Origin of the sequence: Flavobacterium sp. (assembly GCF_040402895.1) — a bacterium.
GTDB lineage: Bacteria > Bacteroidota > Bacteroidia > Flavobacteriales > Flavobacteriaceae > Flavobacterium.
In genome coordinates, this window is sequence record NZ_JBBALR010000003.1 from 1 (window position 1) to 115,343 (window position 115,343).

General features: G+C 32.6%; 95 protein-coding genes and 2 tRNA genes (1 of these 97 running past the window's edge). 32 read left to right on the forward strand and 65 right to left on the reverse strand.

Going from position 1 to position 115,343, the window contains the following annotated elements:
- Positions 1 to 2,606: choice-of-anchor L domain-containing protein (locus ABWP60_RS04055; RefSeq protein ID WP_353148889.1), on the reverse strand; the 2,606-nt coding region annotated here is incomplete at its 3' end.
- A gap of 97 nt (positions 2,607 to 2,703) precedes the next feature.
- Here ABWP60_RS04055 and ABWP60_RS04060 point away from each other — a divergent pair.
- Positions 2,704 to 3,600: a NifU family protein gene (locus ABWP60_RS04060; RefSeq protein WP_353148891.1), complete on the forward strand. Its 897-nt coding sequence runs from the start codon at positions 2,704 to 2,706 to the stop codon at positions 3,598 to 3,600.
- A gap of 65 nt (positions 3,601 to 3,665) precedes the next feature.
- Here the strand turns inward: ABWP60_RS04060 and tsaB are convergent, their stop codons facing one another.
- The 3 genes from tsaB to ABWP60_RS04075 form a co-directional block, all read right to left on the reverse strand.
- The gene (tsaB, locus tag ABWP60_RS04065; protein ID WP_353148894.1) at positions 3,666 to 4,331 is read right to left on the reverse strand and encodes a tRNA (adenosine(37)-N6)-threonylcarbamoyltransferase complex dimerization subunit type 1 TsaB; all 666 of its coding nucleotides are present in this window, start codon (positions 4,329 to 4,331) and stop codon (positions 3,666 to 3,668) included.
- An 81-nt stretch (positions 4,332 to 4,412) separates the two neighbouring features.
- The gene (locus tag ABWP60_RS04070) at positions 4,413 to 5,738 is read right to left on the reverse strand and encodes an efflux RND transporter periplasmic adaptor subunit (RefSeq protein ID WP_353148896.1); all 1,326 of its coding nucleotides are present in this window, start codon (positions 5,736 to 5,738) and stop codon (positions 4,413 to 4,415) included.
- A 4-nt stretch (positions 5,739 to 5,742) separates the two neighbouring features.
- A complete protein-coding gene (locus tag ABWP60_RS04075) occupies positions 5,743 to 7,104 on the reverse strand; it encodes a TolC family protein (RefSeq protein WP_353148899.1) in 1,362 nt (453 codons plus the stop codon).
- Between the two features lie 153 nt (positions 7,105 to 7,257).
- Between ABWP60_RS04075 and ABWP60_RS04080 the strand changes: the two genes are divergently transcribed.
- Complete coding sequence (locus tag ABWP60_RS04080; RefSeq protein WP_353148902.1) at positions 7,258 to 8,643, forward strand: DUF4403 family protein; 1,386 nt, start codon at positions 7,258 to 7,260, stop codon at positions 8,641 to 8,643.
- Between the two features lie 12 nt (positions 8,644 to 8,655).
- Here ABWP60_RS04080 and ABWP60_RS09575 read toward each other — a convergent pair whose 3' ends face one another.
- From ABWP60_RS09575 to ABWP60_RS04185, 21 genes are all read right to left on the reverse strand, one after another.
- Positions 8,656 to 8,928 (reverse strand): CAMCR motif-containing small membrane protein, encoded by a 273-nt coding sequence (locus ABWP60_RS09575; protein ID WP_502904806.1) that lies wholly within the window; start codon positions 8,926 to 8,928, stop codon positions 8,656 to 8,658.
- Positions 8,918 to 9,499 carry a DUF420 domain-containing protein gene (locus ABWP60_RS04090; protein ID WP_353148907.1) on the reverse strand — a complete coding sequence of 194 codons (582 nt, stop codon included), beginning with the start codon at positions 9,497 to 9,499 and terminating at the stop codon, positions 8,918 to 8,920. The genes ABWP60_RS09575 and ABWP60_RS04090 overlap by 11 nt, the downstream gene beginning before the upstream one ends.
- Before the next feature lie 16 nt (positions 9,500 to 9,515).
- Entirely contained in the window at positions 9,516 to 10,142 is a 627-nt protein-coding gene (locus ABWP60_RS04095) for an SCO family protein (RefSeq protein ID WP_353148910.1), read from the reverse strand.
- Positions 10,143 to 10,175: 33 nt separating this feature from the next.
- Positions 10,176 to 10,868 (reverse strand): hypothetical protein, encoded by a 693-nt coding sequence (locus tag ABWP60_RS04100; protein ID WP_353148912.1) that lies wholly within the window; start codon positions 10,866 to 10,868, stop codon positions 10,176 to 10,178.
- An 86-nt stretch (positions 10,869 to 10,954) separates the two neighbouring features.
- A complete protein-coding gene (locus tag ABWP60_RS04105; protein WP_353148915.1) occupies positions 10,955 to 11,305 on the reverse strand; it encodes a cytochrome C oxidase subunit IV family protein in 351 nt (116 codons plus the stop codon).
- A 22-nt stretch (positions 11,306 to 11,327) separates the two neighbouring features.
- On the reverse strand, positions 11,328 to 12,314 hold the full coding sequence (locus ABWP60_RS04110) for a cytochrome c oxidase subunit 3 (RefSeq protein ID WP_353148918.1): 987 nt from the start codon (positions 12,312 to 12,314) through the stop codon (positions 11,328 to 11,330).
- Between the two features lie 44 nt (positions 12,315 to 12,358).
- Positions 12,359 to 12,943 carry a cytochrome c oxidase subunit 3 gene (locus tag ABWP60_RS04115; RefSeq protein ID WP_353148921.1) on the reverse strand — a complete coding sequence of 195 codons (585 nt, stop codon included), beginning with the start codon at positions 12,941 to 12,943 and terminating at the stop codon, positions 12,359 to 12,361.
- A 50-nt stretch (positions 12,944 to 12,993) separates the two neighbouring features.
- The gene (cyoE, locus tag ABWP60_RS04120) at positions 12,994 to 13,890 is read right to left on the reverse strand and encodes a heme o synthase (RefSeq protein WP_502904807.1); all 897 of its coding nucleotides are present in this window, start codon (positions 13,888 to 13,890) and stop codon (positions 12,994 to 12,996) included.
- Between the two features lie 314 nt (positions 13,891 to 14,204).
- Positions 14,205 to 14,597 carry a VanZ family protein gene (locus ABWP60_RS04125; protein WP_353148924.1) on the reverse strand — a complete coding sequence of 131 codons (393 nt, stop codon included), beginning with the start codon at positions 14,595 to 14,597 and terminating at the stop codon, positions 14,205 to 14,207.
- On the reverse strand, positions 14,566 to 14,946 hold the full coding sequence (gcvH, locus tag ABWP60_RS04130) for a glycine cleavage system protein GcvH (protein ID WP_353148927.1): 381 nt from the start codon (positions 14,944 to 14,946) through the stop codon (positions 14,566 to 14,568). The genes ABWP60_RS04125 and gcvH overlap by 32 nt, the downstream gene beginning before the upstream one ends.
- A 133-nt stretch (positions 14,947 to 15,079) precedes the next feature.
- Positions 15,080 to 22,222, reverse strand: coding sequence for a T9SS outer membrane translocon Sov/SprA (gene sov / locus ABWP60_RS04135; protein WP_353148930.1), 7,143 nt, complete (start codon positions 22,220 to 22,222; stop codon positions 15,080 to 15,082).
- A gap of 52 nt (positions 22,223 to 22,274) precedes the next feature.
- The gene (ruvA, locus tag ABWP60_RS04140; RefSeq protein WP_353148933.1) at positions 22,275 to 22,856 is read right to left on the reverse strand and encodes a Holliday junction branch migration protein RuvA; all 582 of its coding nucleotides are present in this window, start codon (positions 22,854 to 22,856) and stop codon (positions 22,275 to 22,277) included.
- 4 nt (positions 22,857 to 22,860) lie between these two features.
- Positions 22,861 to 25,161, reverse strand: a complete 2,301-nt coding sequence (locus ABWP60_RS04145; RefSeq protein WP_353148935.1) for an NADP-dependent malic enzyme — start codon at positions 25,159 to 25,161, stop codon at positions 22,861 to 22,863.
- Positions 25,162 to 25,879: 718 nt separating this feature from the next.
- Positions 25,880 to 26,212, reverse strand: coding sequence for a hypothetical protein (locus ABWP60_RS04150; protein ID WP_353148938.1), 333 nt, complete (start codon positions 26,210 to 26,212; stop codon positions 25,880 to 25,882).
- Between the two features lie 165 nt (positions 26,213 to 26,377).
- Positions 26,378 to 27,400, reverse strand: a complete 1,023-nt coding sequence (locus ABWP60_RS04155) for an MBL fold metallo-hydrolase (RefSeq protein ID WP_353148941.1) — start codon at positions 27,398 to 27,400, stop codon at positions 26,378 to 26,380.
- Between the two features lie 7 nt (positions 27,401 to 27,407).
- Positions 27,408 to 27,860, reverse strand: a complete 453-nt coding sequence (locus ABWP60_RS04160; RefSeq protein WP_353148943.1) for a hypothetical protein — start codon at positions 27,858 to 27,860, stop codon at positions 27,408 to 27,410.
- Between the two features lie 488 nt (positions 27,861 to 28,348).
- Entirely contained in the window at positions 28,349 to 29,278 is a 930-nt protein-coding gene (locus ABWP60_RS04165) for a carbohydrate kinase family protein (protein ID WP_353148945.1), read from the reverse strand.
- 1 nt (position 29,279) lies between these two features.
- A complete protein-coding gene (locus tag ABWP60_RS04170; RefSeq protein WP_353148947.1) occupies positions 29,280 to 30,455 on the reverse strand; it encodes a glycoside hydrolase 100 family protein in 1,176 nt (391 codons plus the stop codon).
- Positions 30,448 to 31,755, reverse strand: a complete 1,308-nt coding sequence (locus ABWP60_RS04175) for an MFS transporter (protein WP_353148949.1) — start codon at positions 31,753 to 31,755, stop codon at positions 30,448 to 30,450. The genes ABWP60_RS04170 and ABWP60_RS04175 overlap by 8 nt, the downstream gene beginning before the upstream one ends.
- 3 nt (positions 31,756 to 31,758) lie before the next feature.
- Positions 31,759 to 32,094: a glutaredoxin family protein gene (locus ABWP60_RS04180; protein ID WP_353148952.1), complete on the reverse strand. Its 336-nt coding sequence runs from the start codon at positions 32,092 to 32,094 to the stop codon at positions 31,759 to 31,761.
- Between the two features lie 85 nt (positions 32,095 to 32,179).
- Positions 32,180 to 34,819, reverse strand: a complete 2,640-nt coding sequence (locus ABWP60_RS04185) for a TonB-dependent receptor (protein WP_353148955.1) — start codon at positions 34,817 to 34,819, stop codon at positions 32,180 to 32,182.
- A gap of 259 nt (positions 34,820 to 35,078) precedes the next feature.
- On the opposite strand from ABWP60_RS04185, the gene ABWP60_RS04190 reads away from it, so the two are divergent.
- A complete protein-coding gene (locus ABWP60_RS04190) occupies positions 35,079 to 36,098 on the forward strand; it encodes a LacI family DNA-binding transcriptional regulator (protein WP_353148958.1) in 1,020 nt (339 codons plus the stop codon).
- Between the two features lie 9 nt (positions 36,099 to 36,107).
- On the opposite strand, the gene ruvB is transcribed toward ABWP60_RS04190, so the two are convergent.
- On the reverse strand, positions 36,108 to 37,130 hold the full coding sequence (ruvB, locus tag ABWP60_RS04195; protein WP_353148961.1) for a Holliday junction branch migration DNA helicase RuvB: 1,023 nt from the start codon (positions 37,128 to 37,130) through the stop codon (positions 36,108 to 36,110).
- A 220-nt stretch (positions 37,131 to 37,350) separates the two neighbouring features.
- On the opposite strand from ruvB, the gene ABWP60_RS04200 reads away from it, so the two are divergent.
- From ABWP60_RS04200 to mgtE, 3 genes are read left to right on the forward strand one after another with little or no spacing between them, the layout of a single operon-like run.
- The gene (locus ABWP60_RS04200) at positions 37,351 to 37,677 is read left to right on the forward strand and encodes a DUF4286 family protein (protein ID WP_353148964.1); all 327 of its coding nucleotides are present in this window, start codon (positions 37,351 to 37,353) and stop codon (positions 37,675 to 37,677) included.
- 54 nt (positions 37,678 to 37,731) lie between these two features.
- Positions 37,732 to 38,508 (forward strand): 16S rRNA (adenine(1518)-N(6)/adenine(1519)-N(6))-dimethyltransferase RsmA, encoded by a 777-nt coding sequence (gene rsmA / locus ABWP60_RS04205; protein ID WP_353148967.1) that lies wholly within the window; start codon positions 37,732 to 37,734, stop codon positions 38,506 to 38,508.
- Positions 38,498 to 39,850 (forward strand): magnesium transporter, encoded by a 1,353-nt coding sequence (mgtE, locus tag ABWP60_RS04210; protein WP_353148970.1) that lies wholly within the window; start codon positions 38,498 to 38,500, stop codon positions 39,848 to 39,850. Before rsmA ends, mgtE begins: the two co-directional genes overlap by 11 nt.
- A gap of 185 nt (positions 39,851 to 40,035) precedes the next feature.
- Here mgtE and ABWP60_RS04215 read toward each other — a convergent pair whose 3' ends face one another.
- Genes ABWP60_RS04215 through ABWP60_RS04250 form a run of 8 tightly spaced genes read right to left on the reverse strand, consistent with a single transcriptional unit; the run spans position 40,036 to position 51,596 of the window.
- The gene (locus ABWP60_RS04215) at positions 40,036 to 41,802 is read right to left on the reverse strand and encodes a cytochrome c oxidase subunit I (protein ID WP_353148973.1); all 1,767 of its coding nucleotides are present in this window, start codon (positions 41,800 to 41,802) and stop codon (positions 40,036 to 40,038) included.
- Positions 41,803 to 41,831: 29 nt separating this feature from the next.
- The gene (locus tag ABWP60_RS04220) at positions 41,832 to 42,992 is read right to left on the reverse strand and encodes a cytochrome c oxidase subunit II (RefSeq protein ID WP_353148976.1); all 1,161 of its coding nucleotides are present in this window, start codon (positions 42,990 to 42,992) and stop codon (positions 41,832 to 41,834) included.
- Positions 42,993 to 43,015: 23 nt separating this feature from the next.
- Complete coding sequence (locus tag ABWP60_RS04225) at positions 43,016 to 44,563, reverse strand: quinol:cytochrome C oxidoreductase (protein WP_353148979.1); 1,548 nt, start codon at positions 44,561 to 44,563, stop codon at positions 43,016 to 43,018.
- A 26-nt stretch (positions 44,564 to 44,589) separates the two neighbouring features.
- Positions 44,590 to 45,150, reverse strand: a complete 561-nt coding sequence (locus tag ABWP60_RS04230) for a c-type cytochrome (protein WP_353148982.1) — start codon at positions 45,148 to 45,150, stop codon at positions 44,590 to 44,592.
- A 5-nt stretch (positions 45,151 to 45,155) separates the two neighbouring features.
- Positions 45,156 to 45,680: a DUF3341 domain-containing protein gene (locus ABWP60_RS04235; protein WP_353148985.1), complete on the reverse strand. Its 525-nt coding sequence runs from the start codon at positions 45,678 to 45,680 to the stop codon at positions 45,156 to 45,158.
- An 11-nt stretch (positions 45,681 to 45,691) separates the two neighbouring features.
- Positions 45,692 to 47,131 (reverse strand): NrfD/PsrC family molybdoenzyme membrane anchor subunit, encoded by a 1,440-nt coding sequence (gene nrfD, locus ABWP60_RS04240; protein ID WP_353149319.1) that lies wholly within the window; start codon positions 47,129 to 47,131, stop codon positions 45,692 to 45,694.
- A 24-nt stretch (positions 47,132 to 47,155) separates the two neighbouring features.
- Positions 47,156 to 50,221, reverse strand: coding sequence for a TAT-variant-translocated molybdopterin oxidoreductase (locus ABWP60_RS04245; protein ID WP_353148988.1), 3,066 nt, complete (start codon positions 50,219 to 50,221; stop codon positions 47,156 to 47,158).
- Positions 50,222 to 50,252: 31 nt separating this feature from the next.
- Complete coding sequence (locus ABWP60_RS04250; RefSeq protein ID WP_353148990.1) at positions 50,253 to 51,596, reverse strand: c-type cytochrome; 1,344 nt, start codon at positions 51,594 to 51,596, stop codon at positions 50,253 to 50,255.
- Between the two features lie 209 nt (positions 51,597 to 51,805).
- On the opposite strand from ABWP60_RS04250, the gene ABWP60_RS04255 reads away from it, so the two are divergent.
- Positions 51,806 to 52,198 (forward strand): SPOR domain-containing protein, encoded by a 393-nt coding sequence (locus ABWP60_RS04255; protein WP_353148993.1) that lies wholly within the window; start codon positions 51,806 to 51,808, stop codon positions 52,196 to 52,198.
- Positions 52,199 to 52,248: 50 nt separating this feature from the next.
- Positions 52,249 to 54,447, forward strand: coding sequence for a TonB-dependent receptor plug domain-containing protein (locus ABWP60_RS04260; RefSeq protein WP_353148996.1), 2,199 nt, complete (start codon positions 52,249 to 52,251; stop codon positions 54,445 to 54,447).
- Here the strand turns inward: ABWP60_RS04260 and ABWP60_RS04265 are convergent.
- The 13 genes from ABWP60_RS04265 to rimP all read right to left on the reverse strand — a co-directional run bounded on the left by ABWP60_RS04265 (position 54,444) and on the right by rimP (position 68,924).
- Complete coding sequence (locus ABWP60_RS04265) at positions 54,444 to 54,698, reverse strand: 4a-hydroxytetrahydrobiopterin dehydratase (RefSeq protein ID WP_353148998.1); 255 nt, start codon at positions 54,696 to 54,698, stop codon at positions 54,444 to 54,446. The two genes, ABWP60_RS04260 and ABWP60_RS04265, sit on opposite strands and share 4 nt — an antisense overlap.
- A gap of 5 nt (positions 54,699 to 54,703) precedes the next feature.
- Positions 54,704 to 55,450 (reverse strand): maleate cis-trans isomerase family protein, encoded by a 747-nt coding sequence (locus ABWP60_RS04270; RefSeq protein WP_353149000.1) that lies wholly within the window; start codon positions 55,448 to 55,450, stop codon positions 54,704 to 54,706.
- Between the two features lie 77 nt (positions 55,451 to 55,527).
- Complete coding sequence (locus tag ABWP60_RS04275) at positions 55,528 to 56,436, reverse strand: fumarylacetoacetate hydrolase family protein (RefSeq protein ID WP_353149002.1); 909 nt, start codon at positions 56,434 to 56,436, stop codon at positions 55,528 to 55,530.
- Positions 56,437 to 56,521: 85 nt separating this feature from the next.
- Positions 56,522 to 57,631 (reverse strand): cupin domain-containing protein, encoded by a 1,110-nt coding sequence (locus tag ABWP60_RS04280; RefSeq protein WP_353149005.1) that lies wholly within the window; start codon positions 57,629 to 57,631, stop codon positions 56,522 to 56,524.
- A gap of 3 nt (positions 57,632 to 57,634) precedes the next feature.
- Positions 57,635 to 58,615, reverse strand: coding sequence for a carbon-nitrogen hydrolase family protein (locus ABWP60_RS04285; protein ID WP_353149008.1), 981 nt, complete (start codon positions 58,613 to 58,615; stop codon positions 57,635 to 57,637).
- Between the two features lie 148 nt (positions 58,616 to 58,763).
- On the reverse strand, positions 58,764 to 59,180 hold the full coding sequence (locus ABWP60_RS04290) for an acyl-CoA thioesterase (protein WP_353149011.1): 417 nt from the start codon (positions 59,178 to 59,180) through the stop codon (positions 58,764 to 58,766).
- Positions 59,181 to 59,206: 26 nt separating this feature from the next.
- Positions 59,207 to 60,787, reverse strand: a complete 1,581-nt coding sequence (locus ABWP60_RS04295; RefSeq protein ID WP_353149014.1) for an AMP-binding protein — start codon at positions 60,785 to 60,787, stop codon at positions 59,207 to 59,209.
- A gap of 17 nt (positions 60,788 to 60,804) precedes the next feature.
- Positions 60,805 to 61,158 (reverse strand): four helix bundle protein, encoded by a 354-nt coding sequence (locus ABWP60_RS04300; protein WP_353149017.1) that lies wholly within the window; start codon positions 61,156 to 61,158, stop codon positions 60,805 to 60,807.
- Between the two features lie 26 nt (positions 61,159 to 61,184).
- The gene (locus ABWP60_RS04305; protein ID WP_353149020.1) at positions 61,185 to 63,476 is read right to left on the reverse strand and encodes an oxidoreductase; all 2,292 of its coding nucleotides are present in this window, start codon (positions 63,474 to 63,476) and stop codon (positions 61,185 to 61,187) included.
- Between the two features lie 39 nt (positions 63,477 to 63,515).
- Complete coding sequence (locus tag ABWP60_RS04310) at positions 63,516 to 64,121, reverse strand: flavin reductase family protein (protein WP_353149022.1); 606 nt, start codon at positions 64,119 to 64,121, stop codon at positions 63,516 to 63,518.
- A 182-nt stretch (positions 64,122 to 64,303) separates the two neighbouring features.
- Positions 64,304 to 67,147, reverse strand: a complete 2,844-nt coding sequence (gene infB / locus ABWP60_RS04315) for a translation initiation factor IF-2 (RefSeq protein WP_353149025.1) — start codon at positions 67,145 to 67,147, stop codon at positions 64,304 to 64,306.
- Between the two features lie 53 nt (positions 67,148 to 67,200).
- Positions 67,201 to 68,442, reverse strand: a complete 1,242-nt coding sequence (nusA, locus tag ABWP60_RS04320) for a transcription termination factor NusA (protein WP_353149028.1) — start codon at positions 68,440 to 68,442, stop codon at positions 67,201 to 67,203.
- A 14-nt stretch (positions 68,443 to 68,456) separates the two neighbouring features.
- A complete protein-coding gene (rimP, locus tag ABWP60_RS04325; protein ID WP_353149030.1) occupies positions 68,457 to 68,924 on the reverse strand; it encodes a ribosome assembly cofactor RimP in 468 nt (155 codons plus the stop codon).
- A 179-nt stretch (positions 68,925 to 69,103) separates the two neighbouring features.
- On the opposite strand from rimP, the gene ABWP60_RS04330 reads away from it, so the two are divergent.
- A complete protein-coding gene (locus tag ABWP60_RS04330) occupies positions 69,104 to 69,928 on the forward strand; it encodes a universal stress protein (protein ID WP_353149033.1) in 825 nt (274 codons plus the stop codon).
- Positions 69,929 to 69,984: 56 nt separating this feature from the next.
- On the opposite strand, the gene ABWP60_RS04335 is transcribed toward ABWP60_RS04330, so the two are convergent.
- Positions 69,985 to 70,055, reverse strand: a tRNA-Gln gene (locus ABWP60_RS04335).
- A 141-nt stretch (positions 70,056 to 70,196) separates the two neighbouring features.
- On the opposite strand from ABWP60_RS04335, the gene ABWP60_RS04340 reads away from it, so the two are divergent.
- Positions 70,197 to 73,424, forward strand: coding sequence for a protein O-mannosyl-transferase family (locus ABWP60_RS04340; RefSeq protein WP_353149036.1), 3,228 nt, complete (start codon positions 70,197 to 70,199; stop codon positions 73,422 to 73,424).
- A 38-nt stretch (positions 73,425 to 73,462) separates the two neighbouring features.
- Positions 73,463 to 74,092, forward strand: a complete 630-nt coding sequence (locus ABWP60_RS04345) for a polysaccharide deacetylase family protein (protein ID WP_353149039.1) — start codon at positions 73,463 to 73,465, stop codon at positions 74,090 to 74,092.
- On the opposite strand, the gene ABWP60_RS04350 is transcribed toward ABWP60_RS04345, so the two are convergent.
- Both ABWP60_RS04350 and ABWP60_RS04355 read right to left on the reverse strand, forming a co-directional pair.
- Positions 74,089 to 74,385, reverse strand: a complete 297-nt coding sequence (locus tag ABWP60_RS04350; RefSeq protein ID WP_353149042.1) for a thioredoxin family protein — start codon at positions 74,383 to 74,385, stop codon at positions 74,089 to 74,091. The genes ABWP60_RS04345 and ABWP60_RS04350 overlap by 4 nt on opposite strands.
- Before the next feature lie 74 nt (positions 74,386 to 74,459).
- Positions 74,460 to 75,689 (reverse strand): metallophosphoesterase, encoded by a 1,230-nt coding sequence (locus tag ABWP60_RS04355; protein WP_353149045.1) that lies wholly within the window; start codon positions 75,687 to 75,689, stop codon positions 74,460 to 74,462.
- A 124-nt stretch (positions 75,690 to 75,813) separates the two neighbouring features.
- On the opposite strand from ABWP60_RS04355, the gene polA reads away from it, so the two are divergent.
- Positions 75,814 to 78,648 (forward strand): DNA polymerase I, encoded by a 2,835-nt coding sequence (gene polA, locus ABWP60_RS04360; protein ID WP_353149047.1) that lies wholly within the window; start codon positions 75,814 to 75,816, stop codon positions 78,646 to 78,648.
- 79 nt (positions 78,649 to 78,727) lie between these two features.
- Here polA and ABWP60_RS04365 read toward each other — a convergent pair whose 3' ends face one another.
- From ABWP60_RS04365 to ABWP60_RS04375, 3 genes are read right to left on the reverse strand one after another with little or no spacing between them, the layout of a single operon-like run.
- Positions 78,728 to 80,113 (reverse strand): DUF5689 domain-containing protein, encoded by a 1,386-nt coding sequence (locus ABWP60_RS04365; protein WP_353149049.1) that lies wholly within the window; start codon positions 80,111 to 80,113, stop codon positions 78,728 to 78,730.
- A 5-nt stretch (positions 80,114 to 80,118) separates the two neighbouring features.
- Entirely contained in the window at positions 80,119 to 80,748 is a 630-nt protein-coding gene (locus tag ABWP60_RS04370) for a hypothetical protein (protein ID WP_353149052.1), read from the reverse strand.
- Positions 80,749 to 80,758: 10 nt separating this feature from the next.
- A complete protein-coding gene (locus ABWP60_RS04375; RefSeq protein ID WP_353149055.1) occupies positions 80,759 to 83,533 on the reverse strand; it encodes a carboxypeptidase-like regulatory domain-containing protein in 2,775 nt (924 codons plus the stop codon).
- Positions 83,534 to 83,669: 136 nt separating this feature from the next.
- Between ABWP60_RS04375 and ABWP60_RS04380 the strand changes: the two genes are divergently transcribed.
- The 3 genes from ABWP60_RS04380 to amaB all read left to right on the forward strand — a co-directional run bounded on the left by ABWP60_RS04380 (position 83,670) and on the right by amaB (position 87,003).
- Entirely contained in the window at positions 83,670 to 84,764 is a 1,095-nt protein-coding gene (locus tag ABWP60_RS04380; RefSeq protein WP_353149058.1) for an endonuclease/exonuclease/phosphatase family protein, read from the forward strand.
- Positions 84,765 to 84,830: 66 nt separating this feature from the next.
- The gene (locus ABWP60_RS04385) at positions 84,831 to 85,364 is read left to right on the forward strand and encodes a 3-hydroxyanthranilate 3,4-dioxygenase (protein WP_353149061.1); all 534 of its coding nucleotides are present in this window, start codon (positions 84,831 to 84,833) and stop codon (positions 85,362 to 85,364) included.
- An 85-nt stretch (positions 85,365 to 85,449) separates the two neighbouring features.
- Complete coding sequence (amaB, locus tag ABWP60_RS04390; protein WP_353149064.1) at positions 85,450 to 87,003, forward strand: L-piperidine-6-carboxylate dehydrogenase; 1,554 nt, start codon at positions 85,450 to 85,452, stop codon at positions 87,001 to 87,003.
- Positions 87,004 to 87,086: 83 nt separating this feature from the next.
- Here amaB and ABWP60_RS04395 read toward each other — a convergent pair whose 3' ends face one another.
- The 4 genes from ABWP60_RS04395 to ABWP60_RS04410 form a co-directional block, all read right to left on the reverse strand.
- Entirely contained in the window at positions 87,087 to 88,700 is a 1,614-nt protein-coding gene (locus ABWP60_RS04395) for a T9SS type A sorting domain-containing protein (protein WP_353149067.1), read from the reverse strand.
- Positions 88,701 to 88,705: 5 nt separating this feature from the next.
- Positions 88,706 to 90,514: a DUF1800 domain-containing protein gene (locus ABWP60_RS04400; RefSeq protein ID WP_353149070.1), complete on the reverse strand. Its 1,809-nt coding sequence runs from the start codon at positions 90,512 to 90,514 to the stop codon at positions 88,706 to 88,708.
- 185 nt (positions 90,515 to 90,699) lie between these two features.
- Complete coding sequence (locus ABWP60_RS04405; protein ID WP_353149073.1) at positions 90,700 to 91,275, reverse strand: PhnA domain-containing protein; 576 nt, start codon at positions 91,273 to 91,275, stop codon at positions 90,700 to 90,702.
- 52 nt (positions 91,276 to 91,327) lie between these two features.
- The gene (locus ABWP60_RS04410) at positions 91,328 to 92,065 is read right to left on the reverse strand and encodes a metallophosphoesterase family protein (RefSeq protein WP_353149076.1); all 738 of its coding nucleotides are present in this window, start codon (positions 92,063 to 92,065) and stop codon (positions 91,328 to 91,330) included.
- Positions 92,066 to 92,188: 123 nt separating this feature from the next.
- Between ABWP60_RS04410 and ABWP60_RS04415 the strand changes: the two genes are divergently transcribed.
- Both ABWP60_RS04415 and feoB read left to right on the forward strand, forming a co-directional pair.
- The gene (locus ABWP60_RS04415; protein WP_353149079.1) at positions 92,189 to 92,428 is read left to right on the forward strand and encodes a FeoA family protein; all 240 of its coding nucleotides are present in this window, start codon (positions 92,189 to 92,191) and stop codon (positions 92,426 to 92,428) included.
- Positions 92,429 to 94,531 (forward strand): ferrous iron transport protein B, encoded by a 2,103-nt coding sequence (gene feoB, locus ABWP60_RS04420; protein ID WP_353149082.1) that lies wholly within the window; start codon positions 92,429 to 92,431, stop codon positions 94,529 to 94,531.
- Positions 94,532 to 94,724: 193 nt separating this feature from the next.
- Here feoB and ABWP60_RS04430 read toward each other — a convergent pair whose 3' ends face one another.
- A complete protein-coding gene (locus ABWP60_RS04430) occupies positions 94,725 to 95,543 on the reverse strand; it encodes a ZIP family metal transporter (RefSeq protein WP_353149088.1) in 819 nt (272 codons plus the stop codon).
- Between the two features lie 72 nt (positions 95,544 to 95,615).
- A complete protein-coding gene (locus ABWP60_RS04435) occupies positions 95,616 to 96,263 on the reverse strand; it encodes a metal-dependent transcriptional regulator (RefSeq protein ID WP_353149091.1) in 648 nt (215 codons plus the stop codon).
- Positions 96,264 to 96,339: 76 nt separating this feature from the next.
- Here ABWP60_RS04435 and ABWP60_RS04440 point away from each other — a divergent pair, with 76 nt between their 5' ends.
- Both ABWP60_RS04440 and ABWP60_RS04445 read left to right on the forward strand, forming a co-directional pair.
- The gene (locus ABWP60_RS04440) at positions 96,340 to 97,080 is read left to right on the forward strand and encodes a transporter (RefSeq protein ID WP_353149093.1); all 741 of its coding nucleotides are present in this window, start codon (positions 96,340 to 96,342) and stop codon (positions 97,078 to 97,080) included.
- Between the two features lie 3 nt (positions 97,081 to 97,083).
- Positions 97,084 to 98,220, forward strand: coding sequence for a lycopene cyclase family protein (locus ABWP60_RS04445; protein ID WP_353149096.1), 1,137 nt, complete (start codon positions 97,084 to 97,086; stop codon positions 98,218 to 98,220).
- Here the strand turns inward: ABWP60_RS04445 and ABWP60_RS04450 are convergent, their stop codons facing one another.
- Entirely contained in the window at positions 98,221 to 99,045 is an 825-nt protein-coding gene (locus ABWP60_RS04450; RefSeq protein WP_353149099.1) for a hypothetical protein, read from the reverse strand.
- Positions 99,046 to 99,196: 151 nt separating this feature from the next.
- Here ABWP60_RS04450 and ABWP60_RS04455 point away from each other — a divergent pair, with 151 nt between their 5' ends.
- The 4 genes from ABWP60_RS04455 (at position 99,197) to ABWP60_RS04470 (ending at position 102,135) form a co-directional block, all read left to right on the forward strand.
- Positions 99,197 to 99,607, forward strand: a complete 411-nt coding sequence (locus tag ABWP60_RS04455; RefSeq protein WP_353149102.1) for a BrxA/BrxB family bacilliredoxin — start codon at positions 99,197 to 99,199, stop codon at positions 99,605 to 99,607.
- Positions 99,608 to 99,698: 91 nt separating this feature from the next.
- The gene (locus ABWP60_RS04460; protein WP_353149105.1) at positions 99,699 to 100,430 is read left to right on the forward strand and encodes a lysophospholipid acyltransferase family protein; all 732 of its coding nucleotides are present in this window, start codon (positions 99,699 to 99,701) and stop codon (positions 100,428 to 100,430) included.
- Positions 100,431 to 100,435: 5 nt separating this feature from the next.
- The gene (locus tag ABWP60_RS04465) at positions 100,436 to 101,425 is read left to right on the forward strand and encodes an acyl-ACP desaturase (protein WP_353149108.1); all 990 of its coding nucleotides are present in this window, start codon (positions 100,436 to 100,438) and stop codon (positions 101,423 to 101,425) included.
- Between the two features lie 65 nt (positions 101,426 to 101,490).
- Positions 101,491 to 102,135: an HD domain-containing protein gene (locus ABWP60_RS04470; protein ID WP_353149110.1), complete on the forward strand. Its 645-nt coding sequence runs from the start codon at positions 101,491 to 101,493 to the stop codon at positions 102,133 to 102,135.
- Between the two features lie 79 nt (positions 102,136 to 102,214).
- Here the strand turns inward: ABWP60_RS04470 and gdhA are convergent, their stop codons facing one another.
- Positions 102,215 to 103,558 carry an NADP-specific glutamate dehydrogenase gene (gene gdhA, locus ABWP60_RS04475; protein WP_353149113.1) on the reverse strand — a complete coding sequence of 448 codons (1,344 nt, stop codon included), beginning with the start codon at positions 103,556 to 103,558 and terminating at the stop codon, positions 102,215 to 102,217.
- A 260-nt stretch (positions 103,559 to 103,818) separates the two neighbouring features.
- Here gdhA and ABWP60_RS04480 point away from each other — a divergent pair, with 260 nt between their 5' ends.
- From ABWP60_RS04480 to ABWP60_RS04515, 8 genes are all read left to right on the forward strand, one after another.
- Entirely contained in the window at positions 103,819 to 104,157 is a 339-nt protein-coding gene (locus tag ABWP60_RS04480; RefSeq protein WP_353149116.1) for a T9SS type A sorting domain-containing protein, read from the forward strand.
- Between the two features lie 101 nt (positions 104,158 to 104,258).
- Entirely contained in the window at positions 104,259 to 105,086 is an 828-nt protein-coding gene (locus ABWP60_RS04485; protein WP_353149119.1) for a T9SS type A sorting domain-containing protein, read from the forward strand.
- Positions 105,087 to 105,195: 109 nt separating this feature from the next.
- Positions 105,196 to 106,176, forward strand: a complete 981-nt coding sequence (locus ABWP60_RS04490; RefSeq protein ID WP_353149122.1) for a LuxE/PaaK family acyltransferase — start codon at positions 105,196 to 105,198, stop codon at positions 106,174 to 106,176.
- A gap of 8 nt (positions 106,177 to 106,184) precedes the next feature.
- Entirely contained in the window at positions 106,185 to 106,952 is a 768-nt protein-coding gene (locus tag ABWP60_RS04495; RefSeq protein WP_353149125.1) for a TatD family hydrolase, read from the forward strand.
- A 57-nt stretch (positions 106,953 to 107,009) separates the two neighbouring features.
- On the forward strand, positions 107,010 to 108,137 hold the full coding sequence (locus tag ABWP60_RS04500) for a 1-acyl-sn-glycerol-3-phosphate acyltransferase (protein WP_353149128.1): 1,128 nt from the start codon (positions 107,010 to 107,012) through the stop codon (positions 108,135 to 108,137).
- Positions 108,138 to 108,195: 58 nt separating this feature from the next.
- A complete protein-coding gene (locus ABWP60_RS04505) occupies positions 108,196 to 109,176 on the forward strand; it encodes an asparaginase (protein WP_502904809.1) in 981 nt (326 codons plus the stop codon).
- Between the two features lie 4 nt (positions 109,177 to 109,180).
- Positions 109,181 to 109,265: transfer RNA gene (locus ABWP60_RS04510), tRNA-Ser, on the forward strand.
- 46 nt (positions 109,266 to 109,311) lie between these two features.
- A complete protein-coding gene (locus tag ABWP60_RS04515) occupies positions 109,312 to 109,956 on the forward strand; it encodes a porin family protein (protein ID WP_353149133.1) in 645 nt (214 codons plus the stop codon).
- Here the strand turns inward: ABWP60_RS04515 and ABWP60_RS04520 are convergent.
- From ABWP60_RS04520 to asnS, 3 genes are all read right to left on the reverse strand, one after another.
- Complete coding sequence (locus ABWP60_RS04520; RefSeq protein WP_353149136.1) at positions 109,944 to 110,447, reverse strand: hypothetical protein; 504 nt, start codon at positions 110,445 to 110,447, stop codon at positions 109,944 to 109,946. The genes ABWP60_RS04515 and ABWP60_RS04520 overlap by 13 nt on opposite strands.
- A 136-nt stretch (positions 110,448 to 110,583) precedes the next feature.
- Positions 110,584 to 112,056 (reverse strand): RNA polymerase factor sigma-54, encoded by a 1,473-nt coding sequence (rpoN, locus tag ABWP60_RS04525; protein WP_353149139.1) that lies wholly within the window; start codon positions 112,054 to 112,056, stop codon positions 110,584 to 110,586.
- Positions 112,057 to 112,150: 94 nt separating this feature from the next.
- A complete protein-coding gene (gene asnS / locus ABWP60_RS04530; protein ID WP_353149142.1) occupies positions 112,151 to 113,599 on the reverse strand; it encodes an asparagine--tRNA ligase in 1,449 nt (482 codons plus the stop codon).
- Positions 113,600 to 113,736: 137 nt separating this feature from the next.
- On the opposite strand from asnS, the gene ABWP60_RS04535 reads away from it, so the two are divergent.
- Complete coding sequence (locus ABWP60_RS04535; protein WP_353149144.1) at positions 113,737 to 114,753, forward strand: NAD-dependent epimerase/dehydratase family protein; 1,017 nt, start codon at positions 113,737 to 113,739, stop codon at positions 114,751 to 114,753.
- A 62-nt stretch (positions 114,754 to 114,815) separates the two neighbouring features.
- On the opposite strand, the gene frr is transcribed toward ABWP60_RS04535, so the two are convergent.
- A protein-coding gene (gene frr / locus ABWP60_RS04540) for a ribosome recycling factor (protein ID WP_353149146.1) crosses the window boundary here: on the reverse strand, positions 114,816 to 115,343 show its 3' portion. The gene runs 36 nt beyond the window's last position; 528 of the gene's 564 nt are visible here — the last part of the coding sequence; its start codon lies beyond the right edge, outside the window; the stop codon is at positions 114,816 to 114,818.

The following is a 115,343-nucleotide window of genomic DNA, read 5'->3' on the forward strand; positions in this document are numbered from 1 at the left end:
GGAATGCTGTAAGCAAATGTTCCTGATGCTGTTGGTGTGCCACTAATAGTAATCGTATTTGATGCCCAAGAAGCGGTAACTCCTGCCGGTAGTCCTGTTGCGGTTCCAATACCTGTTGCTCCAGTTGTTGTATGCGTGATTGCTGTTAATGCCGTATTGATACAAAGTGTTGGTGTAGCAGTTGGTGCTGTTACTGTGTTGTTTGGTGTAACTGTGATGGTTCCTATAGCGTTTACGGTACTACATCCTCCTGTTAAGGGAATACTATAAGCAAATGTTCCCGATGCAGTTGGTGTACCACTAATGGTAATCGTATTGGCTGACCAAGAAGCAGTAACTCCTGCCGGTAGTCCTGTTGCGGTTCCAATACCTGTTGCTCCAGTTGTCGTATGTGTGATTGCTGTTAATGCTGTATTGATACAAAGTGTTGGTGTAGCAGAAGGCCCTGTTACTGTGTTGTTTGGTGTAACTGTGATGGTTCCTATAGCGCTTACGGTACCACATCCTCCTGTTAAGGGAATACTATAAGCGAATGTTCCCGAAGCCGTTGGTGTACCACTAATAGTAATTGTATTGGCTGCCCAAGAAGCGGTAACTCCTGCCGGTAGTCCTGTTGCGGTTCCAATACCTGTTGCTCCAGTTGTCGTGTGTGTGATTGCTGTTAATGCCGTATTGATACAAAGTGTTGGTGTAGCAGAAGGCGCTGTTACTGTATTAGCTGTAGTTACTGTAATAGTCCCTATTGCGTTTACGGTACTACATCCTCCTGTTAATGGGATTGTATAAGCAAATGTTCCCGATGCAGTTGGTGTACCACTAATAGTAATCGTATTGGTTGCCCAAGAAGCGGTAACTCCTGCTGGTAGTCCTGTTGCGATTCCAATACCTGTTGCTCCAGTTGTCGTGTGTGTGATTGCTGTTAATGCCGTATTGATACAAAGTGATGGTGTAGCAGTTGGTGCTGTTACCGACGTGTTAGCAGTGGTTACTATAATAGTACCTGTTGCGTTTACTGCACCACATCCTCCTGTTAATGGTATGGAATAATTAAAAGTACCTATCACAGAAGGACTTCCACTTATTGTAATCGTATTGGCTGCCCAAGAAGCGGTAACTCCTGCTGGAAGTCCTGTTGCCGTTCCAATACCTGTTGCTCCAGTTGTCGTATGTGTGATTGCTGGTAAAGCCGTATTGATACACAAAGTTGGTGAAGTAGAAGGCGCTGTTACTGTATTGTTATTAATATATGTAACCGTAAAAGTAGCATATTCTGGACATGCTGCAAATATATTAGTTACCTTAGCTACAATGGTTTGTGTTGTGCCAAGAGTAGCGATAAAAGTTGTAAATGGAATACTACTTGGATTCATTGCATCAGCCATTGAAAAATAATATTCAACATCATGAGTAGCAGTATCTAAACCAGCTAAAATACTATTGTTTTGTGTCGTTAAATTAACGTTTGGATTACAAACAACCATATTAGGTGGTGTTTGATTAATTGAAAAACCTGTAAAATATTCAACAACAATACAATCGGTTTGAGAACAAGCCCCACCACCCGTAACACTAGCACTTACACAATAAGTACCAGGTGAACTAACTGTTATAGAAGGTGCATCTATATTTAAATTAACTCCATTTCTTGTCCAAACAAAATCAAAATTAGCTGCACTTAATCCAGTACTTATGACTCTAGATTGACCTGGACAAATGGCTTGACCATTCGATACCAGCATATCTTGAGAATACGAACCACCGGTCCCTATAGGATAAGTCAAATTAGTTAGACCTATATTAAAACTTCCTCCTTCGATAAAGACTGCAGAATCAAAATCTGAATCAGTATAATCTCCAATAACCAATTTTATAGTATAATTATGATTTGGAATTACTGTTGCCGAAGCTGTCATCGGAACTGTATACCCTCGCATATTCATTACCGTATTAGAGGCAGGAGTGACATTGGGGGTATAGACTGAAAAATATGTTGGGTTTACAGAAGGACAATTTGCGTTAAAAGCATTATTTCTAATATTTGTAACAGATACTGGAGTTGTTGTTCCTGGAATTACAGCTAAATTTTGAGCTGGAGTAGTAACCCCAGGCGTAACATCGGTTAATATGAATGCAAAAACATCACTGTAGCCACATTGAAAAGCGCCATATTCATTTGAAGCAAAAATAAAATTAAAACTAAAATTATCTGTAAAAGGTGTAAAATTAAATTTTATAAATGAAGCGTCATTAATAGTTCCATTATTCCCGTTTGCAATATTAATTGCACGGAGTTCTACATCAGTTAAACCTGAACAAATCGTTGAATTATTTGAATCCGTATAATTTCCAGATGAATTTACTGCAGTACCAGATCTAATAATAACACCGTCTTGAAAAGGAAAATTTACTGGCGAACCTCCGAATGTGAATTTACCAATCCCACAGTTTCCTTGGGTAGTAAAATTACTAACTTGAGCGCAAGGGGAATCAATTAATACATTCTGAACTAACTGAGATACAGGAATGCCAGTATTAACGCTAATAGATTGTGAAAATAATATCCCACTAAAAAATAATAATAAAATTGAAATAGTAATTTTTTTCATGTTGTATATGTTGCAATTGTGTAAACAAAATTTTAATTTTCAAATATATAACTTTACTTTAATGAATGTTTATATCTTTGTAAAAAAATTGAAAAAAATGAGTAAAATATCCATAAAAAGCACAAATAATGAATCCATTATTAAATTTGAGTTGGAAGAAATTATCACTAGAAATCAAAATTTCGAATTTAAAAACATTGATGAAACAGCAAATTCACCTTTAGCGAAGCAATTGTTTTTTCTTCCGTTTGTAAAATCAGTATATATTTCAGGAAATTTTATTGCTATTGAAAAATTTTCTATTGTAGAATGGGAAGATGTACAGGAAGAAGTTGCACAACAAATTGAAGATTTTATAGCAAAAGGTGGTCAAATTATTATAGAAGAAACTAGCGTAAAAAAGAACCCAATTACTATTTATGCAGAATCTACACCAAACCCTGCTGTTACTAAGTTTGTTGCTAATAAAAAATTAACAAACACAGCCGTTGAATGCAAAAATATTGATGAAACTAAAGCATCACCTTTAGCTAAAGATTTATTCAGTTTTCCTTTTGTTAAAGAAGTTTTTATTGATGAAAATTACATTTCCATAACAAAATACGAGATCGCTGAATGGAATGACATTACGCAAGAATTGAGAACTTTTTTAAAACAATATTTAGAACAAACGGATTTAGTTGTTGACGAAAATTTAATTGAAAAAACAGATAATTTCAAAATAAAACAAGAAGAATTTTTTGATAATTTAGATGTTACCTCACAACAAATTATTAATATTTTAGAAGAATACATTAAACCCGCCGTTCAAAGTGACGGAGGAAATATTACTTTTAACTCGTATGACGAAAGTACAAATGTTGTAAAAGTGACACTTCAGGGAGCTTGTAGTGGTTGTCCGTCTTCTACATTTACCTTAAAAAACGGGATTGAAAACATGTTACGCGATATGTTAAAAAATAATTTAATTATAGTAGAAGCTATGAATGGCTAATTTTTTCTTACAATAAAAAAAGGGCTTTTTATATAATATAAAAAGCCCTTTTTAATGATGCCAATTTATTTTTTAGTATTCAAAACAAAATCTTTTAAATAATAAGGTTCAAAATAAGCCACATCTTCAAATAGGTTGTTTTGGAATTTTTGAAAGGAAATTTCACCCATTTCCGCAGCTGATGGAAATTCAATTTCTGGATAATATTGAAATTTGCTTCCTTTTAAAATTTCTTTAAATTTCAAAGCACCATCACCAATTAAGTGCAACGTTTCATTTAGATCTTGATACGAATTTTCATCGATTATTTCAGCTTCCGTTTCACGAATTTTAGTAAAATTACTATCAAAGAAAGCGCTGTATACTTCTAGTCTTCTTGCATCAATCATCGGTAAAATTATTCCTGACGATATCTGAATTTTTCTAGCCAAAATTTCTAAAGTATCCACAGCTAGTAATGGAATAGATAAAGCATAACACAAACCTTTTGCTGCAGAAACACCTATTCGTAAACCCGTGTACGAACCTGGTCCTTGACTTACAGCTATAGCTTTTACTTCTTGTAATGTTACATTTGTTTCTAAAAAAAGTTCCTCAATAAAAACATGTAATTTTTCAGCATGGGAAAAATTTTGTTCTGCCATTTCTCTTATTGCCAGCGTTTTTCCTTCTTTTGATAAAGCAACAGAGCAATTTTTTGTAGCGGTTTCTATATTCAGAATTAATGCCATTTTGATAGTAAATTTAATACACAAAGAAACAAAAAAAGACACAATTTCTTGTGCCTTTTTTAAAATCAAAATTTATTCTAACTAACTTTTTTGTTCTTTTGCTTTTTTATCTTGGTCAGATTTGGTTTCCAATCTAACTTTATCGTTTGGCAGTAAGTCTTTTGAAACTAGCGTATAAGGCCCAATAATAATTTCATCACCTTTTTTCAAACCTGATAAAATCTCAATATTTGTATCATCTTGAATGCCTGTTTTTACGACTCTAATTTTGGCTTTATCACCAACTTTCACAAAAACACATTCAAATTTAATATCTTTTTTTGGAGCTTTACCTTTTTTTTCTGCTTCTTCTTTTTCAATTTCAGCTACTATATCTTTTTTAGCAGATGTAGTATCATCTTTAATTACGATGGCACTAATTGGAACGGCTAAAACATCCGTACTCCTTTTTGTTTCGATATCAACAGTAGCAGTCATTCCTGGTCTAAAAGGGGAATAACTGATAGGCTTTCCTTCTAATAAGTCTTGATAAGATTCTTTTACTAATCGAACTTTTACTTTAAAATTTGTTACTTGATCAGCAGTTAAACCTGTAGTGGCGGAATTAGAAATGCTTGTGACTACACCATCAAATTTTCTTTTTAAATATGCATCTACTTCAATTTTTGCCGAATCGCCTATACTTACTTTTACAATATCATTTTCATTTACATCAACTTCAACTTCCATATTATTTAAGTTGGCAATACGCATCATCTCGGTTCCAGCCATTTGTTGTTGCCCTAAAACACGTTCTCCTAATTCAATATCTAATTTAGAAATGGTTCCATCGGCAGGAGCAAAAATGGTTGTTCTTTTCAAGTTATCACTTGCTTCAGTAACGTTTGCAGAAGCCGATTTCATTTGATAATATGCAGATTGTTTACTGGCAACTGCTACTTCAAAAGCAGAAACAATTCTGTCCCATTCAGCACGAGAAATCACGCCTTTATCATATAGTTTTTTATTTCTATCGTAATTGGCTTTTGCTTCTTTAACTTGAGCATCAGCTTGACTCACACCTGCTTTTGAAGTCGACAAAGATGCCACGGTTCGGTCTACTCCAGAAGTATAAATATCGGGATTGATTTTAACCAATAATTGTCCTTTTTTAACTTCCTGTCCTTCTTTTACATTTAAAGCAATTATTTCACCTGAAACTTCAGGCATAATTTTAATCTCAACTTCTGGTTGAATTTTTCCTGTAGCCGAAACGGTTTCAATAATTGTCATCGTTTCTGCTTTGGAAACTTCTACAATTTTACTGTCGTCGTTATTTCCAATTTTTCCTGTTTTTTTAAGAATAATTAATAGTACAATTACTGCAACTACACTTCCTAAAATGATAAATAATTTTTTTCTAGACATGGTTTTATTGTTTTTCTATAAGTGGAATTCCGAAATAAAATTCTAAAATTTTAATTCTAAAAATATAATCATATTTGGTTCTTAATACTTCTGATTGTGCATTTACAAAAGCCACTTGAGATTGGTTGTAATCGAAAACATTCATCATTCCAATTTCGTATCTGTCTTTAGCATATTGCATGGCTAATTCTCGCGCTTTAACAATTTGTAAGGCGGCTTCATAACTTTCTTTTGCAGCTTTTGTATCGGTATAGGCAGTATAAACATTACGCTCAACATCTAATTCTTGTTGATTTTTTGCCAATTGACTTTTCTCTAAAGCAATCTTAGTTCTAGCTACATTATTTCTTATAGCAAAACCATTAAAAATTGGAATATTTAACGATAATCCGAAATTCTGACCTTTATTGGTACTAAACTGATCAAACAAAGGTTTTGGACTTATTACGATCGGTTGACCGTTAACTATTTCAAAACCGTTTGAATTTGATGCTCTGGTATTAAACCCATAAAATGCTGATAAACTTGGCAAATAAGATCCTTTTGCAATAGAAATATCTTTCTCTGCGAGCGCTACATTTGTTTCTGCAATTTTTAATTCCGTTCTATTTTCTTTAGCTTTTGCAATTATAGCTTCTGGTGTTTCGTTTAAAATAGTTGATAGCATGGTTGGCATATCGTCTTCCGAAATATCAAAATTTTGAAAATCTTCAATTTGTAATAATTGCGCCAAACTTAATTTAGACAATAATAAAGTATTTTCTGCTACAATTACACGCTGATTTCCTGATGCCATTGTAGCTTGAATATCTAATAAATCTCCTTTTGGAACATTTCCAGCATCCACTAATTCAACCGTTCTGTTATATTGTTTTGTATTAAGTAACTTTTGTTGGGTTTGAACTTTTAAATTTTCTTTATTAAATAAAATCTGTAAGTAAGCATTGGCAACATTTAACGCAATATCTTCTTGCATTTTCGTTAACTGGTATTGTGAAGCAATGATTGCTAAATTGGCTTTACGTAACTGATTTACATTTTGCAATCCTTTAAAAATATCCACATTTGCATTTAAATTGGCAGACGTAAATTGTGTAGTTTGATTTTCTAATAAACCCGTAGTAATATTCTGATTTAATCCGATATTCCAGGAATGTGAAGTAGACGCAGACAAATTTGGCATGAAATTACCAATAGCGTCTTTTTTTGCAACTGAAGAAGTTTGCAAATCTAACTCAGATTGTTTTATGGTAATATTGTTTTGTATTGCATGATTAATACATTCTTTTAATGTCCATTTTTTTTCTTGGGCAAAAGATGTAACACATGCGAAAAATAAGATTAATATGAAATGTACTGACTTCATTTTATGAATTGTTTTACTATTTGACCAATATTTATAAAAAATGTTACACTTTAGAATTAAAATTTTACTTTTATACCTGAATTTATTTTGAAAAACAATCTTTAAGTATTTATTTATGTTTTCTTTATACATCTTTTTTCAAACTCATATATTATGAAAATAAAAAATTTACTTTTTGGAATAATAAATATTGCGCTAATTAGTTGTAGTACTTCTAAAAAAATAGAAGCTCTAAAACCAGAACCTAGTAACAATGCACCAATTGTTTATAGCAATAAAACATCACTAATTTCTATGCCGATGGAAGTAAGTCTAAAAGAAGTGGAATATCATTTAAATAAAAACGTAAAAGGATTAATTTATGCGGACACCATATTAAATGATGATAAAACAGAAATGAAAATTTGGAAAACTTCTGATATTAAATTGGCAGAAAAAAACGGTGAAATTGTTTCAGTAATTCCTTTAAAAATTTGGGCAAGAATAAAATACGGAACCGAATTTATGGGTCTAAACGACACTAGAGAAATTAATATAAGCGGCAACATAACCTTAAGTAGCAAAGCCAATTTTGCCAACTGGAAACTAAACACCACTTCAAAAATTGAAGATTTTGAATGGAGCGAAAGCCCAAGCATTTTAGTAGCAGGTAAAAATGTACCTATTACGTATATTATCAATCCAACTTTAGCAATATTTAAAGGAAAAATAGCTAAGATGATTGATGACGCAATAAATAAAAAGTGTGATTTTAAACCGCAAGTAATGCAAGTTCTTGAAACGCTTTCTACGCCATTTATGGCAAACGAAACGTATGAAACTTGGTTTAAATTGGTACCTAATGAAATGTATAGCACAAATGCTGTTTTGAGTAATTCTAAAATTACAATGAATTTAGGATTAAAATGTCAGATGCAAACCTTAATTGGACAAAAACCAAAAAGCGGATTTGACAAAACTAAAATCGTTTCTAAAGCGGTTGCTAAAATTCCATCCGATTTTAATGCTTCTGTAGCGGCTGTCTCTACTTATGAAAGTGCGAGTAGAATAATGACTAAAAATTTTATGGGGCAAGAATTTGGCTCAGGAAAAAGAAAAATCACAGTTCAAAAAGTAACCTTATGGTATAAAGATGGTAAAATGATTATTGCTTTGGATATGCTTGGATCAGTAAACGGAACCATTTATTTGGCTGGAATTCCAAAATACAATTCGGAAACGAAAGAAATTTATTTTGAAGAGATGGATTATGTTTTAAATACAAAAGGCATCTTAACGCGAACCGCAAACTGGTTGTTACAAGGTGTGATTTTGAATAAAATTAAAGAAAATTGCAAGTATTCTATTCAACCTAATTTAGAAGAAGGAAAGAAAAATATGTTACCTTTTTTATCTAATTATTCCCCAATGAAAGGGGTTTTTGTAAACGGAAAATTAAACGATTTTGTGTTTGAAAAAATGGAGCTTACCGAAAATGGAATAGTTGCATTTATCACTTCAACTGGCTCTATGAAAATTACAATTGATGGAATGGAATAGTTTTAGTTAAAATTATTCTAAAACTTCTTTCTTCTTTTGTTTTAATCGCCATACTGCGTAAAAAACACCCGCTACCAAAATATAGGGTATTGCCATTAAATAAACAATTCCATCATTTACACCTTCGGCAACAGATTTGTTCGCTTCGTTTTGTAAAGAAGCTCGGCACATGGCGCATTGACTTTGAGAAAGTAGAGAATAGAATAAAGAACACAGAACATAAATACTACGCTCCACTTCTATATTCTTTATTCTATATTCTATATTCTTAAATTTACTTAACATAATATGGAGCAATCATAATATAAACTATCACTCCTGTTACAGCTACATATAACCAAATTGGAAAGGTGATTTTAGCAATTTTTTTATGTTTATCAAAACGTTGTGACAAGGCTCGAACATAACTAATTAATACTAATGGAATAATAATTACTGAAAGCGAAATGTGTGTAACTAAGATAAATAAATAAATAATTCTTAAAAAACCAATAGCTGCTCTCTCAGATTCTTCTAATATTGAATTGTGATTTACATCTCCAAAAACGGCAGAAATTGAAGTCATATGATACGCCACATACATTAATAAAAAGGCCAAAGAACAAGCAATTGCCGTTTTCATTAAATTTTCATGTAATTTTCTTTTTCCGTTTTTAATCGCAAGTACAGCAATAATTAATAAAACGGCTGTAATTGCGTTAATAGTAGCATAGATTGGTGGTAAAAAGTTTAATGGTGCTACATCATAGCCCAATTTTCTTAAGTTAACTCCAAATAAAGCAGCTACTGCAATTGGAATAATAATAGATACCGCAGTAATTAGTTTGTTGTATTTTGTTTCGATGTTGTTTTCCATAATGTATATTTTTACTTTATTCTTTCAATAATAATTTGATATCTTCTTTTAAAGCATCAATACCTGATTGTTCTATGCCGTCGTAAAACAAAATTGGGTTGCCAAATTTATCTTTTCTACTTCTGATGTTTCCTTCTTTATCAATAAGCGCAAATTGTCCTGAATGACCAAAACCTCCTTGTGCTTTTGCATCTTTTCCTGCTTGAATATAAAAACCTTTATTGGCTAAATTCATAATATAATCAGAATTGCCACTTAAAAAATGCCAATTTGGATGTTTCACTCCTAACGTTTTGGCGTGTTCCTTTAAGAAAGCAGGTGTGTCATGTTCTGGATCAATAGTTATGGATGCGATTCCAAAATCTAAATTTCCATAAAATTCATCTTGAACTTGCACCAAATTTTTATTCATTACGGGACAAATTGTTAAGCAATTTGCAAAGAAAAATTCAACTACATAAACTTTACCTAAATATGATTTATCTGATATTTTCTTACCGTTTTGATCTATTAATTCAAAAGAAGGCACTTTTGTTAATTTTTCTAAACCACTATCTTTAAATCTTTCGGTTAACTCTTTTACTGTCCAAATTCCGAACAATAAAACAATAAATGATATTCCGATGTATGAGTTTTTTTTCATGAACTTGATTTTTTACTCTTGATTAAAAGGGGTTTACTTTTTAATTACTTCTTGTTCAATTTTATCTCTAAAATCATCTTTACGTTTGTTCTTTTTAAAAGCCAAACGGTATTCGCGAAGTAATATTTTTACATCATCCGACATTTCATTGTGTAATTCTGCAGCAGAAATAGTATTATAACATTCTCTATATTCAACTTTACCTTTAATTTTCTGACCTTTTCTTCCTCTTAAACTTTTTTCTTTATCTAAAATATACACAAAAGATGAACCTGTAAATTGATCCAGTTTGTTTTTAAATTTGAAGGTTTCATAATACGCTTCAATAGCTTCTGGTTTTCCGAAAAGAAAATGCCAACTTTTTAAATCATTAGAAAGTCTTCTAAACTCTAATAGTATGGCTTTAATTTTATATTGATTGCCGTCTGGTAAAATCATTACCATTTGAAAATCTTTAAAACCTTGGTATTTGTTGTAAATCTTTTGATTTAAGTTAAATAAATTGGCTTTTACTTCTTCAATATTACTTCCTGGAAACCCTAAAACAGTAATGTTTTTATCTAAAACCACTTTCTCTCCATTTAAAGAGACAAATTCACTTGAAAGTTCAGCATGATTTTTTGAAATAACCGGTAAAAATAAAGAATTATGCGAGGCTGTTGCGAAAAACATGTAAGCCACAATTGGCAATATGAAGAGTACAGTTAATACGATATATTTTTTCACTTCAGTAAAATTAACTATTGAGTTACAAAGATAAAAAAAATCCCGTTCCAATATGATTTGGAACGGGATTATTATAATTTATTTTATTAAAAAATCCATTTGTAATGTGAGTTTTTAAATACTTCAAAAATATAATCTGCTTCTACTAAAATAATGAAACATAAATATAAAATTAAAAATACTAGCGGTGCTACTACAGACCAGCGCAAACTTTTCTTTTCGCCTTCTAAGTGCATAAATGCCCACATAATATAGTATGCTTTTACGATTGTTAAAATAATAAACAACCAATTTAATAAACTCATACTTATGAATGTTCCTAAAAACAAAGACTCTGGTTTTGTAATACCAAAGTAAACTTCAACAGTTGTAATTACAGATAAGATTCCGAAAACAGTCCAGATTCTTTTCAAATTAGATTCGTGTGCGTGTGCCATAATATTTTCTTTTTACTAAAAATTAAACTAAATAGAAGAATGTAAATACAAACACCCATACTAAATCGACAAAGTGCCAATATAAACCAACTTTCTCCACCATTTCATAACTTTTTCTTTTTTCATAAGTACCTAATAATACGTTAAAGAAAACTAAGATATTTAACATTACACCAGAGAATACGTGGAATCCGTGGAAACCTGTAATGAAAAAGAAAAAATCAGCGAATAATTTATGACCGTACTCGTTTCTTATTAAACTTGCACCTTCTACTACTAAAATTGCATCTTTTAATCTAGACTCAGATTCAGCACGAGAAAGTACTGTTTTTTCTTTTTTCTTTGTAATGAATTCTGTTCTAACCAAAATTTCAGGATGTGCTTTAAATCCAGCCATTACTTCGTCAACTGAGTATTGTGGTAGTTCGTGGGCATCTTCCATAAACCAAACCCCTTTATCTCTTGTTAATTGCTCTCTTTCTTCAGGTAAAGTAGCAGCAAATTCTTCTAATTTAACTCTTTTGTACCCTGTTTTTTCAGATTTATCTACTTTCACAAATTGTAAAATAGAACCTCCAGCAGTTTCTACTGCGCCATACTCACCTTTAATGAAGTTTTTCCATTCCCAAGCTTGAGAGCCTAAGAACATAAAACCACCAATTACTGTAAGTAACATATAAACAGCCACTTTTGTTTTTTGTAATTTGTGACCCGCATCAACAGCGATAACCATCGTAACTGATGAAAAAATAAGGATAAACGTCATCAATGCCACATAGTACATTGGTGCGTTTACACCGTGTAAGAATGGAAAGTGCGTAAATACCTCATCGGCAATTGGCCAAGTTTCGATAAATTTAAATCTAGAAAATCCGTAAGCAGCGATAAAACCTGAAAAAGTTAAAGCATCTGATACGATGAAAAACCACATCATCATTTTACCATAAGTGGCTCCCATTGGTCCTGGACCTCCGTCTAAAGCGTGTTCATTATTAACCGTAGCGCTCATATAATAGTTAGTATTAAAAAGTTTTCAAATTTATTGATTTTTTTCTATTTGAAAAAATAGAAAAATAAAAACAAGTAAACCCAAATAAAATCCATAAAGTGCCAATAGATGCCACTTAGCTCAATACCAAGGCATTGCGAAGAATTGTATTTTTGTTTATAATGATTATAAATTACATAAATTAATGAAATTATTCCTCCAAACAAGTGTGCTACATGTACAAACACAAAAGCATACAAAAAAGAGACCGTTACTTTACTTGAAGAACCAAAAGGGACTAATCCTTGATTGAACAACAAATCAAATCCTTTAAATTGAAGAAACACAAATGACATTCCCAATGCTAAAGTTAGTAATAAATATACTTTTGTTAAAGAATGGTTATTTGATTTAATAGCACTTTTCGCCAAATAAAAAGTAATACTGCTTATTAGCAATATTATTGTACTGTAAGTAAATGTATCTGGAATTACTAATTCTTTCAACCAATCCGGGCGTTGTTTACTCACCACAAATGCACTGGTTAATCCTGCAAAAATCATGATTATGCTTATCATTGCAAAATACAATAGCATTTTATAGGTTTTTGCTTTTTTATTGTAAGCTTCTTGATCTGAACTACTTTTCATTTTTATTTTTTAAAAAACATAGAAAAATCTATATTAAAATTCATTTCTTTTTATTTTACAAATTTATCAATTACGTAAATAATTTGCAACAAAGTTATGTAAGTTACACTTACTAACATCAATTTTTTAGCAGTTTTTGTTTCTTTATTTCTATATAATTGAATGGCATAAAATAGCATCCAACAACCCAACAAAAAAACGATAACTGCTGCTACTACAGACAATTGCAATTCCCCAGTAAAACCAAATACTGGCAAAATAGATGCGACTAGTAACCAAAAGGTGTATAAAATAATTTGAATTACAGTTTTATTATCCCGTTTTCCTGTAGGCAACATAAAAAAACCTGCTTTTTCGTAGTCTTCAAATAGAAACCAGCCAATGGCCCAAAAATGTGGAAATTGCCAAAAAAACTGAATTAAAAATAAGGTTCCTGCTTCTATCCCAAAACTACCTGTTGCAGCTACCCAACCTAACATAAAAGGAATAGCTCCTGGAAAAGCACCAACAAAAACAGACAATGGCGTAAGTGTTTTTAAAGGAGTGTACAAACTAACGTACATAAATATTGAAATAGCACCAAACATCGCCGTTTTTGGGTTGATAAAATACAATACCACTAAACCAATACACGTTAATACAAATCCTAGAGTCAATGCATTATTTACCGAAATTCGACCTGAAGGAACAGGACGGTTTTTAGTTCTATCCATTTTCGCATCCAAATCTTTTTCAATAACTTGATTGAAAATGTTTGATGCCCCAACCATGCAATATCCACCAATTGCTAACAAGACTAAAGTGACAACACTAAAAGGATGTTGAGCTGAGAAACCTAATAAATACCCAACAATAGAAGAAAAAACTACACTTATTGCTAAGCCAGCTTTGGTAATTTCTTTAAAATCTAAAAAAATTGATTTGACGCTTAATGGAGTTGTTTTCAAAAACTGAATTTTTATCGAATGCAAAGATAGTAAGAAGATTTTGGTTTTTGCAATACTTATAGTGCAAATTCAAAATAATAAACTAATAAAAAATAACGATTGAATATTTAATTACTTTACCTAAATAAATTACCCATCTATAATGGATTTTCATAGAAAGATTCAACTCTTTTTATGCTTACTATTCAAATCAATGGCTACATATAAATTAACTTTCTCCATAAGAATAGTATTTGTTAGGCTAATGAAAAAATATTGAAATTAAGTAGAGTTTGCTACTACTAAAATCATTTATTAAACAAAAAACATCTCCGTTAAAGGGAGATGTTTTTGTTTTGTACTGCAAAATAGTTTTTTACTAAGAAAAAGCTAGAGATTGCGCCTAAGGAGTTTGCTACGATGTCATACCAATCAAATGTTCTTTTTGGTGTACAATATTTCTGTAAAAATTCAATACCAATTCCAAGAAATATTGCTAATACAACCACTATTAAAAAGCGATACATCGAAGTTCTCTTCATTCCTTTTATCCATAAAAAAACTAAAACAAAATAAAATACAAAATGTATTATTTTATCAATGTTTTTAATAGAAATTGTTGGGAGGTTAGACACATCGTTTAAACACAAATAAATAATTAAAAGTGTCCAAAAAAATGCTATTATTTTATATAAATTATGCCCCAATAAGTGCCGCGTAATCTTCACTTGAAAGTAATTGTGCTACTTCAGAAGCATCAGAAATTTTAACTTTTACCATCCAACCAGCTCCATACGAGTCAGAATTTACAGCTTCTGGATTACTTTCTAAATCATCATTAAATGCTATAATTTCTCCACTTAATGGCAAAAATAAATCGGATACGGTTTTAACTGCTTCCACAGTTCCGAAAACTTCATCTTTAGCTAATGTTTGATCTAAAGTTTCTACTTCAACATAAACAATATCACCTAATTCTTTCTGAGCAAAATCAGTAATTCCTACTGTAGCTATTTCTCCATCAATTGAAACCCACTCGTGGTCTTTTGTATATTTTAAATTCGCTGGTATATTCATTTTTATTGTGTTTTATTTTTTTACAAATGTAAATTATATTCTTTAAAGTCGCAAGTGATAATGTCAAAAGTCATACTGCTTTTCGATTTACATTATTGCATTTTATTAAGACTTTCAGAAATTCGAATTACTATTAATTTCCAAAATTATATCGTAACGTAAACCCGGAACGAATATTAGTAAGTGGAAATGCGGTAGAAATAACTGCTTTAGAAAATTGATGATCGTAAAAGAAAATAGCAGTGAAATTCTTGCTGAAAGAATAATCTGCTGTTAATTTAAATGACCAAATATTCTGTCCCCCACCTAATTGATTGTTGTTATAGTCTAAATAGCGAACAATTGTCATGTTTTTACGTAATGTGAAATCGGCTTTTAGATTAATATCACTTTTGATTACTCCTTGAGCATTGTCAGCTAATTTGGAGTTAATTTGAACGCCTTTTATTCTGTATCCTAAACGAACGGTATAATCATCTCCTTGCACTTCGGTAAGTAAGTTGTTATCAAAACTCATGTTTAAACTTCTGTCTTTTTTAACTTCAGCCATCACATTAAATGAATTTTTCAATTCAAAACTCACGTTAATTAACGGGTTAAATTGTTCTGTTAAATTGACATTTGAAGTGATTACCTCTGGAAACAAATTGCCATTTGTATCGGTCGGACTTGGATTTAAATTACTTCTGTAAGCATTTACACTATAGCTAGAACGGTATCCATGTTGTAACGAGAACTTTTTAAAGTTATCTTTAAACCAAGTCATCTTCATAAATCCCGTGTATTTTAAAGTCCAGTTTGGTAACGGAAAATTAGAAAACAAACCGGTTTGAACCTTAGCCGTTTGCACACCAGTATAAGCGGATAAAAAGGCAGGTACTAAAACACGCTGGCTATTTTTTCCAAATCCGGTAGGATATCCGTCTAAATCTCTAGGAAAACTTGCAGTTCCATAATAGGCTTCTGCCAAACGATCCGCAATTGCAAAACGGTTTTTACGAAATCTTTCAAATATTTCGGATTCATTTTCATCACTTGTTTTGAAAGCCGTTTTAATCATTACTGTTGAAATGCTGAAATTTCCAGTATTAAAAGGCGCTCTAGATTGGTAAATTCCGCCAACCGCATCATATTGTTCTGAATAATTCTCAGTAATATTTCTTTCTGCGTTAATATCTATTCCTAAGTCGGGAATTAACTCAACTCTAGCGGTATAATCTAATTTTTTAGATTTAATTTGAGAAAAACTCTGGTTAAATTCGGGATAACTGGTTAGATAACCCATTTTTGCTGCTTCATATCTTATATCGGATTGATCGCCAAAAACAAAGCCTAAAGTTGGTTTAGAACTTCCGAAAAAACCTAAACCTGGCAAATAACCTGGCAGTAAAGTACCGCCAGATTCGGAATAATTTACTTGAATGTTCTTAATAGAAGTTAATACTCCAATACCAAATTTTGCAAATGCATTTCTTTCTTCGGTTTGCGGCTGGGTTGGTACTGGGTTCGTTACTTTTTCACCTGGTTTCGGCGGTGCCTTTTTAATAAGTGCAGCCTGTTTTTTTTGTTTTTTTGAAGTTAAGCCAATATATTTATAAAACATATTCATATCTAATCCCGCATTTATTTTGTGAGAATTAGCATTCTGAATGGTGTTTCCTAATTGATAGGTTGTTCCGTCTAAGGCTTGAAAAGTTGAAAATGCATCCGATGCGCGTTGCCAGCTGTAGTTACCCGTGTATACATAAGAAGACTTAACAAAGCTTAACGCCGGAATTTTATTTATTGGTAAATCGTAATTAGCGGTTATTTGTTGGTTATGCGTATTTGCTGTACCAAAATTCCAATAATCATTCCAAATATCTAATTCGTTAATTGGGTTATTTTGTGTGTCAAAATAATTTCTCACGATATTATTATTCGCAGCTGTATAATTTAATTTTAACGATTTTGTGATTGGAAAATTCACACCATATTGATAATTGAAAAAATAATTTCTTCTATATAAAGGGTCTAATCCAATACCTTGTACATCAATTAATCTGAATTGTTGACGATTAAATTGTCTGGTAATATTTGAACTAAACGTAACGTTACTTGGTAAAAAATTAAAATTAAAATCGCTTATGGCTTTATAATATCCATTTTTACTAAAAAATTTATTCTTCTTGAAAGGCTCAATAGATTTTGCTTTAAATGAATACGCGTAATCTAAAGAAGTTTTTTGTTGTTGATCTACCAAATTTTGAACTTGGAAATCGTGATGTAACATTTCGTTAAAAGAATAAGAAAGCGTGATATTTTCTACATCATAAAAATGTTGTTTTTGTTTGTCGTCTCTTTCTTTTTTTACACCAATAAAATTAACACTTGTTCTTTTTGTATAGTCAATAGCACGATTCTGAATTTCTGCTTTTTTATCTTGATTTGATTCTGCAGCAATTACTTCTTTTAATTCTAAATCTTGATATAAAGGGTCAAACTTTGGTGTAATTATTTGCTCGCCTACTGCATAATTAAATGGTAAGTTTAGTTTCCATTTTTTCGGTAAAATTTGTCCTACATTAAAGTTAGATACTATATCGTATTGCTTAACATCTTCTCGACTTCTTTCATTTGGTCCTTGCTCTAAAGCGCCAAAACCAATGGTGCTTATACGACCCGTTGCTGAAAAAGTGGCAAAATCGGCCAAATTCGTATCTAAGTTAGCTACTGCGGCATAACCCCCTTTGTTATCCATTTCAGACATGCGTAATTCGTTAAACCAAACTTCTCCTCTTAAAGGACCTGTAGCAGTAGGGTTTGGATTTTTTACCCCAATCATTAATGTTCTAACTTGCCCAAAATTTGGATTTCCTTTAATACCGATATTTAATCTACTTTTTGAGGAACCTAAAGCACTTTCATTTAAAAAAGCAATTCCATTAACATCTGGAACTAAAGAACCATCTGCGGCTATATTTAAACTTTTAATTTTAGATAGTAAGGCCAAAGGCAATTCAATTTCGTTATCTGCTAACCAAACATCTTCTGCAGTTCTGGCACTCAGAGAACTTACTCGTAAAGGCATTTCAATTTGATAAAAGTTATCTGTAAAATCGTTTCCTAAACGAATGAAGGCAACTAATTCATCGTCTTTCAAGTCCGTTCCAGTAGCTAAATCAGATTTCAAAGGTTCGGCATGTAAAAACATACGTAGTTTTTTGTACTGACGCATATCGACATTTACATTTTTAAAAACGGCTCTGGAATCATTTTCTTCTAATCCTCCTAAACCTACATTTGCAGGGTCTTTTTTATATACTCTTAATGACAAAGACTGTTCATTTTGATTAATAACCGTATTGTTATTATACAATTGCTCTCTATCTACTCCAGGAGGAGCTACATAAGGTATAGGACTTCTATTTGCGTTTTCTTGAACATTTACTGCAACAACATCAAAACCTGTATCGTCATTAGACACATCGGCATCTAAGGCATCTAAGGTATATACAAATCGTCTCCATTCCCCTCTAACTAAATCTAATGATCCTAAACGAAGTGTTACTTCATCATTAAAGCCAGATAAAAACATTCTCATAAAACGAATGGCTCTGAAGTCAGAAATTGGACCCTCAATATTTGCAGCAGTGGCTTCTAAGATTGGAATTTTATATTGTACCCATCGAACTGGAATGGCATTCCCATTTGGTACAGTCCCCGTAGTAGTTAAAACATCCGAAACATAATTTTGTCCTACAACTGGATTGGGTGAAACTTGAATATTAAACTTATAATACGCATTTATGGTATTCATGGTATTATCTCTATTTAAATCTTCTACATCTGGTACAGTAGAATTTCCTCTATTGGTATCTGTTACAGTAATTGGCGAATTTCCTTCTATTCCGTTATAATTTTTATAGCGATCTAAAATAGTTCCTGTAGTATTTAAATAATATTGATAATTATCTGCTGAAGCATCAGCAAAAGCAGCAAAAGCTGGATGTTTAATTTTTTCTTCCGCATCATTTAATCCATTTAATCCTACGTCCTGAACCCCTCTATTGGCCTCATTGGAATCAAAAGCATAAATTAAAGATTGAGATGCTGGCACTTTACCCCAGTTAGTAGAATAAGTAGGTTGAGAACCACCATTTTCTGGCAACCCATTTTCGTATAATTTTCTACCGTCTTTTAAAATATCTTCACTAATTTCTCCTAAATTTAAGGTTAATGTTCCTGTATTGGAAGGATCAGTAACATCTGTAGTAGAACCAAAATAGGGATCCATCATCCAAAATTGTACATATTCTACATTGGATTGCTCAAAATTTGTAGTATTAATGGCTCGCATAATTCCTCCCCAATTATTTTGAGCATCTGTAGCAGAAAATTGGTTATTTGTTGCCGCCACTGGGTTGTAATTGTATGGTCCACGCTCTCTTGGATAATACGTTAAATCTAATGTATTGATAACATTAGTTTGTCCTTGAGGAATATCAATATTTGGGAATAATTCTTGACTAAAAATTCTTCTGGTTTTATTGGTAGAAATATCGTTGTCATCAATTCCTGCAGGTTTATCTACATAAAAAACTGGATCAATATTATACCAAGAAAGTTTAGCTCTTTTGTATCCATATACGCGATCATCTTCATTTAATTCACCTCCAAAACCTATTGGCGTACTTGCTAAGGACCAAGCCAATGGCGATTTTAAATCAATATTAGATTGAGAGCCTTCAAAATCATCTATATACGAAGTTGGTTCTCCATTAAAATCTGCTGCTTTTGGTGCATTTGGAAATAAATAAGCAAATTCACCTCTGAAAGACACATTGGAAGGCGCTTCTGTTTCAATGTTTGGTAATTTATTTACTAACCTTGTTAAAAAGGGAACTTCCGTTGAAAAATTTGTATTGATACCCACTATGGTATTGTTTACAGATTCTTGATTGTAATCGGCTTTTTGAGTGAAAGGTCTTTCTGTCATTTTAAGAAAGGTACCACCAATTAAAAATTTCTCATTAAATTTATGTTCTACATTTAAACCATAAAATCGTTTGGTTTGTTGTCCAAAAACCGAATTATTTTCTAATGACACATTTATGGGTGTATTAGAAGCCATTAAAGATGGGTCTAGAATTTGTACTCTACCGGCTTGATAATTAACGGTATAATCTACCCCTTCTACTAAAACTCTTCCGCCTGCAGTAACCACAACGCTTCCTTGCGGCACATTAAAAGCGCCTAAAGAAATACCATCGCCTGCAGAAGATTTAAAACTTCCTTTTAATTTGAATTTGTTTTTTGAGCTTTCTTGTAAAGCAGCAGCTTGTGTAGATTTGTATAAGGTTCTGAAAACGTATTTGGCTTGATTAGAGTTGTAGGAAAGTGGTGTGTCATAATCTTCCGTTAACGTCGATACATCTAATTTATTAAATAAGTGTTTACCAAAAGGTTCTACGGTTGTGAAAATAATTCTTCCGTATTGAGAATCTACTGTAATCCCTGGATAAAAATCAAAAAATCCATCACCATTTGGCTGTGGGTCATTCGTAAAGTTTAACTTATCTAAATTAAATACTTTCAACAAAGGTGTGTTGGCAACATTTGAAGGAAGCGCATCAATTCCTGCTTGTGTAATATAATTTAAAGGTGAAGGATCTTGGTATAAAATATTAAATTTAAAATCTTGTTGTTGCAATTGATTTCCCCCTGGAATTTGATAGATGTTTTTCATCATTAAATCCCAACTTGGCTCACTTACATTAATTAAACTTCCTTTTAACATTTTTAATAGTAAGGCTTGCGTGGTAGGTACACCCGCCGGATCAACCGTTGTAGATTCTAAACCATCATTTGCAAATTCCCCTACTTGATATACGTCGCCTCCAATGGTGTATTGATATGCCACAGCCAAAACCTCATCATTTTGTAATTTTTGATTTAAGGAAATGTATCCTAACTGCGGGTGAAATGTATATTCTGTAGTAGCTAATTTTCTAGCGTTTTCTAATTTTGAATAATCTATTCCTTCCGAAAAAGTACTTGTTGTATTGGCTACTAAATTAAAACCTGTTGACGCGGTTGCGATTTCTCTAATTGCAGGTGTCAAAAAACTACCTGATTGTCCAATTGTAGCTGGATTGAACTTATTGTTTTTATTATCCGTTGGCGAATCAATTGGTTCATTAAAAAATGTTGGATTTAGAGTTAAATCGGTACCTACCACTTCGTTATCTGGATTAGAAGTTAATCGGGATTCTCCTAAATCTTGTAAAGCAATTACATTTCTTAAATTATTATCTGTAGTAGCAACTCTGTTTTGCTTATTAGTAATCCAAACTTCAATTCTGGTAATCTTTGCACGAGAATCAATTACTGGATAATTTCTTAAAGCGTTATCATAATTATTTCTGAAATATTGTGATAAGAAATAATGCTTATCAGAATCATAATCTAAGGCAAAAAAATCAAATTCTTGAATGGTTCCTCCTCCTTGAGTTGTTATAGATTTTGATTGCGATTTTTGTTCTGAAAATACCCCTGTAAAAGTAGTTTTACCAAATTGAAATTGCGCTTTTACACCAAATAAACTTTGTGCCCCTCGGATTAAAGAATTTGAAATTGGGAAACTCACATTACCAACTTCTATTTTTTGTAAAATATCGTCTTCCGTTGGAGAATAATCCAATTTTATTAAGTTTTGAAAAGCAAAGGTCGATTGGGTATCATAGTTAATATTTACACTCAATCTTGTCCCTACTTTTCCTTGTAAACCCATTGAAATACGTTGATTAAAATCAAAAGCAGTAGTTTTTCTATTTCTGGGTGAAAAAGCAGGATTGTCTTGTTTGGTAAATCGGATTCCTAAATCTACTTCAACAGAACCGCTTGGTTTTACATCAATAGTATTGCCACCAAAAATGGCTTCAAAAAATTTATTATTTACATAAAATCGTGGTAATAAATTTTTTCTTGCTTCTTCAGAACCTTCTCTTTTTCCATCCACTGCATTTTGTTTGTCTTGGAAATACTTTCTCATGGTTTCTTTTAAAACCAATTTTTCGTATTCTTGAGGAGTTAAAATTAAAGGATAATTAATATTAAAACCATCTATAGAAGCCGTATAAATGTATTTATTAGCAACAGGATCATAGGTATAACCATCAATAATACTTTTAGGATTAGGTAAAGAAATTTGACCTAAACTATATCCTGTTTTTGTTGAATCTTGAACCTTAACTGGAGTTGTTTGTGCAAAATTATACTCACTTATAAACATCATAACTATTACGATGCTTATTTTTGAAACTATATTATTAAGTAATTTTTTCAAATTATAATACTTTTAATGCTTGTTTAATTAATTCTTCCACTGTAGCAGCTGGCGAATTAACAATAATTTTTTCTACTACTTTTTCGGCGTTCTTTCTAATATATCCCAAAACTTCTAAAGCAGATAACGCTTCTTCTTTATTTGTATTGTATGAACCCCCAGAAATTTCTTCGATTGCATAGATTTTTAGTACTTTATCTTTTAAATCTAAAATAACTCGTTGTGCTGTTTTTAATCCAATTCCTTTTATGGATTGCACTGTACCTACATCATTTGCTGCAATTGCTTGAATAATTTGTTCTGGGTTTAATGATGAAAGCATGGTTCTAGCTATACTGGCACCAATTCCTGAAACAGAAATTAATAATTTAAATAATTCTCGTTCTTTTTTATCTGCGAAGCCAAACAAAGAATGGGCATCTTCTTTTATTTGCAAAAACGTATATAATTTCACATTTTCAGAATCCGGAATTTGAGAATAGGTATGCAACGAAATATGAATTTCATACCCCACGCCATGGCATTCTATGACCACTTCAGTGGGCGTTTTTTCTACTAGTTTTCCTTGAATATGTGCAATCATAATTTTATTTTTTGGCTTTTACTTTTAGCTTGTTTTTCAATTTTTCTTGCGCATCAACGACAGCAACTGCAGCCATATTTACCATTTCTTCGACACTAGCACCCAATTGAAAAATATGAACTGGCTTTTCTAATCCCATCATAATTGGACCTATAGAAACTACTTTATCTAGCTCCTTAAGCATTTTATAGGTAATATTTGCAGCGTCTAAATTTGGAAAAACTAATGTATTTACTTTTTTATTAGCCAATTTAGAAAATGGAAATTTACTTTTTAACATATCCGCATTTAAGGCAAAATCGGTTTGAATTTCTCCATCAACAATTAAATCGGGATAATTTTCGTGCAAAATTTTGACTGCTTGTCTCACTTTAATCGCGCTTTCATGTGAAGAAGATCCAAAATTAGAAAACGAAATCATGGCAATAATAGGTTCAATACCAAATAATCGAACAGTTTTAGCTGTCATTAAAGCAATTTTTGCTAATTCTTCAGCAGATGGATTTGGATTAATAGCGGTATCAGACAAAAATAATGGGCCACGCTTAGTGTTCATAATATTTGTAGTAGCAATTCTTGACACGCCTTGTTGTTTGTCAATTAATTCCATCACAGGTTTTACCACATTTGGATAACTACGTGAAAATCCCGTAACCATACAATCTGCATCACCTGCATTAACCATCATAGCCGCAAAATAATTTCGCTCTCGCATCCATTTTTGAGCATCCAATAAAGAAGTTCCTCTACGCTGTCTGGTTTTCCAGAAATATTGTGCGTATTTTTCTCTGGTTTTATTTTCGTCTTTAGATTTTGGATCAATGATTTTCAAATCAGCATCAAAGCCTATTTCTTCTTTTAACTCTTGAATAATTTCTATATTCCCCAATAAAATTGGAATTCCAATTCCTTCTTCATGAACAATTTGTGCCGCTTTTAAGACATCTAACTGATCAGCTTCCGCAAAAACAATAGTCTTAGGTTCTGTTTTAGCTCTATTTGTAAGTAATTTTACAATTTTATTATCGCCTCCTAATCGTTCCTGTAAGTCACTTGCGTATTTTTCCCAATCTGTAATTTCTATATCTGCCACACCACTTTCCATAGCAGCTTTAGCTACAGCTGGAGAAATGGTTGAAATCAATCTCGGATCAAAAGGCTTTGGAATAATATAATCTTTTCCAAAAACCAACTTTTTTTCTCCGTAAGCAATATTTACTTGCTCGGGAACGGGTGATTTTGCTAATTCTGCCAAAGCTCTAACAGCAGCCATTTTCATAGCTTCATTAATTTTTCTAGCTCTAACATCTAAAGCACCTCTAAAAATGTAAGGAAATCCTAAAACATTATTTACTTGATTTGGATAATCAGAACGACCTGTTGCCATAATAATATCCTCACGAGTTTTTATCGCTACATTATAATCGATTTCAGGAACTGGATTGGCCATAGCAAACACAATTGGATTGGCTGCCATAGCTAGTAACATTTCTGGTTTTAATATATTTCCTACAGATAATCCTAAAAATACATCGGCATCCTTTATTATTTCAGATAATGGACCTGGTTTGCAAGATTTAGCATAACGCAGTTGTAATTCGGAAATATCGTCTCTACAAGTAGTTAGTAAACCATTTACATCGAACATATATAAATTTTCAGGTTTTACCCCTAACAAAACATATAAATTTGCACAAGCTAATGCAGCGGAACCGGCACCGGAAACTACTACTTTTATTTTAGCAATATCTTTTTCTGCAATTTCTAACGCATTTAAAAGTGCTGCAGACGAAATGATTGCTGTTCCGTGTTGGTCGTCATGCATTACTGGAATGTTTAATTCCTCTACCAATCTTCGTTCAATTTCAAACGATTCTGGTGCCTTAATGTCTTCTAAATTAATCCCTCCAAAAGTAGGCGCAATCGCTTTTACGGTTTCCACAAATTTATCAATATCTGTGGCATCTACTTCAATATCAAAAACATCAATATCGGAAAATATTTTAAACAACAATGCCTTTCCTTCCATTACAGGTTTAGATGCCTCTGGACCAATATCACCTAGGCCTAAAACAGCTGTTCCATTGGTAATAACGGCTACTAAATTTCCTTTAGCTGTATATTTATAGACGTTGTTTACATCTTTTGCAATTTCCAAACACGGCTCTGCCACACCTGGCGAATAAGCCAAAGACAAATCACGTTGTGTAGCATATTTTTTTGTAGGTACAACCTGAATTTTTCCGGGTGTAGGTTTGGCGTGGTATAATAAGGCTTCTCTTCTTTTATTGTTATTTGTGGACATATTTAATCATTTGCATCAACTTACAAAGATAAAATAAGCAATGAAATAACAATAAGGTTTGTTTAAAAAGTTATAATTTCTTTGTTTTTTAATTATGACCATAAAAAAAGAGCTGCAAGTTTACTTACAGCTCTAGAAAACCAAATTAAATATATATAACCAACTTCAATTTATTATTTTTTATTTTTAACTTTATTAGCAACATAAAGTTTTACTAGTATTCGGATAGCAATACTAGGACAAGGCACATTCACTGCCTCATTACTTTTTATAGTGCAATTTAAGTTCAAAATATTGGCACCCAACAAAACCAAAAGCAAGCCGACAAGTCTTTAGCAGCTGAAATACTACAATAAAATCTAGAATTGTCGGCTTAGCCAACAAACTAGTAGATTAAATAGTTCTGCTAATAAAAGTAAAAGATAAATTGCTAATCCTATCATTTTATTTGACATTTTTTATGTTACTATGTGCTTCCCATTTGTTGCTATTAAATCGATTATTTGTCAAGAAATAAATAGAGCAATGACCATCTTTTGCCTAGAATAAATGGGGCATTTTCCCAATTTATATATATCCGCAACTTTTTGTTATCCTATTAAGAATTAATTAGTCTATAGAAGTAACCTTGAATTTTTTCGCTACCAAAATTGACTTAGTCGGATAAATGTTGCCTATATTCTGTCTATTTCTAACCGATATATTGCTTATCAACCATTTAATCTGTTATTGTCAACCTAACTCCGGGAGCATTGTCGGCAGCACCAAATCCTGTAATTGTTTCACCTACTATAGGAGTAATTTTCCAAATACAAAACTCAATACCACCAGGTAATTGAACTGTTGTATGTGCTTCGCCGCCACTTGGAATATCACGTAAAATTCCTGTCGCCACACGGTTTGAATCGTTGTCTTTAACAGCAACCTCTGCCACTCTGAAGTCTATAGATGATTCGTTAATTACCGAAATGCTAATTGGGTAGAATGCTACTTCGCTATTTTTAGCATTTTCTGCTAATGAAAATTTAATTTCTGCTGATTTTTTGTCCATTTTTAGTTGAATTTATATATTTTGTCAGCTTACTCTAAACAGTTTTCAGCATCCCTGTTGCTTATTTTTTTTATTTGGTTGTCATCTTGTACGATTTTAGGCTTGTTGATGTGGAGAACTGAGCTGCGAATTTCTTGTATGTATTCTTATCAACTGGCATTTTGTTTATAATGGTTCTGCACTTCCCCATCCTCTGTCTGGAAATAAATTTGTTGTTGAGTTTATATGCATTGACCCTCCTTTGTGTGTGCTGTATGTTTTACAGTTTGGAAGGTTTTTTTTGATACATTCAATAACAGCTTTTCTTGGATGTTTTTTATTTCCTGCTGCTGAAACCCAATAATGTTTAGGGTTAAAATTGCAAATCCAATTTGTATTAACATTTCGTCTGCTACCGTGATGAGGAAGTTGGGCAATATGAAAGTCTTTCATATTAAATCCATTGTTTTGTGCTGATTCATATGAATCAACACCACTGTCGGCTGTGAACAAATAACGCCTATTACTACTGTCTGTTAATTGTATTATTGTGCTTGTTAGGTTTTCAGCTGATGTGTCATTTTTTTCATCTACCACTACACAAGGTTTATTTCCCTCCTCAACCTCATTAACATCTTCTTCTGCTTCTTTGAGTAAGTGCATTCTTTCTAATGAAGTTTTGTCAGTGAAGAATTGAACTTTCTGTTTATAAAAGGCTTTGCTTGGTCCTAACACTTTAAACAAATTGTGTCCAAGAATTGTGTCGGAAAATATTGGTTGGGGTGTTAGTCCAAATTTTTTAAGAAGTGTTTTAAAATCATCAACATCTTTTAATGATTCATAGAGTCCAGCAATTTGTCTATTGGCACTATATTTTTGATGGTATTCGGTAATTAAATTTCTCTGCATTTGATTAACATAAACAATTGGGTCATTGAAATAAACACTTTTTATGTCAGTTCCGAAATAATTAATAATTTCAGGAAGTCCACCAATATGGTCACGATGAGGATGAGAATTTATTACAATCATTATTGGCTTGGCTGCGATATGCGGTTTTATATAAGCATTATAATGTTTTACAACTTCATTTCCGTCTCCAGGTTTGCCACCATCGAGAAAAATGATAAAGTCAGCACCTTCCTGCTTTAACCATAAAATTATTGCGTCTGCGTCACCAACGCTTAACATATCTATACTGAAGTCCATATATTTTTTATTTACTGTCTTTTGATGCTCTTGATTTTTCTATGCCCCAAGTAGCTTGAGCTAAGTCTTCAATTTTTGAAATGAATTTATCTACATTAAGTCCTGCAATAAAAGCAGGTGCATAGAACCCAAAATTGGAAGAGGTTACCTCAGTTTGTGCTTCAAGAACTAGGAGTCCTGCTTTTAAGAATAAAAAACTTACTCCACCTGTCAAAATACTTACTAGTGGTCGGATAACATACCAAGGATACCACTCGCTACTCCATTGCTTTTTCACACTATAATTTAGATATAAACCTCTCAAGCAATATAGAACTCCACCAAAACCGCCTGCAAGTCCACAAGCAATTGGTAACTGAAATGCTGTTGTCCAATCTGGAAATTGTCCGCTGAGTAAGCAAACTACAAGACTGAATAGTCCTACTAAAAAAAATAAAAGATAAATTGCTATTCCTATCATATTGTTTGTCGTTTTATGTTACTGCGTCGTTCGTTATGCTTTATACTAACTTGTATATATGTCTAACAAAATCATACATATCTCCCCAATTTTGGGTGTATTTATCTATTAATTATCTAATTAACTTTTTAAAAAAATTGCTTATTATTTCTTAATATTTTATAAAATTAGATAGTTATTTTTATAACTACTTTACGAAAATTAACATGATGTATTGAAAATTAACATTATTTTCATATTTTACATAAATAATAAAGGAGGCATGAGAAATGGAACCTATTTTTATACTAATTGTGAAGAATCGGCTTCATTTTTTAGGGATAGTAATTCCATGAATTTTTACGGAAGAGTAAATTCTAAAATACGCTACACAATGTATCTAAAGTTGCGGCGAAATGTTTTGATTCATGCAGCATTTTAAGTGCCAAAAATAAAAAAGCTGCACTAAATGGTACAGCTCTTAAAAAAATATATAAATGTAACTAACTTTATACTTCAATAATTTCTTTAATATTAATGTTTTCTGGTAAACGACCAACGTTTTGCAATTTGATTCCTGCCAATTTTTGAGCCAGTGTTATACAGTCTTGTAATGATTTATTTTGAATTTGAGCATATAAAAACCCTGTCCAAAAAGCATCACCTGCTCCGGTAGTATCTTTTATTTCCTCAATTTGAAACGCAGGTTGAAAAAACAAGCCTTGTTGTACATCAGAAACCACAACTCCGTTTTTACCTTTAGTTAAACAAATAGTAGATGCGCCCATTTGATGAAAATAATCAAAAATAAACGCATCCGATTTTACTTCGTCAAACAATCTATAGCAATCATCTTCACTCAATTTTACTAATGGGTCATTCGCTAAATATTCTTTCAAAACCTGTTTTGCTTCTTCTCTATTTGGCCAAATTCGTTCTGAAAAATTAATATCTATACTTAATTTTACTCCTAATTCTGTAGCTTTTTTTGCTCTATTTAAAATAGTTTCACGTGCTGGATTTTTACTCAATGCAAAGCAAGTGGTATGAAAAATTTTAGCTTGTGCAATAATTTCATCGGATAACTGTGATTCAAAAATTTCGCAATCCGCTTGACGATATGGAATAAAATCTGGAGTTTCTGTAGATTTTGAGACAAAAATTACAGAGGTAGGCGACGTATTTGACTTTCTTACATACTGAAAATTTACTTGATTTGATTTTAATTTTCGAATTATATAATCGCCCAAACCATCCTTTCCACAAGACGCTACTAATACAGCATGCAGCCCTAAACGAGAAGCATTTACAGCAACATTAGTAGGAGAACCTCCTAAAAATCGATGGTAATCTTTGGTTTTATTTATAGAAGTATTGACTTCATGTCCTATGAAATCAATTAAAACTTCGCCTATGCATATGATATCTATAGTTTTCAACTTAAAATACTATTTTAAAATTAGTATGAATGGATTGGTGAATTAAAACTGTTGCTGCTGCACTCCAGGCACAAAAGGCTACTCCGTTAGGCGCTTGAGTATCTGTATTAAAATTTTCATAAAATGAAAAATCATCTGCTGCATTAGCTTGATTTATTTTTTCTAATAATTGTTCGACTTCTTTATGTCGATTATGGCTTAACATTGCCAATCCTACAAATCCATTCACCATTGGCCAACTACCACCATTATGAAATTCGTAAGGAAAATTTCTGAATTCGTATTTGCAGTTATTTTTTAGCAAATTCCAATGTTCGTCTTCTTGAAAAACGGGTGGCCAAAAAGCAGGAACCAAACCTAATTTAGTTTCTGAAGCTAAGCTTAACGCAAATTCTAAAATTTGATTTTGATTCTCTCTTGTGCCAATATTCAATAAAACTACAAAAGCATTTGCAAAGGCATCAAATTGGGTTTTATATCCTGAAGGAGAAAAAGAACATGGTAGGTACTTATTAAAAACGAGCTCTTGATATGCTTTTTCGTGGTATTTTTCTCCTAAAGAATTGGGTAAAAAATTACTTTGCACTTGATCTGTACTGTCTTGAATTTTTTTAGAAAGACTCTCAGATTTCGCAAAAAGATTATACGATTTTAAAGCCCAAATTCGCAATAATTGATCGTACAAAACATAACCATCGGTAATATATTCATCTGCCCAATTCCCCGAAAGTGGTACATATAACAAATGTTTATTGTTGTATTCCCAAGCGTTTAATAGCGTTAACGCTTTTTCTATGTGAGTTTTATATTTAGCGACAAATTCTGGTTCATTTTGACAAATTGCGTATTGACATACACCTATGATAAACCAAGTAACCGCATCTACTCTACCAGCTAAACCTCCATAACTCACTTCTGTTTTGCCTTCAGAAATTAATACATTTGAAGGAATAGTTCCTATTTCGTGTTGATTAGCTGCTAACGTTTCTAACGTATTTTTGAAAGTAGTAATTAGTTTTTCATCGGCAGAAGCCAAAGCCGCTAGGCCACAAATTACCCCATCTCTCGCCCATACACGTTGATAATTAGAGGTGTTTTCAGCACTGGCTAAAAAACCATTTTTTGTACTAACTTGATGTAGTAACGCAATAGCTTTATGAAAAGTAACATTATTCATTTACTGATTTTTTAGTAGAAATGAATAACGTAAATAGGGCTGCACAAACTAATAAAATACCTGCAAATGTTATAGCTTGTCTTGGGTCGTTTTGTAAAAAATGCTTCATAATGTATCCGAAACTTATGGTTTGGATGAACATTGGAATTACAATCATCATATTAATAATTCCCATATACACGCCATATCGTTCTTTTGGTATGTTGTTTACCACCATCAAATAAGGAATTCCCATCATGCTAGCCCAACCTATTCCAAAACCGGTAATAGCAGGAAATAATAAAAACTTATTTTCAATATGAGGAAAAATTAAAAATCCAATTGCCGCTAGAACCAAACATCCAAAATGAACCAATTTAGGCGAATATTTTTTAGCAAAATAAACTAACCCAAAAGCACATAAAAAAGTTACAATGTTATACCATCCATTTACTAAACCTGTCCAAGCAACTGCTTCTTCGTATAATTTAACGTTTTTTTGTGGCGTGGTATTCCAAACAGAAAGCGCAATACTTTTAGAGGAATTTTGCCAATAACAAAACAAAGCATACCATTGAAACAGGTACACCAAAGCCAATTGCCACATCACTTTTGGCATTTCTTTAATAGCCAAGAAAATATCAATAAACGGAGTAATAATACTTACATTTTCCGATTGAATTTTTTGTAATTCTTCATCAGTTGGAGGGATTTCTTTTGTTGTATAGGAACTCCACCAAACTGAACCAATTGAACATACCGATCCTAAAATAAAGGATGCAAAAACCCATGTGGGCAATTTACCTGTGGTTCCAATAAATAGCATAGGAAAAATAAATAACGATACATTGGCTAACGTTTGTCCAAATCCCGTAAAAAAACTTTGTGCCTGAAAGCCAATTGGCTGTTGAGATTCGTCTAATTTATCCGCTACAAAAGCGCGGTAAGGTTCCATTGCTGCATTGTTTCCGGCATCTAAAATCCATAATAATCCGGCAGCCATCCATAAAGAGCTACTAAATGGAAATAAAAATAAAGCAATACTGCAAATAATTGCTCCAATAAAAAAATATGGTTTTCTTCTTCCTCCTAATTTTGGAATCCAAGTTTTATCGCTTAATGCTCCAATAATCGGTTGTACTAATAACCCCGTTAATGGACCTGCTAAATTGAGTAGTGGCAATTCATCTGGACTTGCACCTAAAAAATCATAGATAGGGTTTACCGCGCTTTGTTGCAAACCAAAACTATACTGAATGCCAAAAAATCCAACATTCATATTAATTATTTGCCAAAAACTTAATTTTACTTTAGCACTCATGGGTTATTTTATTTTTTGTAAAAATTCTTCAAACACACCGTTATTCATATAAATAACTCCGTTTTTATCGACTACAGGAATGCCAAGGCTTTGAGTACTGATTTTTGCATTTTTAAGTTTTAATAGCATTTCTTTTAAAGCTTCTGGATTTTTATCAATGTCAAAAAATTCAAAAGAAATATTATTTTTAGTCAAAAATGCTTTAGTATCAATACAATGATGACATTCGTCACTGCCGTAAACAATGGTTTTAGGAGTAGTTTTTACTAGTTTTTTTTCTTGTGCATTTGCAGAAAAAGTTCCGAAAATTATAAATAACAGAAAAATTAATTTTTTCATTATTATTGTATTTAAAATTTAAAACAATTCCCATATCAGAAAAAATCTGATACAGGAATTGAATAAACAAATATGAAACTTTTTTTTAGAATCTGTAAGAAATAGTTAATGAACTTGTTCTTCCAGTAATCGATCTAGCTCTTACAATATTATTTGTGTTTTCTGTTATACTTCCTTCTTCTACTTCTGTAATACCAATGGTATCAAAAACGTTATTTACGTTTACAGTTGCAGAAAGCCCTTTCGTTAATTCAAAACTTAAGAATGGGTTTACATAAGCATAACCTGGCATTACTAATTTGTTATCGTCTTGAGCGTATGATTTAGTTGTACCAATTACACTAAATCCAAAGTTATGTTGTTTGTTTGCACCAAATTTATATGTAGGAACCACATTGTAAATAAAATCAGCTTGACGTCTTGGTTTGTTTCCGTTTAGAATTGGTGTAATTACATCATCAGCAATTTCAGCTTTTGTGTACGTTACACTTCCATTAACTGAGAAGTTTTTAACTCTATAGTTTCCTTCTAATTCTAAACCATAAGAATTATATTTTCTTTGAATTTGTCTGATTCCACCTCCTGAACCACCAAAATCCCAGTTTTGTTCAGATACATTTGCTAAGAAAGCAGTTGCGAAAATAGAAGCGTTTGTTCCTTTACGTTTGTAACCAAATTCCGCTTGGTTTACCATATCAGCACTTAATCCTGGAACTGCAGAACCATCATTTAAAATATTTGCACCAAATAATAAACGGTCCGCATTTGCTCTTCCACCACGGCTATATCTACCAAATAAAGATTGAGAATCTGTTAGTAAATAATTCGCTCCAAATGAATAAGAAACATAATTATAATCGTAGTTAATTGGTTTTCTGTTTGCATTATCTACTACAGAAACACTTTGTTCTGGCCCTTGAATCGTACCATTATTATCTACATCTAAATTTAAAGATTGTGTAGCACCCGCATAAGAACCTCGTGCTTTACCAGAATCAAAACGAATACTTGCGTCTACTGTTAATTTTTCGTTTGCTTTTAATGCACCCGCTACATAAGGAGCTGTAATGTCATAATTAGCATCGTAATTTCTTGTACAACAGTTACCCCAAGCAGGAACACCGTATGCGTATAATCCGTTTACAGAATTTGTACCTGCATTCAATAAAGCTGCGTTATCTCCTTTAACTTCCATTAAGTAAGAGTTCCATAACCAAGACATAGATATGTTTTGGAATGCTTTATAGTATCCTAATGTTAAATCGAAATTACCTAGTTTTTTAGTTAATTTCATATCATTAGTAAAGTTGTTAAAATTATTTATCTCCGTATCAAAAGTATGAATTCTCATAGCTAATGCATTACTGTTATAATTTTGTCCAGCTTGAGGACCATTAGCATACGTTAAGTTTGCCACACCAAAAGCAGTAGCTAAAGCACCAGCAGTTGTAACTTCTGCAGGGAAAGCAGAAACAAAACGACCTTTATTATAGTTTTGTCTGAATTTGCTATCAATTTTCCATTCGTTTCCTAAATCAAAAGAGATATCACCACCGAAAGAAGTTGCAATTGGTCGCATTCCATCTGTTAAATTACTTCTTCTTCTTTCTCCATCGGCACCAATTGTTAGGTTATCTTGAAAATAAGCACTGTGAGGTGTATCGTGTAATATATTAAAATTAGATAATGAACTCCAATTTGGATTAGCATTGGTTCCTGATACATTTACTGGCATCGGTAAATATCCAATTGATTTGTCATTTAAATATTTGAAATATAATTTTACATATCCTTTTTCAAAATCTTTAGTCATATTTGCTTTAAATTGACCTCCTAAATTTGCAGTATATCCAGCATTTCTTGGTCCTTCACCTTGTCTGTAAAATCCACCTACATGAAAACGTAATGATGAAGAAATTGGCGAACCATATTCAAAATCTGTACGATTATTTCCGTAATCTAAACCTACTGATTGCATAAAACTACCGCCTTCTTTTTTACCATCTTTACTGATAAAGTTGATTATACCTGCAGGTGAATTACTTGTTAAAGTAGAAGAAGAACCTCCTCTTATTGACTCCACTCTTTGAATCGTTTGGTCAGCTCTTACAAATATATCAGCATTTCCGAATGCTACATCTCCAAATTGCATAACTGGCATTCCGTCTTCATGAATTTGTAAGAATTTTGCACCTCCAGATGCTACAGGAATACCACGAACTGTAATGTTTGCGTTTCCTTCTCCACCAGTTGATTCTGATTTGATACCTGGAATGGAACGGAAAATCTCAGCTGTTGCTCTTGGAGCGGCTTGATCAATTTGTGCTCCAGAAATAGAACTTACAGAAACACTAGATTGTAATTTTGTAGCCGATCTAACTACTCCAGTAACTACAATTTCATCAATGTTTGAAGATTGTTCTACTAATTGAAAATTATAAGTGGTACTTCCACTAATTTCAATTTCTTTTCTCATATCTGAGTATCCAGACATGGTAACCTTAATTGTGGTCGTACCACTTTGTAAATTTGAAAGTAAATAACTACCCTCTTCATTTGTAGTAGTTGTTTTGCTTCCATTTGATACACTCGCTCCATTAATTGGCAAGCCCTTAGCGTCAGTTACTTTTCCTGACAAAGAACCATTCTGAGCAAACGACTGATTAAATAGCAAGATAGCTATCAAAAAAACCGATTTTTTCAAAAAACTCGTAATTTTTTTCATTTTTAATACTTATTTGGTTAGTAATTTTAGTTATTAATAATTCGAAAGTAAAAATTACCAAATTATATTTTTATAAAATAACTATCGAAAACGTTTTCGAAATCACCGAAAACGTTTTCGATTTGAGAATTAGCAAGATAATATTTTTTTTATCATATTTGTATTATAAATATTGATCAAAAAGATAACTGCCATTTAAAAGATAAGATTAAAATTAATTTATAGAAAACTGCACCTATAATATAAGGTGAATTAAAATATGAAAGAAATCACACTAAAACAAATTGCTGAAACACTTGGTATTTCGGTTACAACCGTATCTAAAGCACTTAAAGGCTATACGGATGTAAATGAAAAAACCAGACAATCTGTTTTAGATTTAGCGGCTAATTTAAACTATACGCCAAATAGTTTTGCCGTTAACTTAAGAACAAAAGAATCTAAAACTATTGGTCTTATTATTCCAGAATTAGTGCATCATTTTTTCTCAAATGTGATTAAAGGTATTATTGAAGAAGCAGAAAAAAATGGGTATTTGGTTATTATCCTTCAATCTAATGAATCGTTAGAATTAGAAAAGAAGCAAATTGAATTATTAATTAACAAACGTGTAGACGGCATTATAATTTCTTTATCTAATGACGCCAATAACGAAATTTACTTTCAACAAATTATTCAAAGAGAAATTCCGTTTGTACAATTTGATAAAATTTCAAAATTACTTCCAAGTTCTAAAGTAATTATTAACGACCAAAAGGCGGCTTATCAGGCGGTGAAACATTTGATTGATAAAGGTTGTAAAAAAATTGCTCATATTAGAGGTCCAATAAATCCTCAAAATGCGATTGATAGATTTTTAGGTTACAAAAAAGCATTAGAAGATCATAATATTCCATTCGATTCTAGTTTGGTTTATCCTTGTAAAAATGTAACATTTGAAGAAGGAAAACAATTTGCAGAAAAGATACTTAGCGACCACAAAGACGTGGATGGTATTTTTGTAATTACCGATTTAGTTGCCGTGGGCGTTTTGGCACATTTTAACGAACATCAAATAAAAGTCCCAGAACAAATAAAAATAATTGGTTTTAGTAATTGGTTTATGTCGCAAGTCATTACACCAAAACTTAGCACCGTGGATCAGCCTAGTTTTGAAATGGGCGAACAAGCATTTAAATTACTTTTAGAAGAAATGCAGGCGCGTAAAGATTTTTTACCTTTTACGCCAAGAACCATTGAATTAGAAACGAGTGTTATAGAAAGAGAATCTTCTTTTTAGGTATATAAACTAAAAAAGTTCCCCTTGGTTTAGTCCTTTTATTCTTCCTAAATGTTTGTAAGCTTTTTCTGTAGCTTCTCGACCTCTTGGTGTTCGCATTAAAAAGCCTTCTTGGATTAAAAAAGGTTCGTACACTTCTTCAATAGTTTCTCCGTTTTCTGATACTGCTGTGGCTAAAGTGGTTAATCCTACAGGTCCTCCTTTAAATTTGTCAATTAAAGTCGTTAAAATTTTATTATCCATTTCGTCTAAACCATTGGCATCTACATTTAATGCTTTTAGGGCGTAACGTGCTATTTCTATATCAATACTTCCGTTTCCTTTTATTTGTGCAAAATCTCTAACTCTTCGTAATAAAGCATTGGCGATACGAGGTGTTCCTCTACTTCTTCCAGCGATTTCTATGGCGGCTTCTAAGTCGATAGGCACATTTAAAATTCCAGAACTTCTTTCGATAATTGTGGCTAATAATTCGGTATTATAATAATGTAAACGACTTTGAATTCCGAAACGCGCGCGCATCGGTGCGGTTAATAATCCCGAACGTGTAGTGGCACCCACTAAGGTAAACGGATTTAAATTAATTTGTACCGAACGGGCATTCGGACCCGATTCAATCATAATGTCAATTTTATAATCTTCCATTGCAGAATACAAATATTCTTCTACTATGGGCGATAAGCGATGTATTTCATCAATGAACAACACATCACGTTCTTCTAAATTGGTAAGCAAACCTGCTAAATCGCCTGGTTTATCTAATACAGGACCCGATGTAATTTTAATTCCAACACCCAATTCATTAGCTAAAATACTCGCCAAAGTAGTTTTCCCTAATCCTGGAGGACCGTGAAACAGTGCGTGGTCAAGTGCTTCCCCTCGCTGGTTTGCTGCTGCCACAAATACTTTTAAATTTTCAAGCACGTGGTCTTGACCTGCAAAATCATCAAAACTTAATGGTCGCAGTGCTTTTTCAATATCTAATTCTTGTGGCGTAAAACGCGCTTTGTTGGGATCTAAATTTTCATTCATGTTACAAATATAATTAGAAGTTGGAAGTTAGATGTTGGAAGTTGGAAGTTTTTTTGTTTTTAAACACAGATTAGAGAAATTTTTGAAATTTGAGAAATCTATTAAATTAATTTCAAGTGGATTAAAATGATTTTAAATGTGATTTCTGTAATTGTAATTGATATTTATATTGTTATTGATTTTGATTTTGAAAAAAGTATCTTTGTAAAAAATTAAGCATATGATTATATATAATGTTACCATAAATATTGACGATAGTGCTCACGACCAATGGTTAAATTGGTTAAAGACCAAACATATTGGAGATGTTTTAGCTACTGGTTGTTTTTATAAAGCGAAACTTTCAAAAGTTTTAGTGGAAGAGGAAATGGGAGGAACTACCTATTCCATTCAATATTCCGCAGAAAGTAATGAAAAACTTCAAGAATATTACAACTCTTTCGCTCCGAAATTAAGAGAAGAAGGGATACGTTTGTTTGGTGATAAAATGTTGGCTTTTAGAACAGAATTAGAAGTGTTAAACGAGTTTTATACTAATGAAAACTAATTAATTTACGAGTTACGATTTACGAATTTAGAATTTAAGAATTTAAAAAAATATATGTCAGTTAAAGCAAAAAAACATTTAGGACAACATTTTCTTACGGATGAAGGCATTGCGCAGCAAATTGCCGATTCGTTAGTAGGTTCCAACTACAATAAAGTGTTAGAAATTGGTCCTGGAATGGGTGTTTTAACCAAATATTTATTAGAAAAACCTTACGAAACATTTGTTGTTGAAATTGACAGCGAATCCGTTACGTATTTACAAGCACACTATTTAAAATTAGCGAATAACATTTTCTCTTTAGATTTTTTACGTCACGATTGGCAAACCGCTTTTAAAGACGAACAATTTGCCATAATTGGAAACTTTCCTTATAATATTTCCACACAAATTGTTTTTAAAACGTTAGAATTACGTCAATTTATTCCAGAATTTTCAGGAATGTTCCAAAAAGAAGTAGCGGAACGAATTTGTAGTAAAAAAGGGAGTAAAGTATATGGTATTTTATCCGTTTTGGCACAAGCATTTTACGATGTAGAATACTTATTTACAGTACCACCAACGGTTTTTAATCCCCCGCCAAAAGTGGATTCAGGTGTGATGCGTATGACACGAAAAGAAAATTACGAATTGCCTTGCGATGAAAAATTATTGTTTAAGGTAGTAAAAACGGCTTTTCAGCAAAGAAGAAAAACATTAAGAAATAGTTTAAAAAGTTTAAATTTATCCGATAAATTACAAGAAGATACTATCTTTGCACAAAGACCAGAACAATTATCCGTAGAAGAATTTATTTCTTTAACACAAAAAATAGCGGCAGATGGAATTTAAAATCAGTAAAGAACTTATCGCGCAAATTGAAAATTTAATTCAGCAAAATAACATTGTTGATTTGGAAACCATTTTGCATGAAATTCACTTTGCTGATATTGCTGAAATTATGAATGATTTGGACACGTCCGAAGCCATTTATATTTTCAACTTATTAGATTCAGAAATTACTGCAGAAATATTACTTGAACTTGATGAAGAAGTTCGTGAAACTATTTTAAGCACCTTATCTGCCAAAGAAATTGCCGAGGAACTTGATGAATTAGATACAAATGATGCGGCAGATATTATTGCCGAATTACCACAATCTAAAAAAGCACTAGTAATTTCGGAGCTTGAAGATGTAGAGCACGCTAAAGATATTGTTGACCTCTTACGTTATGACGAAAATACTGCAGGGGGTATTATGGCGAAAGAATTAGTACGAGTAAACGAAAATTGGAACGTATTAACTTGCGTGAAAGAAATGCGCCTTCAAGCAGAAAATGTTACTCGCGTACATTCGATTTATGTCGTAGATGACGAAGACCGTTTGAAAGGACGATTGTCGTTAAAAGATTTATTGACCACTTCTACCAAAACACATATAAGCGAAATCTATATAAAAAAAGTAGATTACGTTAGAGTAGAAACTAAAGATGTAGAAGTTGCCCGAATTATGCAGAAATATGACTTGGAAGCCATTCCTGTAATAGATGAATTAGGCCGATTGGTAGGAAGAGTTACTATTGACGATATTATTGATATAATAAAAGAAGAAGCGGATAAAGATTACCAATTAGCTGCCGGTATTTCGCAAGACGTTGAGGCAGATGATAGCATTTTGGAATTGACCAAAGCACGTTTACCATGGTTGGTTTTGGCATTATTTGGTGGCTTTATCTCTGTAAAAGTATTGGGTATTTTTGAACCCATGATGGAAAGCCACAGAATGTTGTTATTCTTTACCCCACTTATTGCTGCTATGGCAGGAAATGTGGGTGTGCAATCGAGTGCTATTGTGGTGCAAGGTTTGGCAAACAACTCCATCACTGGAAGTTTATGGAAACGATTACTTAAAGAATTATCGTTAAGTTTATTAAACGGAAGTATTTTAGCAGGGATTTTAATATTAGGTAGTCATTTTTTACTTGGCTACGAATTTATAATTGGGATAACCGTTTCTATTGCATTATTAAGTGTAATTGTTATCGCCTCATTAATAGGAACATTTATTCCGATTGTTTTAGATAAATATGGCGTGGATCCTGCATTAGCCACTGGTCCTTTTATTACCACTAGTAATGACATTATAGGTATTATTATTTATTTTACTATCGCTAAATTGGTGTTGGGAATATAATTTACTTTTCAGAATATTTATAATACAATTTAACCCAGCGCTTGGCTGGGTTTTGTGTTTGGAAAGTTTATTGTTTGAATTGTAAATCAAAGAAAAGTGATGTGAATTACAATCTTTTCAATAGATATCTAAAAAGTATTTACAAAAAAAAAGTCCTAATATTCATTAGGACTTTTTTTTATATTTTAGTGATGTAATTCTACTTCGCCATCTTTCATGGGAACGTTTTGAGGTACAAAATCTTCATCATGACCTGGTTTGCTGTAGTCATATGGCCAACGGTGTACCGCTGGGATTTCACCTGGCCAGTTACCGTGCATGTGTTCAACAGGCGCTGTCCACTCTAAAGTATTTGAACGCCATGGGTTCATTGGAGCTTTTTTACCTTTGAAAATACTATAGAAGAAATTCCAGAAGAAAACCAATTGAAACGCTGCTCCAACTAAAGCAAAAACAGTAATTAATACGTTTGTATCTGCTAACTCGTCAAATAATGGAAAGTTAGAGTTGGTATAGTATCTTCTTGGTAAACCTGCCATTCCAATAAAGTGCATTGGGAAGAAAACCCCGTAAGCACAAACTGCAGTTACCCAAAAGTGAATATATCCTTGTGTTTTGTTCATCATTCTTCCGAACATTCTTGGAAACCAGTGATATACACCGGCAAAGAATCCGTATAATGCTGAGATACCCATTACCAAGTGGAAATGCGCTACAACGAAATAGGTATCATGAACATTAATGTCCAAAGTACTATCTCCTAAAATGATTCCGGTTAAACCTCCTGTGATGAAAGTAGAAACTAAACCAATTGAGAATAACATTCCAGGGTTTAATTGTAAGTTACCTTTCCATAATGTAGTAATATAGTTAAATGCTTTTACAGCAGAAGGAATGGCAATTAATAAAGTGGTGAATGTGAATACCGAACCTAAGAAAGGATTCATTCCTGAGATAAACATGTGGTGACCCCAAACAATTGTAGATAAGAATGCAATAGCAATAATTGAAGCAATCATCGCACGGTATCCAAAAATTGGTTTTCTTGAATTGGTTGCAATTACTTCAGAGGTAATACCTAAAGCAGGTAATAATACAATATATACTTCTGGGTGTCCTAAGAACCAAAATAAGTGTTCGAATAATACTGGTGAACCACCTTGGTAATGTAATACTTCCCCTTTAATAAAAATATCTGATAAGTAAAAAGACGTACCAAAACTTCTATCGAAAATTAATAACAAAGCTGCAGAAAATAATACAGGGAATGAAATAACTCCAATAATAGCTGTTACAAAGAATGCCCAAACTGTAAGTGGCAATCTTGTCATGGTCATACCTTCAGTTCTTAAATTAATAACGGTTACGATATAATTTAATGAACCCATTAATGAAGACGCGATGAAAATAGCCATAGATACTAACCATAAGGTCATTCCCATTCCAGAACCTGGAATTGCTTCTTCAATTGCAGAAAGTGGTGGATAAATTGTCCAACCCGCTGATGCAGGACCCGATTCAACAAATAATGAAGCTATCATAACTATACATGACACAAAAAACATCCAGAATGATAACATGTTCATAAAACCAGACGCCATATCTCGGGCACCAATTTGCAAGGGTATTAATAAGTTACTAAATGTACCCGATAATCCCGCAGTTAATACGAAGAAAACCATGATAGTACCATGTATCGTTACTAAAGCCAAGTAAATATCATTTCTCATAACTCCACCTGGAGCCATTCTTTCACCTAAGAAAATCTTAAAAATTTCAAAAGATTGTTCTGGCCAAGCAAGTTGCATTCTGAAGAATAAAGATAAAACTACCCCTATAATACCCATCAACAAACCTGATATTAAGTATTGCTTAGCAATCATTTTATGATCAATACTGAAAATATATTTAGTAATGAAAGTATCTTTATGATGACCGTGATCGTGTGACATAATAATTATATTATTTTTTGAATCTTAATTTAATTTTTTCCTACAACTTGAGCTAACATTTTAGTAGTATCTACTACAACTTTTGCATCTGCAGGATTGGCTGCAGGATCTACTTTAGGTGCATTAGCCTCTTTTATTACTACAGAAAGTGTTTTTTGTTCTTTTAACCATTTTTTGTAATCTGCTTCCGACTCAACAATAATTTTTAATTGCATATTATAATGAGAAGCACCACAAATTTTATTACATAATAATAAATAATCAAATTTATATGGTTCTAAAGCTGGTTTTCCTTCAGCTAGTAATGCTTGAGATTTCTTAGCTCTTATTTTATTAATACCATCAACTTTTTTCATCATCATAGCGGTACCTCGCATATCTTCCGTAGTTAAAGTTGGGACAAAAGCAAATTCTGTTACCATACCAGGAACGCAATTCATTTGCGCTCTAAAGTGAGGCATGTATGCGGAGTGCAAAACATCTTGAGAACGCATTCTGAAATGAATTTTCTTTCCAACAGGTAAATGAATTTCGGCTACTACTTTATCATCTTGAGAAGCAGGGTCTGCCATATCCACACCTAATGTATTTACATCTTTAATATAACGCACATTGGCTTTACCTAACGTATTGTCTTCTCCAGAATAACGTGCTTCCCAACCGAATTGTTTCGCATATAATTCAATATTAATAACTTCTTCATCTTCATTAACATACATAATTTGATTCCAAGTATATAATCCGTAAAGAATTAAAACGGCTAATACAATTACAGGAATAATTGTCCAAATGGCCTCTAATTTGTTATTATCAGCAAAATACAGGGCTTTCTGACCTTCTTTACCTCTGTATTTAAAAGCAAAATAATGCAATAAAAACTGGGTAAAAGTTTGTACAAAAAAGATAATAGCCATGGAAATGTTCATCAACCTATCCACATCTTTACCATGTAATGATGCTGGCGTGTCTAGTACAAAACTTCCCCATTTAACAAATGAATAAATTGTAAAAATGTATATAAATGCTACAAATGCAAACATTAAATATCCATTTATATTGTTGTCTTTATCTGTAGCTATTGCAGAATCGTCTTTTGCAGTACCAATTTGAGTTAGACTAAATATTTTAGATAATTGCCATGCGGCAACTCCTAATAAAACTATGATTAAAAGTATCAATAAACCGTTCATTTGTTTATTTCGTTAATTAATTATTAATAATGAAAATGTTTGCTTTCTTCTATATACGGATTTCCTTCCGAAGCTAATGGTGCTTTTGTTAATGCCGAAAACACAACAAAAATAAATAGCCCTGCGAAGAAAAGTACGGAACTAATTTCTGATACCCCAATAAACCATTGATCACCAACAGTTGCAGGCATAATCATGTTGAAAAAATCAACATAATGTCCTGCTAATATTACAATACCAGCCATTACAACTACCCAATTAAGGCGTTTAAAGTCGGCATTCATTAATATTAATAATGGAAATAAGAAATTCATCACCACCATTCCGAAGAAAGGTAAATTATAGTTTTCAATACGAGTTACAAAATAAGTAACTTCCTCTGGGATATTTGAATACCACATTAACATGAATTGAGAAAACCATAAGTAGGTCCAGAAAACACTGATACCAAACATAAATTTTGCTAAATCATGTAAATGTGATTTATTCACTTCTGGTAATAACCCTTTATTTTTCAAATAAATAGTTGTTAATGTAATCATAGTAATACCACTTACAAAGAAACTTGCAAAAACATACCATCCAAATAATGTACTATACCAGTGAGGATCCACAGACATAATCCAATCCCAAGACATCATAGACTCAGAAATAATGAAGAATACTAGGAACATTGCCGCAGCATTATAATTTTTCTTAAAGAAAGACATGTCTTTAGTTTCATCTAATTTAATTGAATTTTTTCTAGACACATATCTAAATAAATTCCAACCAATTAAGTAAATAGCTGCTCTAATTAAGAAAAAAGGAACATTTAAAAATCCAGTTTTACCAGCAATAATTTGGTCATAATTAGGACTGTTAGGGTCCGAAACACCATCAGCCATCCAAGTGAACATATGATTAAAGTGGAAACCAGATAAAGCCAATAAAATAAAGAAAATAATTGAACCTGGCAAAACATAAGCCGTGATGCCTTCCATAACTCTAAATAACATAATCGACCAGCCTGCTTGCGCTACCCATTGGATTGCGTAAAAAGCTAAAGCCCCAACGGCTATTAACATAAAGAAAATACATGCAATATATAATGCAGACCATGGTTTATTTTGCAATTGGTGTTTTACATGCTCAACATGTTCTTTGTGTTCTGCCTCGTGATTAACAATTTCTTTATTGAATTTACTTACGTAAACGTCACTTTTATGATTTGTTATAATAGGAGCAATTGCTACTTCTGTACTGTCATGTGATGCATTAGCAGCAGTATCAACAGTAACATGAGCAACTTCATGATGTAAAGAATCCACACTTTCAACTTTATGAGTTGAAGCTTCGTGAGAAGTGTGTGCTTCCGCATTAGCATGTTCCTCATGTGTAGCTTCAGAATGAGTTGCTGTGGCATGAGTATCGTGGTGTGCGTCACCATGATGAGCTTCTTGCTCTTTTAAGATGGCTTCTACATCTTCATTAGTTTTAGGTGCTGTCCAAAAACCGTAACCGATTCCTAAAATACCTAATACCATTAAGGCAAATGAAAAGCTTTTTAATCTACTAGAAAACTGGTACATATTTTTATTTTTTCTAAAAAGTAATACTATTTTAATTCTGATTTAAGTTTCAAAACATAATCAGCTACTTGCCATCTTTCTTCTTTTGACAACTGATTTGCATGGGAACCCATTGAGTTGATACCATAAGTAACAATATGAAAAATGCTACCTGCAGTTACTTCTCTATCTTTATAACTAGGAACACCTAGAAATTTTTCTCTTTTTACTAAATTTCCTTTTCCGTCGCCTGCTTCTCCATGGCAAATGGAACAATAAATGGTAAACAATTCTTTCCCTCTTTCAGTATCAATTTTATCAGGAGCTAAACCGGAACCCAACGTTTTAGATAAAGCATATCCTTCAGGAGTATTTGGAATTTCATAAGGAACAAAACCTTGTTTTATGGTTCCTGCTGGAGGAATTTGACTTACTCTTCCTTTTTCCCCGGTTGGAGAATTAAAGGCTTTGGACTCACCATAAGTTTCATAAGAAACAGGTTCGTACATGTTGGGAAATAACTGATAATTAGGTGCCGATTTATCGAAACAAGAAGTCATTAGCATAGATGCTCCAACTAATGTCAATATATTTAAAATACTTTTCATACCTATTAATGCTTATCAATTACTTTTACTTCTACTGCTCCAGTGTTTTTGAAGAAAGAAACCAATTCTTCTTCATTATCATGAACACCTACTTCCATTAAAAAATGGTCATCTGTAGTTCTTACATCTGGATTTTCTGCTTGTTTGAATGGCCATAATTTACTTCTCATATAAAAAGTAATAACCATTAAGTGAGCGGCAAAAAACACGGTCATTTCAAACATAATCGGAACAAAAGCCGGCATGTTTTCTACATAACTAAAACTTGGTTTTCCACCAATATCTTGAGGCCAATCTTCTATCATTATAAAACGCATCATAGTTGTTGCAACTGATATACCTACTAAACCGTATAAAAATGCACAAATTGCAAGTCGTGTTCCTGGTAAACCCATAGCCTTATCAAGTCCGTGAACTGGAAATGGCGTATAAACTTCTTCAATGTGATAATGTGCGGCTTTAGTTTTATGAACTGCTGCTAACAAAATATCATCGTCGTTATATATAGCGTGTACTACTTTATTACTCATAATTCTTTATATTAATGATGATCGTGTCCTTCGTGTGCATCATGTCCGTGGTTGTCATGATGTGGTTTGCTATCTCCTCTTTCTCTTTTGAAATTATCTCCAGATGATTTTAAGATTGTTTTTACCTCTGCTTGAGCAATTACTGGGAAACTTCTTGAATATAGTAAGAATAATACGAAGAAGAATCCAATAGTTCCAATAAATATACCTGCATCAACAAATGTAGGTTGGAACATCGTCCAAGATGATGGTAAATAATCTCTATGTAATGAAGTTACGATAATTACGAAACGTTCAAACCACATACCAATGTTTACCACAATAGAAATAATGAAAGAAAAGGCAATACTTGTTCTTAATTTTTTGAACCACATAAATTGTGGAGAGAATACGTTACAAGTCATCATTAACCAATATGACCACCAGTAAGGTCCAGTAGCTCTATTAAGGAATGCATATTGTTCATACTCAACCCCTGAATACCAAGCTACGAATAATTCTGTGATATAAGCACACCCTACAATAGAACCCGTAATCATAATAATGATATTCATTAATTCAATATGTTGCACAGTGATATAATCTTCTAAACCAGATACTTTACGCATTACAATTAATAATGTATTTACCATGGCAAAACCTGAGAATACCGCACCAGCCACAAAATATGGAGGTAAAATTGTAGTATGCCAACCCGGAATTACTGAAGTAGCAAAGTCAAAAGATACAATAGTGTGTACAGAAAGTACAAGAGGTGTTGCTAAACCAGCCAATACTAAAGATACTTCTTCAAAACGTTGCCAGTCTTTTGCTCTTCCACTCCATCCAAAAGAAAGGATAGAATATATTCTTTTATTAAATGGTGTGATTGCTCTATCTCTAAGCATTGCAAAATCTGGTAATAAACCAGTCCACCAGAACACTAATGATACTGATAAATAGGTTGAAATAGCAAATACGTCCCATAATAATGGTGAGTTAAAATTTACCCATAAGGATCCAAATTGATTTGGAATTGGCAATACCCAATAAGCTAACCATGGACGACCCATATGAATAATTGGAAACAAACCAGCTTGAATTACAGAGAAAATAGTCATTGCCTCTGCTGAACGGTTAATCGCCATTCTCCATTTTTGACGGAATAATAATAGTACTGCAGAAATAAGTGTTCCTGCGTGACCAATACCTACCCACCAAACGAAGTTGGTAATATCCCAAGCCCATCCAATTGTTTTATTTAAACCCCAAGTACCGATACCTGTTGTGATTGTGTATACCATACAACCAAGTCCCCAAAGGAACGCAGCTAATGCTATTGAAAATACTGTCCACCATAATTTGTTAGCTCTTCCTTCTACTGGACGAGCTACATCTACAGTTATATCGTGATAAGATTTATCACCAATAACCAAAGGTTTTCTAATGGGTGCTTCGTAATGAGACATAATCCTTTATATTGTTTCTATTAATAATTATTTATCGTTTCTTACCTTAACATGATACATCACGTTTGGTTTTGTTCCAATGCTTTCTAATAAATGATACATTCTGTCGTCATCTAAAAGTTGCGCAACATCTGATGCTGCATTATTAACATCTCCAAAAATCATAGCTCCTGAAGTACAAGCCGCAGAACAAGCCGTTTGGAAATCATCTTTACCAACTTCTTTTCCTTCTTTCTTAGCTTTTAATATGGTAGCTTGAGTCATTTGGATACACATAGAACATTTTTCCATAACTCCACGAGAACGTACATTCACATCTGGATTTAATACCATACGACCTAAATCGTCATTCATGTGGTAATCAAATTCATCATTCTTGTTATATAAGAACCAGTTGAAACGACGAACTTTATATGGACAGTTATTAGCACAGTAACGTGTACCCACACATCTGTTGTATGCCATATGGTTTTGACCTTGACGTGAGTGTGATGTAGCGGCAACTGGACAAACCGTCTCACAAGGTGCGTGGTTACAGTGCTGACACATTACAGGTTGGAAAACCACTTGTGGGTTAGCAGAAGGATCTTCTAATTCTTGGAAAGTTGCAACAGTCCCTGTTAAACCTTCAGAACTGTTTTTAGTTGTAATATCTCCTGCGAAAGTGTCTTCAGATGAATAATATCTATCGATTCTTAACCAATGCATATCACGACTTCTTCTAACTTCAGATTTACCTACAACTGGTACATTATTTTCTGCATGACATGCGATAACACATGCGCCACATCCTGTACAAGAATTTAAATCGATTGATAAATTGAAGTGGTGACCTGTAGTTCTGTCAAAAGAAGCCCATAAGTCTACTGAGGTAGCTGCAACTTCTTTATGATCTAATGAAACTACTGGTGTTGGATTATAAATTTCTTTATCACCAGCTTCATTTGCTTTATTGAAAATAGATAAAGTAGTATCTTTTACGATATCCCCTCTACCCATTAATGTTCTTTGTAATTGTACGCAAGCAAATTCGTGCTCACCCTCAGTTAAAGTAACCGAAGCCGTTTGATTTGCATTTGCGTTTGCATATAACGTATAAGCATTAACGCCTGTTTGCATTTCGTCTTTTAATGCTTCTTTTCTACCATATCCAAATGCCAAACCAATTGTTCCAGCAGCTTGACCTGGTTGAATAATTACTGGTACATTTTCTAAAGTAGCATTTCCAACTTTAATTGAAACATAACTTCCGTTTAAACCTCCGTTTGCTACATTAAAGTTTTCTAATTTATATTTTTCGGCATCTGCTTTGGATACTGTTACATAGTTATCCCAAGATACTCTTGTAATTGGATCTGGAAACTCTTGCAACCAAGGATTGTTTGCCTGTTGTCCGTCTCCCATTCCAACTTTACTATATAAAACTAAGTCTAAACCATTCGATTTTGCAGTTGAAAGTTTTGTAGCCGAAGCTCCAAAATTACCTGCTTGAGCAGATACATTTCCAGCAGCAGTTACAACAAAACCATCATGAACTGCTTGGTTCCAAGATTTTCCACCTAAATTAGCAGCAGCAAAACCTTTTAGGAAATCGTAATATGGAGTAGTATTATCATTCCAAGATAATAAAGCTTCTTGAAATTGTTTCGTATTGAATAAAGGTCTAATTGTTGGCTGAGCAATACTATAGTTTGAACGTGTAATTGCAACATCATTCCATGATTCTAAATAATGAGTTGCAGCAGCAGCGATTGTAGTCTTAACAGCTGTCTCATCTTCTTTAGTAGAAAATGCTACTGATAATTTTACTTTTCCTAAACCTGCAACAAATTCTTTTGAGTTTGCTAAAGTATATACTGGATTTACGCCACTCATAATTAATGTGTGCACTATACCAGCGTTCATATCTGCTACTAATTGAGTAACCGCTTTAGCGTCTCCTTTTCTTGTTAGTTTAGCATCAGAAGGATTAAAAGCCTCAGATTTTAAAGCTAAATTGATTCCTAACACTAAATATTGTGCATCAAAATCATCTAGACCTGTAACCACAACTCCTTTAGAACCAGCCGCTTTTAATTGTTGTGCTGCTTTTTCTACTTCTTTATCTAAAGCACCCACACTAGCAACAGAAACATTTGAACCTGTTACCGCATTGTATAATTTCACTAAAGCTAGTTTTTGACCAGCAATAGTTAATGGAATTCTTTTATCAGCATTAGCACCTGCTAATGACATATTTGCTTCAATTTGAATATGTTTAGACATTTTTCCATTTTTCGGAATACGTCCTTTTGCATAACCCGCATCAAAACCTCCACCTTGCCAATCTCCTAAGAAATCTGCACCAACAGAAACAATAGTATCTGCATTTGCGAAATTATAATTTGCTAAACCTCTGAAACCGTAAACCGCTTGAAAAGCATCTAAAGCATTTGAATCAGAAATTGCATCATATATAATGTGTTTAACATTAGTATATTTAGTTGCTAAATCTGAAATTAATTTATCTGTGGAAGGACTTGCTGTTGTGTTTGTTAAAACTACAACTTGACCGCTTTTAGCTTTAGCATCAGCTAAACTAGCTTTTACTTTTGCATTAACTTCATTCCAAGTTGCTTCTTTTTTAGAAATTTTGGGATTTTTTAGTCTTAAATTATCATATAAAGATAAAACTGAAGCGTGAACTCTTGCGTTTGCTCCTGTTACAGCTCCAGCGGAAGTATTATTTTCAACTTTAATAGGACGCCCTTCACGAGTTTTAATTAAAATATTCGCAAAATCATAACCATCCGCAATAGTGGTAGCATAATAATCTGCTACACCTGGGATAATTTCTTCTGGTTGAACCACATAAGGAATTGACTTAATTACTGGACCTTCACAAGCCGCCAACGATGCTGCAGCAGTACTGAAGCCAACGTACTTTAAAAAGTCACGGCGCGAAGTAGATGAATTTGAAAGATTTTCTTTATCACCTAGAAACGCATCAACAGGAATTTGTTCTACAAATTCGTTGCTTTGTAACGCCTCAACAATAGAACTATTTTCATTTAGTTCTTCAACACTTTTCCAGTATTTTTTGTTTGATGCCATTGTATATAGATATTAACTTCTTATATTATTATTAATAGTGACATTTACCACATTCTAAACCACCCATTTGAGCAGCTGTCAACTTTGTAACTCCTAATTTCTTAGATAATTGTTCGTGGATTTTTTTGTAATAACCATTGTCTTCCACTTTCACATTTGTTTCTCTGTGACAATTGATACACCATCCCATTGTTAAAGGTTGTGCTTGTTTCATTACTTCATAAGTTTCAACTTCTCCATGACATTTTTGACATTCTATACCACCAACAGTTACGTGTTGTGCGTGATTGAAATACACGAAATCTGGTAAATTATGAATTCTAACCCATTTTACAGGCTTAGTTTTTCCTGTGTATTTCTGTGTGGCTTTATCCCAACCCACGGCATCATACAATTTCTGGATTTCTCCAGTGTAAAATTCCTTAGTGTATTCCACATAAGTTGAATCTTTAGAACCTTGGAATTCAGCAATGTTTTTATGGCAATTCATACAAACATTTAATGAAGGAATACCAGAATGCTTAGAGACTCTTGCAGAGGAGTGACAATATTTACAATCAATACCATTTTCTCCAGCGTGTATCTTGTGTGAATAATGAATAGGCTGAATTGGCTCATATCCTTGGTCTACTCCAATTTGCATCAAAAAGCCATACACAAAATAAGCAGATGTTAATAAGAAGAAAATAGCCGTAACCACCATTATGAATTGGTTTTTCACATAAGCTTTTGCAAAAGATACAACTGCAGTAGCAGGACTTTTACCTTCTGGAACATCGACACCTTCTTTTTTGGCAAGGTTACGCATTAATTTGTTTACAGAGAAAAGCACAAAAATCAAAGCACACAATATGAAAGCTAAAACACCCAATATTAAGTTATTTGAAAGACCTCCTTCTGATGCTACAGCAGTAGCACTAACAGCAGTTGTTGGAGTTTCAGCAGCTGGTGCCACTTCCATAGTATATGCTATAATATTATCAATGTCTCCATTAGATAATTGAGGAAAAGCAGTCATATTTGCTTTTGCATATTCTTCGTACACTTTTACCGCTTTAGCATCACCAGACTTAATTAAGTCTGAACTATTTTTAATCCATTTGTACAACCAAGCTTTGTCATACTTATCGCCAACACCTCTCAATGCAGGACCAGTCATTTTTGCATCTAATTTGTGACAAGCGGCACAATTAGTGTTAAACAATTCTTTTCCTTTTACTGGATCACCTGAACCAGTTGCTGGAGCCGCTGCTGTTGCAGCAGGTGCAGCAGCTGCTACAGCTTCTTGCGCAGAAACGCCCACTGCAAACATGGCAGAAAACGCTAAAGAAAAGATAGTTTTTGAAAACGATTTAGGGTTACCCAACTTTTTCATATTAAAAATTAATTATCAAACTTATTTTATTGGTATGATTTTAGCTAATGCTTTATCATACTTTTTTAAAAACTTGGACAAAAATACAACATTAGAATAATTATAAAAACCCTAAATTTATCTTAAAATGTAATTTATTTTAATTCTAAATAAGATAAAGAGCAATAATTAAATTCTAAGTAATAAATTTGCATTAAATATCATTCATTATGAAGACTTTAAAAAAAATTACTGGATTTTCAATCTTAATAGCAACGGTTTTGTTCTCGCAAAATATTTTTTCACAAACCTCTAAAACTATAATTGAACAAGATGAAAAAATTGAAAAATTACTTCAAGAAAAAAGAAAAAATAATTCTGGGATTACAATAAATGACAAATATAAAATTCAAATATTTTTTGGAAACATAGAAGAATCCAAAAAAACATTGCTTGCGTTTAAAAAAGAGTTTTCACAAACCGATGGAACTATCGTTTATAGTAACCCATCATACAAAGTTTGGGTTGGAAGTTTTAAAAGTAAAATTGAAGCAGAAAAAGCGCTCATAAGCATAAAAAAGAAATATTTAAGTGCTGTAATTATTGAACCTAATAAAAAATAATCTGTTATGTGGCATAATTTTTGAGATATGATTTGTTTAATTAACAAAACATGGTAAAAAAATATTCATTTCTCATTGGTTTTTTCATAATAAATCTACAATTATCTTTTAGTCAAGAAGTTACTGATACTATCAAAACACAAAACATTGAAGAAATAAAAATCAATTCTAAGAAAATTACAATTGATAAAAATCAAACACCTTCACAAATTGAACTCTTTTCAAAAGAAAAAATAGAATTTCAAAATTTTCAAAGCACCGCCGACATGTTGGCAAATTCAGGGGCTTTATTTGTTCAGAAATCACAGCAAGGAGGCGGTAGTCCTGTAATTAGAGGATTTGAAGCCAGTCGAATTTTACTTTTAGTAGATGGTGTTAGAATGAACAATCTAATTTTCAGATCGGGTCACTTACAAAATATAATTACTGTTGATGAAAATTTTCTAGAAACAGCGTTAGTTCAATACGGCCCAACCTCATCATTATATGGCAGTGACGCACTTGGAGGTTCGGTAAATATGATTACGAAAAATGCGAGATTTATTAATGGTTTTACTGGAAATTTTAATACCCGATACTCTTCTGTAAACGAAGAAAAATCTGGTTATTTTGACATTAATTATGGAGGCAAGAATTTTGCGACTTTAACTGCTTTTTCATACAATGATTTTGGTGATTTGAAAATGGGAAAATCTAAAAATCATAACGGCGATTTTTTTGGAGAAAGAACAAAATATGTGGAAACCATAAATGGTGTTGATGTTTTAACTCCAAACGACAATAAATATTTACAAGTTGGGAGTGCTTTTAAACAATACAACTTCATGCAAAAATTCGTATACAAATCTAAAAGCGGATTTACTCATAATGCCAATGTTCAATACGCCACTTCTTCAAACATCAATAGATACGATCGATTAACAGATCCTGCAGGTTCAGGTTTAAAAAGTGCCGAATGGTATTACGGGCCACAAAAAAGACTATTAGGTGTGTATAGCATAGAAAAAGAAAATGTATTTACGAATACCGATTTCAAATTAGATGCGGGTTATCAAAACGTGGAAGAAAGCCGAGTAAATAGAAATTTCAGAAATTACAATTTGCAAAATAGAATTGAAAAAGTAGCCGTTTATTCATTAGCTGCGAATTTTGAGACTAAATTAAAAATAGGAAATCTATATTATGGTATGGAAAATTACTATGATGATTTGAAATCGACTGCATTTAAAAACAATATTAATACGGGCGTAGTAGTTCCATTAGACACAAGGTATCCGAACGGAAAAAATAACATGATGCGAAATGATATTTATGTTTCTTATAGTTCCAAAAGATATGTGGCTACTAACTTTACAATGGGCGCAAGAATTGGATACGCTACTCTTACTAGTTCAATTGCAGATAATTCAATAATGCCCTTGCCTTTTAATGAAATAAAACAACAAAACTTAACCTACAGTGGAAACATAGGAATGGTCCATAACGCTTCGGAAAATTTTATCCTTAAAACCAATTTAAGCTCTGGCTTTAGAGTGCCAAATATTGATGATTTAGCAAAAATATTTGAATCTGGTGCTGGAACTTTAATTGTTCCAAATAAAGATTTAAAACCAGAACAAACTGTTACTGGAGATTTTGGATTCGTATTAAAATCTAAATCGAACAAACATCAATTTGATGCTACTTATTTTTACACACAATTATACGATGCCATTGTTACAGATCGCTTTACTTTTAACGGACAAAACACGTACGATTTTGGAAGTAGCGATGTAAGAAACGTAGTGGCTAATCAAAATTTAGGAAAAGCATTTGTAACTGGAGTCAACGGAAATATAAAAACAACACTGGCTAGAAACGTTCAATTTAATGGTTCTTATACTATTACTTTAGGAAGAGTTACAACCGATGGTAACAAAAGACCTTTAGATCATATTCCACCATTTTACGGAAAATTAGGAATTAATTACGTGCCTAATTGGGCAACTTTTGAAGCTTATATGTTGTTCAATGGAAAAAAACAGTTAAGTGATTATTCTTCAAGTGGAGAGGACAATTTGGTATACGCTCCTGCAAATGGAATGCCAGCTTGGGAGACTTATAATTTTAAAGCAGCAACAAAAACAATTGAGGGATTCACTTTGTTTACAGGTATAGAAAATATTTTAGATACTCAGTATAGAAATTTTGCATCCGGAATTAATGCCGCAGGAAGAAATATATACGGCGGAGCTAAATATAGTTTTTAATTTATGTTTCTTAATTGAAAAAATAAATCGTCAATTTTTTCAGCTAATTGATAATCTAAATTGGTAATTTTATTTTTGTCGTAAGTGTATAAAGTGATTTCTAATTGAAAGGCTTTATGGATTTTACAATCGGGATGGTGGTTAATTTCATCCGCATAATTAGCCACTTTAACAAGAAAATATGCCAATTCTGTTTGCAATTTAAACTTAAAATTGTTTACTAATTTATCATCAATTATTTCCCATTCCATATTACTTAGTATTTACCATTTAAAAGTTCTCCACCGATTGCCGATTTAGCTGCGATACCAAGTTTCTTCATCATTTCATAGGTAGTACAAACCGCCGCTGATGTTACTGGAATACCAGATTCGGCTTGAATTAAATCGATGGCTTCCAACGATGGCATTTGCACACAAGCGGAAGCTACTAAAACATCTACATCCGTTAAATCCAATTGCTTATAGATTTCCAATAAATTCATTGGATTTTGAGCGGCAACTTCCAAATTATCTGGAATTTCTAAAGCAATACTTTGTTTTACTTTGATGCCTTGATTTTCGATATAATCCACCACCATATCGGTTAATGGTCGCATATAAGGTGTAATAATCGAAATTTGTTTGGCACCCAAAACCTTTAATCCGTTAATTAATGCACCTGCAGAAGTAACAATTGGCGTTGGAAAATCATTAGCCACTGTTTCTTGATGTAAATTTACTTCCGACACACAATGATACCCGCGACCCATACTCATAATGGCAACCAAACAAGCATACCCCATCACATCTACGTGGGCATCTGACAATTCTTGTGCACATTTCAAGCTCATCGCATCCATCGCTTCCAATTCTTCTTTGGTTACCTTTTTCATACGCATTCTACTGCTGTGAAACGTAAATCGCTCTGGCAAAATGGTTTCACGAGAACGAAAAATAGCTGGTATTTCGGTTTCCATCGTTACGTTTGATGATGGAACTATTTGTCCTATTCTGTATTTCATTTTTTTAATTTTAATTGCAACACAGATTAAAGAAATTTTTAAAATTATTTTAATTTCTTTAATCTGTGTTTTATAAATTATATCTCCTTAATCGTATTTACAATTGTTCCAATCCCTTCTACTGTAGCTTCCACCATATCGCCATTGTGTAACCATTCTTGTGGGTCACGACCTGCGCCAACGCCTGCTGGAGTGCCTGTTGCGATGATGTCTCCTGGTTCTAAGGTAAACACTATACTCAAATCTTCAATCAAATCATTGATATTGAAAAGCATAAATTTGGTATTCGAATTTTGTTTTTCCAAACCATTAACTTTTAACGATAGATTCAAGTTATGTGGGTTTTCTATTTCGTCTTTCGTAACTAAAAATGGACCCATTGGTGCAAAAGTATCTTGCCCTTTAGATACAATCCATTGTCCTTCTCTACGACAATCGCGAGCAGAAATATCATTAATAACTGTGTAACCAAAAACATAATCCATCGCATTTTTTTTGGTTACATATTTTCCTTTTTTAGCAATCACAACTGCCAATTCACATTCCCAATCCAATTGAGAAGTCAATTTTGTGTTTTTGATAATTTCCGTATTCGTAGCTGTTACCGTTGTTGGTGGCTTTGAAAAAATAATTGGTTTTGTTGGTAATTTCCCTGTAGTATCTAAACCGCGTGCACTTTCTGCCACGTGTTCGGTATAATTTAATCCAATACCAATGATGTTTTTTCTTGGTTTTTCGATAGGCGCTAAAATCGTAACTTCGTTCATTTCATAAGCGATTTCTTCGAAGAAATTTTCTGGTGTTTCCAAAATTAATTCGCTTATTTCAGCAATAATTTCAAATCCCATATCAATTAAATCCAACATATCATTAGGCAATGGAAAATTAGATATTTCGCCAAAATCTTCCATGTCAATGACTTGATTGTTATAAATGAAGCCTAAACGTGGCTCAGTGTCTTGTGTTTTGTAGGTCAGTAGTTTCATATTTATTATTTAACCGCAAAGAGCGTTAAGTTTTTCTCAAAGTTCGCAAAGTTTTAATTGTTCTTGATTTTTGAATTTGATATTGTTATTGATTTTTTTGATATCCATCATTCTCTTCCAATTCTCTTGATTGAAAAAGCCCTAAACTTTCAATTACTGGTAAATCGTTGAATTGAAACAAGCAAGCGTCTTCGGTTTCGGATCCGTTATGATGTTCGTGCCAAGCCCAACTCGGAACACAGAAAATATCTCTTTCCTTCCAATCGAAACGTTGTCCGTTGATAATGGAAAAACCTTTTCCTTTTGCACATTGATATATGAACGAACCTGTATGCTTGTGTGCTTTTCCTTTGAAACCAGCTGGTAATAATTGCATCGCGGCTCCCATGGTTTGCATCACGTGCCCGCCTGTTAGGGGATTCGAATAGTGCATAAAAATACCATCAAACGGATTAATTTCATTTACTTTTTGAGCTTCTAAAAGTGCTGGATACACATTTTTCCAGGAATATTTGAATAAGGGCGAATAGGGTTTGTCCCACGTTGTATCAGCTGGAATTAATCCGGAACAACCGTAGGTAATGGGAGAATAATTTATTGGATTTATTATTTCTTGTTTGCCCTCATAAACCGCATAATCATTCGCTTCCAACGCGTTTACTAAGGGAATATCCAAACCATCTTGCCAAATACAGGTTTTTCCACCTTCTTCCACGCCGTGTTCGTGCCAAGTTGAATTTGGGGTGATGACAAAATCATTGACTTCAAATGTAATTTTATTACCATCCACAACGGTATAACCGCCTTCGCCTTCCATGATAAATCGAAGTGCTGAAGCTTTGTGTTTGTGAGCTGAAGTACTTTCGCCAGGACGCGTAACTTGAATTCCGGTGTACAACCAACCCACAGCAGCTGAAACATCTTTACGTTTGTCGTTTACTAAATATACGACACGTCTTCCGGCTTGCTCTGGCGTTACCAATTCAGATGATTTTAAAACCAATTCACGTAAATTGTCATATTTCCAAAGCATGGGTACGGATGAAGAACGTGGTTCCCATGGTTCTATATCATTAGCTACAGTCCATAAAGCGCCAGCACCTAATTGTTCTAATTCATTATAATAAGCCTCTAATTCAGGTGTATTTTGAACTCTAGCTCTTCCAATTTGATCGTCTGAATGTTTTGCTTCCATAGTTTATTTAGTATTAAACTCGTCGTGATTGTCTATAAAAGTAATATTTCTTGTTGGCGCTGTGTTTACTCGTAAATCAAAAATATCAAATCGGTTATAATGCCCTAAAATATCGTGCATTTGTTTCGGTTGGATACATTTTTCCAAGTCAATTTCAGCATACACTATTCCTTCATCATCAATTAGCGGTTGCCCAATTACAGCGCCATTTGGACCAATAAATCCAGAGAAAGCCGAACTTTTTCGGTCTAATAATTCATCTACATTTGGCACATCGGCACGTAAGGCATCTTTAATTTCTTGCGAAATCGTTGAACAAGAGACAATCGTAAATAATTTTCCTTCAAAAGAATGCGCAGCGGCACGAATTTTAATAGCTTCTGCCATATCATAATCGGGAGGTGCCACAGGAAGCGAAATATAATTTGCAATATGTATCAATTCGCCTTGCGATAGTAGCGTAAAACGTGCCAACGTATTGGTATTTTCGCCACAAGCCAAAGTTCCGATAGGGCCAATTTCGGTATCATACACTTTTAAAGAAGAACCGTCGCCTGAAGTCCAAGTCAATTTTTCTGCCCATGTGGGTACTAACTTTCTGTGTTTTCCGATGATAACGCCTTTGTTATCAATGATTAAATTGGTATTGTAAATTTCGCCATAGCTTGATCCTCTTTCGTTGATACCGATAACAACATGCATAACGTTTTCTTTAGCTGCCAAACACAATTTTTTGATTTCAGGTCCAGAAATATCTACCGAATTTTTATATAATGCTTCGTACCATTTACTACCTTGAACGGGCGTCATGATCCAATTCCAATAAGGATACCCCGAAATAAATACTTCGGGAAAAGCAATAAGTTTTGCTTGGTTTGAGGCCGCTTCTTTAATAAAAGAAATGGCTTTATCCACTGTTTTTTCTACATTAAGAAAAACGGGAGATGTTTGAACAGTAGCGGCTTTGAATTTTTTGAATTCCATTTTTTATTGTTTTGGTACGCGGATGAAACAGATTGCTTTACAAACGCGAATAATTGCTGATTTTAATTTTAAACACTGATTGAAGAAGTTAAAGAAATTTGAAAAATAAATACCGTGTATATTTCTCTGATTTCTTCAATCTGTGTTGTTAAACTATATATTTTGAAATTTTACTTTTCATTTCCTCATTAAAAGGTTCGGCTTTAATGCCGTTTCTGTCTGCGTTGAAAGCTACATTTACTAAGGTAACTTCGCCTTCTAAAACTAAATTATTGCTTTCGTTTTCAAACTGAAATCCACAAAGAATAGACGAGTTTTTTAACTCTTTTACCCAAAGTTTTTTAGTTAAGATTTCACCCAAACGAGCGGCATTTTTGAATTGAACTTTTAAGTCAACCGTAGGAATACCATTGGTCTCATGCATTTTTGAAAATGGACGGTCTAACGCTTCTTCAAACCAATCTTCCACCAAACCATTGAGCATTTCTAAAAATCTTGGATAAAATACGATACCTGCATAATCGATATGTTGAAAACGAACTTTTTCTTGTTTTATAAATTGCATATTTCTGTTATTTTGGACACTAATTATTATTTCAATTTAAATCGTTGAATTTTTCCAGTTTCTGTTTTTGGTAAATTTTCAACAAAATGAATTACTCTTGGATATTTATAAGGTGCTGCCGTGTTTTTAAACCAATTTTGAATATCAATTTTTAAGGCTTCCTCAGCCGCTGCTTGTTCTTTTAAAACAATATGCGCACAAACCAACATCCCTCGTTCTTCATCGGGCAAACCTACAACAGCACATTCTAAAATATTTTCATGAGATAAAAGTACGGATTCTACTTCAATTGCTGCAATATTATAACCCGAAGAAATAATCATATCATCGCCACGAGCCACAAAATGAAAATACCCTTCATCATCTTGACGGAAAATATCACCAGTGATATTCCAACCGTTTTCAACGTATTCGCGTTGTTTTTCTTCCCGATTTAAATATTTACAACCTGTAATGCCTCGTACCGCCAATCTCCCTGACTCATTTCTTGGTAATTCGTTTCCTTGTTGGTCAATAATTTTGGCTTCATAACCTGAAATCGCTTTTCCAGTTGCGCCGGGTTTCATATTTTCTTCGTTTGAAGAAATAAAAATATGCAACATTTCGGTAGCACCAATTCCATCAATAATTTTTAGTCCTGTGGTATCATACCAATCTTGCCAAACTTTCAATGGTAAAGTTTCACCTGCTGAAACACATTTTCGTAAACTCGAAATATCGAAGTCTTGAATTTTTGTTGTAATAACTCGCCAAGCGGTTGGAGCGGTAAAACAAATCGTGATTTTATACTCTTGAATGGCTTTCAACAATACATCTGGGCTTGGTTTTTCGATTAAAAAAGTGGATGCTCCAAAATACATCGGAAACAACACCAATCCGCCTAAACCAAAAGTAAAACCAATAGGTGGACTTCCAATAAAAATATCATTTGAAGTAGGCTGCAACGAATAGTTGGGAAATGCTTCACAAATATTTAAAATGTCTTTGTGAAAATGTGCGGTCATTTTTGGCAAACCTGTAGTACCAGAAGTAAAGCCAATCAACGCTACATCATCAGATTTTGATGGAAAATTGTCGAAGGTTTTTGGTTTGGATACCATTAACTCTTCTAAATCGGAATTTCTGTAGAAACTTACTTTTTTTAGAAAATTGGATTGGACTAAATTCATTTCTTCTTCCAATTCCTTATCACACAATGCATGTGAAATCTCGGCACAAACAATAATTGTGGACAATTCTTTTGAACGCAATAATGGCATAGTAGCTACGACTATTCCACCGGCTTTCAAAACCGCAAACCAACACGCGACCATCATTGGATTATTCGCCGAACGCAACAACACGCGATTTCCCGATTGCAATCCTAAATCTTCGACTAAAACATGTGCAATTTGATTGGCTTTTTCATACAAATCTTGATACGTCCACGTTTCTTCAAAGGTTCGAATGCAAATAGCATTTCCTCGACCTTCTTTGATGTGAGAATCTAATAGTTTTTCTACACAATTCAATAGTTCAGGTTGTTGGAATTGTGGTAAATCCAAAAAGGTATATTCTGGTTGTAATTCCAGATTAGGTAAATTTAAATGAGCAAAATTATCTTTCATTAATTACGAATTTTAAATTACGAATTACGTAACGTTTTTTGAATAGAACCAATTATTCTGAGTAACTCATCAACATCTTCAAGCAAACTATCAGCTTCCTCAACAGATAAATAATCAGTATCTTTTAATAATCTAATCCAATAATGTGTTTCTCTTGCTTCTTTATATGATATAGTTAATTTGGCGAAAAAATCTTTTCCTGATTGTCCTCCAATGGCTTCTTCTATATTAGCTCCAATTGAAGTTCCACATCTTAATAGCTGTTTACTTAGAACAAATTCTTTTTTTTGTTCAGATAAATATTTAAAAACTTTTATTATACGAACAGCAAAAGCATAACTTTTTATTTGAACAACGTTATCATTTTTCATAATTCGTAATTTCTAATTCGTAATTATTATTTCTTATTACTCTTCGGTTTCAAGGCTTTTTTCATGCCTTCCAATTGTTTTCTTTCGGCTACTTTTAATGGGTACAAATGGGAAATACCCATTTTGTATGGATTTGGAATATCATTGGCTTGAAATTGTTCATACGCTTGCGCATTTCTTACAAAATTAGCATCTAATAATAAAGGTCTTCCAAGTGCTACTAAATCGGCTCTTCCGTTTAAAATAATCGTATTAATTTGGTCAATATCTTGAATATATCCAGCTGTTATTGTTGGGATATGAACCGTGTTTCGAACCACATCCGAGAAAGGCGTTTGCCACATTCTTCCGGTTTGTGGTTTTTGGTCGGCAACCGTATTTCCTGTAGAAACATTAATGATATCTGCACCAGCCTTTTTAAACGCTTCCGAAATTACCAAAACATCTTGCTCTGAAATTCCGTTTTCTGCCCAATCGGTAGCGGATATTCGAACAGAAATTGGCTTTTCTTTTGGAAATACGTCACGAATGGCTTTAAAAACTTCTATTGGATATTTTAAACGATTTTGAACACTTCCACCAAATTCATCGGTACGAATATTAGTCAATGGAGATAAGAAAGAGGCCAATAAAAATCCGTGATGCGCTTGTAATTCAATCATGTCAAATCCTACTTCGTTAGCATTTTTTGTGGCTTGCACAAATTGATTTTTGACAACTTGCATGTCTTCCAACGTCATTTCTTTTGGACAATCCGAATTTTCATTAAACGGAATGGCAGAAGCTGAAAGCAACTCCCATTTTTTACTCTGAAATTGGTCTTCCCAAGGAATTTTTGAACAACCTTTTCTTCCTGAATGTCCTAATTGCATTCCGATTTTAGTTTGGGTATATTGATGTATAAAAGACGTGATTCGCTGCCAAGCTACTATTTGATTTTCGGTATAAATTCCGGCGCAACCTTCTGTAATTCTTCCGGTTTCAGAAACGGCAGTCATTTCTGTTAATATTAATCCTAAACCACCAACAGCTCTTGATGTATAATGTTGAAAATGCCAATCGTTTATTACACCATTTTCGGCTACATATTGCCCCATAGGCGACATCATAATTCGGTTTTGTAATTCTAAATTTCTTAATTTGAAAGGGGAAAATGCCGCCGATTGATTTTTTACATTGGTAATGTAATTGGTATTGAATTCTGCTACTACTTTATCAGTAAAAGAACTATCTCTTAGACGTAAATTTTCATAGGTTACTTTTTTAGAGCGCGTCATGCATCCAAATGCAAATTGTTGGAACGAATGTTTCATGTGACGATCCATATTTTCAAACCAATCTAATGAAACGATGGCGGCATACTGAATCATTTCTACCGTATTTCTTCGGGTTTTATCGTATTGTGCAAAAGCGGCTTGTACATTATTTGGGTGAGCAATCACCGCATCGGATAATCCAATGGCACTGTCCATAGCTAATTTTGTTCCTGAACCAATAGAATAATGGGCTGTAGCTTTGGCATCGCCTAGTAAAACAATGTTATTATAATACCAATTTTGGTTGGTAATATGCGGAAACTGACGCCAATGTGATTTATTTGAAATTAAGGGATGACCATCTAATTCATCTTTGAAGATTTCGGCAATTTTTTCCATCGTATCTGCTTCGTTGGTGACTTCAAAACCATGTCTTTGCCAAGTTTCATCGCTACATTCAAAAATCCAAGTACTCATGCCTTCTTCGTATTGATACGAATGTGCTACGATAGTTCCGTGAGGTGTATTTCTGAAAAAATAGGTGAAAGCATCTAGTGGTTTTGTGGAACCTAACCAAACGAAACGGTTCTTTTTTAATTCGATTTTTGTTCCGAATTCTTTTTGATATTTTGTACGAATAGCACTTCCAATTCCGTCTGTTGCCAAAATAATATCAGAGTCTGCAAATTGCGAAAGATCGTCTACATTTTGTTCGAAATGCAAATTCACACCTTCTTCTACACAACGTTGTTGCAGTAATTGCAAAAGAGTTTTTCTGGAACAACCGCAAAAACCATTTCCAGCAATATTCACGGATTCACCATCTCTCGCTATAATAATATCATCCCAATAGGCAAATTTGCTTCGAATTAATTCATACGATTGCATGTCGCGTTTTAAAAATTCGCCTAAGGTTTCATCTGAAAACACTACCCCGAATCCAAAACTATCATCGGGTTTGTTTCTTTCGTAAATATCGATTTGGCAATGCGGCATTGCTTTTTTGGTTAATATCGAAAAGTAAAGTCCGCCTGGACCACCACCTATAACTGTTATTTTCATATTTTAATGGATAATTAACAATGGATAATTGATAATTAATTATTTTCTTTTAATTGAGAATATTTCTCCTAATTTACTATAATTTGAACCTGCTAAACGTGCAACCGGTTTGTATTTATCTAAATTGATTTTGTGATTTTCCAATAAGATGGAATCGTCAATATGCATCGTAATTATTTTTCCAATGATAATACACGCACCTCCATTTTGATGCTTTTCGATAAAATAATGATGCACCATTTCGCACTCAAAATGCACCAAACTTTCTTTTACTCGTTTTGGTTTGATGTAAATGGAATCTATTGGAGTTACGTTTGCCAATTGAAATTCATTGACATCAGCCGGTACAGACTGTGAAGTAGTGTTCATTTGTTCTACAACATCTTCCGTAACTAAATTGACTACAAATTGCTTGTTTGTTAAAATATTATTTAACGTGTCTTTATTTTTATTACCTGTTCGAACCGTTGAAAACATAATATGAGGCGGGTCTTCGCTAACGACATTAAAAAAGGAAAACGGAGCCAAATTATCAATTCCATTATCATCGATAGTAGCTACCCAAGCAATAGGCCTTGGAATAACAGTTCCTGTCAATAATTTATATAAAGCCGAAGATTCGGTGTTTTGAATGTCGAATTGCATTTGAGGTTTTATTAGTATCTTCAAAAATAAGTTAAAAAAAACAAATTATTATATTTTTTATGTTTAATATATAAAGATTTTCTACAAATTTTTATTTTATTTATAAGTGAAAAAATGAGTGAAAAAAGAATAGAACAAAAAAAATCCCAATTTTCATTGGGATTTTATGTTATAAAGAAATTTTATTTTAATTTCTTTTTGATTTCAATTTCGTGGAAACTTTCGATAATATCGTATTCTTTAATATCGTTGTATCCTTTAATTTGCATACCACAATCGTATCCTTTAGACACTTCTTTTACGTCGTCTTTGAAACGTTTTAAAGCTACTAATTCTCCTGTGAAAATAACAACACCTTCTCTAATTAATCGGATTCTGTTGCTACGAATTACTTTACCGTCTGTAATCATACATCCAGCAATTGTTCCTACTTTAGATACTTTAAATAATTCTCTAATTTCGGCAGTACCTGTAATTTCTTCTTTCAATTCTGGAGAAAGCATGCCTTCCATCGCATCTTTTAAATCGTCGATAGCGGCGTAAATAATAGAATAATTACGGATATCAATTTCTTCTTTATCTGCTAATGCTTTTGCATTTCCTGCAGGACGAACGTTAAATCCGATAATAATTGCATCAGAAGCAGAAGCTAATAATACGTCAGATTCTGTAATCGCTCCAACTCCTTTGTGAATAATATTAATTTGAATTTCTTCTGTTGATAATTTAGAGAACGAATCAGATAGTGCTTCTACAGATCCATCCACATCTCCTTTAAGAATTATATTTAATTCTTTAAATTGACCTAAAGCAATACGACGACCAATTTCTGAAAGTGTAATATGTTTTTGTGTACGAACCGACTGCTCACGAGCTAATTGTGCACGTTTTGTTGCAATTTGTTTGGCTTCTCTTTCCTCTTCATACACATTAAATTTGTCTCCCGCTGTTGGCGCTCCGTCTAAACCTAATACAGATACTGGTGTTGAAGGTCCGGCAATTTTTACATTGTTTCCTCTTTCATCAAACATGGCACGAATTTTACCATGATTTTTACCAGCCAACATGTAGTCGCCAATTTTTAAAGTTCCTGCCTGTACTAATATCGTAGAAACATAACCACGACCTTTGTCTAATTGTGCTTCTACAACCGTTCCTTGTGCAGGTTTATTTGGATTGGCTTTTAGTTCAAGAACCTCTGCTTCTAATAATACTTTTTCTAATAATTCAGGTATACCTTGTCCGAATTTTGCTGAGATATCATGAGATTGGTATTTTCCACCCCAATCTTCAACAAGTAAATTCATACCTGCTAATTGCTCTTTAATTTTCTCAGGATTCGCATTTGGTTTGTCCACTTTATTGATAGCGAAAATCATTGGAACTCCTGCTGCTTGTGCATGTGAAATTGCTTCTTTTGTTTGAGGCATGATATCGTCGTCGGCCGCTACTACAATAATCGCAATGTCGGTAACTTGAGCTCCACGAGCACGCATCGCTGTAAAGGCTTCGTGACCAGGCGTATCTAAGAAAGCGATTTTTTGTCCACCATCTAAAGTTACTCCATAGGCACCAATATGCTGTGTAATTCCTCCAGATTCTCCAGCAATAACATTTGCTTTACGAATATAATCTAATAATGATGTTTTACCATGATCGACGTGACCCATAACGGTAACAATTGGTGCTCTGAATTCTAATTCTTCTTCAGTGTCTTCAATAATTACTGCATTTTCTTCAATATCGGTGGTAATAAATTGCATTTCATAACCAAATTCATCTGCAACAATAGTTAATGTTTCAGCATCCAAACGTTGATTCATGGTTACCATAATTCCTAAAGACATACACGTTCCGATTACTTTTGTAATGGGCACATCCATCATAGTTGCAATTTCACCTACGGTAACAAATTCTGTTACTTTAAGGATTTTGCTTTCTAAGTCTTGTTGCGCTAAATCGTCATCAGTACGTTGACGGTGCGTATCTCTTTTATCTCTTCTATATTTTGCTGCTTTAGATTTATTACCTTTTCCTTGTAATCTTTCTAAAGTTTCTTTAATTTGATTTTTTACTTCTTCTTCCGTTGGCTCGACTTTTACAATTGGTGCTGATTTGTTAAAACCTGGTTTTTTGAAACCACCTGCACCTTGTCCGCCTTGACCACCTTGATAGGGTCTTTTTACAAAACCACCTGGAGCGCCGCCTTGTGTATTTCCAGCTGAACCACCTGTATTTGGTGTTCCTGGCTTAATGATTCTTTTTCGTTTATTTGCTGCTGAGCCTGGGGCACCTGGCGTTCCCGGAGTTCCTGGTTTACTTGGAGTAGCGCCTGGAGTTCCTGGTTTTTTAAACTCTTCTTTCTTTTTCTTTGGTTTGTTAAATTGAGTTAAATCAATTGTTTGACCTGTAAAAGTAGCTCCTGAAAGTTTAGTGTATAGTGTATCTAACTTCACTTCAATTGGCGTGCCATCAGGATTAAATTCTTGAGGTTGAACTGAAGGTTCTTCTGATTTTGGTTTTGTTTTTTCAAAAGTTTTTTTAACAGATTCTGCAGGTTTGTCTGAAGTTTTTTCTGCAACAACTGTTTTTTCTACTTTTAAAACTACATTATTTTCTTTAGCAGCTAGAGGATTATTTGTTATAGTTGCTTCTTGTTTTTTTGGATTTAAATCAATTTTTCCTAATGATATAGGAGCCGTAACAACTGCTTTTGCTTTTATTATTTCTTGTTTTTGTCTTTCTTCTTCTGCAAGACGTTTCACTTCGAGTTCTTTTTCGATTTCACGTTTTAGTGCTTCTTTTTCTTTTTTCTTTTCTTCGCCAACTTCTTTCGAAGCTACTTTATTTCCTTTATCGGCCGAAAAAATATCGCACAAGACGTCGAATTCCAATTGAGAAACTTTTGCATTGGGACTGTGCTCAATGGTATGACCCTTTTCTTTTAAGGTGTCAACAGCTCGATCAAGTGAAATGTTGAATTCTTTTAAAACTTTACTTATTCGTATTACTCTTTCTTCAGACATATTTGTTTTTTGCTTAATTTCTTTGGTGATTGTGATGCTAAATGATGTTTAGATTAGCTATCTAATTCTTGTTTTAAGATACTGATAACGTCTAAAATGGTTTCTTCTTCTAAATCTGTTCTTCTAACTAAATCTGCAACATCTTTATCGATAATACTTCTAGCCGTGTCTAAACCAATTTTTTCGAATTCCTCAATAATCCATTCTTCAATTTCATCACTAAATTCTCTTAATTCAACATCATCTTCTTCTTGCACAATTCCTTCACGAATTACATCTAATTCGTATCCAGTTAATTGGCTAGCTAATTTAATGTTCTGTCCGTTTCTACCAATGGCTTTTGAAACTTCTTCAATTTTTAAGAACACTTCTGCTTTTTTATTTTCTTCATCAATTTTTACAGTAGAAACTTTAGCTGGACTAAGCGCTCTTGTAATAAATAATTGTATGTTTTGTGTGTAATTAATTACGTCAATATTTTCGTTACCTAATTCGCGAACAATTCCGTGAATACGAGATCCTTTCATACCTACACAAGCACCAACTGGGTCAATTCTATCATCATAGGAATCCACGGCAACTTTTGCTTTTTCACCAGGAATTCTAACCACTTTTTTAATGGTTATTAATCCATCAAAAACTTCTGGAATTTCTTGTTCAAATAATTTTTCTAAGAAACTTGGTGCTGTTCTTGACATTATAATTTGTGGCTTATTACCTTTAAGCTCTACGCTTTCAATAATACCTCTTACGTTTTCTCCTTTTTTGAAAAAATCGTTTGGAATTTGTTTTTCTTTTGGTAGGATAATTTCATTTCCATCATCATCCATTAATACTACCATTTTTGGTCTTACATGATGAACTTCTGCTGTATATATATCACCAATTAAATCTTTAAATTGTTTGTAAAGATTGGTGTTATCATGTTCATGAATTTTAGAAATCAAATTTTGACGTAACGCTAAAATAGCTCTTCTACCTAAATCGATTAATTTTACTTCTTCCGATACTTCTTCTCCAATTTCAAAATCAGGTTCGATTTTTCTAGCTTCTGTTAATGTGATTTCTTCGTTCTCAAGATCTAAATCTTCATCAGCTACAACTACACGGTTTCTCCAAATTTCCATATCTCCTTTATCTGGATTTATGATAATATCGAAATTGTCATCTGAACCATATTTCTTTTTCAACGCATTTCTAAACACGTCTTCCAAAATTGCCATTAAGGTAACTCTGTCGATTAGTTTGTCGTCTTTAAATTCTGAAAATGAATCTATTAATGCAATATTCTCCATGGTATGCTTTATTTTTAAAATGATATTATTACTACTGCTTCTTTTATGTCTGTGTATGGAATTGTGATTGATTTTTGAACAGTTACTTTCCCTTTACCTACTTCTTTAGGTTCTCTTGCGCTCCAAGTTAATGTGGCGGATTCTTCATCTGCACCAGACAAAGAAGCCTCAAAATCACCTTGAGAAATGGTTTTAACTTTTACTGTTCTTCCTATGTTTTTTTTATATTGTCTAACTAATTTTAATGGCGAAGAAACACCTGCCGAGGCAACTTCAATAGAATATTCTAGTTCTTCGGCTTCTAAACCGCTATCTAAAAACTTATTTACATTGATACAATCTTGTAAATTCACACCAGAATCGCCATCTAAAATAACGGAAATTTTGTTTGATTCTGAGATATCTAAATCTATCAGAAACAACTGTGTGTTCTCTTCTAAAGCTTTGTCAAGCAAGTTTTTTACTTTTTCTTTAAATGTCATCTTTATAAAAAGAGGCACGCAATGCGTGCCTCATTATTTGGTTGTTTACTAAATAACTCCGCAAATATACAACATTTTTTTTAAAATGTCCAAATTTTTCATTTTTCCAAAAAAGTGAATCTATTCCATTAAAAATTCGTAACTTTATAGTAACCTAAACAATCATTAAACTTAATCCTATGAAAACAATTTTAGTACCTACCGACTTTTCAAAACACGCCGAAAATGCTTTAAAAGCAGCCGCGCAAATTGCCAAAAAAAATAATGGCGAAATAATATTATTACATATGTTGGAATTATCAACTTCAGGAAATGACGCACTGAATACCTCTCATGAAATTCCTGAATTAATTTTCTTTAAAAATGCAGCTGTAGCCAAATTGGAAGAATTAGAAAACGCTGATTTTTTAAATGATATTAAAGTTTCAAGCATCGTACAGTTTAATATGGCTTTTGAAGGAATTATTGAAAACGGGAAAAAACATCATGCTGATTTGGTAGTTATGGGTTCTCATGGAGCTAGTGGATTTCACGAAATGTTTGTGGGTTCCAATGCCGAAAAAGTAGTGAGAAATTCAGAAATTCCAGTATTAGTTATTAAAAAAGAGGAAGACAATTTTAAAGTGGACTCACTTACATTTGCTTCTAATTTTTCTAATGAAATTAGGAAACCTTTTGAAAAAGTAGTTGATTTTGCAAAATATTTTGGAGCACATATTAATTTATTATATATAATTACACCAAATAATTTCAGCACTACACGATCTGCAGAAGAAAAAGTAAGAAACTTTATTGAAGAATTTCACTTTTCTGATTATACTACTCACATTTATAACGATATTGATGTAGAAAAAGGAATCTTACATTTTGCTAAAGATTCAGATACTGATGTTATTGCCGTTTGTACGCATGGAAGAAAAGGGTTGTCTCACTTCTTAAACGGTAGTATTTCAGAAGACTTAGTAAACCATGCAAAAAGACCCGTTATTGCATTTAAAATATAAGTAATTACAGTAGTTGTAAAATAAAAAATCCCTCTTGAAAAAGTGGGATTTTTTTGTTGGTTCACAAGGACTCGAACCTTGAATGACTGCACCAAAAACAGTAGTGTTACCATTACACCATGAACCAAATTATTTTGTAATTGCGAGTGCAAATGTAATATATATTTTATTCTCTGCAAATAATTTTTTAATAATTTTTAAGAAAAAATAAATTGGTATTCTCTCCAATAAATAGTTTCTTTGTATTCTAAATTAATCTGGCATATTTATGACTTCATTTAATTACAGCAAATGGAATACCTACATGGGTTGGTTTGCTTTTATAATTGCATTAGTTACCTATACTTTAACTGTTGAACCTACAATGAGTTTTTGGGATTGTGGGGAATATATTGCCACAGCTGCCAAATTAGAAGTAGGACATCCGCCGGGAGCGCCATTATACCAAATGATAGGTGCTTTTTTTGCGATGTTTGCCACAGATAATAGCCAAATTGCTTTAATGGTAAATATGGTTTCTGTGTTTTCAAGTGCTTTTACTATATTATTTATGTTTTGGTCGGCATCTAAAATTATACGAAAAATTGTTGTCGCTACTTCTGAATGGAACAATGAAACTTCAAAACTTACATTAGGTGCTTCATTAATTGCTGCCTTATCTTTTACATTTACAGATAGTTTTTGGTTTAATGCCGTAGAAGCTGAAGTATATTCTATGGCTTCTTTATTTATTGCATTATTATTTTGGTTGGGTCTAAAATGGGAAGAAGAACTGGAAACAGAAAGAGGAAATAAATGGGTGATTTTAATTTCATTGGTAATTGGACTTTCTTTTGGGGTTCACTTTTTGGCGTTATTAGCATTACCATCTATTGGAATGTTATATTTCTTTAAAACTCAAAAAAACATTACAGTTAAGAACTTTATTATTGCCAATGTAGTGATAATAGCAATTTTGATGTTTATTTTTAAATTTCTATTGCCTTATACATTATCATTTTTTGCCAAAACAGAAATTTTCGCGGTAAATTCAATAGGATTGCCTTTTAATTCTGGAACTATTATTGCCTTTTTACTAATTGTAGCTGGTTTTTATTTTGGTTTGTCATATACCAAGAAAAAAGAATTAGTAAAGTTTAATACGCTACTTTTAAGCATCCTATTTATTTTAATTGGATTTTCTACTTGGATCATGCTTCCTGTAAGAGCCAATTCAAATATTAACATAAACGAGAACAAACCAAGTGATGCTGCTGAAGTTTTAGCGTATTACAACAGAGAACAATACGGGGAAACCAAGTTGTTTTATGGTCCTCAATTTTCTAATACTTATGCAGGAGCAGATGAAGAAAATCCGTATTCTGATGATAAACCAAATTACGAAAGAGACGAGAAAACTGGTAAATATATTATTACCAATAATTATAAAAACGCCAATCACAATCCAAATTCTAAACACAATGCGTTTTTACCAAGACTTTGGAGTGAAGAACACGCTAAAAATTACATGACATTTACCAAACCATTAGAATTTAGTGTAAATCATGAAGCTTTTTATGATGAAGAAACTGGCGAAACGGATGAAAATAAATTAGGACAATTTACCGAAATTGTTTCTGATTTTAGAAGTCAATTTGCATCTAACAAAATTGGATTAGACGAATATGAGGAATTTCTGAAAAATTATGGCGACTATTTAACAATTGAAAAACCATCGTTTTCAGACAATATGAAATTTATGTTTGAATACCAATTTGGGTATATGTATTTCCGATATTTAATGTGGAATTTCGTTGGAAGACAAAATGATTTACAAGGAAATTATGAAAGCTTAGAAGGAAACTGGCTAAGCGGCATCGGCTTTATTGACAACTTACATTTAGATAATCAAAGCGAATTAACTACCGATATGAAAAATAATAAGGGTAGAAATTCCTATTTCTTTTTACCATTAATTTTAGCGGTTATCGGAATGGTATATCACGCGCAAAAAGAATGGAAATCGTTTTATGTTCTATTACTCTTATTTTTATTCACCGGTTTAGTTTTGAAAATTTACTTAAACGAAAGACCTTTTGAACCAAGAGAAAGAGATTATGCCTTAGTAGGTTCGTTTTATATTTTTGCGATGTGGATTGGCGTTGGGATATATGCCATTTATCAATATATTTTAAAATATGTGTCACCTAAAGTAGCACTTCCTGCCGTATTAGCGACTACCTTATTAGCTTCACCAGTGCTATTAGCAAGTGAAAACTGGGATGACCATGATAGAAGCGGAAAATACACGGCTGTTGCAATGGCAAAAGCCTATTTAGATTCCTGTGAACCCAATGCTATATTATTTACCATTGGCGATAATGATACATTCCCTATGTGGTATTTACAAGAAATTGAAGGTTACAGAACGGATGTTAGAATTGTAAACACCAGCTTGCTAGCTACGGATTGGTACATTGATGAAATGAAAGTAAAATCAAATAAATCAGATGCGTTGCCTATTTCGTTTACACATGATCAATACGTGGGCGACAAAAGAAATTACTGTTTATTTAACGAAAGAACAACTGATACCTTAGATTTAGGTTTAACTTTAGATTTCTTAAAAGACGATCGTTCTAAAAGAGAAATGAAAAATGGTCAATTTGTACATTTTTATCCAAGTGAACATTTGAAAGTTAAAATTGATAAGCAAAACATCATCAAAAATAAAGTTGTAGATAAAAAATATTACGATTCTATTGTGCCTCAAATAAATTTAAAATTAAAAGGCGGTGCGATATATAAAAACAGAATTTTAATGTTAGATATTTTTAACGAAAATAACTGGAAACGACCTATTTATTTCTCTCCAGGAAGTTTTGGTGCCGACGATTATATTTGGATGAAAGAGTACCTTCAATTAGACGGAATGGTGTATAAATTAGTTCCTGTAAAAACCAAACTAAAAGAAGGAAATTCTTATGACATGGGTTATATTGATACTGAAAAAACATTCAAAATCATTAACCAATGGACTTGGGGTAACGCAGGAAGCGATAAAATTTATCACGACCCAGAAACGCGCAAAAATGCCTTATCTTACAGAAACAATCTTTCGCGATTAATGACGGCATTAATTGAAGAAAAGAAATTTGATAAAGCCGAAAAAGTAATTGAAATTGCTATGAAAAATATGCCAATTGATTATTTCGAATATTATACCACTGTTGAACCGTTTGCAGAAGGGTATTATAAAATTGGAAAAAAAGAAGAAGCGAGAAAAATTTTAAATCAACTGATTAAAAAATATCAAGAAAAAATAACTTTCTTTCATTCGCAATCTGAAAAACAGAAAGCGTTTTATAGAATGGAAATTTATAGAGAAATTGAAATTTATCGTTCGTTATTATTTTTAGCTCAAGAAAATGGCGATGTAGAATTTTACAATTCCCAACGAGTAAAATTCAATAATTTTAACAATATGATGGGCGAATACAAAAGTGAAATCGAATAAACAAATACATTAGCCATTCTTTTGAATGGCTTTTTTTTATGATAAAAGTTCCTAAAATAATAAAACATTTATTTTTCAATCAGGTTTGGAATATTCCGAATAGCGAAAATACTATATATTTAACTTTTGATGACGGACCAACACCTGAAATAACTGAAAAAGTTTTAGAAATTTTAGATAAAAATCAAATCAAAGCTACCTTTTTTTGTATTGGTGACAATGTTAGAAAACACCCAGAAATTGTTCAGAAAATCATTTCTAAACAGCATTCTGTAGGAAATCATACCTATAGCCATTTAAAGGGTTGGAACACACCTACAAAAACATACATAAGTAATACAGAAGCTTGTAGAATGAAACTAAATTCACAATTTACCATTCAAAATTCACAAATTTTCAGACCGCCTTACGGAAAAATTTCACCTTGGCAATCCTACAAATTAAGAAAATTAGGTTACAAAATAATTATGTGGGATGTAGTAAGTAAAGATTATGACGCAAGTATTTCGGCAGAAATGTGTTATGAAAATGTAATAAAAAATGTTTCTTCAGGGAGTATTATTGTATTTCATGATAGCCTAAAGGCAAAAGAAAATATGTTCAATAGTTTAGAAAAAACTATTGAAACATTAAAAAATAAAGGATTTAATTTTGAAAAAATCGCCTAAGCTTGTTCTTGAATAAGAGAAATTAAAGTATTGGCATCAAATTCTCCACTTTGTCTCCAAACCATTTGACCATCTTTATAAATCATAAAAGTTGGTAGACCTTTAATACGAAGTGCTTCCGCTAATTCTTTATTTTTATCTACATCAATTTTAATCACTTTTGCTTTATCACCTAAGGCAGCTGCAACGTGACGAATTGTTTCATTCATAATAATAGATTGCTCATGCCATTCTGTAAAAAAATCAATTAATACAGGTACTTGTTCATCTATAAGTTCTCCAAATTTCGACATAGACCGAATTGTTTATTAAACAAATGTATATATTTTTTTAATATATCAAACAAAAATGCACACTTTTTAAGCGATTACGCCTCTTTTTTGGTTTTTTTTAACTCAATAACGGTAATTTCAGGCATAATTCCTACTCTACCTGGATAGGCGTGAAAGCCAAATCCTCTGTTTACATAAATATATCTTCCCGCATTTTCATACAATCCTGCCCATTGTTTATATACATATTGCACAGGACTCCATTTGAACCAACCTGGAATTTCAATACCAAACTGCAAACCATGTGTGTGACCCGATAACGTTAAATGATAATGAGTTTCATGATTTTTAATTTCATTTTCCCAGTGACTTGGATCGTGACTCATTACTATTTTAAAATCTTCTGCATTAACTCCTGATGTTGCCTTTTTTAAATCGCCTTTTTTGCCAAAATGTACTCCCCAATTTTCTACACCAACCAACACAATCTCAGAGGAACCTTTTTTCAACTTTACATTTTCATTTAGTAACAAGGTGAAATCTAATTTTTCATGAATGCTTTTTACATCTTCAAAATTTTGATTTTCTTCTTTTTCCGAATCCCAATCGTAATATTTACCATAATCATGATTTCCTAAAATGGAAAACTTACCTAATTTTGGTTGATATAATCCCTTAAAGGTATCAATCCAGGGATCCATTTCTTTTGCGTGCGTATTTACAATATCACCTGTAAACAATAATAAATCGGAATTTTGTTGGTTTATTAAATCTACCGCGTATTTAATTTTATCGGTATCTTCATCAAAACTACCGCTGTGAATATCCGAAATTTGTGTTATGGTAGTGCCATCAAATTCTTCAGGTAAATCGTCGAAAAATAGTTGTTGTCGCAATACTTTAAAATTATATTTTCCAATCGTCATTCCGTAGAGTAAAGAAGCAAAAGGAATAGTAGCAATTCCTAAGGCAATCTGACTTACAAAACGCCTTCTTGGACTAAAAAATTGTTCTCTATTTTCATCCACAAAGCTCATAATAGAAGCTTCCACCAAACGTGAAACATCTTCAATAAATAAAATTAAAAAAATTAAAATTTTAGGAACATAAATAAGTAAAGTCATCCCAATAACAAGCAAACTAGTTTTATTTTGCCCCTTACCTCTATCAAAACTCATAAAAGAATATACGATAAAAAGCATCAAAACTAGGGAAACAACTAAATAAATCAATAAAATCCATTTATTTTTGGTGATTGTTTTTATCGCTTGAAACGAATAAAATTCAACAATTAATAATATGAGAAGTGGTAGTAAACCTTTCATGTTTTTTTATTTTTTACAAATTAACTAACAAGTTCACAATTAACATAAATATTTATTGAAATTTAACAAAGATTTTTTATTTAAAGTATTGTATTTTTACAAACGAAAAGATAAAAAACCATTTATGTCACAAAAACGCTTATTTCTTTTAGACGCTTATGCATTAATTTTTCGAGGGTATTATGCTTTTATAAAAAACCCAAGAATTAATTCTAAAGGCATGGATACATCTGCCATTATGGGATTTATGAATGCCTTAATGGATGTGATTAAACGGGAAAAACCAGATCATTTAGCGGTAGCTTTTGATAAAGGTGGAAGTACGTTTCGTTTGGAAATGTTTGAACAATATAAAGCCAACCGAGATGCAACACCGGAAGCCATAAAAATTGCGGTGCCTTATATTCAAGATTTATTGCGTGCTATGCACATTCCAATTATAGAAGTGGCTGGTTTTGAAGCCGATGATTTAATTGGAACCATAGCCAAACAAGCCGAAAAAGAAAATTATAAAGTCTTTATGGTGACACCTGATAAGGATTTTGCGCAATTGGTTTCGGAAAATATTTTTATGTATCGTCCAGCCAGAATGGGAAATGACATTGAAATTTGGGGTATTCCTGAGGTACAAGCGAAGTTTGAAGTAGAACATCCATTACAAGTAATAGATTATCTAGGTATGATGGGCGATGCCGTAGATAATATTCCAGGGTTACCAGGTGTTGGAGAAAAAACAGCAAAAAAATTATTGGCCGAATTCGGTTCCATGGAAAATCTTTTAGACAATACGGATAAATTAAAAGGTGCTTTAAAAGACAAAATTGAAGCCAATAAAGCACAAGGCATTTTATCTAAAAAATTAGCTACAATTTTACTTGATTGCCCAGTAACTTTTGATGAAAAAGATTACGAATTAGCTACACCAGATGTAGAGAAAACAGATGCGTTATTTATGGAATTAGAATTCCGTCAAATGAAAGCACAGTTTGATAAACTTTACAATGGTAATGAGAATGGTAATAATAATGACAATTTTCAAACAGAACCAAAAAAGCAAATTGTAAAAAAATCTAACGAGGAACAATATGATTTATTTGGTTTTTCAGATGGTGAAGACGCTTCAGAAACTGTCAATTCGTATTATGCAACTTTAGAAAATACGGAACATTTTTATCAAAATGTACAAGGCGATTTACCTGTAAAAATGTTCATTCAAAATTTATTGAATCAACCTTCCGTTTGTTTTGATACAGAAACCACAGGTTTAGATGCTTTAAATTCCGAATTAGTAGGTTTGGCCTTTTCTTGGGAAAAAGGAAAAGGATTTTATGTGCCGTTTCCAGAAAACAGAGAAGAAGCTCAGGTTTTAATTGAAAAATTCAAGCCCTTTTTCGAAAATGAAAACATCGAAAAAGTGGGTCAAAATATTAAATACGATTTAAAAATTCTTTCACAATACGGAATTGAAGTTAAAGGAAATTTATTCGATACGATGATTGCACATTATCTGATTAATCCTGATATGCGTCATAATATGGATGTATTGAGTGAAACCTATTTAAAATATTCACCAAAATCCATTACTGAATTAATTGGTAAAAAAGGAAAAAATCAAGGTAATATGCGCGATATTCCTTTGGATGAAATTAAAGAATATGCCGTAGAAGACGCCGATGTTACCTTTCAATTGAAAAATCATTTTTTACCTATTTTAGAAAAAGTGGGTACGAAAAAATTATATGATGAAATTGAAATTCCGTTAGTACCTGTTTTGGCCGATATGGAAAAAGAGGGCATTAACTTAGATGTCGATTTCTTGCAAAAAATGTCAATTGACATGACGGCTGAAAGTAAAGCTTTAGAGCAAAAAATATACGAAACCGCTGGTGAAACGTTCAATTTAGCCTCTCCTAAACAATTAGGTGATGTTTTATTTGAGAAAATGAAAATTGGTGGGGCAAAACAAAAGAAAACCAAAACTGGTCAATACGCTACTGGGGAAGAAATTTTGAGTTATTTGGCTAATGACAATCCGATTGTAAAAGACATTTTAGAATGGCGTCAAATGGTGAAATTACAAAGTACTTACATTGATGCATTACCCAATCAAGTGGATTCAAAAACAGGACGCGTGCATACCGATTATATGCAAACTGTTGCGGCAACAGGTCGTTTGAGCTCTAATAATCCGAATTTACAGAATATTCCTATTCGTACCGAAAGAGGAAGACAAATTAGAAAAGCATTTATTGCCAGAGATGAAAATTACACTTTAGTTTCAGCCGATTATTCTCAAATTGAATTGCGAATTATAGCTGCTTTATGTGGAGAAGAAAATATGATTGCTGCGTTTAAAAACCATGAAGACATACATAAAAGTACAGCAGCAAAAGTATTTAATATTCCTTTAGAAGAAGTAACAAAAGAACAAAGAAGTCATGCGAAAACAGTCAATTTTGGAATTGTTTATGGTGTTTCAGCTTTCGGATTGAGTAATCAAACCAATTTATCACGTAAAGAAAGTGCGGAGTTGATTGACGCCTATTACAAAACCTATCCGAAATTGAAATCATTTATTTCTGATCAAGTAGATTTTGCAAGAGAAAACGGATATGTAGAAACCATTTCGGGAAGAAGACGTTATTTAAAAGATATAAATTCTGCAAATGCAATCGTTCGTGGTGGCGCGGAAAGAAATGCCGTAAATGCTCCGATTCAAGGTTCAGCTGCAGATATTATAAAAATTGCGATGATTAACATTCATAAAAAACTAAAATCAGAAAATTGGCAATCCAAAATGTTATTGCAAGTTCACGATGAATTGGTTTTTGATGTACATAACAGCGAATTAGAAAAAATTCAACCCATGATTAAACACGAAATGGAAAATGCCTTTAAAATGATTGTTCCTTTAGAAGTGGAAATTGGTAGTGGAAAAAACTGGCTGGAAGCACATTAATTTGATATTAAACCTGTCCGGTCTAAACAAAAATGCCTTCTTATAACTAAGAAGGCATTTTTATGTGTTTTATTTTTGATTAATTAATAACTATATCATCTATTTGCATTGTCGTAGTTACTCCACCGCTTCCATTTCCAATATACTCAAAAACTAAAAACCCATTACCTGTTAATGTGCTCGGTATTGCCCAATTTCCACTATTTGTAAAGTTTGTAGGATATCCTGAAGACAAACCTGGGTCTATAGTGAAACCTGACGTAATATTTGTTAATGTTGCAGTTGTTACATCAGAACCCGCTACATAATTTGTTGTGTAATATACTTTTAAACAAGCTCCGTTTGCAAAACCAGCTTTGGTTTTAAATGAAACTGTTGAGGCTGCTGTAAGATTAATTGGTACAAAAAACAAGCTTCTATTTGCTTCTGTAGTTCCTCCAAATGAAGTCATTTGAATGTATTTATTTCCACCAAACGTTTTCAATTGCCAATATCTTGTTCCAATAGCAGCATCATTGATATATTTTGGAAATATTTGCTGATTTGTAGTTGTATATGATGTAAATGGTTCGTTTAAAGTTGCGTCATATGTTAATGATGTTCCTACAATTGGTAGTGCAAAATCAATAGTTAATCTTGGATTAGTTAACATAATATCATTTTCCGTACGAACCATAAATTGAAAAGTACTTCCATATTTTGTTAATACACCACGTATTTTTCCGCTTTTATTTGAAACTGGTTTTGATGCAAAATTTGCAAATTCAGAAATTCTTACAATAATTTTGTTTCCAAATTGATCTGTAATTTCATGATTTGTTGCGCCTCCTAAATTATTTAATGTCGCGTCAAAATATTTTTTGCCAATGGATGCATCTGTAAATTGTACATTATCCAATTCAATAAGCTTATTTAAATTAGCATTATTTGATGTAGCTAAAACCGTTAAATTATTTACCAAAGTATTTTCATTCACTTTAGCACAACCGCGCTTAATTATTCCTTCATATTCAACACCAGAAATTCTGCCTACCTCATCATCTGTTAAAATTGCAGGTGTTCCGTTATTATATAAAGAACCCAAAACCATTGCGCCATTTTCTGTAACAAAATATCTGTCTTTTAAATTTACATATACTTTTCTACCTGGCTCATATTTAGTATATAAATTGTAAGCGTCTATTGGCATGCTAAATCCTTTTGTTCCATCAACCGAGACTAATGAAATTGATTTATAAAAATTTCCTCCTTCATCACTTGAAGTTACAAATGCTTCAATAATGTCATTTGGAACATATTTTTGATATGTTGTCGTAGAAGTTGCAATTAAAGCCGGAACCGTTATAGTTGCTGTCAAATCAGAACATTCACCTGATAAATTTGGTGCGTCATAATTGTCACTATTAATACAGCTAAAAAGCGTTGAAAATAGAACCGTTGCTAATAATATGTTTAATTTTTTCATAACGCTTAATTATTTAATTTATAAAATAAAAAATTATCTACTTGAAAGGCCCCATCTAAAGTAATATCTGTACCTGAACCTTTGAATTTGAAGGCAATATGTGCTTTCCCGTTATACGCAGATAAATCAATATTGCTTGCCACAAACTGATACCAAGCCACACTTTTTGTTGGAATATTTGCTTGTAAAGGCGTCCAAGTAGCAGCCAAAACATTAGTACCATCATAATTTGTTGATATGAATACTTGTAAGCTATTATTTGGCGAATCCACATCTAAATGGTGTTGCGCTACTTCAAAAGCCACTCCTTTTTTCTGTGCTACATCTAAATTAATTTCTGGCGAAATTAACCATGCCGTATTTACAGGACTTCCTGAGTTAAATGCACTAAATTCTGCATATCCGTTAGTAACACCTCCTGTGGTATAAGTTTTTTCTCTCCACTTCCACGCACCTGTTTCGTTAAAATTTGTCCAAGATGCAATATCTAAATCTGTGCTGTTTACTGCCGTTTGAAAATCTTCTTTTGAAATGGTTACTGTTGTTTTTGGTAATGCCGTTTCGTCTTCCGTACAACTTACTAAAGTTGCCATAGAAAATACGACTAATGTTAGTTTTAATATAATATTTTTCATAACTAAAAAATTAAAAGTTAACGTATACATTTATAAAATAAGTTCTCCCATATCCGTAAAAATACTTTGGTCCGAAAGCTGGTGTCCCGTTTGCATTATCTGCTTGTAAATCTGGGAAAGTAGCTTTTCTTGATTGTTCAAAACCACCTGTTTTGTAGGTTGTGTCCAACACATTATTAATAGAAGCGAAGAATCCAATTGTAGTGGTATCTACTCGCCATGATTTTCCACCGATAAGATTTAATAAATTAAAATTAGCAAATTTTTCTTGTGTTAAAGCTTGTCTTACAGCTGCTTCAGTTGCACCTGGAAAAGAAATTCCATTGTTGCTTAATGAGAAATTATCGGTTCTTGTAATGTTTGAAACATCTAAATAAGAATCTGCTAAATAATTAATATTTGCACCCACCCACCAGAAATTTGGATCTCTATATTCTAATCCCAAAGAGGCTGCTGTTTGCGGCATACCTGGTAATCTATAATTTTTTAAATACGCCTTACCAAAATCAACTACTGGTTGTGTATTGGTTAAAGTTGCTTGTGCATCGTCATTGATTTTTAAGTTTGGATTGTTTCCATACAAATATTGTCCGTATGATGCAGCAACTGTACCTTTGATTGTAGAAGTAAACTGATATTCTAAACCAATTTCAGCTCCAAAATTTCTCTTTTCAATTCCTGTTAAAAGTTCAGAAATGAAAGAGTCTTGGTCGTTTCCATCAACATCTTCTCCAATACCTTCTGCATAAAAGAAAGAAATTTCTGTTGCGTTTTGTACTTTCGAAGCAAATCCTGTAACACGTGCTTTAAATTTAGGCGTTCTTACTACATACGAAGCATCTAAACTCGCAATTGTTTCACTGTTTAATTCTGGAGTAATATTATTATTTATACGAGCATTAGCAAAAGTGTTTCTCATATTTGGTGCTTTTGTCATATACACCCCATTGAAATCTAATAAATGCTGTCCTGTAATTTTATATGTCAATCCACCTTTGAATCCAAAATTTTCAAAATTTTGTTTTGATCCTTTTCCAAAAGACGTGTTGGCATAAATTCCGTTTCTGTATAACCCTTCTCTTTGGTATTGTGTTCGTGAGAAAGATTGTGCCAAGTAGAAATCTACTTTTTTATAGGTAAATTTAAATTGTGTAAACGCATCAGCAACTACAGCATTTAAATTATAATTGTATCCATATTCATCACCTACTTTAATTTGTCTGTTCGGATTATTTAAATCAGATTGGTTTTGATCTCCAGTGTAAAATGGATCAATATCTTCAAAATATTGACCCCCCAATAAATCCAACATATGTTGAAAATTATGAGATTTTAATTTTTTAAAACTTGCCCCAGCATTTAACTTAACATTATCCGATAAATCTGAGAATAAAATTGAATTAGCTGTAATTTGTTTATCATCTGTTCTGTCCTCATATAAAGCATAAACACTCTTATTTATCCCTTGTTGATCAACACTGCTAAATTGGTTGGCATAATACATGGCATTCCAATTAATTTGACTGTTATTTAAGAAGTAATTTTGAGCGGCATTAGCTCCGGCAATATCTCCTAAATTATAATAATAGCTTGGTAAGTTTTTATAATACGTTGGATCTGGGCTATTGGCCGTTTGGTAATCTAATCTACTATTTCCAATAGAACCAGTTTGATATGCAACATTTGTAGTTAAAGTAGTTTTATCAGAAATTTTCCAATAATGACTTAACATTAAAATTGGTTCTTCAACATCTTTGTCTCTTGAATTACGTTTTTTGCCATCTTGCCATCCCCAATATGAATTGTATTTAATTCCTTTTAAATTATTTACCTCACTTGTATTTGGGGAATTTTTTCCTCTTGCATTTTGAGCGTAAATTGTAGTAAAATTCAAACTGTGTTTTTTATTGATTCTTTTCTCTACACTTGCGAAAAATGAATTAGCTCCGTAATCTGTACCTTCAAAATAGCCTTCTTGCGCCCACCTTCTTGATCCAGAAATACTATAGGCCCAACCATTTTCCATTAATCCCGAATTATGCGTAAACATAGAACGCCAAGAATAATTCGTGTTAGTTCCTGCCATAGAAATTCTTGTTCCTTTTCTATATAAAGAAGCTCTTGTATTAATTTCTTGTGTTCCTAAAATGCCTCCAAAAGTATAATCGGAAGGTGCAGAACCTAAAGTGAATTCTTGATTTCTTGTGGCATCATTTAGTCCACCCCAATTGCTCCATTGTGGTCTTCCATCATAGATTTTATTCATTGAAATACCATTAATCATGGTTACCCCATATTCATTATCTAAACCTCTCATTCTAAAACGAGCTTGCCCCCAATTAAAAGCAGCCGCTTGTTGATAAGTATCTCTAGAAGATTGCAATAATCCTGCAGTACTTTCAGAACCACTGTTGTCATCACCTAAATCGTTTTCCGTAATGGTTACCAAACTTAGTTGTTGTTCGGAAGTAATATCTTCATCTAAAAACAATAACCCAATATCTAACATTTGATTCGCCACCACTTCAATGGCAAAATTTTGAGTGTTGTATCCATCAACAGAAATTACTAAAATTTGGTTTCCAACTGAAATACCACTAATTTGAAATTCTCCCAAACTATTTGTAGTTACAAATTGTTCATTAGACTGGAGCATAACTTTAACGCTACCCAAAGGTCTCTGCGATTTTGAATCCACTACTTTTCCTTTAACGGTAGATTGATTTTGTGCCAAAACAAAAATAGCTTGAAACAAAAACAAAAGACTTAATACAAGTTTTTTCATACTTTATTGTTAATTAATACTTTACAAAACAATTTAGTAACAAACTAAACAGCTGTCAAATGTAAAACAATAAATTAAATTATTTATCTTTGTAATCAAATTTCCTACTTTATTTAATTATAACTTAACGCTGTTTATGAAAAATAAATCTTTATACATCTCTATTGCAATTCTATTATTTATTTCAAGTAGTTTTTCACAAGAAAAAAAGACTTATGCTGTAAACACAATTGCTTTTTATAATTTAGAAAATTTATTTGATACGATAAACGATCCCAATATAAATGATGAAGATTTTATTTATACTCCTGAAAATTATAAAGATAAACTTCAAAAATTAGAACGCGTAATTTCCCAACTTGGAACGGGTACCGACCAAAAAAATTCACCTGTAGTTTTAGGCGTTGCAGAAGTTGAAAACAGACAAGTGTTAGAAGATCTTTGCAAACAACCTATATTAGCAGCTAAAGGATATGCTGTAATTCACTTCGATTCACCAGATAAAAGAGGAATTGATACGGGGTTTTTATATCAAAAAGGACATTTTCAACCAACGAGTTATAAAAATTATGCATTAATAGTAACTGAAGATGAAACTGACAAAAAAGCAAAAGACAAAGTAAAAGTAGAAGATACCGATGATAATGTAGTAGATATCAAAACAAAAAGAATTTATACTCGAGATCAAATTCTAATGACAGGATTATTAGAAGGTGAAGAAATGCATTTTATTGTAAGCCATTGGCCATCAAGAAGAGGCGGTGAAAAAAGAAGTAGTCCACTTCGTGAAGCCGCAGCCGCATTGAATAAAAAAATTATTGATTCGTTACAAATAATTAATCCGAATGCGAAAATTTTTACCATGGGTGATTTAAATGACGGACCTTTTAATAAAAGTGTGAAACAAGTTTTAGGAGCTAAAGGAGATGAAAAAGAAGTACAACCTTTAGGACTTTACAATCCAGCAGAAAAATTAATGAATAAAGGAATTGGAACCTTAGCTTATAGAGATTCTTGGGATTTTTTCGATCAAATTATCATTTCTGAGCCTTTATTAAGAAAAGATTATTCTACTTGGAGATATTGGAAAGCTGGGGTGTACAATGCACCATTTATGATTCAGCAAACCGGACAATATAAAGGATATGCTTTACGAAATGGTGCATTAGGACCTGGATATTCGGATCATTTTCCATCCTATATTTACTTGATAAAAGAAGCAAAAAAATAAAATAATTGAAGGTGCCTTTAAAGTACCTTTTTTTATTTTGTAACTTTACCTTTTAAAATTCTTATTATGTCAATTACAAAACCGTTCAACCTAAATAAATGGATAGAAGAAAATAGACATCTTCTGGTTCCGCCAGTTGCAAATAAAAATTTATATTTAGATTCTGGTGATTATATAGTGATGATTGTGGCTGGACCAAATGCCCGAAAAGATTATCATTACAACGAAACCGAAGAGTTATTTTATCAATTAGAAGGTGATATTACCGTGTATATTCAAGAAAATGGCGAGAAAAAAGCGATGCATCTTTCTGCAGGAGATCTGTTTTTATTACCTGCAAAAGTACCTCATTCGCCAAGCAGATCAGAAAATTCTATGGGTTTGGTTATTGAAAAAAAACGAAATCATCTGGATGTAAAAGATGGATTGCTTTGGTTTTGCGAGACGTGTAATCACAAACTTCACGAAGTATATTTTGAATTGAATAATATTGAAAATGATTTCCTTACCCATTTCAATGATTTTTATGATTCAGAAGAAAAAAGAACGTGTAACAAATGCGGAACGGTTATGGAAAGCAATCCAAAATTTGTAAAATAAATAACTCTGAAATCTATACTCAGTAATCTAAAATCAATTTATTACCTTTGTAAAAAATAACAAAAACATTTAAAAAAGTTAAAAAATGTCAACAATAGCCTCACAATTTGGAATGCCTGAAGCGTTAAAAGCACTAGGAATAAAAGAAATTAATGACGGAACGTCAACAGGTTCCAACTGTTTCTCATCTGGAGAAATCATTGAAAGTTATTCGCCAGTGGATGGACAATTAATTGGAAAAGTAAAAACTACCACAGCAGCAGATTACGAAAAAGTAATGCAAAGTGCTACAGCCGCTTTCAAATCGTTTCGTGCTATGCCAGCACCGCAACGTGGTGAGATTGTTAGACAATTTGGAAATAAATTAAGAGAATTAAAGGAACCGCTTGGAAAATTAGTTTCTTATGAAATGGGAAAATCGTTACAAGAAGGGTACGGTGAAGTACAAGAAATGATAGACATTTGCGATTTCGCCGTAGGTTTATCTCGACAATTGAACGGACAAACCATTCCTTCTGAGCGTCCAGGACACGTGATGAGAGAACAATGGCATTCTATTGGAGTAGTAGGCATTATTTCTGCATTTAACTTTCCAGTAGCCGTTTGGGCTTGGAATACGGCATTGGCTTGGATTTGCGGTGACGTTTGTGTTTGGAAAGCTTCTGAAAAAGCACCTTTATGTTCTATCGCTTGTCAGAATATTATTGCTGCTATTTTAAAAGAAAATCAGTTGCCAGAAGGAATTTCTTGTATCATTAACGGCGATTACAAAGTTGGCGAAATGATGACTACTGACGTAAGAATTCCGTTAATTTCTGCTACAGGTTCTACCAGAATGGGAAGAATTGTTGGTACTACTGTGGCACAACGTTTCGGAAAATCTTTATTGGAATTAGGTGGAAACAATGCCATTATTATTACCCCAACTGCCGATTTAAAAGTAGTAGTTCCAGGAGCGGTTTTTGGAGCTGTTGGAACAGCTGGACAAAGATGTACTTCTACAAGACGATTAATCATTCACGAAAGTGTATACGATAAAGTAAGAGATGCCATTGTGGGTGCTTATGGGCAATTAACTATTGGAAATCCATTAGATCAAAAAAATCATATTGGGCCGCTTATTGATACGGATGCAGTAAACACGTATTTAGCAGCGATTGAAAAAGCAAAAGCTGAAGGCGGAAAAGTATTAGTAGAAGGTGGTGTTTTATCAGGTGAAGGATACGAATCGGGATGCTATGTAAAACCTGCCATCATTGAAGCTGAAAATCATTTTGAAATTGTACAACACGAAACGTTTGCGCCTATTTTATACCTAATGAAATACGAAGGCGAAGTGGAAAACGCGATCGAAAAACAAAATGGTGTAGCACAAGGATTATCTTCAGCCATTATGACTAACAGCATGAAAGAAGCAGAGAAATTTTTATCTTTCGCAGGTTCCGACTGTGGAATTGCGAATGTAAACATCGGGACTTCTGGTGCAGAAATTGGTGGTGCTTTTGGTGGCGAAAAAGAAACAGGCGGCGGAAGAGAATCGGGTTCAGACGCGTGGAAAGTATATATGAGAAGACAAACCAATACCGTAAACTATTCGGATCAATTGCCTTTAGCACAAGGTATTAAGTTCGATTTATAAAATTAAGTGATTCGTTACTTTTTAAGATATATAAAAACCCCTGCAAATTTTTTGTAGGGGTTTTTTGTTTTATAGGGAAGGGATTATTCAATAATAAATTTCTTATATACTTTTTTTCTGTTCCATTCAATGGATAATAGGTACATTCCAGAAGATAAATTTTGATAATATAAGGTGCTATTATTTTCTAAAATAAATTCTACAGTATTGTAAATTAAACTTCCGTTAATTGAAAACACTGTAAATTGCACATTAGTATTTACGGTATCTGAAAACAAAACCTTTAATATTCCGTCTGTAGATGGATTTGGATACAAAAGTACACCTTGGTTATTTTCATCTTCAAAATTGATACTATCACTTAAAGTAGCATCAAATATGGGTAATTTTACATAATTGCCTCCTAAAACCTCAGCGGCCTCACTTTCAGACATACACAACCAATCTTGCATTACGGTGGTATAAATTTGTCTGTAATCAAACTGCATTGGAATTTGATCATTTACCGCAGCATTTGTTGGTAAAACAGGTGAAGTTCCTATCATTCCCGGAATTGGGTGCGTCGTATTTGCCACTTCATTAGGACTGGTGTTTAGTGCGCCACCAAAGAAAATAACTGGTGCTGCCGAACCGTGGTCTGTACCTTTACTTGCATTACTTTTAATTCTTCTACCAAATTCACTAAACGTCATTCCAGTCACATCGTTATCTTTACCCATATAGGTAATTTCTTGTTGAAACGCACCAATAGCTTGAGACAACAAGGTTAAATTTATAGCTTGAGAACCTTGCGTTTTATCATTATTATCAACCTGATTTTCGTGCGTGTCATGTGTATTAGGGTGATTGACAATATATACTGGTGTTTGTAAACCTCCATTAATAAGTTTGGCAACAATTTTTAACTGGTCGGCCAATTTGTTACTTGTTGGATAAGTAACTCCCGAGTTTAATGCAAAATTATAAGCGGTTTGTATCACATTTCTATACACATTACTTTGATCTTTCATTAATCTAAGAAAAGTAAGTTCGTGACCATAATCTGAATTTGGGGAAGGGTCTGTAATACCATTAATAACATTAAGTAATGCATTAGGATCTGGAGCACTGTATCCCATATTCATATTCGGACCTTGTAAAGAAAAAGGTAATGTTGATCCAATCTGAATGGCAAGGGGATGAGGCATTTCAGGTGATGGATAGGCACTTGGATAATTTGGATATTTAACATCTAATGCTCTCCCAAGCCAACCACTATCTAAATTTTGGTTACTTCCAGACGCCGTAAACCAAATATCAGTTGCTCTGAAATGACTGTAATTTGGATTGGGATAAGACACGCCTTGAACAATCATCATTTTACCATTATTGTACAGATTTTTCATTTCTGTCATAGCAGGATGTAATCCAGTAGTAGCGTTATTATTTAAAGTTAACACGCTACTTTCAGGCATTAATATATTAGAACGCGCATTAACTAAATTGCTCCATTTGTCTAATGGAAATACCGTATTTAGCCCATCATTACCACCATTTTGCTGAATAATAACTAATATTTTACCGCAGTTTATGGCAGAAAGCGCCATTTTTTCTAATGTTACACTATCAACTTCTGAAGATGCCATAACAGGAATACCATTAAATAAAAGTGGCGTTGTTGCTAAAGCAGTCGTTTTTATAAAATTTCTTCTTTTCATAGCAATTACATTAGTTGGTATTCTGATAATTGAGTAATTGAAACAAGCAAACTCTTAAGTCTTGATTTCACTATGTTCTTAAAACCATTGTTTGATGGGTTGCCAATATAATTATTCCATGCATCTGACCAATAATAATTTTGTACTTGATTGGACAACAAATTTTGTACTTTTAAATTTGTTTTTGCAGTAGCACTTATATCTACGGGCAATAGATATTTAACGCATTCATTAACTAACGCATCAGGATCTGCAATGGTTGTTCCTGAAAATTGTGAAACCCAAGCAATTACATCAACTTCTATTCGAGTTGTTAATCCGTTAAAGTTCAAATTAAATCCATTAAATATAGCATCAATAAATGCTGCTCTTTTTTGAACGGTATTTGAATTAATCCAATATTCATGAAAATTTGGATTTTGATAATAAGCAGGCCAACCTGCAACATTAGGCATATTACCCATTGATTGATCAATAGGCACTAAAAAATTTGTATTTATAGCTGCCCAAACATAGTATTGCGCATGGTGATTAGTAGCGTCTGAAACATTGTAATTCAAATTAAAAGTACGCATACTTCCAAGAATCAAATCAAATGGAGATTTGATGTACACACCATAATTTGCCATATCATAAAAATGTTGGCTTTTAAATAATTTGTCTAAAACAGGCGCTATTTCCCAATTGTTTGCTACAAAATATTGTGCTAAAGGAACGATTACATTTGCTTCAATATTGGCATCAATGTCATAATACACAAAATAACGATACAATCTGCGGCATATATATTCGGATACGACTTGCGATTTTGAAAAGATCAAATCTATGAACGCATCTAATTCTGCACTTCCGTTATTTGTTATGGTTGTATTATTAAAAAAAGCAGAAAATGTTTTGTTCGAGGTGTCGTGTTGTGTTGCTACAAAAGAGGTTGTTGTAGGGTGTGTATTTAGATTTTGAACCCGCCAACCGGTAAGAATTTTTGCAGCTGCAATTACATCGGCTTCAGTAAATTGACTCAAAGGATCTTTCCCAAGGGTAAAAAGCTCCATGATTTCTCGTGCAAAATTTTCATCTGGCGCACTACTTGTATTAGCTTGATTGTTCAAATAATACATCATAGCAGGTTGCGTGGCTACATTTCGGATTAAGGCTTTAAAATTTCCTAAACCATTATTTCTAAAATTTTGTATGTATTCGTGGGATATTCGAGCAGAATTTGACCCACAATAAATATTTTGAGAAACTCTAACTGTATTAAAATCTATGGGAATTAAATGATACCAAAACCAGGTCATTTTTTCTTTAATATTGAGTTGTTGGTTTAGTCCTTGTCCTAAATTCCATGCAGAAAGACCCGTAATTCGATAAATATTTGTTGTGTTTCCTATGGAATTTGAATTGAAAGCATGTTGGGTCCAATCACTTCCGTATGGAATATTTCCCTCATCAGCAAAAACATTTTGATAATAATTAACGGGCGGATTTGGTACTGTATTTGGAATTGTTAACAGCGAATTGACGCTGCTATTCAAACCCGATTGTTCAAGCCCGTTAACATCTGAAAATTTAAAACCAAATTGTGTTCTTCGTAATAAATGTAAAACCGAAGCCGTATTCCAAGCCCCAGAATATGGAGTTAAACCACTTGTGATGTTACCTATTCTATTGGTTTCCGCATTAGCTTCAATAGATTGATACCTTCTTAAACCGTAGTTTTTTCTTTTGTATTTTTCAAAAAGAGGATCTTGACTTTCTTCTCTTCTAAGGAATACTTTTTTAAAAAGATTCCTTCTCGAATATTTTTTTTCCATACCCTATACTTAACAAATTAATTATTAGACAATTAATTCTGAAAATAGTTTAATATTTTTTATAAAAATACAAAAAAATATGTAAAAATAAAAACCCTACAAATAAGGTGTTTGCAGGGTTTTAAATCTCTAAAATCCTGTCAGGTTTTTGAAACCTGTCAGGATTAATACGATACATTAACTAATTACTTCGTTTTCTTCACGTATTGTGTTAAAATATAAATATGTTGGTTTTCTACTCTTCCTTCAATTAAGTTGGCATCGTCCCAAACCACTTTTATATTATGTACTGCCGCTCCTCGTTTTGCAGTAAATGTAGCCCCTTTTACATCTAAATCTTTAATTAATACCACAGAATCGCCATCTTTTAAAATAGCACCGTTGCTGTCTTTATGCACAATTTTATTTTCGTCTTCTTCTTCACCTTCACCTGTAGCTTTTGCCCATTCTAAGGCTTCTTCATCTAAATACATCATTTCTAACGTATCGCTATTTTTTAAACGCGCCAACATGCGCCAAGATAAAATTTGAACCGGTAAATTTTCGTTCCACATACTATCAGACAAACCTCTCCAATCATTTGGATTCATTGAATCTGGGTTTTCCACTTGATCTTTTAAATGTTTGGCCAATAAAACCGAATGTGCTAAACTTTCTTCTGTATAAGGTGGTAACGTGTACACCACTAAATCCAATTCGGCACCACTAATTTCACATTTTGACTCGCTTCTGTCTTTTAATTTTCTTTCAATTACACTCATTATTTTGTTTTTATGGCTGTTAATTTTTCTTAAATTTTGGCAAATATAGGAATTAATTTCTCCCTATTTCGCTTGGATATAACTCGCGCAATTTATCACTTTGCCAATACATTTTAGAAACACAATCCATAATAGTTAATACACCCGAAAAAGCGGCGCCAGTATCTAAATTCCAAACAGAATTTTTACAAAGCGGTGCGACTATTTCCGTTTTAGAAATAGGCGTATGTCCGATAAATATTTCAGAATAAATTTTTAATCTTTTTGGATATAAAGGCGAATTTTTATCCATAGTTTCATCTAAACACAAAGCCACTTCCCAAAGCGTTCTGTCCCAATACATTAATTTTGGAAAAAACTCTTGTGTTATACCATTCATATTTGTAAAACCGGCATGCACAAATAATCTGTTTTCAGCATCTAAATAATAATTTCGCAAGGATTTCAAAAAGGCAATGTGTTTTTGTTTCGTTTCACTAGATACAGTTTTGTAGGCGTCAACAGTGGCTTTTCCCCCATGTTTAAACCATAGCTCTTCTTTTATATTTTCATGTCGATTTTCTAACCAATCTAAAAGCAATTCATCATGATTTCCTCTTAAGAAAATACATTTTTGTTGTTCCGATAAAGCAATTAAATACTCTAAAACTGCAGGCGATTCGCTCCAACCGTCCACATAATCGCCTAAAAATATTAAAATATCATTCTGTTTTATTTCTGCTTTTTGGAGTACTTGAAGTAAGGCTTTTAATCCGCCATGTATGTCGCCAATAACTAGTGTTCTGCTCATTTACATCTTTTATAATAAGGTAAGCAATATACAAATAATAGTTCAATTGAAAACAGGATATTTGTTAGGTTTTTGTTTTCGGAATATGCTATCTTTGTATTTTAATTCAATCTAAATAAGTTTGTGGAAAATAGTAATGCTACTGTATTGAAGAAGGGGCAAATGGCTCAAATTTCAGATATTAATATTGATGAAATTCCATTGAAGCTTATTGAAATGGGATGTTTACCTGGCAATACTATCGAATTAATTCAGGTGGCACCAATGGGTGACCCTTTATTTTTTAATATAAACGACGCGAAAGTAGCTATTAGAAAAAAAACAGCTCAAGAAATCTATATTTTACAAGACTCTATTCAATAAATGTATTCTAAAACCATAAAAGTTGCGTTAATAGGAAATCCAAATGTGGGTAAAACCTCGGTATTTAATCAGTTAACAGGATTAAATCAGCAAGTGGGGAATTATCCTGGAATTACTGTGGATAAAAAAACAGGCATTTGTAAACTCAATCAAATTACGAAAGCTAAAATTATAGATTTACCAGGAACGTACAGTTTAAATGCGAATTCAATTGATGAAAATGTAGTAATTGAATTACTATTAAATAAAAACGATGAAGATTTTCCAGATGTAGCTGTTGTGGTTACCGAAGTAGAAAATTTAAAACGAAATTTATTACTTTTCACACAAATAAAAGACTTAGAAATTCCCACGTTGCTTGTAATAAATATGAGTGACCGAATGAAACAAAAAGGAATTGAATTAAACATTCCGTTACTCGAAACCGAATTAAAAACTAAAATTGCCTTAATAAGTTCCAGAAAAAATATTGGAATTGAGTATATAAAAGAATTAATTTTAAATTACAAAAATCTATCTACTGAAGCTTGTTTAAATGCCAGTTCTATAGATGAAGAATATTTTAATCGTCTTAAGAAAGCATTTCCAAATCAGTTGCTTTATAAATTATGGCTGGTTATTACACAAGACGTAAACTTCTTAAATTTAGAGCGAAACACAATAGAAAACAATTTTACCCGTTCGCACTCTGATTTAAAAAAACTGCAACAAAAAGAAACCATAAAAAGGTATCAATTTATTAATGATACGCTGAAAATTACCCAAAAAATTGACAAATCTAAAGCGACCGATTTTCAAAGTAAATTAGACAATATATTAACACACAAAGTCTTTGGATATTTAATTTTCTTCGGAATATTATTACTTATTTTTCAATCCATTTTCGATTGGAGTAGCATTCCAATGGATTTTATAGATACTACTTTTTCAAAATTTAGTGCGTTAACTAAAGAAAGTCTTCCGAAAGGAAAATTTACGGATTTACTTTCTGATGGAATCATTCCCGGAATTGGAGGCATTATCATTTTTATTCCGCAAATTGCCTTTTTGTTTTTGTTTATTTCTGTTTTAGAAGAAAGCGGATATATGAGTCGTGTAGTATTTTTAATGGATAAAATTATGCGAAAATTCGGATTATCTGGAAAAAGTATCGTACCATTAATTTCTGGAACGGCTTGTGCTATTCCTGCCATTATGAGCGCTCGAAATATTGAAAACTGGAAAGAACGTTTAATTACGATTTTAATCACACCATTTATTACTTGTTCTGCACGATTACCGGTTTACGCGATTTTAATTTCATTAATCATTCCAGAAAAACGGTTTTTAGGTTTCAGTTTACAAGGTTTAACTTTAATGGCGTTATATTTATTGGCTTTTGTAGTGGCAATTGGCTCTGCTTATTTGCTAAATAAGGCGCTTAAGTTAAAATGCAAATCATATTTTATTGTAGAAATGCCAAGTTATAAAGTGCCTCTTTTAAAAAATGTAGCATTAAATGTTCTTGAAAAAACAAAAGCGTTTGTAACTGGAGCTGGAAAAATAATTCTAGCTTTATCTGTAATTCTGTGGTTTTTAGGATCTCACGGGCCTGGAGAAAATTTTAACAACGCACAAGAAATCGTTGAAAAAGAAGTATATTCAAGCCAACATAAAATAAATCCTTCTGTGATTGAAAATACTATTTCTGCCTACAAATTGGAAAATTCTTACATTGGAATTATGGGAAAAACCATTGAGCCAGCCATAAAACCATTAGGTTACGATTGGAAAATTGGAATTGCAGTAGTAAGTTCATTTGCCGCTAGAGAAGTATTTGTTGGAACACTTGCTACCATATATAGTGTAGGAAACCAGAGCGATGAAGAAGCTACTATAAAAATGAAAATGGCAGAAGACATTGATGCTAATGGAAATAAGATATTTAATTTCGCAACCGGAATTTCATTACTCTTGTTTTATGCTTTTGCGATGCAATGTGTAAGTACACTTGCTATTGTAAAAAAAGAAACCAACTCGTGGAAATGGCCGATAATTCAATTGGTTTTTATGAGCGGTTTTGCTTATGTGGTAGCGCTAATTGCTTATCAAAGTTTGAAATAGTTTTTTGGAAACACCGATTTAAGAAATTAATAAAATTAAAATTTATGAATTTGCAAGAAATTTTAACATATATCTGTTTGGGTTTAGCCGTCGGTTTTTTATTTAAAAAATTCTTTTGGAAGAAAAAAGCAACTAAAAAAAATTGCGGAGATACTTGCGACTGTAAGTAATTTAAATATTTTTAAATAGTCTATTATCCCAAAGCCACATCTAAACTCATCATGACAATAAAGCCAGCAATAAATCCTAAGGTGGCAATATCTGTATTTTTATCTTGTTGGGTTTCTGGAATTACTTCTTCTACAACTACAAAAATCATCGCTCCAGCAGCAAATGCTAAGGCATAAGGTAAAATTGGCGTGAAAAAAGTAACAGCAAGCGCTCCTAAAACTCCGGCAATAGGTTCTACAATGGCAGATGATTGTCCGTACATAAAACTTTTTCTACGACTCATTCCCATTCGTCTTAAAGGCATAGAAACGGCAATTCCTTCAGGAAAGTTTTGAATTCCAATTCCTAATGCTAACGTAACAGCTCCTGCAATAGAGGCTTCTGGAATGCCAGCCGCAACACCACCAAACAAAACTCCAACTGCCAAACCTTCAGGAATATTATGAAGTGTAATGGCCAACACTAATAAAGTAGTGCGTTGCCAAGGCGATTTTATCCCTTCGGTTTCTTTAAAATTAATATGCAAATGTGGTAATGTTTTATCTAAAGCAAATAAAAATAAAGCGCCCATTAAAAAACCACTTGCAGCTGGAATTACTTTTGTAAAACCTTCGCCTTCACTCATTTCTATAGCTGGTGCCAGCAAACTCCAATAACTTGCCGCCACCATAACACCACCTGTAAAACCCAACATACCATCTAAAACGGCACGATTCATAGTTTTAAAGAAGAAGACCAAAGATGCTCCGGCAGCAGTAACCAACCAAGTAAACATAGTAGCATAAAAAGCAGCTAATATTGGATCAACTCCTTCTAAATATTTTATTAAATCGTTGTACATTTAATTTTAATTTTAAAACCCAGATTTTAGAAATCATTAAAATTTTAAAAATCTCTAAAGTCTGTGTTGCTATTATTTTACATATAAATTATTAGCGATTTTATCCGATATGACCAAAACGCTATTATTAATTTCAATTTTAAGGGTTCCATCGAAGGGTTCTTTGTCTATCACTTTCATTTTTGTCCCTAACGAAATGTTCAATTTGTTTAGATATTGTAAAAAATCAACAGAAGTATCTTTTACGCCTACACAAGTAATGGTTTTACCCACTTCAATTTCACATACTAATTGTTTTTCTATTTTTTTTATTTCTCCTTTTGCATTCGGAATGGGATCACCATGCGGGTCAAAACTTGGAAAATTTAAAAACTGATCCAATTGATTGATTAATTTTTCGGACTTAATGTGTTCTAATTCTTCTGCTACTTCATGCACTTCATCCCAAGCGAAACCGAGCTTATCAACTAAAAAAACTTCCCACAAACGGTGTTTTCTTACAATAATTTTCGCATATAATTTTCCTTTATCCGTTAATGAAACACCTTGGTATTTTTGATAATGTATCCAATCTTTTTCAGATAATTTTTTCAACATATCTGTTACAGACGAAGCTTTGGTATCTAACATCGCAGCAATAGCATTCGTGTTCACCCCTTTTGGTGAAAGGTTTGATAAATGATAAATAACTTTCAAATAATTTTCTTCAGATGTGGTCATTTTGTATATTTGAAAAACAAATGTAACATAAACTTACGAGTTTTAAAAAAATATTTTTAGATTTGTCTAAAAAAATATGAAAAAAATCATTCTATTATTAATTTGGATTCCTTTTATAGCGTTTGGTCAAGAAATTGAACCCATACAAACGGATAGACCCGACCAAACTGAAACGCCCTATTTAGTTCCAAAAAAAATGTTTCAAGTGGAAAACGGATTCAGTTTTCAAAAAAACAACACCAATAGTAAGACGTTGACTTTGCCTTCTTCTTTGTGGAAATATGGAGTCAACGATAATTTTGAATTGCGATTAATCACTGAATTTTTAATCGACAAAAATTTTGATTCTGAAATTTCAGGATTAAAACCGGTGCTTGTTGGATGTAAAATTAAAATTGCGGAAGAAAAAGGGATTTTTCCTAAAACTTCATTCATAGGACACGTTGGACTACCAAATGGGGCGTCTTCAAAATATAAAAATGAATTTACAGCGGCCGAATTTCGATTTGTAATGCAACACACCCTTTCAGAAAAAATGTCATTTAGTTATAATTTAGGAAGCGAATGGGACGGAAACTCGCCCGAAGCTACATTTATTTATACCATTGCAACAGGTTATTCTATTTCAGAAAGAATAGGAAGTTATATTGAGGTTTTTGGCTTTTTGCCTGAAAATGCAACTGCAAATCATTCAATTGATGGAGGAATAACTTATTTGATTAATGATAATTTTATGTTAGATTTGTCATCAGGATTCGGAGTTACTAAAAATGCGCCAAGCTATTACGCCGCTTTTGGTTTTTCTTTCAGAATGTAACAAATGAAACACTATCATTACATATTTACTGGAAACGGTTTATCTGCATTGTTGACCCTTTTTGAAATGATTCAATCTGGCCGATTTTCAGACAAAAAAATACTTTTGATAGATTCCGATGCAAAAAACAAAAACGACAGAACGTGGTGTTTTTGGGATAGTGAAAATTTATTTAACGAAATTACCACCAAAAATTGGCAACAAGCTTGGTTTAAAAACGAAAACTTCACCAATCAATTAACTTTACATCCGTACGAATACAAAATGATTAAAAGTGCGGACTTTTATAAATTAATTTTCGATGAAATTACAAAACATCCTAATATAGAAATTTTTCAAGATAAAGTAATTGATTTTTCTGAATTAGGCAATCATTGTGTGGTTCAAACTAAAACAAAATCGTTTACTTGCAATCAAATTTTTAATAGCATCTACAACCCGGAACTTGTAAAATCGCAAACTAAATTTCCTTTGGTGCAACAACATTTTATCGGTTGGTTTATCAAAAGTAAAGAAGCCGTTTTCACGGAAGATTGCCCGACTTTTATGGATTTTTCTGTAGAACAAAAAGGAAATACACGCTTTATGTATGTTTTACCGACTTCAACAACTGAAGCTTTATTAGAATATACGTTGTTCTCGAAAGATTTACTATCAAAAGAAGCCTACGAAACTGAAATTGAAAACTACATTAAAAAATTAGGTATTACCGATTATGAAATTGTTGAAAAAGAACAAGGTAATATTCCAATGACTTGTTTTCCATTTTGGAAAAATAACAGCAAAAACATAATAAATATAGGTTCGGCAGGCGGATGGAGCAAAGCCAGTACAGGTTATACATTTAAAAATTCGGTAAAGAAATCAAAGAAATTGATTCAATTTTTAAAGACCGAAAGCAATTTTACAAAGTTTCACAAAATCAACAAATTTTGGTTTTACGATTTGTTATTAATTGACATTTTATTTCAAACCAATGAATACGGAAGCAGCATTTTTTCGAGTATGTTTAAAACAGGAAAAGCGCCGTTAATTTTCAAATTCTTAGATGAAGAAACATCTATTTGGGAAGATTTACAAGTTATTTGGATGTGCCCAAAAGAGTTATTTATTAAAGTGTTATTAAAACGAATTTTTTAATTATTCTACCGAAAACTTCTTGTTTACCAATTTTATATTCGTGTAAAACTGATTTACATCGGTAAAAGTAACGCCTTTATCATCAAATCGTTTAAAGGTAAAATCTCGTAATTTTTCTTCAATAAATAAAGACTTTAAGATCATTTTATTGTTGAAAATATCAAATTTCATGGCAACTTTTTCCCTTTGATATATCCAATTTGAAGTGAATTTATGGTTTTTTCCTATACTTTCTTCACTAGTATAAAAAAACGGATAAGGTAGTTCCGTCTCGTAATTTAATTGTAATAAATTGTAATTTTTATCCACAATAAAATTCCCTTTATAAAAACCATTCGATTTAAACGTTACTACTAATTTTTCATTATCTAACCATTCTCTAGTAAATTCGTAACCATTTGGATGAATAAAAAAGTCTAATTCGGCAGTTGATAAATTTTTACGAATCGGGAAACCTGAAAGCCAACCAATTGGAGATTCTTCTGAACTATATCCTTTAAAAATTTCTTTAAAAATAGAAAACCATTTGTCTTTATTTTCTATCACATTTTTTTTTGAAAATGTACTATTAAAATTGGTAATTTTAATAATTTGCTCTTCTGTTCTATTTATAATGGTATCCGAATTTTTTAAATTTATTTGACGCAAATCGAAAACAAAACTGGTGGTATCTGTTTTTTTTAACAATTGCTTGTTTACTCTTTTTAAAATAGTTACAATTTTAGGTTTGCTTTTTATTTGTACCACTTCAATTTCTGCATCTTTGAGTTCTTGTGCAAAACTAAATGTGGCAATACTTAAAAAAAGTAAAATGTAATAACTCATAATCTATTATCTTAATACAAATATAGCATACAATATTAAAGATTTAATCAAATTTATAGCACGATAACAAATCTTTATGAAAAGTTTATATGTGTAGAAGTAAAAACTTTGTAAATTTGTGCTTTATAAACGCAAAATAAAAAAACAAAATATGTATCCAGAAGAAATGGTTAAACCAATGCGTGCAGAATTATCCGATGCAGGTTTTCAAGATCTATATTCCGCTGAAACCGTTGAACAAGCTATCAGTAAAGCAGGAACTACTTTAGTAGTTGTTAATTCCGTTTGTGGTTGCGCGGCCAGAAATGCTCGTCCAGGTGCAAAAATGAGTTTAGAAAATGTAAAAAAACCAAGTAATTTAGTAACTGTTTTTGCAGGAGTGGACAAAGAAGCAGTGGACAAAGCAAGAGAACACATGTTTCCTTTTCCTCCATCTTCGCCATGTATGGCTTTATTTAAAGACGGCGAATTGGTTCACATGTTAGAACGCCATCATATTGAAGGCCGTCCAGCAGAACTAATCGCAGAAAACTTAAAAGACGCTTACAACGAATTTTGCTAATTACTATGCAAGCATACTATAAAAACCGCCTAATAGGTGGTTTTTTTTATTTATAACACATATCTTTGACAACGTTTAATACAAAAAAAGTATGCAAAAAATTATTTCGTATCCATTATCGGTGCTATATGCGATAGTTTTTTTATTTTGGTTGCTTATATTTCATCCTATACAATTGGTATGTTACTATATATTTGGATATAATGCACATAGAATGTCTGTAGCGGTTTTAAATTTTTTTCTATTAAGAACTTCTCATATTTTAGGTACAGTATACACCATAACAGGAAGAGAAAATTTACCAGAAAACAAACCATTAATTTTAGTTTGTAACCATCAAAGTATGCATGATATTATTCCTATTATTTGGTTCTTAAGAAATGTGCATCCGAAATTTATAAGTAAAAAAGAGTTGGGAAAAGGCATTCCTAGTGTTTCATTAAATTTAAGAATTGGTGGCTCAGCATTAATTGATAGAAAAGACGGAAAACAAGCTTTAGCAGAAATAAAAAAAGCTGGAGAATACATCAATAAAACGAATCGATCAATGGTTATTTTCCCAGAAGGAACAAGAAGTAAAACTGGAATTCCTAAAGAGTTTGCAACAAACGGTTTGAAAATGTTATACAAATTTGCTCCTGATGCCTATTTCGTTCCTATTAGTATAAATAATTCATGGAAGATGAACAGATTTGGACAATTCCCTCTAGGGTTAGGAACAAAAATAACATTTCAAATACATCAACCATTAAAAATTTCTGATTATTCATTTGATGAAATTTTTGAAAAAACTGAAGAAAGTATAAAAAAACATATAAATTAAAAACCATGTCAATACAAAACATACGACTTGAAGTCATGCAATTATTGGAAAAGAAAATTGATTCTTTTATGGATGAATTTTTAATTCCAGTTGAAAAAATATGGCAACCAACGGATTTACTACCCGATTCTAATCAAGAAAGTTTTTTAGAAGAAGTAAAAGAACTAAGAGAAATTTCAAAAGATTTGCCTTACGATTTTTGGGTTACTTTAGTTGGAGATACTATTACAGAAGAAGCTTTACCAACCTACGAATCGTGGTTAATGGATGTAGAAGGGGTGGATAATGTAGAAAGAAATGGATGGAGTAAATGGGTACGCCATTGGACAGGTGAAGAAAATCGTCATGGTGATGCTTTAAACAAATATTTGTACTTATCCGGAAGAGTAAATATGCGTGAAATAGAGCAAACCACGCAACATCTAATTAATGATGGTTTTGATATTGGAACCGGAAGAGATCCCTACAAGAATTTTGTTTATACCAGTTTTCAAGAATTAGCCACTTTTGTTTCTCATAACAGAGTAGCGCTAATTGCTAAAAAATATGGCGAAAAAAAATTATTCAAAATGTGTAATTTAATTGCTGGTGATGAAATGCGCCATCATTTAGCCTATAGCGAATTTGTAAATCAAATATTTAAAGTAGATCCAAGCGAAATGATGCTGGCTTTTCAATACATGATGAAGCAAAAAATTACCATGCCTGCTGTTTTCTTACGTGAATCTGGCGAAAAAATTGGTAGTGCTTTTGAAGCATTTTCTGATTCTGCACAAAGAATTGGCGTATATACTGCTGCTGATTATGTTGATATTTTAGAAAAATTAAACGTAAAATGGGATATTGCTAATATCAACGGGCTAACCGCCGAAGCTGAAAAAGCTAGAGACTATTTGATGAAATTACCAGAAAGAATGAAGAAAATTTCTGAAAGAATAATCATTCCTGAAGAAGGGCAAATTTTCAAATGGGTAGAACCTGCTTTAATTAAATAATTTTAAATTCTAAAAATATAAATTCCAAATTCCAAAAGAGTTTGGAATTTTTTATCCAAACTAAAATGCCAGTTCTAGAAAACACACAAAACTTTGTAAAAAAGCAACTAGAAAATGCTGAAAGTGGTCATGATTGGTTTCATATAGAGAGAGTATATAAAAATGCTTTGCTAATTGCTAAAGAAGAAACTTGTAATTTAGAAGTAGTTCAATTAGCCGCTTTATTACACGACATTGCCGATAGCAAATTTCATGATGGTGATGAAACTGTTGGTCCGAAAGTAGCACGAGATTTTTTAACAAAAGAAAATGTTGCAGAAGAAACTATAAATCATGTGATAAATATTATTGAAAATATATCTTTTAAAGGTGGAAATTTCAAAAAAAACTTTCATTCAAAAGAATTAGAAATTGTACAAGATGCCGACAGACTGGATGCTATTGGAGCTATAGGAATTGCAAGAACCTTTAATTATGGAGGGTTTAAAAATAGAGCTATTTATAACCCTGAAATTTTACCCAATTTATCAATGTCTAAGGAAGAATATAAAAATTCTACCGCACCCACAATTAATCATTTTTACGAAAAATTATTGCTTTTAAAAGACAAAATGAACACCCAAACAGGTAAAAAAATAGCAGAAAAACGCCATGATTTTATGGAATTGTATTTAGAGCAATTTTACGGAGAATGGAACGGAATTATTTAGTAAATAGTGTCAATTATAAATATAAAAAAAGCAGTTTTCAATTTTTGAAAACTGCTTTTATGTTTATTATGTAAGGGGATTATACTACACCTTGACCTAACATGGCGTCTGCAACTTTTACGAAACCGGCAATATTTGCACCTTTAACGTAATCTACATAACCATTTCCGTCTGAACCATATTTCACACATGCTTCATGGATGTTTTTCATAATTCCTTTTAATCTTTCATCAACTTCTTCTGAAGACCAGCTTAAACGTAAGGAATTTTGAGACATTTCTAAACCAGAAGTAGCTACACCACCTGCGTTAGATGCTTTTCCAGGGGCAAATAATATTTTTGCGTTTTGAAAAACAGTAACCGCTTCTGGAGTTGATGGCATGTTTGCTCCTTCTGCCACGCAGAAACATCCGTTAGCAACCAATGTTTTTGCTTCTTCTTCATTTAATTCGTTTTGAGTAGCACATGGTAATGCGATATCGCATTTTACTTCCCAAGGACGTTTCCCTTCTACAAATTTTGCCGCTGGATATTTTTTAACGTAATCTGAAATTCTTCCGTAATTTACGTTTTTAATTTCCATCACATATGCTAATTTTTCAGCGTCAATTCCGGCTTCGTCATATATATAACCAGATGAATCAGACATAGTCACTACTTTACCTCCTAATTGAGTTGCTTTTTCTGCAGCATATTGTGCCACGTTTCCAGAACCAGAAACCACAACGGTTTGACCGGCAAAACTTTTGCCTTTTGTTTTTAACATGCTATCTGCGAAATACACATCTCCGTAGCCTGTTGCTTCAGGACGAATAAGTGAACCTCCAAACGAAATTCCTTTACCGGTTAATACGCCAGTAAATTCATTTCTTAATTTTTTATATTGGCCAAACATATAACCAACTTCACGTCCTCCAACACCAATATCTCCAGCAGGAACATCCGTGTCGGCACCAATATGTTTAGATAATTCTGTCATGAACGCCTGACAAAATCTCATGATTTCTACATCTGACTTTCCTTTTGGATCGAAATCTGCACCCCCTTTTCCACCGCCCATTGGCAATGTAGTTAAGGAATTTTTGAAAACTTGTTCAAATGCTAAGAATTTTAAAATACTTAAGTTTACAGATGGATGAAAACGAATACCACCTTTATATGGTCCAATTGCCGAATTCATTTGAATTCTAAAACCTCTATTTACTTGGGTAGTACCTTTGTCGTCTATCCAAGCTATTCGGAACATAATTACCCTTTCTGGTTCTACCATTCTTTCCAATAACATTTTACCTTGGTATTTAGGATTGGCCTCAATAAAAGGAATTACTGTTTCAGCCACTTCTCTTACGGCTTGCATAAATTCTGGTTCGTTTGCATTTCTTTTAGCTACTTCGCCTAAAAATGCTGTAACACTTTGACTCATAATTATATTTTTTTTGATAATTTCCTATTGCAAATATACATCTTATAAAAAATACTTCGAAGAATTTGATAAAAAAATTAGTGTTTTTTTAAATTAAGATGAAACAACATTAAAAAAAATAAGAAATCATCAAAAAAATAACAAATTGTTATAGTTTTAAAAATATAAATTTAACACCACTAAAAAATAATAAATAATTTTCTCATTTTTGGCATTTTAATTGATATTTATTTTATAAATTTACAACATATATCAAAATTATGGCTAAAAATTACATTTATACTTTCATCTTATTCTTATTATTTAGTGTGGCTGCAGTTGCTCAAGAAAGCAAAAATAATGGCTCAACTAGATCGCAAGAGCCTGCTATTGAAGGATTAAGTTTGTACCCAAACCCTAACAATACAGGAAAAGTTTACATTTCTTCAAGATTAAACTTAGATAAAAAAATTGAAATTTTTGATGTATTAGGCAAAAAAGTGATTGACACTATTTTATATACCAAAGAATTAAATGTCTCTAATTTAAACCCTGGTGTTTATATCATTAAGATCAAAGAAGGCGAAGCTTCTGCCACTAGAAAGTTGATCATTAACTAGTTTATTATTTATCTTTATTAAGTTTACATTAACTTTACTACTTCATTGTTTTTAAATCTGGTTTAGTATTTATATTTGTGTCTAAATTTAATTACTAAGACATGAAGAAAGTTAACTTTTTATTATTAATGTTGTTTACTACACTCAGCATTGCTCAAAATTTAGTAAATAACCCTTCTTTCGTGAATGGATTAACTGAATGGTCCTCTACAGGTGGAGGAACTGGTTCAAATCCTTTATACGTTTTACCGACTCACATAACAACCGAAGGTCAAGATGACAGCTTTTCTGTAAAATATATCGCTACTGCTACAACTGGTTTTGATCAAAAATTTACTGTTGTTCCTGGAGCTACAGTAAATGTATCTTTTTGGTACAAAGCAGCTAGAACAGACGGAGCAACAACAGGTAATACTGCTAGAATTTGGAGTGTATTTTTTAACCCAACTAGTGCTAATCCAACAACTCCAATAAATCCTCCTGGAACAACAGGTTCATCAGATGATCCATTAAGAAATAATAACACATATCTTGCTCAAGCAACTTCTTGGACCCAAGTAACTGTTTCTTCTACTGTTCCTGCAAGTGCTACTGTTTTTCAACTACAATTTAGAGCCTACAACGGTGCTACTGCTAGTTTTGATAACATTTCTTTTAGTAGTCCTGGGGCTTCTGTTTTATCAACTAACTCTTTCTCTCAAATTGATGGATTAAAAATGTATCCAAATCCAACAAAAAATAATTTATTTATTGAAACTGCTTTAAATAGTGAAATCAACGTTTCTGTAATCAATGTTTTGGGAAAAGAAGTAATCAATTCGAAAGTAAGTAATAATGCTGTAAATATTACTGGTTTAACTCCAGGAATGTACATTGTAAAAATTTCTGAAGAAGGAAAAACGGCAACTAAAAAATTAATTATTGAATAATTAGTTTTAAAAACATATTCAAGAAAGCACCAATTAACATTGGTGCTTTTTTTATATCTAAAACTAGAAAAAATACTTACAACTAATAATCTTTTTCTACTTTTGTTGCATGATTTCACAAGATGACATTTTTGCTATTTCCTCTAAAAAAGAATTTGAAAAAATTACTTTAAAAGTTTTTCGTCATCAATACGAAAACAACAAAGTGTATCAAGCTTTTTGTAATCATTTAGGCAAATGTCCAAGTAATGTTAAGCAAATAAATGCCATTCCATTTTTACCTATACAGTTTTTTAAATCGGAAACAATAGTCTCTAATTTTGAACAAGCGCAAACAATTTTTACCAGTAGCGGCACAACAGGCACACAAACTAGCCAACATTTTGTTACAGATATTTCAATTTACGAAAACAGCTATTCCATTGCTTTCGCTCAATTTTATGGTAATATTCAAGAATATTGTGTTTTAGCTTTACTTCCATCTTATTTAGAAAGAGAGGGTTCTTCTTTAATTTATATGGTTAACGATTGGATTACAAAAAGTAATCATAAAGACAGTGGCTTCTATTTAAATAATTTAGAACAACTTGCCAATAAAATTATCGAACTTGAAAATGAAGGCCAGAATATTCTTTTGATAGGGGTTACATATGCTTTATTAGACTTAATTGAATACAAAAAATTCAATCTAAAAAATACCATCGTAATGGAAACTGGTGGTATGAAAGGCAAACGAAAAGAAATCATTCGTGAAGAATTGCACCAAACGCTTTGCGAAGGATTTGGAGTAAACACCATACATTCGGAATACGGAATGACCGAACTCTTATCTCAAGCCTACTCGTTAGGAAACGGTATTTTTGAGTGTCCCATATGGATGGACGTACTAATTAGAGATGCAGAAGACGCTTTACAATACGTTGAGAATGGAAAAACCGGCGGCATCAATGTTATTGATTTAGCGAATATTAATTCCTGTTCCTTTATCGCTACGCAAGATTTAGGGAAAAAACACCACAATATGACTTTTGAAGTATTAGGACGATTTGATAATTCTGACATAAGAGGTTGTAATTTAATGGTTTATTAAAAAATAAAATGATTTTAACTGACACACATACCCATTTATATTCTGAAGAATTTTCTGAAGACAGAGAAAAAATGATTCAAAGCGCTATTGATTCAGGGGTTTCAAGACTTTTTGTACCTTCTATAGATAGTAGTTATACTCAGAAAATGTACGATTTAGAAGCGCAATATCCGGAAAATATATTTTTAATGATGGGGCTACATCCCTGTTATGTTAAAGAAAATTATGAAGAGGAATTGGCGTACGTGATTTCCGAATTAGCCAATAGAAAATTTGCAGCAATTGGCGAAATTGGCATTGATTTATTCTGGGATAAATCATTTTTAAAACAACAGCAAGACGTTTTTGTAAAGCAAATACAACTCGCCAAACAATATGAACTACCCATAAATATTCATTGTAGAGATGCATTTAACGAAGTTTTTGAAATTTTAGAACAAGAAAAATCAGCAGAATTATGGGGAATCTTTCATTGTTTTACTGGAGATTTCAATCAAGCAAAACAAGCCATTTCTTGTGGTATGAAATTAGGAATTGGTGGCGTAGCCACTTTTAAAAACGGAAAAATTGATCAGTTTTTAAATGAAATTGACCTCAAACATATTGTTTTAGAAACCGACGCACCTTATTTAGCTCCCGTACCATTTAGAGGGAAACGCAATGAAAGTAGTTATATTAAATTAGTTGCAGAAAAATTATCTGAAATTTATAAGTTACCAATGGAAGATATAGCGGCAATTACCACACAAAACAGCAAAGATATCTTCGGATTTTAAAATTTGTTAATGTATAATTCCTATTTTTTTCGTTTTTTTGTAGATATAAAATAAAGTATGTCTAAATTTGATAAAATACGTCCCTTTTATGATGCAGAAGTAAACGATGCAATTCGTGCTTCTATAAATCATCCTATGATGAAAGCATTGGTGGATTTTGCGTATCCAGACACGGAGGAATCAGTCTGGAAAGAGCAATTGCTTCGTACACATTCAATAAGAGATTTTCAAATTAATTTTGCGTACCACGCCATAAAAAAAATATTAGAAAAAAGTTCTGACGGACTTACAACATCTGGCTTTGAAAAATTAGAACCAAATACCGCTTATTTCTTCATTTCAAATCACAGAGATATAATTTTAGATACCAGTTTATTAAACGTATGTTTACACGAACATGGTTTAGTAATGACGGCATCTGCCATTGGAGATAATTTAGTGAAAAAAGATTTTTTACTAATGCTTTCCAGACTAAACAGAAATTTTTTAGTCCAAAGAAATCTTTCACCAAGAGAGCTATTAGAAAGTTCTAAATTACTTTCTGAATATATGTATCGATTGGTATCGAAAGAAAATCGTTCCGTATGGATAGCACAGCGAGAAGGAAGAACTAAGGATGGAAATGATGCTACACATTCTGGGGTTTTAAAAATGATTGCCATGGCTTCCGATGAAAAAAATAATATGGATTTTTTTAAGAAAATAAAAATTGTTCCGGTTTCTATTTCTTATGAATATGATCCAACGGATGCCCTAAAAATTCCTCAATTAATGGCAGAAGCAAATGATGAAATTTATACTAAAGAAAAAAACGAAGATTTTATTACCCTTTTAAGCGGAATTATTGGGCAAAAAAAACGTATTCACATTCATATAGGAGATGTTTTATATGAAGAATTAGATCTAATTTCTGAAGAAACAACTAATACAAACAAACAATTGTCAGCAGTAGCAAAAGTTATTGACGATTCTATTTTGAAGTCTTACAAAATTTGGCCTACAAATTATATAGCTTATGACCTACTTCATCAAACCAGCACTTATTCTGATAATTATACCGAAAAAGAAAAACAACTTTTTGAGCGAAGATTAGAGTTAAGAATAAATGCAGATGACATTAAAATGAAAGAAAGTTTCTTAGCTATGTACGCCAATCCAGTGATTAATAAATTAAAATACCAATAAATTGAAAGCAAATCAAAAGCCAACTATTTTATTAATTTATACCGGCGGAACAATTGGCATGATTAAAGATGCCGATTCTGGAGCGCTAAAGGCTTTTGATTTTAAAAAACTTCTAAAAGGTATTCCCGAACTTAAATTGTTAGAGTGCCATATTGAAACCGTTTCGTTTGAAAAACCAATTGATTCGTCTAATATGCAAATTTCAGATTGGCAAAAAATAGCGGCAATTATAGAAGAAAACTATGCGGATTTTGATGGTTTTGTGGTGCTACATGGATCGGATACCATGTCTTACAGTGCTTCTGCGTTAAGTTTTATGTTCGAAAATTTAAACAAACCAATTGTTTTTACAGGCTCTCAATTACCTATTGGCGATTTACGTACTGATGCAAAAGAAAACCTAATAACCGCCATTCAAATTGCTTCTTTGCAAGAAAAAGGAAAACCAGTTATTCAAGAAGTTTCCCTTTATTTTGAATATAAATTATACCGAGGAAACCGAACTACTAAAATAAGTGCCGAACATTTTAATGCGTTTACATCGCCAAATTTTCCTGAACTTGTAGAGTCAGGCGTGCATTTGAATGTAAATAATGAAGTACTTCTAAAAGAAAAAATTTCTAAAAAATTAAAAGTTAATACCCATTTTGATGACAATGTTTTAATTTTAAAATTGTTTCCAGGTTTAAACAAAAGCATTTTACACGCTATTTTACACACTCCAAATTTAAAAGGGGTAGTTTTAGAAACCTATGGATCTGGAAATGCACCCATGGAAGATTGGTTTATTGATGAAATAGAAAATGCTATACAACGCGGCTTACACATTATTAATGTAACACAATGCAGCGGCGGGAGTGTTTTAATGGGTGCCTATGAAACCAGCACAAGATTAAAAGAAATTGGTTTAATTTCTGGAAAAAATATTACAACTGAAGCAGCAATAACAAAATTAATGTATTTGTTAGGCCAAAACGTGGCTAACTCGGTTTTTAAGACTATTTTTGAAACGTCTTTACGCGGCGAAATGAATGATTAAAACTAGAGAGGTGGCCGAGTGGCTGAAGGCGCACGCTTGGAAAGCGTGTATATGGCAACATATCGAGGGTTCGAATCCCTTCCTCTCTGCAAAACTATGTGGTTTTAGACAATTAAAAAACAATAACTATTACACATGAGAATATTATTTTTTTTATGGATTCCCTTTTTTTGTTTCTCGCAAGAAATAAAGCCAATTGAAATGGATTCACTTTACAGAGAAGACCAATTTTACGCCTCATTAAGTTATAATTTAGTACAAAATCGTCCAGATGGATTTAAGCAGTTTTCTTTTTCCCCTGGAATAACTTTTGGAATTTTAAGAGATTTTCCTATTTCAAAAAACAGACATTGGGCTATCGCACCAGGAATTGGCTATTCGTACAATAATATTAAACAATTTATAAATTCTGAAGAAATTGTTGGCGCTACAGAAAACACCACTTCTGAAAATATTAGAACCATAATTACTACGCATAGCATGGATTTTCCATTAGAAATTAGGTGGCGAAATTCCACCCAAAATAGTCACAGCTTTTGGAGGATTTATACTGGAATAAAAACCAGTTATGTATTTAATTCAAAATTAAAATTAGAGTCTACAACTGAAAGTACTAAAGAATCTATTTCAGACGAAATAAATCGTTGGCAATATGGCGCTTATATTTCTGTTGGATTTAATACTTGGAACCCTTATATTTATTATGGTTTAAATCCAATCTTCAAAGAAGGTTCCAAAATGAGTAATTTCAATGTTGGTTTTATCTTTTATATATTATAAAACCAAACTAAAATTTGTGGCAAACCGCCTATAGCTATTCCTCCTATTAATTCTATTGGAGTATGTGCTTTCATATATAATCTTGAAGAGGCTACAAATCCCATACACAGTATTAAAACTGCTACAGTATTAAGTGCGGCTATTTCTAAATAACTCGTAAACAGAAAGACAAAAACTGCTAATGAAGTGCAACCTATCATATGCAAACTAGCTTTAAATCGAAACAGTACAGTAATAAAGACTAAAAAAGCACTGATAAAACCCGCTTGAAAAAACTTAAATAATTCTGGAAAATGGGTTTCTAAAACTGTAAATCTTAATAGCAAATATAACAGTATCAGTTGAATAAAAATGGGCAATCTTCTTTCTTCAAGAGTAGCTTCTGTGAATGATTTTATTTTTTTAAAAATTCTTAATACCGAATAAAAACTAATCGGTAAAAGTATCGTAAGAATAAAAATTTGAATGCATGACAAGTACATTTCTGCCAAATAATTGCTGTTATTTGTGAAAAAGAAATATAAAATTGACCCATACATAGAAATAAAAATAGGATGGAAAATATATGAAAATGGTTTTAAAAGATAGTTTATTATCAATTGAAGCGGTTTTGAAAGTTTAAAAAAGTTACATTTTTTTTCTCAATCTTGCCACAGGAATATCTAATTGTTCTCGGTATTTAGCAATAGTTCTTCTTGCTATAGGAAATCCTTTTTCTTTAAGAATTGCTGCTAAATCTTCATCAGGCAAGGGTTTGCTTTTATCTTCTTCCGAAATAACACGTTCTAAAATATTTTTTATTTCAATGGTAGAAACATCTTCACCTTGATCGTTTTTCATCGCTTCAGAGAAGAATTCTTTGATTAGTTTTGTTCCGTAAGGCGTGTCTACATATTTACTATTTGCTACTCGTGAAATGGTAGAAATATCTAAACCAATCATGTCGGCAATATCTTTTAGAATCATTGGTTTTAGCTTAGATTCTTCACCCTCTAAAAAGTATTCTTGTTGGAAATACATAATCGCATTCATCGTAACAAAAAGTGTTTCCTGACGTTGTTTTATCGCATCAATAAACCATTTGGCAGAATCTAATTTTTGTTTGATAAACTGTACCGCATCTTTTTGTGAATTCGACTTTTCACTAGAAACTTTATACGTTTGCAGCATTTCTTGATAGTCTTTTGACACGTGCAATTCTGGTGCGTTTCTTCCGTTCAAAAGCAATTCTAATTCGCCATCAACAATACGAATTGTAAAATCAGGAACTACGTGTTCAATTATTCTACTATTGCTATCATAACTGCCTCCCGGTTTCGGATTTAATTTTTCTATTTCTTCAATAGCTTTTTTTAATTGTTCTTTAGAGCAATCAAATTTTTGCAGTAATTTATCGTAATGCTTTTTAGTAAACGCATCAAATTGTTTGTCGATTAAAGCTATGGCTAAATTAACCGATTCTGTTGGTGTTTTGTGTTTTAATTGAATCAACAAACATTCTTGTAAATCTCTTGCGCCAACTCCAGAAGGTTCTAACTGTTGCACAATATGCAATACTTTTTCAACGGATTTCTCATCGGTATATACCCCTTGCGTAAACGCCATGTCGTCAACAATATCCTGAATGGTTCTTCTGATATAACCTGAATCTTCAATGCTCCCTACTAAAAACTCAGCAATTTCTCTATCGTTATCCGAAAGAATAAACGTATTTAATTGATTAATTAAATCTTGATGAAAACTAATTTGTGCTGCCATAGGCAACGTTCGGTCTTCATCATCATCGCTGTAATTATTGCTTTGATATTTATAATCTGGCGTATCATCATTACTTAAATATTCATCAATATTAATATCGCCAGTATCTATTTGGTCGTTATCGTAATCATCATAAGTATCTTCGTCATTTGACGTATCATTATAATCCTCTAACGATTCGTTATTGTCGTTTAAACTTCCTTCTAAAGCTGGGTTTTCAACCATTTCCTCTTGCAAACGTTGCTCAAAGGCTTGCGTAGGCAATTGAATCAACTTCATCAACTGAATTTGTTGAGGCGATAATTTTTGCGATAATTTGAAATTTAAACTGTGTTTAAGCATATTGTCTTTTTGGTTTATGTGTTTAATCGTTTATTTGTTAAGGCGTTGATAAAACCAACTAAACAAATAAACAACTAAACGTCTAACCTAGTTTCTAAAATTCTGCATTATCAGGCGTTCTTGGGAAAGGAATTACGTCGCGAATATTAGTCATACCCGTAACAAACAACACCAATCTTTCAAAACCTAATCCGAAACCTGAATGCACCGCTGAACCGAATCTTCTGGTATCTAAATACCACCATAATTCTTCTTCATCAATACCTAATGCTTTCATTTTTTCAATTAAAACCTCTAAACGTTCTTCACGTTGCGAACCTCCAACAATTTCTCCAATTCCAGGAAATAAAATATCCATAGCTCTTACCGTTTCTTTTCCTGGTTCGGTTCCATCATTTAATCGCATGTAAAATGCTTTAATTTTGGCAGGATAATCAAATAAAATTACAGGACATTTGAAATGTTTTTCTACTAAGAAACGTTCGTGTTCTGATTGTAAATCGGCACCCCATTCGTCAATTAAATATTGAAATTTTTTATTTTTATTTGGTTTCGAATTTTTAAGAATATCAATAGCTTCGGTGTACGAAACACGTTTAAAATTGTTTTCTAAAACAAAATTTAATTTTTCTAGCAAAGCCATTTCGCTACGTTCCGCTTGTGGTTTGTTCTTTTCTTCTTCGATTAAACGGTTTTCTAAAAACTTCAAATCTTCAGGACATTTATCTATCGTGTATTTTATTACATTTTGAATAAAATCTTCCGCTAAATCCATATTCGCAGCCAAATCATTGAATGCCACTTCTGGTTCAATCATCCAAAATTCAGCTAAGTGACGTGATGTATTTGAATTTTCCGCACGAAAAGTAGGTCCGAAAGTATACACTTGCCCTAAAGACATGGCATACGTTTCTGCTTCTAATTGCCCAGAAACCGTAAGATTAGTTTGTTTACCGAAAAAGTCTTCTTTGTAATTTACTTTTCCGTCTTCAGTTCTTGGTGTATTATCAAAAGGCAAAGCCGAAACTTGAAACATTTCTCCAGCGCCTTCAGCATCAGAACCTGTAATAATTGGCGTATTTACATACACAAATCCTTTTTCTTGAAAATACTTATGCACCGCAAAAGACAATGTAGAGCGCACACGCATAATCGCACCAAACATATTGGTTCGGGTACGCAAGTGTGCATTTTCTCTAAGAAAATCTAAACTTGGTTTGTTTTTGGGTTGTATTGGAAATTTTTCCGCATCAGAATCGCCTAAAATTTCAAGTTTAGTTACTTGGATTTCTACTTTTTGTCCAGCGCCTTGACTTTCCACTAAAGTTCCAGTCACAGAAATAGCGGCACCCGTAGTGATTCGTTTTAGCGTTTCTTCAGGTGTGTTTTCAAAATCAACCACACACTGAATATTATTAAGCGTTGAACCATCATTTAACGCTACAAACTGATTGTTTCTAAACGTTCTTACCCAACCTTTTGCGTTTACTTCTTGTAACGTTTTTGTGTTTTCTAATAAATCTATAATTCTGATATGCTTCATAATCTCCAAATGTTCATTTAAAATGCAAATATAGGGCGAATTTTTGAGTTTTAGAAATGCGAATTTTAGATTATTTATACTCATTTTTTCTTTATTAGAAGCTACTTTGTATTTCAATTTTTCACTAATTTTACAACATGATATTAGTTACAGGCGGAACAGGTTTAGTTGGTTTTCATTTATTGTTGAGGCTTTCTCAAGATGAGAATGGCATTCGAGCAATATATAGATCAGAAAAAAAACTTAATCACGTTAAACAATTATTCCAAAAAGATAACAAGCTTTCTGAATTTGAAAAAATTGATTGGGTTAAAGCTGATCTTTTAAATATTCCTGCTCTTGAAACTGCTTTTTCTAATATTTCTTATGTATATCATTGTGCGGCGTTGGTATCTTTTAATCCAAAAGATGAGGAAAAACTGTACCAAAATAATATTGTTGGAACAGCAAATGTGGTAAATTGTTGCTTAACTTCTAATGTAAAAAAACTATGTTATGTAAGTTCGATTTCTGCATTAGGAAACGGAACGGAACATAATTTATTGATAAATGAAGAAACAGAAAGAAACAACGAAGCTGTAAGAAGCGATTATTCTATTTCTAAATTTGGTGCAGAAATGGAAGTTTGGCGTGGGTTTCAAGAAGGATTGGAAGTAGTAATTATCAATCCAGGCGTGATTTTTGGGTATGGATTTCCGAATGAAGGCAGCAGTTTATTCGTTCAAAATATAAAAAACGGACAATTATTTTACACGCAAGGTAAACTTGGGATTATAGCTGTAGAAGATGTTGTAAAAGCGATGACGACTTTAATGAAAAGTACCATTTCTGGCGAACGCTTTATTTTAGTTGCCGAAGATATAACTTACAAGGAACTATTTGATAGTATTGCAGCTAGTTTGGCATCGAGAACCTCAACCAACAAATTAAAAAAACCAAAATTTGAAATAAAGAAGTGGCAATTACAAATCATTCGAATCTTTGAGTTTGTTTTGGCGAAGCTATTTTTTAGAAAAAGAATGTTAACAAAAGCTACCATAAACGCTTTATATAATTTAGAAACTCACGATACAAATAAAATTAAAACCGCTATTGATTTTGAGTTTTTAGATATGAACGTGTATTTGAAAGAGTTGGTTGGGAAAATGAAATAAAAAATCCAAATTCCTTTTACAAATTAGAATTTGGATTTTTAAGTATTGAAAGTTGTATGCGGTTATACTTTCATAATTTCCGCTTCTTTTGCTACAAAAATTTCATCAATTTTCTTAATAAAAGCATCTGTTAATTTCTGCACGGAATCTTCAGCAATTTTACAAATATCTTCAGATGTTCCGTCTTTTTCTTCTTTTTTGATATCGCTATTGGCATCTTTTCTGGCGTTTCTAATACCTACTTTGGCATCTTCTGCTTCTGCTTTAGCTTGTTTTACCAATTCGCGTCTTCTGTCTTCTGTTAAAGCGGGAATACTAATGATAATATTATCGCCATTGTTCATCGGGTTCAACCCTAAATTAGCAATCAAAATCGCTTTTTCAATAGGTTGTAACATCGCTTTTTCCCATGGCGTAACGGTTAAAGTTCTTGCGTCTGCAGCTACAACATTGGCCACTTGCGACAAGGCGGTTTGAGCACCATAATAATCTACAAAAACACTTCCTAACATTTGCGGAGAGGCTTTTCCTGCTCTAATGTTTAAAAATTCTTTTTCTAAATGCGCTACCGAACCATTCATAGATTCTTT

Coding starts and splice junctions, on each gene's coding strand:
- ABWP60_RS04310 (WP_353149022.1), bottom strand. CDS start 64,121: ATGCAATTCGACATTCAAAACACCGAATCTTCGGCTTTATATAAATTA.
- ABWP60_RS04260 (WP_353148996.1), top strand. CDS start 52,249: ATGGTAAAAAAATATTCATTTCTCATTGGTTTTTTCATAATAAATCTA.
- ABWP60_RS04155 (WP_353148941.1), bottom strand. CDS start 27,400: ATGGACTTCAGTATAGATATGTTAAGCGTTGGTGACGCAGACGCAATA.
- ABWP60_RS04215 (WP_353148973.1), bottom strand. CDS start 41,802: ATGTCACACGATCACGGTCATCATAAAGATACTTTCATTACTAAATAT.
- amaB (WP_353149064.1), top strand. CDS start 85,450: ATGTCAACAATAGCCTCACAATTTGGAATGCCTGAAGCGTTAAAAGCA.
- ABWP60_RS04535 (WP_353149144.1), top strand. CDS start 113,737: ATGATATTAGTTACAGGCGGAACAGGTTTAGTTGGTTTTCATTTATTG.
- ABWP60_RS04355 (WP_353149045.1), bottom strand. CDS start 75,689: ATGAAAGGTTTACTACCACTTCTCATATTATTAATTGTTGAATTTTAT.
- ABWP60_RS04470 (WP_353149110.1), top strand. CDS start 101,491: ATGCCAGTTCTAGAAAACACACAAAACTTTGTAAAAAAGCAACTAGAA.
- rpoN (WP_353149139.1), bottom strand. CDS start 112,056: ATGCTTAAACACAGTTTAAATTTCAAATTATCGCAAAAATTATCGCCT.
- rimP (WP_353149030.1), bottom strand. CDS start 68,924: ATGACATTTAAAGAAAAAGTAAAAAACTTGCTTGACAAAGCTTTAGAA.
- sov (WP_353148930.1), bottom strand. CDS start 22,222: ATGATGTTTATAAGTGAGTATAATTTTGCACAAACAACTCCAGTTAAG.
- ABWP60_RS04365 (WP_353149049.1), bottom strand. CDS start 80,113: ATGAAAAAATTAAACATATTATTAGCAACGGTTCTATTTTCAACGCTT.
- ABWP60_RS04290 (WP_353149011.1), bottom strand. CDS start 59,180: ATGCAATTTATAAAACAAGAAAAAGTTCGTTTTCAACATATCGATTAT.
- ABWP60_RS04345 (WP_353149039.1), top strand. CDS start 73,463: ATGATAAAAGTTCCTAAAATAATAAAACATTTATTTTTCAATCAGGTT.
- ABWP60_RS04175 (WP_353148949.1), bottom strand. CDS start 31,755: ATGAGTGCTAAAGTAAAATTAAGTTTTTGGCAAATAATTAATATGAAT.
- ABWP60_RS04255 (WP_353148993.1), top strand. CDS start 51,806: ATGAAGACTTTAAAAAAAATTACTGGATTTTCAATCTTAATAGCAACG.
- ABWP60_RS04060 (WP_353148891.1), top strand. CDS start 2,704: ATGAGTAAAATATCCATAAAAAGCACAAATAATGAATCCATTATTAAA.
- feoB (WP_353149082.1), top strand. CDS start 92,429: ATGTATTCTAAAACCATAAAAGTTGCGTTAATAGGAAATCCAAATGTG.
- ABWP60_RS04395 (WP_353149067.1), bottom strand. CDS start 88,700: ATGAAAAGAAGAAATTTTATAAAAACGACTGCTTTAGCAACAACGCCA.
- rsmA (WP_353148967.1), top strand. CDS start 37,732: ATGTCAGTTAAAGCAAAAAAACATTTAGGACAACATTTTCTTACGGAT.
- ABWP60_RS04160 (WP_353148943.1), bottom strand. CDS start 27,860: ATGATAGGAATAGCAATTTATCTTTTATTTTTTTTAGTAGGACTATTC.
- ABWP60_RS04275 (WP_353149002.1), bottom strand. CDS start 56,436: ATGAAACTACTGACCTACAAAACACAAGACACTGAGCCACGTTTAGGC.
- ABWP60_RS04500 (WP_353149128.1), top strand. CDS start 107,010: ATGTCTAAATTTGATAAAATACGTCCCTTTTATGATGCAGAAGTAAAC.
- ABWP60_RS04340 (WP_353149036.1), top strand. CDS start 70,197: ATGACTTCATTTAATTACAGCAAATGGAATACCTACATGGGTTGGTTT.
- ABWP60_RS04285 (WP_353149008.1), bottom strand. CDS start 58,615: ATGGAATTCAAAAAATTCAAAGCCGCTACTGTTCAAACATCTCCCGTT.
- ABWP60_RS04145 (WP_353148935.1), bottom strand. CDS start 25,161: ATGTCCACAAATAACAATAAAAGAAGAGAAGCCTTATTATACCACGCC.
- ABWP60_RS04400 (WP_353149070.1), bottom strand. CDS start 90,514: ATGGAAAAAAAATATTCGAGAAGGAATCTTTTTAAAAAAGTATTCCTT.
- ABWP60_RS04090 (WP_353148907.1), bottom strand. CDS start 9,499: ATGGAAAACAACATCGAAACAAAATACAACAAACTAATTACTGCGGTA.
- ABWP60_RS04080 (WP_353148902.1), top strand. CDS start 7,258: ATGAAAATAAAAAATTTACTTTTTGGAATAATAAATATTGCGCTAATT.
- ABWP60_RS04370 (WP_353149052.1), bottom strand. CDS start 80,748: ATGAAAAATATTATATTAAAACTAACATTAGTCGTATTTTCTATGGCA.
- ABWP60_RS04200 (WP_353148964.1), top strand. CDS start 37,351: ATGATTATATATAATGTTACCATAAATATTGACGATAGTGCTCACGAC.
- ABWP60_RS04405 (WP_353149073.1), bottom strand. CDS start 91,275: ATGAGTGTAATTGAAAGAAAATTAAAAGACAGAAGCGAGTCAAAATGT.
- ABWP60_RS09575 (WP_502904806.1), bottom strand. CDS start 8,928: ATGTTAAGTAAATTTAAGAATATAGAATATAGAATAAAGAATATAGAA.
- ABWP60_RS04455 (WP_353149102.1), top strand. CDS start 99,197: ATGTATCCAGAAGAAATGGTTAAACCAATGCGTGCAGAATTATCCGAT.
- ABWP60_RS04375 (WP_353149055.1), bottom strand. CDS start 83,533: ATGAAAAAACTTGTATTAAGTCTTTTGTTTTTGTTTCAAGCTATTTTT.
- ABWP60_RS04495 (WP_353149125.1), top strand. CDS start 106,185: ATGATTTTAACTGACACACATACCCATTTATATTCTGAAGAATTTTCT.
- ABWP60_RS04105 (WP_353148915.1), bottom strand. CDS start 11,305: ATGGCACACGCACACGAATCTAATTTGAAAAGAATCTGGACTGTTTTC.
- ABWP60_RS04490 (WP_353149122.1), top strand. CDS start 105,196: ATGATTTCACAAGATGACATTTTTGCTATTTCCTCTAAAAAAGAATTT.
- ruvB (WP_353148961.1), bottom strand. CDS start 37,130: ATGAATGAAAATTTAGATCCCAACAAAGCGCGTTTTACGCCACAAGAA.
- ABWP60_RS04410 (WP_353149076.1), bottom strand. CDS start 92,065: ATGAGCAGAACACTAGTTATTGGCGACATACATGGCGGATTAAAAGCC.
- ABWP60_RS04115 (WP_353148921.1), bottom strand. CDS start 12,943: ATGAAAAGTAGTTCAGATCAAGAAGCTTACAATAAAAAAGCAAAAACC.
- gcvH (WP_353148927.1), bottom strand. CDS start 14,946: ATGAATATACCAGCGAATTTAAAATATACAAAAGACCACGAGTGGGTT.
- ruvA (WP_353148933.1), bottom strand. CDS start 22,856: ATGATTGCACATATTCAAGGAAAACTAGTAGAAAAAACGCCCACTGAA.
- ABWP60_RS04300 (WP_353149017.1), bottom strand. CDS start 61,158: ATGAAAAATGATAACGTTGTTCAAATAAAAAGTTATGCTTTTGCTGTT.
- ABWP60_RS04150 (WP_353148938.1), bottom strand. CDS start 26,212: ATGGACAAAAAATCAGCAGAAATTAAATTTTCATTAGCAGAAAATGCT.
- ABWP60_RS04465 (WP_353149108.1), top strand. CDS start 100,436: ATGTCAATACAAAACATACGACTTGAAGTCATGCAATTATTGGAAAAG.
- ABWP60_RS04180 (WP_353148952.1), bottom strand. CDS start 32,094: ATGAAAAAATTAATTTTTCTGTTATTTATAATTTTCGGAACTTTTTCT.
- ABWP60_RS04305 (WP_353149020.1), bottom strand. CDS start 63,476: ATGAAAATAACAGTTATAGGTGGTGGTCCAGGCGGACTTTACTTTTCG.
- ABWP60_RS04280 (WP_353149005.1), bottom strand. CDS start 57,631: ATGGAAGCAAAACATTCAGACGATCAAATTGGAAGAGCTAGAGTTCAA.
- ABWP60_RS04245 (WP_353148988.1), bottom strand. CDS start 50,221: ATGGCATCAAACAAAAAATACTGGAAAAGTGTTGAAGAACTAAATGAA.
- polA (WP_353149047.1), top strand. CDS start 75,814: ATGTCACAAAAACGCTTATTTCTTTTAGACGCTTATGCATTAATTTTT.
- ABWP60_RS04460 (WP_353149105.1), top strand. CDS start 99,699: ATGCAAAAAATTATTTCGTATCCATTATCGGTGCTATATGCGATAGTT.
- ABWP60_RS04075 (WP_353148899.1), bottom strand. CDS start 7,104: ATGAAGTCAGTACATTTCATATTAATCTTATTTTTCGCATGTGTTACA.
- ABWP60_RS04270 (WP_353149000.1), bottom strand. CDS start 55,450: ATGAAATACAGAATAGGACAAATAGTTCCATCATCAAACGTAACGATG.
- ABWP60_RS04505 (WP_502904809.1), top strand. CDS start 108,196: ATGATTAAAGATGCCGATTCTGGAGCGCTAAAGGCTTTTGATTTTAAA.
- ABWP60_RS04235 (WP_353148985.1), bottom strand. CDS start 45,680: ATGAGTAATAAAGTAGTACACGCTATATATAACGACGATGATATTTTG.
- ABWP60_RS04450 (WP_353149099.1), bottom strand. CDS start 99,045: ATGAGTTATTACATTTTACTTTTTTTAAGTATTGCCACATTTAGTTTT.
- nusA (WP_353149028.1), bottom strand. CDS start 68,442: ATGGAGAATATTGCATTAATAGATTCATTTTCAGAATTTAAAGACGAC.
- ABWP60_RS04250 (WP_353148990.1), bottom strand. CDS start 51,596: ATGAAAAAGTTGGGTAACCCTAAATCGTTTTCAAAAACTATCTTTTCT.
- ABWP60_RS04185 (WP_353148955.1), bottom strand. CDS start 34,819: ATGAAAAAAATTACGAGTTTTTTGAAAAAATCGGTTTTTTTGATAGCT.
- ABWP60_RS04445 (WP_353149096.1), top strand. CDS start 97,084: ATGAAACACTATCATTACATATTTACTGGAAACGGTTTATCTGCATTG.
- ABWP60_RS04380 (WP_353149058.1), top strand. CDS start 83,670: ATGAAAAATAAATCTTTATACATCTCTATTGCAATTCTATTATTTATT.
- infB (WP_353149025.1), bottom strand. CDS start 67,147: ATGTCTGAAGAAAGAGTAATACGAATAAGTAAAGTTTTAAAAGAATTC.
- ABWP60_RS04330 (WP_353149033.1), top strand. CDS start 69,104: ATGAAAACAATTTTAGTACCTACCGACTTTTCAAAACACGCCGAAAAT.
- mgtE (WP_353148970.1), top strand. CDS start 38,498: ATGGAATTTAAAATCAGTAAAGAACTTATCGCGCAAATTGAAAATTTA.
- ABWP60_RS04350 (WP_353149042.1), bottom strand. CDS start 74,385: ATGTCGAAATTTGGAGAACTTATAGATGAACAAGTACCTGTATTAATT.
- ABWP60_RS04095 (WP_353148910.1), bottom strand. CDS start 10,142: ATGAAAAAAAACTCATACATCGGAATATCATTTATTGTTTTATTGTTC.
- ABWP60_RS04070 (WP_353148896.1), bottom strand. CDS start 5,738: ATGTCTAGAAAAAAATTATTTATCATTTTAGGAAGTGTAGTTGCAGTA.
- ABWP60_RS04110 (WP_353148918.1), bottom strand. CDS start 12,314: ATGAGCGCTACGGTTAATAATGAACACGCTTTAGACGGAGGTCCAGGA.
- ABWP60_RS04170 (WP_353148947.1), bottom strand. CDS start 30,455: ATGAATAATGTTACTTTTCATAAAGCTATTGCGTTACTACATCAAGTT.
- ABWP60_RS04515 (WP_353149133.1), top strand. CDS start 109,312: ATGAGAATATTATTTTTTTTATGGATTCCCTTTTTTTGTTTCTCGCAA.
- ABWP60_RS04220 (WP_353148976.1), bottom strand. CDS start 42,992: ATGAACGGTTTATTGATACTTTTAATCATAGTTTTATTAGGAGTTGCC.
- ABWP60_RS04190 (WP_353148958.1), top strand. CDS start 35,079: ATGAAAGAAATCACACTAAAACAAATTGCTGAAACACTTGGTATTTCG.
- ABWP60_RS04295 (WP_353149014.1), bottom strand. CDS start 60,787: ATGAAAGATAATTTTGCTCATTTAAATTTACCTAATCTGGAATTACAA.
- ABWP60_RS04265 (WP_353148998.1), bottom strand. CDS start 54,698: ATGGAATGGGAAATAATTGATGATAAATTAGTAAACAATTTTAAGTTT.
- ABWP60_RS04385 (WP_353149061.1), top strand. CDS start 84,831: ATGTCAATTACAAAACCGTTCAACCTAAATAAATGGATAGAAGAAAAT.
- ABWP60_RS04230 (WP_353148982.1), bottom strand. CDS start 45,150: ATGAAAAGTATTTTAAATATATTGACATTAGTTGGAGCATCTATGCTA.
- tsaB (WP_353148894.1), bottom strand. CDS start 4,331: ATGGCATTAATTCTGAATATAGAAACCGCTACAAAAAATTGCTCTGTT.
- ABWP60_RS04430 (WP_353149088.1), bottom strand. CDS start 95,543: ATGTACAACGATTTAATAAAATATTTAGAAGGAGTTGATCCAATATTA.
- ABWP60_RS04485 (WP_353149119.1), top strand. CDS start 104,259: ATGAAGAAAGTTAACTTTTTATTATTAATGTTGTTTACTACACTCAGC.
- ABWP60_RS04435 (WP_353149091.1), bottom strand. CDS start 96,263: ATGACCACATCTGAAGAAAATTATTTGAAAGTTATTTATCATTTATCA.
- ABWP60_RS04480 (WP_353149116.1), top strand. CDS start 103,819: ATGGCTAAAAATTACATTTATACTTTCATCTTATTCTTATTATTTAGT.
- ABWP60_RS04225 (WP_353148979.1), bottom strand. CDS start 44,563: ATGTACCAGTTTTCTAGTAGATTAAAAAGCTTTTCATTTGCCTTAATG.
- ABWP60_RS04440 (WP_353149093.1), top strand. CDS start 96,340: ATGAAAAAAATCATTCTATTATTAATTTGGATTCCTTTTATAGCGTTT.
- gdhA (WP_353149113.1), bottom strand. CDS start 103,558: ATGAGTCAAAGTGTTACAGCATTTTTAGGCGAAGTAGCTAAAAGAAAT.
- asnS (WP_353149142.1), bottom strand. CDS start 113,599: ATGAAGCATATCAGAATTATAGATTTATTAGAAAACACAAAAACGTTA.